The following is a 90,638-nucleotide window of genomic DNA, read 5'->3' as shown; positions in this document are numbered from 1 at the left end:
GAAATACCTCTGAATTTCTCGTCACCACCTCGTCGTCCAGTCCCTCCGAAGCGTCCGCTCCGTCCGTCCCGTCCGCCTCAGTGGCGCCCCGGTGCGCCTCAGCGCCGCCGGTGAAGGGGTATTTACGGATCAGGCCGGGTCCTCGCAAGGGGAAAATCGCGGAAACCGTCATATTTTTTGCATGAAGATGAATAATCACGCGAATACAGATAGTTACGTGATCGTGTTTTTGTCGTTTCCAGCTGCGTTTCGCAAGGCGACCGGCGCCTTCAGGCCCGCCCCCCCAGATTTCTGCAGACTCGGAATCGAAATCGGGTAGGCTCGGCCGCCTTTTCGGGGGTGATTTGCCCGGAAACCCCCAAAATCGGCGCCAGATGGCGTCATCTGCGAGTCGCCCAAGGGAGTCGCAAGGCCAGAAGGATCAGAATCGCCGCCATGTAGAGGAGCGGTTCGATCTGGAATCCCTTCACCAGGATGACGAAGTGCAGGGCACCGAGGATCGCGACCGCGTAGACGAGTTTGTGCAGCTTGCGCCAGCTCTTCCCCAGCCTCCGGATCGACGCGTTGTTCGAGGTCAGCGCCAGCGGCAGCATCAGCAGCAGCCCCGCCATCCCGATGGTGATGTAGGGACGTTTGACGATATCGGCCCAGACGCGGCTCCAGGTTTGCACGTCGTAGTAGGCCCATACCGCCAGGTGACAGACGATATAAAAGAAGGTCAGCAGGCCGAGCGCCCGGCGATACTTCAGCAGGGAGATCCCGGTGATCTGGCGCAGGGGTGTCACCACCAGCGTGGCGATGATCAGCCACAGCCCCCAAAGGCCCAGCTGATGTTCCATCTCCCGGACCGGGTCCACTCCCAGACGATCGTTGAGCGCGGCCCAGTAGAGCCAGGCGGGCGGTAGCGCGCCCAGGATGTATAGAGGCCAGGCCGGCACCCGGCGCAGGACCCGGTTGACCGGATCCGCCAGGCGCCGCTGCACGGGTTTGGGAAGAGCGAGCACGGACATCAGTAGTTCTGCGACAGGTCCATGCCGGAGTAGAGGCTGGCCACCTCTTCCCCGTAGCCGTTGAACATGTCCGTGTCGCGGCGAGAGCGCAGACCGCCCCCGATCACCCTCTCGCTGGCCTGTGACCAGCGCGGGTGGCTGACCTCCGGGTTCACGTTGGAATAGAAGCCGTATTCACGGTGGTTGGCATCCTTCCACGAGGTATAGGGCTGTTCCTCCTGCAGGGTGATCCGCACGATCGACTTGATCGACTTGAACCCATACTTCCACGGCACCACCAGGCGCAGGGGGGCGCCGTTCTGGTTCGGCAGGTCACGGCCATAGACGCCGGTGGCCAGGATCGTCAGCGGATGCATCGCCTCATCGAGGCGCAGCCCCTCGCGGTAGGGCCAGTCCAGCACCCGGCGCGATACGCCGCGCATCTCGTCGGGGCGCAGGGCGGTTTCAAAGGCCACGTATTTCGCCCCCGACTGCACGCCGACCTGATCCAGCAGCGTGCGCAGCTCGAACCCGTTCCAGGGGATGACCATCGACCAGGCCTCGACACAGCGCAGACGATAGATCCGCTCCTCGATCGTCTTGCCCTTCAAGATGTCCTCCAGCCCGTAGGTGCCGGGGCGGTCGACCATGCCGTTGATCTCCACCGACCAGGGGGCGACCGTCAGGTTGTGGGCGTAACGGGCCGGATCTTCCTTGCCGGTGCCGAACTCGTAATAGTTGTTGTAGTTGGTGATGTCCTCGAAGTCGTTGGGCCGCAGGCCCTCGGGCGCGGCCAGGGCCGGCCCGGCGATGGAGCCGAGGCCCATCCCCGCCATGCCGGCCAGGATCGTCCGCCGGTTCAGGTAGACGGATTCGGGGGTCACGTCGTTTTCGGTCAGGGGGGTCGTCCAGCTGCGTCGCATTGCGGGTCTCCTCATGTCTCTCCCTTAAGGTACGAGGTAGCAGCCCTTCCGGTTTCCTCAAAATGACCCCTGCTCACAGCTGCGGCAATGGCCTGAAACAAAACGCCCGCGCAGAAGACTGCGCGGGCGTCGAGTGAGCAGTGGGTCGAGGCCGGGCCGCAGGTCAGGCGTCGGGGGCCTCCACCGGGGTCTCGGCGGTCTTGCTCGCCTCGGGAATGGCGGCCGCATCCTCCACCGAGGGGCGCAGACGGCGCAGCACGACCGAATTGCCATCGGCCATGACCATCCGCACGTGGCGGCGGCGCATCTGGCGGGGCTCGGCCACGCCGACGGAATGGGCGATCATCTCCACCTCGCCGACGATGCCGCGGGCGTAGTTGGCGACGCCCTTGTACTTCTTCTGCACCACCAGCCCGCGCTGCAGGTGCGGGTCGTGGGTGGTGATCCCCGTGGGGCAGGTATTCTTGTTGCACTTCAGCGCCTGGATGCAGCCCATGGAGAACATGAAGCCGCGCGCCGAGACGACGAAATCGGCACCCGCGCAGATGGCGAAGGCCACGTCGGCCGGGTTCACCAGCTTGCCGCTGGCGATGATGCGGATCCGGTCATGCAGGCCGAAACGGTCGCGCATGTCCGTCATCCGCAGCAGCGCCTCCCGCAGGGGCATGCCCACCAGGTCCATCAGCGGCATCGGCGCGGCGCCGGTGCCCCCCTCGCCGCCGTCGACGGTGATGAAATCGGGCGCCGCCTCGGGGCCGCGCGCGACGATCATCTCGAACAGCTCCTCATAGGCGTCCGAAGATCCGATCACGGTCTTGAAGCCCACGGGCTTGCCCGTCACCTCGCGGATATGGGCAATCATGTCCAGCAGGTCGCCGAAATCGTCGATTTCCTTGTGTCGGTTCGGGCTGATCGCGGGCTTGCCCATGGGCACGCCGCGGATCTGGGCCACCTCCTCGTCGATCTTCTCGGCGGGCAGGATGCCGCCCTTGCCGGGCTTGGCGCCCTGCGCCAGCTTCAGCTCGAACATCTTGATCTGCGGCTTCGCCGCCATCTCGCGCAGCTTCTCGTCGCTGAGGTTGCCGTCATGGTCGCGCACGCCGAACTTGGCCGTGCCGATCTGGTAGACGAGGTCGCAGCCCCCTTCCAGGTGATAAGGCGACAGGCCCCCTTCCCCGGTGTTCAGCCAGATGTTGGCCTTCTTCGCGCCCTTCGACAGCGCCTCGATCGCCGGGCGCGACATGGCGCCGTAGGACATGCCGGAGATGTTGAAGATCGACGGCGCGTTGTAGGGGTGACGGGCGTGGGGGCCGATCACCATCGGCTTGGTTGCGGCGAACTGGTCATCCAGCGGCGGGAAGACCGCATTGACGAAGATCGGCGTGCCCGGGATCGACAGGTTGCGGGTGGATCCGAAGGCCAGCGTGTTACTCAGCCCCTTGGCGGCATGGTAGACCCAGTCGCGCTGCGCCCGGTTGAAGGGCATCTCCTCGCGGTCCATGGCGAAGAAGTACTGGCGGAAGAACTCCCCCAGCTTGGTGAACATGCCGCGGAAACGTCCGATGACCGGATAGTTGCGGCGAATGGCATCCTCGCGCTGGCCCAGGTCCAGCAGGAACATGACCACGATGGCCAGCATGCCAAGGCCGATCGCCATGACGAAGATGAAAACCAGCCATTCGACGAAGGGGGCGATGAAATCCATTTGGGGCCGCTCCTGGATGCTGCGCTTGCCTTTGGCCGCACCTTGCCCAGAACCCGGCCCGCCCTGCAACCGGACAAGCGCCGCGCAAACCCGGTTCCCGCCAGGCGCGCCCTGCGCCGCCGCAGGGTTCAGCCTGCGGAGGTCTCGCGAGCGCCGAAGATGGCCGATCCGACCCGGACGTGAGTCGCCCCGAAGGAAATCGCCTTCTCGAAATCGCCGGACATGCCCATCGACAGGCCGGTCAGCCCGTTGCGCTCGGCGATCTTGGCCAGCAGGGCGAAATGCAGGCTGGCCTCCTCCTCGACGGGGGGGATGCACATCAACCCCTCGACCGGCAGCGACAGGTCCCGGCATTCCTTGACGAAGGCATCGGCCTCCCCCGGCAGGATGCCGGCCTTCTGCGGCTCCTCGCCGGTGTTCACCTGCAGGAAAAGACGTGGACAGGCGCCGGTCTCATCCGCGATGCGGGCGATGGCGTGGGCGATCTTGGGGCGGTCCACCGAATGGATGTACTGCGCCAGTTCCATCGCCTGGCGCACCTTGTTGGATTGCAGCGGCCCGATGATGTGCAGCTCGATCCCGTCATAGTCCTCACGGAAGCCGGGCCATTTGCCCGCCGCCTCCTGCACCCGGTTCTCACCGAAGACGCGGTGACCCTCATCCAGCACCGCGCGCACCCGGTCGTCGGGCTGCACCTTGGACACGGCGATCAGCGTCACCTCGGAGGCGTCGCGCCCGGCCTCGTCACAGGCCTTGGCGATGCGGGTGCGGATCTCTGACAGCGACATGGGGGCCTCCTGGCGGGTCGTTCGGAATTGCCGGCATAGGAACACCAGCGCGCGCCAAAAGAAAAGACCCCCGCCGAAGCGAGGGCCCGAAAAGCAAGAAGGGCGAGCCGAAGCTCGCCCTTCCCCATCTGATAGACCGTGGGGTCTATTAGAAGGACATGATCACGCCGAGGTCGGCGTTGGTGCCGTCGTTGACCGAAGCCACGCCGCCTTTGAGGACCAGGCCGGAGCCCAGGTCGTAGGCTGCGTCGATGCCGTAGGCGGCGTCGTCTGCGGTGGAGCTGTCAGCCCAGACACCGGTCACGGTCAGGTCGCCGGCGGTGTAGGAAGCGGACAGGCCGTAGCCTTCTTCGCTCGAGGAGCCGAGGTCAACGTCGGGGTCGCCGAAGTAGCCGATCTCGGTCATGTCGATGTCCATGTCGACGTAGAAGGCGCCAACGGTGAAGGCATCGAAGGAGTAACCCAGGTTCAGCCAGGTGGACTTCACGTCGATGGTTTCGGTCGGGAAGGTGGTGCCGAAGAAGGTCACCGAGTCGAAGGTGATGTCGTTGGCTTCTTCGTAGGCGATGCCGAAGGTGAAGCCGTTCACCGAACCGTCGAACGACACACCCCAGTTGTCGTCGCCATCGTGGGCGGCGGCAAAGTTGTAGTCACCGAAGGTGTAGGAGACCATGACGTTTGCGCCGGACTTCACGCCCAGAGCGCCGCCCATCAGGTCTTCTGCAACGTCGTCAACGCCAACGCCGTCAAAGCCGATGTCGGGCAGGCCGAAGGGGTCGGACACGCCGTCCAGGGTACCGATGGTCAGGGTCAGGCCGCCGGAGGAGACGTAGGCTTCGGGGTCGAAGGAGCCCGGGTCCTGCGAGGCCGACTCGTCGGTCAGCGAAGCGTCGAGGTCGATCGATGCACCGAACTCGATGCCGGAATCGGTGGTGCCGGAACCGACGATGTTGAAGTCGAGTTCGTTGTACAGGAAGGTTTCGCCAGCGGCGCGATCTTCAACGTACTTCACACCCATGTTGGCGCCACCGGTGACGGTGATGTCAGCGGAAGCGTAGCCTGCGGTAGCGACCAGGGCGGTCGTCGCAAAGAGAATCTTTTTCATAGTTTTTCCCTCGGTTTCTCAGTCTGCCCCAAAACGGAGAATCCGCATTGGGTATGCCAAGGTCTTTCGCTCTTTTTGCCGTCTCTTTGCAAGAACACCGAATGGCGGCCAGATAATGGCGCGGGGGATTGGTGCAACTCTGCCACAGTGACAGTCGGCAGCGCATGTCAGGCGCCGGAATTCTGCGCGCGCACGCCTTACCGGTCCCGCGCCCCTCACGCGGGCGCGCGCGGGCATCTTTCTTTAACAGGAGCGGGCCCGCGCAGGAAAAATGCCGCGTCTTAAAGGTTCTTGCTCATGAAGGACGGCTTCGGTAGATCGGGAGGGACCAATCACAACGGGGCCGAAGCATGATTTCTTCTCGCGCAATCCGAACCGTGGCTCGCGCTGCGGCCGTGACCAGCCTGATGGCCCTGGTCGCCTGTGGCGACAATGCACAGCCCGGGCCGACCCCGATGGAAGAGATTCGCCAGCGCGAAACGATCTGGGACCTGTTCAACCAGCGCGACGACGGCACCAAGGTCGCGGTGAACCGCTATCTGTGGAACGCCTCGCTGGAAGTGCTGAACTTCCTGCCCGTCGAACAGATCGACCCCTTCACCGGCGTCATCACCTTCGGCTACGGCACTCCCCCGGGCGGCGGCCGCGCCTATCGTGCCACCGTCTACATCTCCGATCCCGCGCTGGAGGCCCGCTCCCTGAACGTGTCGATCCAGACCCGTGGCGGCAGCCCGGTCGCGGAAGGCACCCAGCGGGCGGTCGAGGATGCGATCCTGACCCGCGCTCGCCAACTGCGCGTGAGCGACCGCCGGTTCTGAGACGGACAGCGGATCAGACAGACAGCAAGGGGCGGGCCCATCGGGCGCCGCCCCTTTTGCTTGCCAGGTGTCAGGCACTGCAGCCTTGTCGCCCCTACTCCGGCAGCGGCGGGGCCGGCATCGCGGCCAGCCGCTCCACCCAGTCGATCTGCCGCGGCAGGCAGATTCGGCCCAGGTCGTAGTTTTCCAGGATATGCGCCCGCGCCGCCCGGCCCAGCCTCTCGCGCGCCGCGCGGTCCTCCAGCAACGCACAAATCTCCGCCGTCAGCGCCTCGGGGTCGAAGAAATCCACCAGCCGCCCCGTCCGGTCCTGCTCGATCACCTCGCGAACCGGGGCGGTGTCGCTGGCCACGATCGCCGCCTCGGTCGCCATCGCCTCCAGCAGGGACCAGGACAGAACGAAGGGATAGGTCAGGTAGACGTGCAGCCGGCTGAGCCGCAGCATGTCGAGGAACCGCGCATAGGGAATGCGGCCCAGGAAATGCACCCGCGCCCAATCCTCGTCCGGGATGCGGTCCCGCACCTCGTCGATGAAGATCTGCTTCCAGGTTTTGCCCTCGGGCGGCTTCGCCCCGTAGGAGGTGCCGTCGCCCCCGGTGATCAGCACCTGGGCCTTCGGTCGCGCCCGCAACAGCTCGGGCAGAGCCCGCATGAAGATGTGGTAGCCCCGATAGGGTTCGAGGTTGCGATTGACGAAGGTGATCACCTCGTCGTCCCGGGTCAGGACGCGCCCGCCCTCCTCCAGCTCGAACCGCACCTCCGGGTCGGGCTTCACCTGGCCGGTGTCGATGCCGTCGTGAATCACCGAGATCTCGGGCCGGAAGGTGCCGGGGAAGGTATCCGCCTGGAACCGGGTGGGCGAAATCCCGGCCTGCGCCATGTCGAAATGCAGGTGGTTGTTGAGGTTCTTCATCCGGATGCGCAGCGGCTCGATCGCCTCGTCCCGGCCGCGGAATTCCGGGTCGAAGTCCAGATGCGGGTAGCCCGCCAGGTGATAGAGCTCGCAATAGATGCCCATCCGGGCGCGTGGCCAGACATCGCGCAGGAACAGCGACTCGCCCCAGCCATGGTGCGCGATGATGACATCGGGCTGATAGCCCTGCTCTCGCAGGCGCCGGGCGGCATGGAAACAGGCCTCGGCCCGGGTCACCTTGCTGTCCATGTCCACCAGCCAGGGGTGCAACTGCTGCCCGCCCTTGCGCTGGATGGTGTAGGGCAGCACCCGCACTCCGCGCCATGTGGCCGGTTCCTTCACCCGCAGGGTCAGCGCGGTCACCGAATGGCCCCGCGCCGCCAGCGCCACGGCGAGGTGTTTGAACTGGCCGGGAAAGTTCTGGTGAATGAAAAGGATGTTCAAAGGGCTTACTCCGGAAACAGTGCCAGTGAACCACGCGCCGCCGGCCTTGAAAAGCCGTGGCCGCGGCCCCTTTGCGCAAAGGGCTGGACCCTGCGCGCCCCGCGCAATATCAACCGCGCCAAACCCCGAGACCTAAGACCGATCACCGCCAGACCACCAAAGGGCCAGACATGTCGCGCTATTCCGCCGCCGAGATCGAACCGAAATGGCAGAAGGCCTGGGACGACGCCCAGGTGTTCCGCGCCACCCGCGACGGCGACAAGCCGAAGTACTACGTGCTGGAGATGTTCCCCTACCCCTCGGGCCGCATCCACATCGGCCACGTGCGCAACTACACGATGGGCGACGTGATCGCGCGCTACAAGATGTCGACGGGGCACAACGTGCTGCACCCCATGGGCTTCGACGCCTTCGGGATGCCGGCGGAAAACGCCGCCATGGCGTCGGGCGGCCACCCCAAGGACTGGACCTACGGCAACATCGACACGATGGTCGAACAGATGAAGCCCCTGGGTTTCGGCCTCGACTGGTCGCGCATGTTCGCCACCTGCGATCCGGAGTATTACGGCCAGCAGCAGTCGATGTTCCTCGACTTCATGGAAAAGGGCCTGGTCTACCGCAAGAACGCGGTGGTGAACTGGGATCCGGTCGACATGACCGTGCTGGCCAACGAGCAGGTCGAGGACGGCCGCGGCTGGCGCTCCGGCGCGCTGGTGGAACGGCGCGAGCTGACCCAGTGGTTCTTCAAGATCTCCGATTTCTCGGATGAGCTGCTGACCGCGCTGGACGGTCTCGACGACTGGCCCGCCAAGGTGAAGACGATGCAGGCCAACTGGATCGGCAAGTCGCGCGGCTTGCAATTCTCCTGGGGTCTGACCGCGCCCGCCGAAGGGTTCGAACAGATCGAGGTCTACACCACCCGCCCCGACACCCTGATGGGCGCCAGCTTCGTCGGCATTTCGCCGGACCACCCGTTGGCCAAGGCGCTGGAAGCCAAGGATTCCAAGGTCGCCGAGTTCTGCGCCGAGGCGCGCAAGGGCGGCACCACCGAAGAGGCCATCGAGACCGGCGAGAAGCTGGGCTTCGACACTGGGCTGACCGTGACCCACCCGCTGGACCCCGACTGGAAGCTGCCGGTCTGGATCGCCAACTTCATCCTCATGGACTACGGCACCGGCGCCATCTTCGGCGTGCCGGCCCATGACGAGCGCGACCATGAGTTCGCCAGCAAGTACGATCTGCCGATCACCCCGGTGTTCGAACCGGTCGAGGGCGACTACCCGGCCAAGGGCGCCTATGTGCCGCCGAAGCCCGACAAGGTGCGTTTCATCCGCAAGGTCGCGGGCGAGGACATCATGACCGGCAACGAGGCGATCGACGCCACGGTCGAGTTCTGCGAGGCCAAGGGCATCGGCCAGGGCGTGACCAAGTTCCGCCTGCGGGACTGGGGCCTCTCGCGACAGCGCTACTGGGGCTGCCCGATCCCGGTCGTCCATTGCGACGCCTGTGGCGTGGTGCCCGAGAAGAAAGAGAACCTGCCGATCGAACTGCCCTACGACGAGGGCGGCAAGCCGATCGACTTCTCCATCCCGGGCAACCCGCTGGACCGGCACCCGACCTGGCGTGACTGCGCCTGCCCCGCCTGCGGCGCGCCCGCCAAGCGTGAAACCGACACGATGGACACCTTCGTCGATTCGTCGTGGTATTTCGCCCGCTTCACCGCGCCGCGCGCCACCACGCCCACCGACATGGCCGAGGCCGAATACTGGATGAACGTCGACCAGTACATCGGCGGCATCGAACACGCGATCCTGCACCTGCTCTATTCCCGCTTCTTCGCCCGGGCGATGAATATCTGTGGCCACCTGCCCGAGAAGTCGAAAGAGCCGTTCAACGCGCTCTTCACGCAGGGGATGGTGACCCACGCGATCTACCAGACCCGCACCGCCGAGGGCCGCCCGGTCTACCACTACCCCGAAGATGTCGAGCTGCGCGACGGCCGCGGCTTCCTCAAGGACGGCACGGAGGTCGAAATCATCCCCTCCGCCAAGATGTCCAAGTCGAAGAACAACGTGGTCGACCCGGTGGCGATCATCGGTCAGTACGGCGCCGATACCGCGCGCTGGTTCGTGCTGTCCGACAGCCCGCCCGAACGCGACGTGGAATGGACCGCCGCGGGCGCCGAGGCGGCCAGCAAACACCTGGCCCGCGTCTGGCGCCTGGCGGCAGAGCTGGACGAAACCGCCACGGGCACCGAGGCCGATGACACCGCGCTTCTGCGCGAGGTGCACAAGGCCATCCGCGACGTGACCCTGGGCGTCGAAAGCTTCGGCTTCAACGCCTCCATCGCGAAACTCTACGGCTTCACCAACACCATCCAGAAGTCCAAGGCTTCCGGCGCGGCAAAGAAACAGGCGGTGCTGACCCTGGCACAGCTGATGTCGCCGATGACGCCGCACCTGGCGGAGGAAATCTGGGCGACCCTGGGCGGCGAGGGGCTGATTGCCAACGCCCCCTGGCCCGTCGCGGACGAGGCGATGCTGGTCGAGGATACCGTCACCCTGCCCATCCAGGTCAACGGCAAGCGCCGGGGCGAGATCACCGTGCCCAAGGACATGGACAAGGCAGAGGTTGAAAAGCTGGCCCTGGCCAGCGATGGTGTCGTCAGGTCGCTGGACGGGGCCCAGCCCAAGAAGGTCATCGTCGTCCCCGGGCGGATCGTGAATGTCGTTGTCTAAAAGCAGCCTCGCGCGGCGCAACGTGCTGAAATCCCTCGCCGGTCTCGGGCTGGCGGGGCTGGCCGCCTGCGGCTTTTCCCCGGCCTATGCGCCGGGCGGCGCCGCCTCGCGCCTGCACGGCCGCACTCTTCTGCCCGATCCCAACTCCGAGGAAAGCTACCTGCTCATCCGGGAGCTGGAACAGCGCCTCGGCCGGGCCGGATCGGCGGACTACGCGCTGGAGCTGACCCTGCGGATCTCCGAAAGCCGGCTGGCGGTGAACGCGGCCAACGACACAACGCGGTTCCGCGTCTCGGGCGATCTGAACTACAAGCTGCGCGATGCCTCCGGCGCCCTGCTGACCGAGGGCCAGGTGACCAACTTCACCGGCTATTCCGCCACCGGCTCCACCGTCGCGACACAGGCGGCGGGCCGTGCGGCACGGGCGCGCATCGTCACCATGCTGGCCGATCTGCTGATGTCCCGGCTGATCGCCGAGCTGCCCGCTCCGGCCACCGCCGAGACATGAAGCTCGCCTCGCGCGACATCGCCCGCTACGCGGCCAAGCCCGAGGCGGACAAGACCGGCGTGCTGCTTTACGGGCCGGACGCCATGCGCATCGCCCTGCGCCGGCAGGAGATGATCGCCGCCCTTGTCGGCCCCCAGGGCGATGAGGAAATGCGCCTGACCCGGATGCAGGGGGCCGAGCTGCGCCGCGACACCGCGCAGCTGGTCGATGCGATGAAGGCGCAAAGCTTCTTCCCCGGCCCGCGCGTCGTCTTCGTCGAGGGGGCGAATGAGAACGCCGCCACGGCGATCCTGACCGCGCTGGAGGAATGGCAGCCGGGCGATGCCCAGCTCATCATCACCGCAGGCCAGCTGAAACCCACCTCGAAGATCCGCAAGGCGTTTGAGGGGCACCGCAACGCCTATGCCTGCGGGATCTACGACGACCCACCCTCCCGCGAGGAGATCGAGGCGACGTTGCAGAAGGCGGGCCTGCGCAACGTGCCCCAGGAGGCCCTGCGCGACCTGACCAACCTGGCGCTGGCGCTGGATCCCGGCGACTTTCGCCAGACCGTCGACAAGATCGCGCTTTACAAGTTCGGCGACGATACGCCCCTGACGGGCGAGGACATCGCCGCCTGCGCCCCGGCCTCCAGCGAGGCGGAGCTGGACGACGTGCTGCACGCCGTGGCCGAAAGCCGCGCGGGCGAGATCGGCCCGGTGATGCGCCAACTGAAGGCCCAGGGCACCCAGCCCACGGGGCTGTGCATCGCCGCCCTGCGCCACTTCCGCACCCTCTACGCTGTCGCCGCCCACCCCGGTGGCCCGGGCGAGGGCATCGGCAAGCTGCGCCCGCCGGTCTTCGGCCCGCGCCGCGACCGGATCATGCGCCAGGCCGGATCCTGGGGCGCGCCGCGCCTGGAACAGGCGCTGTCGCTGATCATCGAGACGGATCTGACCCTGCGCTCAGCCGGGGCCACGGCGCCGGACATGGCGCTGGTGGAACGGATGCTGATCCGGCTGGCGATGCTGGGCCGCGCGCGCTAGGCCGCGTCACGTCACACTGGATTTCCGCCCGCCCCTGTGCCTGTGTGGCCGCAGGAGGAGATCAGCCATGTACACCCTTATCGGCGGACCGCAGAACCGCACCTTCCGCGTCGTCTGGATGTTGGAGGAGCTTGGCCTGCCCTACCAGCGCCAATACGCCAAGCCCCATGACCCGCAGGTGACCGAACATTCGCCCCTGGGCAAGCTACCGGTGCTGGTCACCGAGGACGGCACCGCCCTGACCGATTCCGTAGCCATCCTGACCTGGCTCGCGGACAGCACGGGGCGCATGACCGCGCCCGCAGGCAGCCTGGACCGCGCCCGCCAGGACGGGCTGACCCAGCAGATCGTCGATGACATCGAAGGCCTCCTGTGGATGTCCACGCGGCACAGTTTCGTCCTCCCGGAGGACCAGCGCCTGCCTGCCATCAAGGACAGCCTGCGATGGGAATTTGCCCGCAACTGCGACCGGCTGGCCGATCGCATGGTCGGCCCCTTCGTCATGGGCGAGGAAATGACGGTGCCCGACATCCTGGCCACCCATTGCCTCGACTGGGCCCATGCGGCGAAATTCGAGGTGACCAACGAGACCCTGCTGGCCTACCACGCCCGGATGCGCGCGCGCGAGGCCTACCGCAGCGCCGTGGCGTCGGAGAAATCCCTGGCCGCGCCCGCCACCGCCTGAGCTAGCGGCGCGCGTAATCCGCCGCCGCCCGCCCTGCGGCCAAGCCGGTCGCCAGGCAGGCGGTCAGCAGGTAGCCCCCGGTCGGCGCGTCCCACCCCAGCATCTCGCCCGCGGCGAAGACGCCCGGCCGGTCGCGCAGCATCAACTGCGCGTCCAACGCCTCCAGCCGCAGGCCCCCGGCGCTGGAAATCGCCCGCTCCATGCCCTGCGGCCCCGCCAGCGGCAACGGCAGCGCCTTCAGCACACCAGCCAGAGCGGCGGGATCCTTCGGCAGGGGCCGGGCAAGCTCCATCACCAGCGCACGCTTGGCCTCATCGAGTTTCATCCGACGCAGGGCCTTGGCCCCGCTCTCGCCCTTGCGCCCCTTGGCCAACCGGGCGGTCAGGGTGTCGGTGTCCAGATCCGGGAACAGGTCCAAGGTCAGCGCCGCGCCCTCGCGCAGGGGCGCGGACAGGGCATAGATCGCGCCGCCCTCGACGCCCGCGCGGGAAATCACGAACTCCCCCCGGCTAACCTGCCCGCCCGCATGCAGCGCCACGGCCTTCACCGGCGCGCCGAACTGCGGCGCCATGTGGTCCGACCAGGCGACGCGGAAGCCGCAGTTCGAGGGCACGAAGGGATCGACCGGCCCCAGCCACGCGGCCCAGGCGCCATCGGCCCCCAGCCGGGGCCAGCTGGCCCCGCCAAGCGCCAGCACCGTGACCCCGGCCGCGATCCGCCGCGCCCCGTCGGGGGTATCGAACACCGCCGCGCCCTCCTCCCAGCCGCGCCAGGCCCAGCGGGTGCGAAGGCTCACCCCCGCCCCATCCAGCCGCGCCAGCCAGGCACGCAACAGCGGCGAGGCCTTCATCACCGTCGGAAAGACCCGGCCCGTGGAGCCGGTGAACAGATCCTGCCCCAGCCCCCGCGCCCAGGCGGCGACCTCATCGGGGCCGAACTCCTCCAGCATCGGGCGCAGCCGCTCGGCGCCCTCGCCATAGGCCGCGACGAACCGCTCGAACGGCTCCGCCTTGGTCAGGTTCAGCCCCGACTTCCCGGCCATCAGGAACTTGCGCGCCACGCTGGGCATCCGGTCGACCACGACGACCGACAGCCCGGCGCCGGCCAGGGCCTCTGCCGCCATCAGCCCCGCCGGGCCTGCGCCGATCACCAGCGCCTCAACCGTCTCGCTTTCCGCGCTCATTCACCTATCCTTCGGGCATGACGGATGATCCCCTCTGCCCTCTCTGCCTGCGCCCCATTCCGCCCCATGCGAAACAAAGCCTGCATCACCTGATCCCCCGCCTCAAAGGCGGCAAGGGCGGGCCGACCGTGCTGCTGCACCAGATCTGCCATAACGAGATCCACGCCACCCTGACAGAGGCGGAACTGGCCCGCGACTACCACACAGCGGAGGCCCTGCGCGGCCACACCCGACTGGCGAAATTCGCCGCCTGGGTCGCCAAGCGGCCGCCCGACTTCCACTCGAAAACGCCGGGCGGCAGGCGCAAACGCAAATAGCCTCCTCCGACAGCCGGAAATACTCCGGAGCTGAGCGGCGTCTCGGAAATCCTCCGGGGGAGGATGTCAGCCGCGAAGGGGGCGAAGCCCCGCTTGCCGCGTCACCCCTCGCACATCCGCTTGATCGCCTCGGCATGATCAGGCGCGGCACCCAGGGTATCGGCGGCCAGCGCCTCCGCCTCGGCCACCGGATCGTCGCAGATGCGGTCGATTAGACCCCAGGCCAGCGCCTCGGGGGCCAGGATCTTCTGTCCGCTCATCAGGATCATCTTGGCCCGCGCAGGCCCGATCAACGCGGCCATGCGCCCCGGGTCCGAGGGCTGCGGCAGGAAGCCCAGCTTCATCACCGGATAGAAGAACTTCGTCCCCGGCACCGCCAGGCGGATGTCGCAGGCCAGGGCCATCCCCATGGCGCCCCCCGCCAGCGTGCCGTTCAGCGCCGCCACGGTCAGGCCGGGCTGCGCCGCGATGGCGCCCGACAGCCGTTCCCACAGGGGCGAGACGCCCAGGCCCGCGCGGGCCGCCTCCAGGTCCGCCCCGGCGGAGAAGACGCGGCCTTCGCCGGTCAGGATTATGGCACGCGGGCGCACGGTCTCGAAAACCTCGATCAGGCTTTCCAGCATCGCCTCGGTCAGGGCATTGGCCTTGTCGGGCCGCGCCAGGGTGACCTTGTACAGGCCGCCCTCCAGCTCCTCGGTGCGGATCATGCGGAAAGGCCCAGCTTGGCGCGCAAACCCTCGTCGCGCAGCGACAGTTCTTCGCCCAGGTGCGCATCGGCCTCGGGGCCGCACATCCACAGCAGCGCCTTGGCGGGCCATTCGGGGGGAATGTGATCCTCCCAGTTCAGCTGGCTGACGGCATTGACCCCAGAGGCCTTGATGTCGCGCTGCATCTGGGTGGCCACGGTGCCCGGCGACAGGCCCATGACGCGGATGCCGTGCCCGGCGTTCTCCAGGTGCGCCGCCTCGGTCAGCATGGCGGCGCCCGCCTTCGAGGTGCAATAGGCGCTCCAGCCTTCCAGGGCGCGATGCGCCGCGCCCGACGACACGGTGATGATCGTGCCGCCGCCCGCGGCGATCATCACCGGCAGCACCGCGCGCATGCCGTTGAAGACGCCGCCGATGTTGATGTCGATGACCTTCATCCAGGCCTCGGGGTCGGCCTCGGCCAGGGTGGTGACGGGTTTCAGGATGCCCGCGTTGCTGACCAGGATGTCGACGCTGCCGAAGGTTTCGGCCACGGCCTTCACCGCCTGCTCCACCTCCCAGTAGCGCGACACGTCACAGGGAATCGCCACTGCCTGGGGCCCGATCTCCCCCGCCAGGGCCGCGATCTCGTCACCGCTGCGCGCCAGCAGCGCCACGTTGGCGCCCCGGGCGGCGAATTCCCGCGCAGTCGCGGCGCCGATCCCGCGGCCCGCCCCGGTGATGATCGCGGTCTTTCCCGTAAGATCCGTCATGGCTGTCGTCCTTTCCCGGAGCCTTCTCGGCCCCGTCCCTGCTGATGCTTCGGCCCAGAGCTATCGCCCGGACCGCCCCCCGTCCAGCCACCGGTGCCAATCCGCCCGTTGCCCAGGCGCGGACGCGCCGGCTCTTGCGCGCCCCGCCGCACGCTGACAAGACGCCGCAGACAGTGCCAGACGCTTGACCAAGGTCAGGTGTCACGCCACGCTGTACCCCATACTTCGGAGGACCTTTTCATGACCCTTTCCCCTATATTTCCCGTCTCTGCCCGCCCCGCGCGCCCCGTTCTGGCGGCGCTTGTCGCCGGCACCTGCCTGGCCGGCCCCGCCTTCGCCCTGACCCCGGACGAGCTGTGGGAGCAAAACCGCGCCTATCTCGAAGCCAGCGGATACGCCGTCGACGCCGACATTTCGCGTGATGGTGACGACCTGACGGTGGATGAGCTCCGGCTGACCATGACCACCGAGATCGAGGACGACGAGGATCTCTCCATGGTCCTCACCATGAGCGATCTGACCTATGCCGCCCGTGGCGATGAGGTTGAGCTGGTGATGCCGGCCTCGATGCCGATGACCATGGAAGGTGAGAGCGACGAAGGCCCGTTCAGCGTCGAGATGACCCTGACCACCGAGGGTCTCAGCCAGCTCTTCTCGGGCACCCCCGAGGACGTCGCCGCCCGCTACGAGGCCGATGAGGTCGGTGTGACGGTGGACAGCGTCGCCGGCCCTGACGACGTGGTGCTGGAGGACATGTTCGCCATCCTCATCAGCGGCGCCTCCGGCACCGCGCGCATCGCCTCCGCCGATGGCTTCGACATCGAGCAGGTCTTCAACGCCGACACGATCAGCTATCGCTTCGACGTGATCGCCCCCGAGGAAAGCGGCGAGGAAGGCGAGGTGCATGCCACCGGCAGCTTCGCCGGCACCAGCTTCGGCGGCACGCTCTTCCTGCCCGCGGCAGAGGACGGCACGCAGATGGACCCGGCCAGCATGCTGACGAGCGGCATGCGCATGGACACCACCATGATCCACACCGGCGGTGAGATGCAGCTGTCGGGCAACAGCGAGGGCGAGGAGTTCAGCTTCGGCCAGACCAGCGCCGGCGGCCAACTGATCGCGCAGCTGTCCGGCGAGGGCCTGCACTACGACGTGTCCGGCACCGACATCACAATGCAGCTGCAATCGGACGAGCTGCCCTTCCCGGTGCAGGTGAGCCTGGCGGAGGCCGGTTTCGGCCTGACCATGCCGCTGGCCGCCGGCGAGGAGCCCAGCCCGCTGGGTCTGCGCATCACCCTGCGCGACGCCGTGGTGCCCGAGGGCCTCTGGGCGATGGTCGATCCCGCCGGCGCCCTGCCGCATGAGCCGCTGACCGTCGATGCCCGCCTCTCCGGCGCCGCGCGGCTGTTCCACGACCTGACCGACGCCGAGGCGCTGGAAGACATGGATCCCGGCGAGGCCCCGGGCGAGCTGACCTCGCTCAACCTCGACATGCTGGAGCTGAAGGCCGGCGGCGCCGCGCTGCAGGCCGAGGGCCAGTTCGACATCGACAACACGGTGCAATCGAAGCTGAACCCCGACATGCCCAAGGCCACCGGCACGCTGGAGGTCACCGCGCAGGGCGTCATGGGGCTGATCCAGACCCTGGGCGAAATGGGCCTGATCCCCGCTGACCAGGCGATGATGGCCCCGATGATGGTCGGCATGTTCGCCCGCCAGGTGTCGGGCCCCGATGACCTGGCCTCGACGATCGAGATCACCGAGGACGAAAGCCTGCTGGTCAACGGCAATCCGATGATGCCGTAAGGCGGATCGGGCCGGCGGATCGGGCCTGGGCCCGCCAGACGAACGACGACACTGCCGCCCGGGCCGCCACCAGCGCCCGGGCGGTTGCCGTTCCGGGATCCGGAACCGGCCTGCGGGCCCAGGCGCCTTGATCCGCGCCCCCCCAGGGTCTAGGTCAGTTGGAACCGTAACCCGGCCCATTTTCGGGGATTTCCATGAACGACCTGACCGCCCTCTCCCACGCCCTTCTGGATGCCGCCCGCAAGGCCGGCGCCGACGACGCCGACGTGATCGCCCGCCAGGGCACCTCCGTGTCCATCGACATCCGGGGCGGCGCCCTGGAACAGGCAGAACGCGCCGAAGGGTTCGAGATCGGCCTGCGGGTTCTCCTGGGCAAGCGCCAGGCCTGCGTGTCGGGCTCCGACGCGCGCCGCGAGGGGCTGGAGATGATGGCAGAACGCGCCGTCGCCATGGCCCGCGAGGCCCCCGAGGATCCCTGGATCGGCCTGGCAGAGCCGAGTCAGCTGTCGACGCGTCGCGATGCCGAAGGGCTGGAGATGTACGACCCCGCCGGAGAACCCGACCCCGAGGCGCTGAAGGAGGCCGCGGTGCGCGCCGAGGCCGCGGCGCTGGCGGTCGAGGGGATCTCCCAGGTCTCCACCGCCTCGGCAGCCTACGGCGAAAGCGACATCCGGATGCTGGCCAGCAACGGCTTCGAGGGCGGCTATCGCCGCTCCTCGCATTCCCTGGCCTGCGTCGCCATCGCCGGCGAGGGCGAAAAGATGGAGCGGGACCACGACAGCGATGGCCGCATCTTCGCCGCCGACATGCGCGACGCCGAGGAAATCGGCCGCCGTGCCGCCGAACGGGCGCTGGCCCGCCAGGGCGCCCGCGCGCCGAAAACCGGCGCCTACCCCGTGCTCTACGATGAACGCGTCGCCGCCAGTCTGATCGGACACCTGATCGGCGCGGTGAACGGCCAGGCGGTCGCCCGCGGCTCCTCCTTCCTGCGCGACGCCTTGGGCGAGGCGGTGCTGCCCGACGCCCTGTCGCTGACCGAGGACCCGCTGCGCCCGCGCGGCGGCCAGTCCCGCCCCTTCGACGCCGAGGGGCTGGCCGTGGCGCCGCGTGACATCATCCACCAGGGCGTGCTGACCGGCTTCACCGTCGACCTGGCCACGGCGCGCAAGCTGGGCGTGGCGCCCACGGGCAATGCCGCGCGCGGCCTCTCCGCCCCGCCCTCGCCCTCGACCTGGAACCTGGAACTGACCCCCGGCGCCCAGACCCGCGAAGAGCTGATCGCCGAGATGGGCACGGGCCTGCTGGTGACCTCGCTCATCGGCTCGACCATCAACCCCAACACCGGGGATTACTCCCGCGGCGCCGCCGGTTTCTGGATCGAGAACGGCGAGATCCGCCACCCGGTCCACGAATGCACCATCGCCGGCAACCTGCGCGACATGCTGCGGGCCCTGCGGCCGGCCAACGACGCCCGGCCCTGGGCCTCGCTGCGGGTGCCCTCGCTGCTGGTCGAAGGAATGACCCTTGCCGGAAGCTGACCCCCGGGCGCACGCCCGTCATGCGCAGGACATGGCCCTGCTGATCGCGGCGGCGCGCGAGGTGGGCGAGATCGCCCTGCGCTATGCGGCGAAGGGCGCGCAGAGCTGGGAAAAACCCGACGGCCAGGGCCCGGTGACCGAGGCCGACCTGGCGGTGGATGCGGCCCTGCACGCCGCCCTTGGCGCCGCGCGGCCCGATTACGGCTGGCTGTCGGAGGAGCGCCCCGACGATCCTGTGCGCCTCGGGCACGAGCGGGTCTTCATCGTCGATCCCATCGACGGCACCCGCGCCTTCATGAAGGGCGACCAGGCCTGGGCGCATTCGCTGGCCGTGGCCGAGGGCGGTCGCGTCACCGCGGCGGTCGTCTTCCTGCCCGCCATGGACAAGCTCTATGCCGCCGCCCGGGGCCAGGGGGCCACGCTGAACGGCGCGCCAATCCGCGCCACCGCCACCTCCAGCCTCACCGGCGCCCGCTTCCTGGCGGCGAAACCCAACTACGCGCCGGAAAACTGGTCCGGCCCGGTGCCCGACGTGTCGCGCCACTACCGCCCCTCGCTGGCCTACCGCCTGTCGCTGGTGGCCGAGGGCCGCTTCGACGCGATGATGACCCTGCGCCCGTCCTGGGAATGGGACATCGCGGCGGGCAGCCTGATCGTGGAAGAAGCCGGCGCCACCGCCTGCGACCGCAGCGGCGGCCCCCTCGTCTTCAATCGCGACCGCCCGCTGCTCGACGGGGTGATCGCCGCCTCCGCCGGGCTGCAGGATCAGATCCTGTCGCGCCTCGCCCCGGACGCCCCGCGCGATCCTCTGCCGCCCCTGCGCGACTGACGCCCGGGGCCACCGGGCGCCACGCCCGATCCGGGCCCCTCGCTCCTGTCTTCACGTCGTCAAAAATACTCCGAGGGGAATTGAGCCGCAGGCTCAAGGGGGGCAGAGCCCCCGCCCCGCGGCCTCTAGCCCGCCAGCACCCGGTCCAGCGCCGCGTCCAGCGGAGCCGCATCCTGCAGCGACAGCCGCACCGGCAGGGTCAGCACCTTCTGGCGATACTCCTGCGGCAGGCGCACCGCGTCCTTTTCGGTGGTCACCAGCTGCGCCCCATGGGCCGCCGCGTCCCGCTCCAGCCGCGCCAGCAGCGCGGGCGTCAGCGGTTGGTGATCTGACAGGCCCTCGCCGTGGATGACCTGCGCGCCCAGCCCCCGCAGGGTGGCAAAGAACTTCTCGGGGTGGCCAATGCCCGCGAAGGCAAAGACCGGCATGTCCTGCCAGTCCATCCCCGTGGGCAGCGGCGCCAGTTCACCGCGCAGATGCGCGACGCCCCCGGGCAGCGGGCCGGGATCGAACTGCGCCTGGGCCTCCTCCGGCCCGATGGACAACAGCAGGTCGGCCCGCGCCAGGCCCTTGGCCACCGGCTCGCGCAGCGGCCCGGCGGGCAGGCAGAGCCCGTTGCCGAAGCCCTTCCAGGCATCCACCACCACCAGCGACAGCGCCTTGGCCAGCGCCGGATCCTGGAGCCCGTCGTCCATCACGATCACATCGGCGCCGGCCGCCACGGCGGCGCGGGCCCCGGCCACCCGGTCGCGGGCGATCCAGCCCGGCGCGAATGCGGAGAGCAACAGCGGCTCATCCCCGGTCTCCTCCGCGCTGTGGCGGCGCGGATCGACCTGCACCGGCCCCTCCAGCGATCCGCCGTAGCCGCGCGACAGGAAATGCGGGGTCAGACCCCGTGCCGTCAGCCGCATCAGCAGCTCAATGGCCGTGGGCGTCTTGCCGGTGCCGCCCGCGTTCAGGTTGCCAACGCAGATGACCGGCACGCCCGGATCGACCGGCGCGCGGGCCGCCAGCCGCCGGGCAGTGGCGGCAGCGTAAAGCGCGCCCAGGGGCCGCAGCAAAGTGGCAGAAGCGCCTGGCGGGCGGAACCAGAAGGATGGTGCCTGCATCAGCCCTGCCTCTCGTCGATTTGCTCGGTCACCCAGGCGCAGACCCGGTCGGTCATCTCGGCGCCCGAGGTCGCCACGTCCCAGGCCGCCGTCGCCATGGTCGCCGCCTGGTCGGGTGCCAGCATCCGCGACAGCCCCTGCGCCAGGCTATCCGCGTCCCGAATAAGCCGCGCCGCCCCCGCCTGGGCCAGCTTGGTATAGGCCGGCAGGTGATGCGCCACGAAGGGCCCGTAAAGCACGGCAGAGCCGAGCGCCGCCGGCTCGAACGGGTCATGCCCCTTCATCCCGCGGCGCAGCGATCCGGCCATCAATGTCACCGGCGACAGCCTGTACCACAGCCCCATCTCGCCGCGCGTGTCGGCCAGCAGGACCTGGGTTTCATCCCGCGGCAGATCCCCGTCGGACCAGCTGATGTACCGCCAGCCCTCGGTCTTCAGTACCTCGGTGTAGGCCTCGGCCTCCTCCGGGTCGTCCGGCACAAGCACCAGCAGCAGCCGGTGCGCCAGGCGCGAGGCCCGGCGATGCGCGTCCAGCACGGTGGCCAGTTCCTCGCGGTGCACCATGGCCGCCAGCCAGATCGGCCGCCCGGCCAGTTCGGCGGCCAGCTCGTCCCGCGTCTCGTCGTTGCAGGGCAGGGCCATGCCGGCCTCCTGCAGGGCGCCGCTGATCTCGATCCGGGCGGGGTCGGCCCCCAGCCGTTGCAGGCGCCGCGCCGCATTGGCCGAACTGGCGCAGAGGACCGAGAACCGCTCCAGCATGCGCCGCGTCTGGCTGGGACGCAGGCTGAACCGGGGTTCATTGAAGGCATCCTCCTCGGCCTCCGCCAGCATCATCGGAATGCCGGCCCGCCGCGCCTGGGCCAGCAGCGGCGGACGCAGGTCACCGGTCAGCCAGACCAGCATGTCGGGGTGCCAGTGGGTGAAGAAGGCCTGAAGGGAGCTGCCGTCCTCCTCCGGGGCCGGAAGGGTGATCAGCGCGGGATCGTCGATCGGCGTCAGCCGGTCGCTTTCGCCCAGGGTCAGGAGGACCGACAGGTCGTCCTCCTGGCTGATCAGGCGGCGCGCCAGTTCCTCGGCCGACTTGCGGCGGGCGGCGCGCGGGCAATGGATCCACAGGACCACGCCCTCGGGCCGCGGCGGCAGATCCGCCCCGGCCTGGGCGCCACGCCGGGTCAGCGCCCTGTAGGCCGCCAGTCCGACAGGACGCACCATCAGGGATTAATGACCCAGTTCCTCGGTGGGCGAGGCTTCAAGCTCCTCGTCGCGCAGCCGATGGATGTGGGCAATGTAATAGCGCATGTGGGCGTTATCGACGGTCTTCTGGGCCTCCGCCTTCCAGGCGTCGTAGGCCTCGGCATAGGAGGGGTACATGCCGACGATGTGCAGGTCGTCGATGTCCTTGAAGACGTTCTTCGACGGATCGACGAGTTCGCCACCGAAGACGAGGTGAAGGCGCTGCGCCATGGGCCATTCCTTTCCAGATGCTTCAGTGCGTGGTTTGCGCCGATTGTCTCCACGGGTCAAGCCCGTTCGGTACACAAAGGCATACCATCGCCGCGAGCGCGTAGCTGGCCCGCGGCGACAGGGGGGACGTCAGGCCGACGTCCGAGAGGTCAGACCAGCCCTTCGGCCTTGAACAGCGCCGCCAGGTCCTTCTCGGGACGGGCGCCGTAGTGCGAGATCACCTCGGCGGCGGCCACGCAGCCCATCTTGCCCGAGGTCGCCAGGTCGGCGCCGGTAGCCAGGCCGTAGAGGAAGCCCGCGGCGAAGAGATCGCCCGCGCCGGTGGCATCGACCGGGGTCACGGTCTTCACCGGCACGATGGCCTCTTCGTCGCCGCGCACGATGACCACGTCATGACCCGAACGGGTGCAGACGATCAGCCCCGATTCGGCGGCGGCCGTTTCCAGCGCCGCGCCCAGGTCGTCGGTTTCATAGAGGGATTTCCACTCGTGCTCGTTGCCGATCACGTAGTCCAGTTCCTTCACCAGCTTGCGGAAATCCTCGCGGTGACGGTCGACGCAGAAGGGGTCGGACAGGGCGATGCCCGCCATGCCGCCAGCGGCCCGGGTCAGGCGTGCAGCCGTCTCAAAGGCCTGCTTGCCCTTGGGCTTGTCGTAGAGATAGCCCTCCAGGAACAGGATCTTGGCGTTCTGGCAGACGCTGTCGGGCACGTCGTCCGGCCCCACCTCGGAGGAGATGCCGAGGTAGGTGTTCATCGACCGCTCGCCGTCGGGGGAGACAAAGATCATGCAGCGCGAGCTGGGCAGCTCGGCGTCGGTGAAGGGGTCATTGGGGAAATCGGTGCCGCCTTCGCGGGTCTTGGCGGCGTATTCGCGGCCGACCTCATCGTCGCGCACCTTGCCGATGAAGGCGGTCTTCAGCCCCATGTTGGCGACGCCCGCCACGGTGTTGGCGACCGAGCCGCCCGGGATCTGGTGGCGTTCGCCCATCTCCCCGTAGAGGAACTCGGACCGTTCCTGTTCGATCAGCTGCATGATGCCCTTCTCGATGCCCATCCGGTCCAGGAAGGCGTCGTCGCTTTGCGTCAGAACATCCATCACGGCATTGCCGATGCCGATCACGTCATATTGGGTCATAGAACCTTTTCCTCGAATTCGCAGAGATCCCGGATCAGGCAGGTACCGCACTTGGGTTTACGCGCCGTGCACACGTAGCGGCCATGCAGGATCATCCAGTGATGCGCATGCAACTGGAAATCCACCGGGATGTTATCTTCTATCGCCCGCTCCACGGCGACCACGTCCTTTCCGGGCGCGATGCCTGCACGGTTGCCAAGACGGAAGATGTGGGTATCGACCGCCTGCGCGGGAAAGCCCCACCACATGTTCAGCACGACATTGGCGGTCTTGCGCCCCACCCCCGGCAGCGCCTGCAGCGCCGCGCGGGAATTGGGCACCTCGCCGCCGTACTCCTCGACCAGGATCTTCGCCATCTTGATGACGTTCCTGGCCTTGTTGCGGTAAAGACCGATGGTCTTGATGTGCTCGATCAGACCTTCCTCGCCAAGCGCCAGCATCTTCTGCGGCGTGTCGGCAATGGGAAACAGATCGCGCGTCGCCTTGTTGACGCCAGCATCGGTCGCCTGGGCCGAGAGGGCCACGGCAACCAGCAGCGTATAGGCGTTCACGTGATCGAGCTCGCCCTTCGGCTCCGGCTCGGCCGCCTGGAAGCGGTCGAAGATCTCGCGCAGGATCGGATAGGGCAATTGGCGGGCCATGGGCGCGTTTCTGCCCTGAATTTTCTCTGGCAACAAGGTATTTAACCCCCGGGAAAGGGCTTCTGCGCAATCTGTGCCCGGAGGCAGGCAGATGACCGATTCTCAGACAGACCAGGCCGGGGAAGGTTCCGGCATCGGCCCGATTTCGGGCCTTGGCCCCGGCTGCATGGTTTTGACGCTCGACGGCGAGATGCCGATCGAGTGGCTGGCGCCGGGCGACAAGATGATCACCCGCGACCACGGTGCACAGCCGGTGCTGCATATCGCGCGGCTGCGCCAGATGCCCGACGGCAGCGCCCTGCCGTCGCCGTTGACCTTCCATCCCGGCGAACGCGGGCCGCAGGGCGAATTGCTGGAAACCCTGCGCGTCGCCCCGGGGCACCGCGCCCTGATCCGCCGCCCAGAGGTGGAGACCCAGTTCCGCGCGAAGGAGGCGCTGGCCCGCTTCTGCGACATCTCGCGCCGCAACCGCGCGCGGCCCGATCCGCGCATGGGCGGGCTGACCTATCACCTCATCATCATGGAACGGCACGAGATCATCTCGGCCGGCTCTCTCTGGGTCGAAAGCACGAACGCCCGAATGGCGGCACAGCTGGACCTGCCCCCGGCGGTGCGTCGCGCCACACGTCTCTTCGATGAGGGTCAGGGGCCGGCGCGCCCCTGCCTGACCCGAGAAGAGGCACTGACGCTGCGCCAGATCTGCCCACCGGACCTGTCCCTGCTCGACCTGCTGGCGGCCTGACTGCTGTCCAGCTGACGGATCGGGGCCTGCCCCGCGCCGCGCCCGCAACCTTTGCGCAGCTTCCGGGTCGCCAGACCCGGCGGGGACACATATCTTCGGGTCATGACACAGATCGCCCCCCTGTCCCCTGTCCAGACCTCCCTGCCCGACGCCGCGCCGGAGGATCGCTATCACTACGGCCTGATCCGCCGCGCGATCGAGGAGATCCGGGCGGCCGAGACGCCTCTGTCGCTGGAGGACCTGGCCGCGCGCATGCAGATGAGCCCGGCGCATTTCCAGCGTGTCTTCTCTGCCTGGGCGGGCATCTCCCCCAAGCGTTACCAGCAGTTCCTGGCCCTGGCGCGTGCCCGCCCGCTGCTGACCGCACGCGCCAGCACCGAGGAAAGCGCGGCGGCGGCGGGGCTTTCGGGCACCGGGCGGCTGCATGACCTGGTGCTGCGGTGGGAAGCGATGCGCCCGGGCGATGTGGCCCGCGGTGGTGCCGGCGTGGATATCGCCTGGGACGAGCTGGCCACCCCCTATGGCCCGGCGCTGGTCATGGCGACCGGGCGGGGCATCTGCGGCCTGGCCTTCACCGCCGAAACCGGGCGGGACGCCGCGCTGGCGGACCTGACCGCGCGCTGGCCCGCCGCGCAATACCACCACGACCCCGCACGCATCCGCCCCCTGGCCGAGGCCGCTTTCGAAGGCGGCGCGGCGCGCCTGCACATCATGGGCGGGCCGTTCCAGATCAAGGTCTGGGAGGCGCTGCTGGCCATCCCGGAGGGACAGACGTCCAGCTATTCCGACCTCGCCCACAGCATCGACGCCCCCCGTGCCAGCCGGGCCGTCGGCACCGCCGTGGGCAGGAACCCGATCGCCTGGCTGATCCCCTGCCACCGCGTGCTGCGCAAGGACGGGGGCCTGGGCGGCTATCACTGGGGCACCGAGCTGAAAGAGGTCCTGCTGACCCGCGAGGCGCTGCGCCAGCCGCAGGCCACGGACTGACACCCCCCGATCAGGTCCGATGCAGTCCTGCAACACTCCGTCTATCCTCGATGAGAGCGGAAACCCGCCTGCCCCGGGCGCGTTGCCCATTGGGCGCTTTCGCAACATCGGCTATGCCGAGAGCATAAGGACGGCCCCCCGTATGGCCTACCGGAGGAAAGAGACAGACATGACCCTGATGAAGAAATCCATTCTCGCGCTCTCGGGCGCTTCGCTGCTGGTGCTGACCGCCTGTGAGAACCCCGATGACGGCCAACGCAACACCCGCACCGGCGTGGGCCTGGGCGCGCTGGCCGGTGCCACCCTGGGTGCCATCGTGTCGGATGACGAAGGCAAGGGCGCCGTCGTCGGCGCCGCGCTCGGCGGCCTGGCCGGCGGGGCCTACGGCAACTACCTCGACCGCCAGGAAGCGCAGCTGCGCCAGTCCATGGGCAACCGCGTCGAGATTGTGAACACCGGCGACCGCCTGATCGTGACCATGCCGCAGGACATCCTGTTCGCCACCGACAGCGCCTCGCTGCGCCCGGATCTGACCGGCGACCTGCGCGACCTGGCCGTGTCGCTGAACGACTACCCGCAGACCAGCGTCCAGGTTCTGGGCCACACCGACAACACCGGGGCCGCCGCCTACAACCAGGACCTGTCGCAGCGTCGCGCTGGCACCGTCGCCTCGACCCTGATCGGCTATGGCGTCTCCGCCGGTCGTATCCAGGCCATCGGCCGCGGCGAAGATCAGCCGCGCGCATCGAACCTGACGCCCGAAGGCCGCGCGCAGAACCGTCGTGTGGAAATCGTGATCCTGCCGAACGCCCGCTGAGGCCGGCCCGGGCGGGCTTTCCCGCCCTCCCCGCCAAGGACAAAGGCCGCGTCCCCTCGGGCGCGGCCTTTTGCATGGGCTACTGGTCCTAACCCTTTGATGACCAAACCGCGCTAGGCTGCATGGCATGTTCTGCGTGCTGCTGACCATCGGCCCGCCGGGCGAGGACTTTCGCCCGCTGGAGGCCTATGAAGCGACCGTTCTGCCATTGCTGGCAGACTACGGCGGCGAACGGCTGGTCTGCCTGCGCCACCTCGACACGGGCGGCGAAACGCATCTCTACGCCTTCCCGGACGAAGCGGCGTTCAACCGCTACATGGCCGACCCCGCGCGCCGCCGCGCCGCGGCCCCGGTCGATCAGGCGGGGATCACAACCCGCTACCAGCCCGTGGTGATGCTGTGATGTAACGCGGCGGCGGCCTCAACTGCCGCGATAAGTGCTCATCCCGAAGGGGGAGATCAGCAGCGGCACATGGTAATGCGCCGCCTCGTCCGAGATGCCAAACCGGATCGGCACCACGTCGAGGAACCGCGGCTCTTCCGGCGCCGCGCCGCTGGCGTCGAGGTAGGCGCCAGCGTGGAACTCCAGCTCGTAGGTGCCGCAGGCGAAATGCGCCGCCGGCAGGATCGGGCTGTCGGTGCGCCCGTCGGCATTGGTCACCATCCTGGCCAGTTCATCCCGCGCGCCATTGGCCAGGCGGTACAGCACGACCTCCATCCCCGCCGCCGGAACGCCTCTTGCCGTATCAAGAACATGCGTCGTCAGGTAACCCTCGGCCATTCCCGACCCCTTTTGCCAAATTCCCCTTGAGCCTCCGCGGGGCGGGCGTCAAAGATGCCCGCGCCCCAGATGCAGACGGAGAGAACCACATGAACCGCTACCCGCGCAACATGATCGGCTACGGCCCCACCCCGCCGGACGCCCGGTGGCCCGGCGGCGCCAAGGTCGCGGTTTCCTTCGTTCTGAACTACGAGGAAGGGGGCGAGAACAACATCCTGCACGGCGACCCCGCGTCGGAGGCCTTCCTTTCGGAAGTGATCGGTGCCGTCCCGTGGGAGGGCAAGCGCCACTGGAACATGGAGTCGGTCTATGAATATGGCGCTCGTGCCGGGTTCTGGCGGATCCATCGCCTGTTCACAGAGAAGGGCATCCCGCTGACCGTCTACGGCGTGACCGATGCCCTGGCGCGCAGCCCGGAACAGGTCTGGGCCATGCAGGACGCCGGCTGGGAGATCGCCAGCCACGGCAAGAAATGGATCGAACACAAGGACATGCCCGAGGCCGAAGAGCGGACGATCATGCTCGACGCCATCGCCCTGCATGAGGAAGTGACCGGCGAGAAGCCCGAAGGCTGGTACACCGGACGCTGTTCCATGAACACGGTGAAACTGGCGGCCGAGCTGGGGATGAAATGGGTCTCCGACACCATCGATGACGACCTGCCCTATTGGGGCGATTTCGACGGCCACCGCACCCTGGTCATCCCCTACACGATGGACACCAACGACATGCGCTTTGCCGGGCCGGCCACCTTTGGCGGCCAGGAAGAGTTCTATGAATACCTGAAAGCGGCCTTCGACGAGCTTTATGCCGAGGGTGAGGCGGGATCGGCCAAGATGTTCTCCATCGGGATGCACTGCCGCCTGCTGGGCCGCCCGGGCCGCATCGCGGCGCTGCGCAAGTTCATCGACTACGCCCAGTCGAAGGGCGACGTCTGGTTCCCGCGCCGCATCGACATCCACGATCATTGGGCCGCCGAACACCCCCATGTCACCCCGGCCCTGGTCCCCAGCCAGATGCCCAAGGAGGAGTTCGTGCGCCTCTTCGGCGGCATCTATGAACATTCCCCCTGGGTGGCCGAACGCGCCTGGGAGGGCGAGCTGGGCCCGGTGCATGACCGCGCCAAGGGGCTGTGGAGCGCGCTTGTGCGGGTCTTCCGCACTGCCTCGGACGAGGAACGCCTACAGGTTCTGGCGGCCCACCCCGACCTGGCCGGCAAGCTGGCCGATGCCAAGCGGCTGACGGCGGAAAGCGAGGATGAACAGTCCGGCGCGGGCCTGCTGGCGCTGACCGATGAGGAGCGCGCCTTCTTCACCGAGCACAACACGCTCTATACGGAAAAGTTTGGCTTCCCCTTTATTATCTCCGCAAAGGAGAATACCAAGGCGACGATCATGGAGGCGATGACGCGCCGTCTCGCCCATGACCGTGCCACCGAATTCAACGCCGCCTGTCGCCAGGTCGAACGCATCGCGTATCACCGTCTGGCGGCCCTGCTACCGGACAGCTGATGACGACAATCGACCGTATCGACCCCAATGTGCCGCTTTTCGTGCGGACCGGAATCAACCTCGCCTCCGAGGGGCTGGGCGCCAAGGCCGTCTGGGCCAGCGACGAGTTCTTCGCCCCGCTGGAACGGATGCTGAAGGACGCCCCGGCCGAGTTCTTTCCGGATCTCTACGATGACAACGGCAAGTGGATGGACGGCTGGGAAACCCGCCGCCGTCGCGGGGCCGGTCACGACAGCGCGGTCATCAAGCTGGCCGCCGCCGGGCGCATCCTGGGCTTCGACATCGACACCAGCCATTTCACCGGCAACTACGCGCCGGCGGCCCGGATCGAGGCCTGCACCTGCCTGAACGGCGACCCGACCGCCGACACCCGCTGGGTCGAGATCCTGCCGAACAAGCCGCTGTCGGCCTCCGATCACCACTATTTCCGCTGCGAAAGCTACGAAAGCTGGACCCACCTGCGCCTGCACATCTACCCCGACGGCGGCATCGCCCGCCTGCGGGTCTACGGCGTGCCGGAGTTGGACCCCTCGAACGAGGGCACCGAGCAGATCGACCTGGCCTCGGCGCTGAACGGCGGTCGCGTGCTGGCGTTTTCGGACGCGCATTACGGCGACTACAACCGCATCCTGGCCCCGGGTCGTGGGCGCGACATGGGCGATGGCTGGGAAACGCGGCGGCGTCGTGAACCCGGCTACGACTGGATGATCATCGCGCTTGGCGCGCGGGGCACCGTGTCGGGGATCGAGGTGGACACCAAGCACTACAAGGGCAACTACCCCGACGCCTGCCGCATCCAGGCCGCCGACATGTCGAACTTCGGCGACGGGCTGACCGATGCGCTGGTCACCTCCTCGATGTTCTGGGAAGAACTGCTGCCGCGGCTGAAGCTGGGTCCGGACGCGATCCACAACTTCACCGACGAGGTGGCGGACATCGGCCCCGTCACCCATATCCGGCTGAACATCCACCCCGATGGCGGCATCTCGCGCCTGCGCATCTGGGGCAAGCCGGTCTGGCACGGCAAATGAGCGCCCCGGTGACCTCCATCCGGGCCGAGCCGCTGACGGCAGAGGCCTTTGCCCCCTTCGGCGACGTGCTGGAGGTCACCGAGAGCTATGACAAGCTGATCAATGCGGGGATGTGCGAACGCTACCACGATCGCGCCACCCTCGATTTCGGTCCCGGTGGGCGCGCCGGGATCTCGATCTTCCGCGCCCAGGCGCGCGCCCTGCCCTATACCTGCGACCTGCTGGAACGGCACCCGGAGGGCAGCCAGGCCTTCGTGCCGATGACCGCCGCGCCCTGGCTGGTGATCGCCGCCGCGGACGCGGATGGCCGGCCCGGCGCGCCGCGCGCCTTCCTGCCCGAACCGGGCCAGGGGGTGAATTTCCACCGCGGCACCTGGCACGGCGTGCTTACGCCTTTGGCAGAGCCTGGCCTTTTCGCCGTGGTCGACCGCATCGGCGACACCCCCAACCTCGAAGAGCACTTCCTAGAGCATCCGTTTACTGTCACGCTCTGACATACGCCTCCGTCAAGAGAGGCCATGTCAGCAACAGGGGAAGTGACAATGACCGAGAGTTCCTTGGGAACCGCGGAGCAGCTCCGCGATCCGAATTACATGCCGCCGATCGGCGACGCCGTTCCGCTGGGGATCCAGCACGTGCTGGCGATGTTCGCCTCCAACGTGACGCCGTCGATCATCATCGCGGGGGCCGCGGGCTTCGGCTTCGGGTCGGACCAGGGGGCGCTCGGCTTCCCCGACATGACCTACATGATCCAGATGGCGATGCTGTTTGCCGGCGTCGCCACGATGTTCCAGACCATCGGCATGGGGCCGATCGGGGCGCGCCTGCCGATCGTGCAGGGCACCTCCTTCGCCTTTCTGCCGGTGATGATCCCGGCCGTGGCGGGGCGCGGCACCGAAGGCATGGCCGCGCTGATGACCGGGGTGATGATCGGCGGGATCTTCCACTTCTGCATCGGCTTCTTCATCGGGCGGCTGCGATTTGCCCTGCCGCCGCTGGTCACCGGGCTGATCGTGCTGATGATCGGCCTGGCCCTGCTGAAGACCGGCATCCAGTATGCCGCAGGCGGTGTGCCCCTGGTCGGCCAGCCCGAGTTCGGCACCGCCGCCATGTGGATCCCGGCGCTGGTGGTGATCGTCGTGGCGCTTGGCCTGTCGTTCTTCACCACCGGGCTTCTGTCCGTCGCCTCGGTGCTGATCGGCATCCTCGCGGGCTATGCCGTGGCCGCCGTCATGGGCCAGGTCAGCTTCGGCAACGTGGGCAACGCCAGCCTCTTCGACCTGCCGATGCCGTTCCAGTGGGGCTTCGGCTTCGACCCGGCGATCATCATCGGCATGTGCTTCATGGCGATCATCTCGGCCATCGAGACGGTGGGCGACACCTCCGGCATCACCAAGGGCGGCGCGGGGCGCGAGGCCACCGACCGCGAGATCGAGGGCGCGACCTTTGCCGACGGTTTCGGCTCGGCCCTGGCTGGCGTCTTCGGCGGGCTTCCCAACACATCCTTCAGCCAGAACGTCGGCCTGATCGCCATGACCGGCGTGATGAGCCGCCACGTGGTCACCATCGGCGCGGTCTTCCTGATCCTCTGCGGGCTGATCCCCAAGGTGGGCGCGGTGATCAACACGGTGCCGATCAACGTCCTCGGCGGCGGCGTCATCGTGATGTTCGGCATGGTCGCGGCCTCGGGCATCAACATGCTGTCCGACGTGGTCTGGAACCGCCGCAACATGATCATCCTGGCGGTGTCGCTCTCGGTGGGCTTTGGCCTGCAGCTGGAGCCCTCGGCGCTGCAGCACCTGCCGCGCACCCTGCAGATCCTGCTGACATCGGGCCTGCTGCCCGCTGCCGGCCTGTCGATCATCCTCAACCTCGTGCTGCCCGACGAAACCCCGGAAGAGCACGCCGAGGCAGAGGCGGAGATCGAGGCGCATAAAACCGACGCCGCCTGACGGCCCGGGCCTCGTGCAACGAAAAAGGCGCGCCCCGCGGGGCGCGCCTTTGCCTTCGGCGAGGATACTTAGCGCCAGAAAATGATCACAGGCGCTCGATCGCAAGCGCAATGCCCTGGCCACCGCCAATGCACATGGTGATCAGCGCCTTCGATCCGCCGATCCGCTCCAGTTCATACAGAGCCTTCACGGTGATGATCGCGCCGGTGGCACCCACCGGGTGGCCCAGGGCGATGGCACCGCCATTGGGGTTCACCTTGGCGGTGTCCAGACCCAAGGCGCGGTTCACCGCGATGGCCTGGGCGGCGAAGGCCTCGTTCGATTCGATCACATCGAAGTCCGACGCCTTCAGCCCGGTCTTCTCCAGCAGCTTTTCCACCGCCGGGATCGGGCCCACGCCCATCACCTCGGGGCGGACGCCGGCATGGGCATATCCCAGGATCCGGGCGCGCGGTTTCAGTCCGGCGGCCTCGGCGGCCGAGGCGCGAGCCAGCACCAGCGCCGCCGCGCCGTCGTTGAGGCCGGAGGCATTGCCCGCCGTCACCGTGCCGTCCTTCTGGAAGGCCGGACGCAGCCCCGCCAGCGCCTCGGCGGTGGTCGAGGGTTTGGCATGTTCGTCGGTGGTGAACTCGACCTCCTGGCGCTTCACCTTCACGGTGACCGGCACGATCTGCTCGGCGAAATGGCCCGCCTCGATGGCGGCGCCGGCGCGGCGCTGGCTTTCCAGCGCGAAGGCGTCCTGATCCTCACGGGTGATCGTGGTCTCGGCGGCCACGTTTTCCGCCGTCACGCCCATGTGGCCGGTGCCGAAGGGGCAGTTCAGCGCCCCCAGCATCATGTCGAGCGTCTTCACGTCGCCCATCTTGGTGCCCCAGCGTTGCCCCTGGATGATGTAGGGCGAGCGCGACATGTTCTCGGCCCCGCCGGCGACGGCGAAATCGGCATCGCCGAGCATCAGCGACTGGGCGGCAGACACGATGGCCTGGGCGCCAGAGCCGCAGAGGCGGTTCACGTTCATCGCGGGCGTCGTCTCGGGGATGCCCGCCTGCATCGCGGCGACGCGGCTGACGTACATGTCGCGCGGCTCGGTGTTGATGACATGGCCCATGACCACGTGGCCCACCTGGGCGCCCTCGACGCCCGCGCGCTCCAGTGCTGCCTTGGTGACGGTGGTGCCCAGGTCGATGGGCGAGACACCGGCCAGGCTGCCACCAAAGGTGCCGATGGCGGTGCGCGCACCGCTGAGAATGACGATATCGTCCATGAGATCCTCCCGAAGATGTTTCGGGCCGACCCTACCACCGCACCGCCCCGTGGCGACAGTGACGGTGCGTTATTCGGCGGCCTGCCCGGGCGCCAAGGGCACCCGGCCCGCCGATGTCAGAACCGCGCAGTCAGCACCCTCAAAGGCCACGGTCGAAAGGAACCGGGGCCCGTCCGAATGCCCCGCCCCGGTATCGATGTCGATGTGATTGCCGAAATGGCTCACCTCGTCGACAATGGTGTGGCCATGGACGATCAGCCAGGGATGCGGGCCGGTCTCGGCATAGAACTCGTCCCGGATCCAGACCAGGTCCTGCTCGTCCTGCGCCTCCAGGGCGATGCCGGGCCGGATGCCCGCGTGGACGAACAGCAACGCGTCCCGCTCCGCCCAGAGCGGCAACCCGTCGAGGAAATCCCGGTGCGCCTGCGGCACCTTTTCCCGCGCCTCAGCATGCAGGTCGGCGACGGACCGGTCGGGCCCGGTCGCCACCCCGTAGCTTTCCAGCGTGGCACAGCCGCCCAGGCGGTAATGCGTCCACGGGGCGCCGGACTTGATCGCCGGGTCGTCAAGCCGGGCATTTTCCAGGAAGCGGCGGAACATGCGGTCATGGTTGCCCAGCAGGATCGTCCAGTTGCGCCCCTCGGCCCGGCCTGTGATCAACCGGTCGATCACCGCACGCGCCTCGGGCCCCCGGTCCACCAGGTCGCCGGTAAAGATCACCTCATCCGGCCCGCCCGGCCCGTCGCGCCCGCCGTCCGCCGCGATCCGCGCCAGCGCCCCGTCCAGAAGGTCTATCTGTCCGTGGATGTCCCCGATGGCATAGATGGTCATGAAAGCCTCGTCGCTGCGTCGCGGCAAAAGGATCATCTTTGCCCGCCAAAGACCAGCGCCCGGACGACACATTTTCATGACAGCGGATGACAGGCGCCCCGCCACTGTCTTCACTTCGTCAAAAATACTCCGGGGGGAATTGAGCCGAAGGCTCAAGGGGGGCAGAGCCCCCGAACCGCGACCCGAACGAAAAAGGGCCGCACCCTGCGGCGCGGCCCCTCTCGGAAACAGGGTCAGACGTCGATCAGACGGCGAACTCCAGCGGACGGATCTGCTGGAACAGGCCGGTGTCGCGCAGGGCCTTCACCGTTTCCGGCTTGGTCTTCTCGTCGAGGTACAGCAGCGCGATCGCCTGCTTGCCCGTGGCCGTGCGGCCCAGGGTGAAGTTGGCGATGTTCTGGCCGTTCTCACCCAGGGTGGTGCCCAGGGTGCCGATCACGCCCGGCACGTCCTCGTTGGTGGTGTAAAGCATGTGCTCCCCCACCTCGGCGTCGATGTTGATGCCCTTGATCTGGATGAACCGCGGCTTGCCGTCGGAGAAGACGGTGCCGGCGCAGCTGCGTTCACGCTCGGGCGTGACGATGGTCACCTTGATGTAGCCGTCGAAGGTGCCGCCCTTGGACTGCGAGGTGGTCGAGACCTGGGTGCCACGCTCCTTGGCGACGACCGGGGCCGACACCAGGTTCACGTCCGGGTTGGCCTTCTTCAGGATGCCGGCGATCACGGCACAGTTCAGCGCGCCCTGGTTCATGTCAGCGGCAACACCGTCGTAGAGGATGTTGATGGCGTTGATCGGCTCGTCGGTCAGCTGGCCGATGAAGTTGCCGAGGTGACCGGCCAGGTCGACCCAGGGGCCCATGACCTTGGCTTCTTCCGCAGTCATCGAGGGCATGTTCAGCGCGTTTTCTACGGCGCCGTCCAGCAGGTAGTTCGACATCTGCTCGGCCACCTGCAGGGCGACGTTTTCCTGCGCCTCGGTGGTGGCGGCGCCCAGGTGCGGGGTGCAGACCACGTTGGGCAGGTTGAACAGCGGGTTCTCGGTGGCGGGTTCTTCCTTGAACACGTCGAAGGCGGCGCCGGCCACGTGACCGGATTTCAGCAGGTCCGCCAGGGCCTGTTCATCCACCAGGCCGCCGCGGGCACAGTTGATGATCCGCACGCCCTTCTTGGTCTTGGCCAGGTTTTCCGCCGACAGGATGTTGGCGGTCTGCTCGGTGAAGGGCACGTGCAGGGTGATGAAATCGGCGCGGGTCAGCAGCTCGTCCAGCTCGACCTTTTCGACGCCCATCTTCTTGGCCTTTTCCTCGCCCAGGAAGGGATCGTAGGCCACGACCTTCATCTTCAGGCCCAGGGCGCGGTTGCAGACGATGCCGCCGATGTTGCCGGCGCCGATGACGCCCAGGGTCTTGCCGGTCAGCTCGACACCCATGAACTTCGACTTTTCCCACTTGCCGGCGTGGGTCGAGGCGCTGGCCTCGGGGATCTGGCGGGCCACGGCGAACATCATCGCGATGGCGTGTTCCGCAGTCGTGATCATGTTGCCATAGGGCGTGTTCATCACGATCACGCCCTTCTTGGAGGCCGCTTCCTTGTCGATGTTGTCGGTGCCGATGCCGGCGCGGCCGATCACCTTCAGGTTGGTGGCGTTTTCCAGGATCTTCTCGGTGACCTTGGTGGCCGACCGGATGGCCAGGCCGTCATACTGGCCGATGACCTCGGCCAGCTTGTCCTTGTCCTTGCCAAGGTCGGGCTGGAAATCCACGTCGATGCCGCGATCCTTGAAGATCTGGACGGCGGCGGCGGACAGCTTGTCGGAAATCAGAACTTTGGGGGCCATGTCAGGCGCTCCTTCGAAAGTCGGAATTGGGATCTGGACGGCGCGGGCACCGCGCCGGGGAAAGACTGGAGATGCGGGACGGTGGGATCTCTCCCACCGTCGACCGGCTTAGTCCTGCTCGTCGAGGCAGGCCTCGAAGGCCCATTTCAGCCAGAGCGTCAGGGCTTCCACGTCGGAGGCCTCGACCGTGGCACCACACCAGACACGCAGGCCGGCGGGGGCGTCGCGATAGGCGCCCACGTCATAGGCCGCGTTGTAGTCTTCCAGCTTCTTGGCGACGGCCTTGGCGAACTTCGCCGGATCCTTGATGCGATCATCGGTGAACTTCAGGCAGACGGAGGTGTTCGAACGCGTGGCGTCATCCTCGGCCAGGTTCGCGATCCAGTCGTTGCGGTCGCAGAAGTCCCACAGGATCTTGGCGTTGGTATCCGCCCGCTTCATCAGTCCGTCCAGGCCGCCGACTTTCTTCGCCCAGTCCAGCGCGACGAGGTAATCCTCGACCGCCAGCATGGAAGGCGTGTTGATCGTCGCGCCTTCGAAGATGCCGTCGATCAGCTTGCCGCCCTTGGTCATGCGGAAGATCTTCGGCAGCGGCCAGGCGGGGGTGTAGCTCTCCAGACGCTCGACGGCGCGGGGGCTCAGCACGATCATGCCGTGGGCCGCTTCGCCGCCCATCACCTTCTGCCAGGAGAAGGTGGTCACATCCAGCTTGTCCCAGGGCAGGGCCTGGGCGAAGGCGGCGGAGGTGGCGTCACAGATTGTCAGGCCGGCGCGGTCGGCGGGGATCTTGTCGCCGTTCGGCACGCGCACGCCCGAGGTGGTGCCGTTCCAGGTGAAGACGACGTCGGTGTCGAAATCAACCTCGGCGAAATCCACGATCTGGCCGTAGTCGGCGGTCTTCACCTCGGCGTCGATCTTCAGCTGCTTCACCACGTCGGTGACCCAGCCGGAGCCGAAGGATTCCCAGGCAACCATGGTGGCCTTGCGTTCGCCCAGAAGCGACCACATGGCCATCTCGACGGCGCCGGTGTCGGAGGCGGGCACGATGCCGATCTTGTACTCGGCCGGAATGCCCAGGATCTCGCGCGTGGTCTCGATCGCCGCCTTCAGCTTTTCCTTGCCAACCTTGGCACGGTGCGAGCGGCCGAGCGGAGCGTCGGCGAGCATGTCCAGAGAGTAATGGGGGATCTTGGCGCAGGGGCCAGAGGAAAAACGCGGATTTGCCGGCCGCGTGGCCGGATGCTTGTCAGTCATAATGACTTAACCTTCCAGATAAGCGCCCCTCGTTGGGGAGGGGTGTCCCACCGCCGCATATACGGACGATTCGGCCCCCGCGCAATCACGCAGATGTCGCATCCCGTCCGCATCGGGTCGCATTTCCGGCAAATCGGGCGCCCCGTGACGCCTATCGGAAACCCGGTCCTGCCACCGGGATCGGGCCCGCCGGGCGCCCCGTCATAGCCCGAACGGGCATTGATACATCTTCCACCCTTGTTTTTCCGGGCGGCGTGATAAGCTGACCCTGCGTCAATAGCGCGCAGCCACCGCAGACACGCTCGACAGGTATCGGAGGAAGCCCATCCATGCGTTTGCCCAGCCAAAGCCTATCCACCCTCGCCGGGGTCCTGATCCTTTCCGCAACCGCCCTTTCCGCCGAAACCGCGCTGGAACGCGGCGCATACCTGGTGGAAGGGCCCGCCGCCTGCGGCTCCTGCCACACGGCGCCCATGCCCGGGGCCGCGCCGCTGGCCGGGCGGACCCTGGTGGAGCCGGCATTCACCGCCGAGGTGCCCAACATCACCCCGGGTTCGCGCATCGCCGACTGGTCCGACGCGGAGCTGGTGCGCGCCATCCGCGAGGGCATCCGCCCCGACGGGTCCGTCATCGGCCCGCCGATGCCCATCATGCTCTATCGGCACCTGTCGGACAGCGACGTGATGGCCATGGTCACCTACCTGCGCACCGTCCCGGCGGTGGAGACCGAGTTCAAGGCCTCGACCTACCCCTTCCCCCTGCCGCCCGCCTATGGACCGCCGATCGACAGCGTCGCGGATGTCCCGCGCGAGGTCAGCGTGGCCTATGGGGAATACCTGGCGGGTCCCGTGGCCCATTGCCTGGAATGCCATTCGCTGAAGGACGGGATGCCCGACCTCGACGGGCACCTGGGCGGTGGCGGCCACACCTGGGAAGGCCCCTGGGGCGTTTCCGTCGCGGCCAACCTGACCAGCCACGAGGACGGGCTGGCCAACTACAGCGATGCCGAGATCGCCAAGATGATCACCCGGGGCATCCGCCCCGACGGATCACAGATGCACCCGCCGATGTCCTACCGCCACTATGCCAACATGACCGAGGACGACGTGGCGGCCCTGATCCTCTACCTGCGCACCTTGCCGCCGATCCCCGACGGCGGCTGACGCGCGAACCGCTGGCCTTCGCCCCGCCGCCTGTCTTATAGCGGCGGGGAACCCAAGGAGGCCGCGCCATGTTCACCGTCACCCTGCTGACCGCCCCCACCTCGCCCGCGCTGGACACCGCGCTGGTGACCGCCCTGCGCAATGCCTGGGCCGGCGGAGAGATCCGCGTGCTGGCCGATGGCGAGGCGGCGGAGTTCCCGGTGGACAGCGCCCCCGCGAATTTCGAAGAGACCTGGGCCGAGCTGCAGAAACAGGGCGTCGACCTCTGCCTGCAACCGACCGAAGGGCGGCGCAAGAAGATGCTGCTGGCGGACATGGATTCGACCATGATCCAGCAGGAATGCATCGACGAACTGGCCGACGAGGCCGGGGTGGGCGAACGGGTGAAGGACATCACCGCCCGCGCCATGAACGGCGAGCTGGATTTCGAAGGCGCCCTGACCGAACGCGTGGGACTGCTCAAGGGGCTGCCTGTCTCGGTCATCGACCAGGTGCTGGCGACGCGCATCACCCTGATGCCCGGCGGCCCCGAACTGCTGGCCACGATGAAGGCGACGGGCGCCTATTGCGCGCTGGTCTCCGGCGGTTTCACCATGTTCACCGCCCAGGTCGCGGCAAGGCTCGGCTTCGACGAAAACCGCGCCAACACCCTGCTGACCGACGGCGACACCCTCTCGGGCGAGGTCGCCCGCCCGATCCTGGGCCGCGAAGCCAAGGTCGAGGCGCTGGAACAGATCACCGCCCGCCTGGGCATCACCGAGGCCGAGGTGCTGGCCGTGGGCGACGGCGCCAACGACCTCGGCATGCTGACCCGCGCAGGCGCGGGCGTGGCGCTGCACGCCAAGCCCTCCGTCGCGGCGCAATGCCAGCTGCGGGTGAACTTCGGTGACCTGACCGCGCTGCTCTACCTGCAGGGCTACGCCCGCGAGGACTTCGCGGCGCCGGCCGCCTGATCCCTCCCGACGCTACGGCAGCGCCGCGCCGCCTGTCCGGCAGGGCGCGGGCCACTGCCTTGCCCGAATCGCGAAAACCGCGTCCCCTTCCGCCTGCGCATCGCTAGGGAGGACGCCATGCCCCGCTACCTGCTGATCTACAAGGCCGAGACATCCCAGACGCCGCAAACCCCGGAGGCCGCCGAGGAGGCGATGGCCGCCTGGGGCGCCTGGATCGAGACGCTGGGCCCCAAGCTCGTCGACCCGGGCAATCCTGTCGGCAAAAGCTGGACGGTGACCGCCGAGGGCGCGCGCGAAGGCGGCAACAGGCCCCCGATCATGGGCTATTCCATCCTGGAGTGCGACACGCTTGAGGAGGCCTGCACCCTGACCGCCAAGAACCCGATGGTCGCGGGCGGCGGCGAGGTGGAGGTCACCCCCCTGGTCGAGATGGAGACCTAGGCCCCGGCGATCCGCCCAATGCTGCGCCACTGTACCCGTCGGTCGGGCTTCGCTGCGCGCCCTGTCATTGCCGCGTCGTGCTCAAGGGCCTAACCCTTGGCGCAGATTTGACTGAACGGACGGGACTCCGCCGCCATGGCTTCCGAAACCACCATTACCTCCGGCGCCCTCACGGCGCGCGTCTCCGACCTGGGCGCGGAACTACAAAGCCTGACCCACGACGGGGCGGAGCTGCTTTGGCAGGGCGATCCGGCCTACTGGTCGGGGCGTGCGCCGCTGCTCTTTCCCATCGTCGGCCGCGCGCCGGGGGACGAGATCGCGGTGGATGGCGCCCGGGCTACGATGAAACAGCACGGATTCGCCCGCCGCAGCCACTGGATCCTGGCGCGGCGCTGCGAAGCGGGCTGTACCCATATCCTCGGGGACACCCCCGAGACCCGCGCGGTCTATCCCCGGCCTTTCCGCCTGACGCAAAGCCACGCGGTGACAGGCGCAACGCTGTCGGTCATGGTCGAGGTCGCCAACACCGGCGACGCCCCCCTGCCCTTCGGCCTGGGGTTTCACCCCGCCTTCGCCTGGCCCCTGCCCGGCGCCACCGGCCCGGCGGAGATCCGACTGGACAATGGCGCGGAACCGGCTCTGGCGCGGCTGGATGGTGACGGGTTGCTGGCGCCCGAGGCGCTGCCCTCGCCCTTCACCCGCGGGAGGCTGACCGTCACCCCGGATCTTTTTGATGCCGACGCGATGATCTTCCCCGAAGGCGCGGGGTCGGGCCTCAGCTATTCCGCCCCCGGCGCGCCGCGCCTGTCGTTCCGGTTCGACAACTGCCCGGCCCTGGGGATCTGGTCGAAGCCCGGCGGCGCCCCCTTCCTGTGCATCGAGCCCTGGCATGGCCTGGCGGCCCGCGCGGGCAGCGGCCCGGAGATCGCCGACCGCCCCCTGTCGCAAAGCCTCGCACCGGGGGAAGCGGCACAGTTCGGCTGGTCCGTCACCGTGGGATGATACGCCTACCTGCGAATGAGACGCATTTTTAACCGCATGTTTTTGTTTGACTTTCCCCCGCCCAGCGCCCATTTGGCCGCCACGGGGAGTAGCAAACCCCGGGGCTGACCCCGGGTGGAGGCACGTCAACATTCTCGCGGCTCATCCGCGTGGCGTGCCTGGCCCAATCCGGGGCCTTGCGAGACCGTGGCGCGGCGATCCGAAAGGGCGGGATCGTGGTGCCGCCGGCCTGTCCGGCTCTCCCCCGGTCCGCGCGAAAGTCAGATCCCATGACCCCGATCACCATCGGCATCCTTGCCGTTTCCATGTCCGTTGACGCCTTCGTCGCCTGTCTCGGCAAGGGCGCCGCGCAGCGCCCCGTGGGCCTGGGCCCCGCCCTTCGCACCGGCGCCATCTTCGGCGCGGTGGAGGCGATCACCCCGCTGATCGGATGGGGCGCGGGCGTCGCCGCCAATCGCTACGTCGAGGCTGTGGATCACTGGATCGCCTTCGCCCTGCTGTCGGCCGTCGGCCTGCACATGCTGTTCCAGGCCCTGTCGCGCGACAGCGAGGCCGCGCCGGCGCCCTCGTCGCTGTGGCGCACGCTGCTGACCGCCGTCGGCACCTCGATTGACGCCATGGCCATTGGCGTGTCGCTCGCCTTCCTGCAGGTGAACATCCTGGTGATCGCGATCATCATCGGCCTGACCACCATGACGCTCAGCACCTCGGGCCTGCTGGCCGGGCGCCTGCTGGGTCGCCGTTTCGGGCGGATCGCGGAGATGTTGGGGGGTGTGGCGCTGATCGGCCTGGGCGGCTCGATCCTGCTGCGACATCTGGGCGCCGCCTGAACGGCGCCCAGCAGTCTGTCAGATCGGATCAGGCACCGTAGGGCACCCAGACCGTCTTCACCTCGGTGGCCTGCTCCAGGAAGGCGCGGCCCTCGGCGGTCTCCCAGTCGGTCGCCAGGCCATTGTTGACCCAGGTGCGTTTCAGGCTGGCGGCGCTGCCTGCCTCGATCACCGCGCTGATGTCCGAGGCGGAGAAGCTCCAGACCGCGTCGATGTCGAAATGCTGCGCCATGGTCGGCGCCAGTTCGGCGTGCGACCCAGTCAGGATGTTGACCACCCCGCCCGGTACATCGGAGGTGTCCAGCACCTGGTAGAAGTCGGTCGCGGTCAGCGGTGCGGCCTCGCCCGCCACCAGCACCACGCGGTTGCCCATGGCAATCGCCGGCGCCAGCACCGATATCAGGCCCAGCAAAGGCGCCTCATCCGGGCAGAAGGCCCCGATCACGCCCACGGGTTCGCGCACCGCCAGGGCCATGCCCCGCATCGGCACCTGCCGCAGGTCGCCGCCGAACTTGTCGGCCCAGGCGCCATAGCTGAACAACCGGCTGACGGCGGCCTCGACCTCGGCCTTGCCGCCCTTGCCGGTCACCGCGTCGATGCGCGCGGCGAACTCCTCCGCCCGGGCCTCCAGGTTCTCGGCGATGTAGTAGAGGACCTGGGCGCGGTTATGCGCCGTGGCCCCGGCCCAGCCAGCGGCGCCGCGTGCCGCCTCGACCGCGTTGCGCAGATCCTTGCGGTTGGCGATGCCCACCTGGCCCAGGGCCTTGCCGTCCTTGCCGTAGACATGGCGCACATAGCCGCCATCGGGCCGCGCCTGCTTGCCGCCGATATAGAGCTTCGCCGTGCGGTCCAGCCCCTCGGGCAGTTCGGGCTCCCCCGTGACCGGGGCGGCGGCTTTCAGCGCCTTCCGCTTCGCGGCGGGCTTGGTGTAGGCCTGAAGCCCTTCCCAGCCGCCCTCGCGGCCAAAGCCGCTTTCGCGTACCCCGCCGAACCCGGCGGCGGCGTCGAACATGTTGGTGCCGTTGATCCAGACGACCCCCGCCACCAGCTTGGGCGCCACATCCAGCGCGACGTTGACGTTTTCCGACCAGACCGAGGCCGCCAGCCCGTAGCGGGTGTTGTTGGCCAGATGCACCGCCTCCGCTGGCGTGCGGAAGGTGGTGGAGACGAGGACGGGGCCGAAAATTTCCTCCTGCATCAGCGGATCGGCGGGCTCCAGCCCCTCGATCAGCGTCGGCGGGTAGTAGCAGCCCTCGGGCGCCGTGCCTTGGGTCACCACGCCGCCCGATCCGGCGACCAGCCCCTTGATCCGGGCCAGCTGCTCGGGATGGACGATGGCGCCGACGTCGATGCATTTGTCCAGCGGGTTGCCAACGCGAAGCGACTGCATCCGCAGCTTCAGCTTCTCGTGGAACCGCTCGGCCACGCCTTCCTGGACCAAGAGGCGCGACCCGGCGCAGCAGACCTGCCCGCCGTTGAACCAGATCGCATCCACCAGCCCTTCGACCGCCGAATCCAGATCGGCATCCTCGAAGACGATGAGGGGCGACTTGCCCCCCAGCTCCAGCGTCAGGCCCTTGGCCTGGCCCGCGGTGGCTTCGCGGATCTTGCGGCCGACCTCGGTGGAGCCGGTGAAGGCCACCTTGTCGACGCCCTCGTGCGCGACCAGCGCGGCACCCACGGCCCCGTCGCCGGTGACGATGTTGACCACGCCCTTGGGCAGACCGGCCTGACGGCAGATGTCGGCAAACAGCAGGGCGGTCAGAGAGGTCCATTCGGCGGGTTTCAGAACCACCGTGTTACCCATGGCCAGCGCGGGCGCGATCTTCCACGCCAGCATCAGCAGGGGGAAGTTCCAGGGCACCACCTGCCCGCAGACGCCCATGGCAGCGCGGTCCGGCAGCTCGGCCTCCATCAGCTGGGCCATGCCCGCGTGATAGTAGAAATGCCGCGCCACCAGGGGCACGTCGATGTCGCGCGCCTCGCGGATCGGCTTGCCCGAGTCGAGGCTTTCCAGAACGGCGAAAAGGCGGGCGTGTTTCTGCACCAGCCGTGCCAGGGCGTAGAGGTGCCGCGCGCGGCCCTTGCCGCCCAGCTTCTCCCAGCCGTCCTGCGCCTTGCGCGCCGCGGCCACGGCGGCGTCCACGTCGGCGGGGCTGGCTTGCGTCACCTCGGCCAGCACCTCGCCGGTGGCGGGGTTGATCGTCTCGAAGGTATCGCCGGGGGCGGTGAACTCGCCATTGATGAAGGCGCCGAACCGGCTGCCCTGATCGACGATCCAGGCCAGCGCGTCACCGGCGGCTTCGGGGGCGGGGCCATAGTCCATGGTCTCGAAAATGTCCTTGATGCTCATATCCCAGCCCTCAGCTTGCGGCGTGGCGCCAGGCGGCCGAATAGGCGCCGGTCACGTGATGTTCCAACTGCCGCTCGATATCGCCAAGCAGCGAAGAGGCCCCGAACCGGAAGAGGTCGGGCCGCAGCCAGCGGTCGCCCAGCTCTTCCTTGATGAGGGAGAGGTAGACCAGCGCATCCTTGGCCTTGCTGATGCCCCCGGCGGGTTTGTAGCCGACATGGATCCCGGTGCGCTGGTGGTAGTCGCGGATGGCGCGGATCATCACCAGGCTGACGGGCAGCGTGGCGTTGACGCTTTCCTTGCCGGTCGAGGTCTTGATGAAATCGGCGCCCGCCATCATGCAGACCAGGCTGGCGCGGGCGACGTTTTGCAATGTGCCCAGCTCTCCGGTGGCCAGGATCGCCTTCACGTGGGCCTCGCCACAGGCGGCGCGGAAAGCTTTCATCTCATCGTAAAGGGCCTGCCAGTTGCCTTGCAGGACATGGCGGCGGGTGATGACGATGTCGATCTCCTCGGCCCCGGCCTTCACGCTTTCACCAATCTCTGCCACGCGCAGATGGAAGGGCGACAGGCCCGCGGGGAAGCCGGTGGAGACGGCAGCGACGGGGATGCCCGAACCTTGCAGCGCGTCATGGGCGGTGGCGACCATGTCGTGATAGACGCAGACCGCACCGGTGGTCAGGTCAGGCAGGCCCATGGCCTCCAGCAGGTCGGCGCGCACCGGCTGGCGGGCCTTGGCGCAGAGGCGCCGCACGCGGCCCTCGGTGTCGTCGCCCGCAAGGGTGGTCAGGTCGATGCAGCTGATCGCACGGGCCAGCCAGGCCGCCTGATAGTCCTTCTTGACCGACCGCCGCCCCGGCAGGCTTGCCGCGCGTCGTTCGATGGCCGAGCGATTGGCACGGGCCGACAGGACCCAGTCCATGTCCAGCTCCATCCCGGGGTTTCGCATCGCATCGGCGGTGTCGATGGTCTGGGGCAGTTGCGCGGGGCCATTGGTGGACCGCGCCTGTCCCTCTGTCTTGCTCTGCATGGCAGACCTCCTGAGCTTCGTCCCGGCGCGCACCCCGGGTCCCCGTCCCGCGACGCCGCCGTTGCCGGGGCGGGCCCGGACGGCCCGATCTTGCTTCCCGGCAATGCCTTGCGGATACAACTTTGGCCCGGTCCTGTCCACGACGGGCACCCGCCCGGCGCGCTGCCCGGACGTCACCCGCGTGTGGGCGCTGGGGATCAGCTGGGGTGAACGAAGGCCTTGGCCAGCGCGCGGAACCCCTCGCGCAGCAGCGCATCCTCGGCGGTTTCGGTCACCGGCACGTAGAGGCCCTGAAGCGCCGCGAGATAGGCGCGCGACAGCGGCACTTGACCCACGAGCATGGCCTGCTGACCCAACCAGAGGCTCTTGGCGGCGGCCATCTCGGCGCCCAGGAGCAGGCCAAGCGCCTCTGCCGGGCTGGCCTCGGCCAGCTCGAAGGGCAGCGCATCGGCCCGCGCCAGGGCCTCGTCGAGGCCCTGCGGGCGTTCCTCGACACAGCCCAGGGCCTTGGCCAGCCGGGGGGTGGCGCTGGCGCGCAGGTGGATGGCCTCGCCGGCCGACAGGGTGACCCAGAGGGTTTCGCGCACCCCCGGCAGCACGGCCAGGCCGTCCCAATGGGGGTTGAGCGTCTGGAAGCCCAGCAGGCGCAGGCGCTGCCCGGCGGTCAGCGCGCCCAGGGGCGGCAGATAGATCCCGTCGGGGGCCTTCTGCATCTGCTCGGGCATCAGCTTGCCCGGCAGGTCATTGCCCGGCACGCCGGGGGCGCCCACCAGGATCCGCGCCTCGGGGGCGCAGGGGTGATCTTCGGTCACCCCGTCCGGGCCCCAGGCGCGGGGCGTGCCGATTTCCTGTCCGATCCAGCTCATGCCACCGTGATAGGGCGCGCGGGACCGGATGGTCAATCAATTGCCGCAGGCGCGGGCCTAGCCGTCGCCCAGATAGCGCCGCAGCCCGGGGGGCGGATCGGCCAGCAGGGCGGCGGTCGGCGCGGGCGGCGCGGCGCGGCCCTCGTCCACCAGCACGATCTGATCCGCGATGCGTTCCGCGTCCTTCGGATCATGGCTGACCATCAGCAGGGTGGCGCCGGTTTCCGCCTGCAACTCCGCCACCAGCGCCAGCATCTCGGCGCGCAGGGCCGGGCCAAGCGCGGCAAAGGGTTCATCCAGCAGCATCAAGGGCCGTGCCTGCACCAGCACCCGGGCAAGGGCGGCGCGGCTTTGCTGGCCGCCCGACAGCTCGGCCGGGCGCCGCTGCGCCATGCCGTCCAGCCCGACCCGTTCCAGCGCGCGTTCGATCCGGGCGCGGGCTGCGGCATCGACCCGGCCGCGGGACGAGATGCCGAGGGCGAGGTTGCGCATCAGGTTGAGGTGGGGAAAGAGATTGCCGTCCTGGAACAGCATCGCCACGGGCCGCGCGCCGGGGGCCAGCCGGTCGATGCGCGCGCCGTCCCACAGGATCTGTCCCGCCACCGGATCCAGGAACCCGGCAATGGCGCCCAGCAGGGTCGACTTGCCCGCCCCCGACGGCCCCAGCACCGCCACCCGGGCACCGGCACCCAGGGCGAAATCGGCCGACAGGCGGAAATCGCCCTGCATCAGCTCCACCCGTTTCAGGTGCAGGCCATCTTGCTCAGGCATCGCGCCCTCCCATCCGGTCGAAGATCCAGAATATCCCGAAAGACAGCCCCAGCAGGACCAGCGCCGCGCCCCAGGCCGCCTCGGTCCGGTAGGCGCCCATCAGGCGATACATCAGCAGAGGCAGGGTTTCTCGGTCCTCGGTGCCGAAGAGGGTGATGACCCCCAGGTCCCCCATCGACAGGGCGGCGGCGATCCCGGCGGCGAAGCCCAGCGGGCCGCGAATGCGCGGCAGGATCAGCCAGCGCAGACGCGCCAAGCCCCGCAGGCCCAGCTGATCGGCCAGGCGCCCGTGATCGACCTCGGCGCGGGCCCAGGCCGGCGCCAGGACGCGCAGGCAGAAGGGCAGCGCCATCAGCACGTTGACCAGCAGCGTGACGGGCAGCGCGGCACGGGCGGGTGGCATCACCGGGTTGAGGATCAGGAAAATGCCGGTGCCCAGCACCAGCGACGAAAGCGCCAGCGGCATCAGCCCCACGCCCTCGGCCCAGCGGGCCATGGGGGCGGACAGAGCACCGGCCAGCGTCACGGTCAGCGCGGCGCAGCCCAGCGACACCAACAGCGAGTTGCCCACGGCGGGCCATGTGCGCGCCGGCAGGTCGACCAGCCCCGGCAGCCCCTTCAGCACCAGCGCGACCAGGGGCAGCACGACGAAGAGCCCCGCCAGAACCAGCCAAAGGGCATCAGCCCCGCGCCGCCAACCGCCCGGCGCATCCCGCCGCTGGCCCGCGCGGTCCAGCCCGCTGCCCGAGCCGTCCATCCGCGTCAGCCACAGGGACAGGGCGGCGGCCCCGGCCACCAGCCCCGCCTGCATCAGCGCCAGCACGGCGGCGCGGCCCAGATCGAAATCGAAAAGGAAGGCCTGATAGATCGCCAGCTCCAACGTCGTGGCCGCTGGCCCCCCGCCGAGGATCAGCGCGACCGAGAAACTCCCCAGGCAAATGGCAAAGATCGCCGCCAGCGCGCCCGGCACCGCCTGGCGCAGCATGGGCCATTCAAGCAGGCGGAAGACCTGGCCCGGCGGCAGGCCCAGCGTCGCCGCCAGGCGGAAGCGTTCCGCCGGGATCGCCTGCCAGCCCTGCAACAGGATGCGCACCGCCAGCGGCAGGTTGAAGAAGACATGGGCCAGCACCACCCCGTGCAGCCCGTAGATGCGCCAGGGACCCAGCCCCAGCGTGCCGGCGGCGGCGTTCAGCCAGCCGCGTGCGCCGAAGACGGCCAGCAGGCCCATCACCGCCACCGCCACCGGCAGCAGGAAGGGCGCCCCGGTCAGGGTGATGAACAGACGCCGCCCGGCAAAGCGCCGCCGCGCCAGCGCCCGCGCCACGGGCACCGCCAGGGCCACCGACAGCACCGCCGACAGGCTGGCCTGTTCCAGGGTGAACCACAGCGCCGACAGATCGGCGGGGCCGGGACGCACCCCCCCCCCGGCCGCGCGCAGGATCGCCGCCAGCGGCAGCGCCAGCATCGCCAGGGCCAGCGCGGCCCCGGCGATGCCCGCGCCGCGACTTAGCGCGCCAGCGCCGCGCGCCATTCCGCCAGGGCCTCCTCGCGCAGGGCCTCGGCCTCACCGGCCTCCAGCAACAGCGCCTTGTCGGGGGTCACGATCTGCTGGAACCCCTCCGCCAACCCGCCCTCGGGCAGCACGGCGGGGTACATCCAGTTGGTTTCCGGCAGCACGCCCTGCGCCTCGGCGCCCAGCAGGTACTGCAGGAACTGCTCCGCCAGCTCGGGCTGGTCCGAGGCCGCCAGACGGCCCGCGATCTCCACCTGCATGTAATGGCCCTCGTCGAAGGGCAGCGCGACCTTGCTGTCATCGCCCTCGGCGATGATGTGGTAGGCGGGCGAGGTGGTGTAGCTGAGGACCAGATCCGCCTCGCCATCGAGGAACAGGCCATAGGCCTCGGACCAGCCGGGCGTCACGGTCAGGATGTTGTCCGCCAACCCGTCCCAGATCTCGCTCGCACGGTCGCCATAGGCGGCTTTCACCCACATCAGCAGGCCCAGCCCGGGGGTGGAACTGCGCGGATCCTGGATGACAATCGACAGGTCACTGTCGGCCAGCGCCTCGAAGCTGGTCGGATGCTCTGCCCCCGCCTCGCCGACGAAGGCGAAATAGCCCCAGTCGAAGGGCACGAAATCGGGATCCTCCCAGGCGATCGGCAGGTCATAACCGGCGCTGGCCTCGGTGGGGGCGAACAGCCCCGTCTCCCGCGCGCGGGCCATCAGGGCAGTGTCCAGCCCGACGACCACATCGGCCTCGGACCGCGCGCCCTCCAGCCGCACCCGCGACAGCAGCGCGGCGCCGTCGCCCACGCCGGTGAAGACGACATCGCAGCCGCATTGCGCCTCGAACCCTGCCTCGATCTGCGGGCCGGGCCCCCACTCGGACGTGAAGCTTTCATAGGTGTAGACGTTCAGAACGGGGGTCTCGGCCACGGCTTGCGTGGCCAGAAGACAACCCGTGGCAAGTGCAAGATGCTTCATCGCATCCTCCTTTCTGCTACGGGCGGAGAACGTTCCGAGACAGCCTGCGCATCACGCATTCCCAGCTGTCCGACCATCCCTCCGCCGGTATTAACCGGATCAGGTTCAACGGGTTCGCATCACGCATCTCAGTCCTGCGCACACCGGCCAGGACACCCCGAGGTAGCCACGACACTAGTGGCACCGGCGCCCTGCTGCAAGCGGGCGCGGAGGGCGCCGGGCGGCGCGGAATTGCGCGGGGCCAGCGGATCGGGTAACCGGGACGCAACCAGCCCCGGAGCAGCTCCATGTCCCTGAACACTTTCGGCCACCTCTTCCGCGTCACCACCTGGGGCGAAAGCCACGGGCCCGGCCTGGGCGCCACCGTCGACGGCGTACCGCCGGGCATCGACGTGGACCCGGAACTGCTGCAGTTCTGGCTGGACCGCCGCAAGCCCGGCCAGTCGAAATACACCACCCAGCGGCGCGAACCCGACCAGGTGGAGATCCTGTCGGGCACCTTCGAGGGCAAGACCACCGGCACGCCCGTCCAGCTGATGATCCGCAACACCGACCAGCGGTCGAAGGACTATGGCGACATCGCCGAGAAGTTCCGCCCCGGTCACGCCGACATCACCTATTTCCAGAAATACGGCCGGCGCGACTATCGCGGCGGCGGGCGCAGCTCGGCTCGGGAAACCGCGGCCCGCGTGGCCGCCGGCGGCCTGGCCCGTGCGGCCCTGGGCACGCTGGCCCCCACGGTGGAGATCAAGGGCTACATGACCCAGATCGGCCCCCACGGCATCGACCGCGCCAATTTCGACACCGATCAGATCGAGGAAAACCCCTTCTGGTGCCCCGACGCCACGGCGGCGACGGAGTGGGCCGAATACCTGGATGCGCTGCGCAAGTCTGGCAACTCCGTCGGCGCCATCGTCGAAGTGGTGGCGCGCGGCGTGCCCGCCGGCCTCGGCGCGCCGATCTACGGCAAGCTGGACACCGACCTGGCCGCTGCGATGATGTCGATCAACGCGGTGAAGGGCGTCGAGATCGGTGAAGGCATGGCCGCCGCCATGTTGACCGGCGAGGAAAACGCCGATGAGATCTTCCTCGGCAACGATGGCCAGCCCGTCTATTCCTCGAACCACGCCGGCGGCATTCTGGGCGGCATCTCCACGGGGCAGGAGATCGTCGTGCGCTTCGCGGTGAAGCCCACCTCGTCGATCCTGAAGACCCGCCAGACGATAACCAAGACGGGCGAGCAGACCGACATCATCACCAAGGGCCGCCACGATCCCTGCGTCGGCATCCGCGCCGTCCCTGTGGGCGAGGCGATGATGGCCTGCGTGATCCTGGATCACCTGTTGCTGCATCGCGGCCAGGTCGGCGAGGCTGGCGGTCGGATCGGCCCGCAGCTATAGGGGGCGAACCGGGGGGAACGAACAGGCACGAAAGACGACATGCTGGCGATCCTCTCCATCACCTTCCCGATCTTCGCCCTCATCGGGCTTGGCTACCTGCTGACCTCGCTGAAGGTCTTCGAGTCCCGCGACATGGCGGTGCTGGGCAAGTTCGTGATCCTCATCGCCCTGCCGGCGCTGCTGTTTCACGCCACCGCCACGCGCAGTTTCTCCTCGCTGGTCGATCCGACCTTCCTGCTGTTGCTGGTGCTGGCGGCCTTCACCACCCAGGCGCTGATGTGGACGGCCTTGCGCCTGCGCGGCGTCGGCCCGGGGCGGCGTGCCATCGGGGTGCTGGGGGCGGCCACGCCCAACTCGGCCTTCCTGGCCTTCCCGATCATGCAGATGGTCTATCCCGACCAGGCGCCCTCGATCCTGGCGATGTGCCTGCTGGTGGAGAACTTCCTGCTGCAGCCCTTCGGCCTGACCCTGATCGAGGCGCTGAACCCGCGGGCCGCCGGCACTTCGGCGTTGCGCCAGATCGGCCAGGTGGCGCTGTCGGTGCTGAAACGCCCCTTCATCATCGCGATCATCCTCGGCACCGTCTTCTCGGTCTTCGCGCTGCCGCTGCCCACGGGGCTGGAACGCGCGCTGGACCTGCTGTCGCGGGCCGCCTCGCCGGTGGCGCTGTTTTTCATCGGGGGATCGCTGGTCGGGCTGCCGATGAAGGGCAACCTCGGCCTGGCCGGCGCCATCGCCGCCTGCAAGCTGCTGCTGCACCCGACGATCGCCTTCGCCTGGCTGTCGCTCTTCACGCTGCTGGCCCTGCCGGTGCCGCCGGGCAACCTGGCACCCGCCCTGATCCTGTCCACGGCGATGCCGGTCTTCGGGATCTTCCCCATCCTGGCGCAGGGATCGGGGCACGAGGGCGCGGCGGCGCTGACCGTGACGATCTCCACCGCCGCGGCCTTCATCACCCTGACGACCCTGCTGGGCATCCTGGCCTGACCGGCGCCCAGGTCAGCGTTTTCCCTATGTTAAGACTTCCTGCCCAGCATCCCGGTCAGGGCGCCGGATCCGCGCGCCCGCTGACAGGGAGAGGACCGATGCGCAACGCCCGACATCTCACGCAGGACCGCGGCCCGGGCCGCCGGCCGGCCCTGGACCTGGACCGGACGCAGGGGGCGCGGATGGCCGCCGCCGGCTTCTTCGACGATCTCACCCCCGAAGGCGACCGCCCGCTGGGCATGGGGCTGGCCGGGGTTGCCCTGCTGGCCGGCATCGTCGGGCTGAGTTCGGGCTGGTTCGGGGCGCCGCCGCCGGGGCGCGAGACGCCAAGGCCCCGCCCCCAGGTCGATGCGATGGTCACCGAGGCGCCCGCCGCCGGGCCCGCCCGGCTGACCCGGATCAGTCCACAGCCCTAGGGCTCGTGGCGAGCGCCCTCAGCCCGTCGTGGCGGCGGCCAGGGCGGTGTCCATCAGCGCGCGGATCTTCTCCTCGCGCGTGTCGGCGACCAGGCGGCCCAGCTCGTCGTCGCCCTTCAGCACCACCAGGGTGGACCGCCGTGGGATACGCATCCGGGCGGCCATCTGCGAGCGGCCGTAGGTGTCCCAGTCGACCTCAATGAAGGTGATGTTGTCGAGGTAGGCAGGGTTCGCCGCCTTCAGCTTGTCCATCACCCGGGTCTGGGCGGCGCAGGTGGTGCACCAGTCGGCCTTGAAGTCGAGAAAGATCGTCTCGCCCGCGTTCAGGCGCTCGGTGATCACTCCGGGGGCATAGTCGAGGGGCGCCGGCAGATCCTGCGCCAGCAGCGCGGCAGGGACCAGCGGCAGGGTCAGCAGGGCGGCGGCCCCGGTGGCGATGAATTGACGTCTCTTCATAAGGGTACCTTTCCTCAGAACGCGACCGACAGGTCCAGAAGCCAGGGCGGCAGGACGGACAGCGCCCAGGCCTCGGCCATGTGATGCAGCCGGAACAGGATCGCCGTTCCGACCAGGATGAACAAGATGCCCAACAGGGGCCGCGCCACCTGCGCCAGGGTCTGCATGGCGCCGCGATGCCGGGCCAGAAGGCCCCGCGCGCCGTAGCCCAGCCCGACGATCAGGGTCGAGACGCCCAGGGCGAAGAAGACCATGATGAGCGTGGCGCGCCCCAGGCTTTCGCCCGAGGCCGCCAGGGAGATCGCACCGCCCAGTGTCGGGCCGACGCAGGGCGACCAGACCGCGCCCAGCAGAAGGCCGCCCAGAAACTGCCCACGCGCGCCGCCGGCCTCCATCCGCCCGATGCGGGCGTCGGCCCCGGCGGCCATGCCGCCCGTGGCGCTGGCAAAGGCGTGGGAGAAACGCGGCACCAGCAGCACCGCGCCGAAGAGGATCATCAGCACGGCACCCGCCTGGGCCACAACTTCCTCTGTCAGGCCCAGGGCATAGCCGAAGCCCGCCACGGTGATGCCCAGCACGACAAACGAAAGGCTCATCCCCGCCGCCAGGGCCAGCGGCCCGCGCGGGCTGGCCTGCAGGGCAGACCCCAGCACGATGGGCAGCACCGGCAGGACGCAGGGGTTGATCAGGGTCAGAAGCCCCGCAAGATAGGCGAACGGCAATTCCATGGCGCACAATGGGCGCGGCGCGCGCTCACTGTCACCCGAACTCTGCGTGAGAAATCGCGCCGGTTTGTTTCAGCCGGGCGGGCTCAGGCCTCCTCCGGGGCGTCCGCCACGGGGACGGAGGCTGGCGCGGGCGGCTGTTTCGACAGCTGCACCGCCAGGATCCCCGCCGCCACGATGGCCACGCCCAGCATGTCCAGCGGCCCGATCCGTTCGCCCAGCACCACGGCGGCCACCAGCACCCCGAAGAAGGGGTTGAGGAAATGGAAGGTCGCCGCCTTCACCGCGCCGATCCGCGCCACCAGCACGAACCACAGGAAGGTGGCCGCGATGCCCGGCACCAGCACGGTATAGCTGAAGGCCAGCACCAGGGAGAGGTCCCAGCTGATCCGCCAGTCTTCGAGGAAGGGGGACACCACGCCGAGGCAGGCCGAGCCCACCAGCATCTGCAATCCGACGACCATCATCACGTTGCCGCCCGACGAGGCGCCGCGCGCCGACAGGGTCGCAACGCTCAGCGCCGCAGTGCCCAGGATGCACAGCGCCACGCCGCCCAGGTCCGCCCCGCCGGAGATCCGCGTGCCCATGATCAGCGCCGCGCCGATCACCCCCAGCACCAGCCCGGCCACCGCCATGGGGCGCAGCCGTTCGCCCAGCACCAGCCAGCCGAACAGCCCCACCATCAGCGGCATGGTCGAGGCGATGATCGAGGCCAACCCGGCCTCGATCCACTGCATCGCGACGAAGAACAGCCCGAGGTAAAGCGCGTTCTGGCAAACGCCGAAGATCACCGTCGCCCGCCACTGGCCCCGCGTCAGGCGCAGTTTCTGGCCCATGGCCGCGGCGATGCCCATGGCGATCAGGCCGGAGATCAGGAAGCGTGCGGCCAGCGACATCATCGGCGGCGCATGTTCGACGATGATCCGGGCCGAGGTGAAGGCACTGGACCACATCAGGACGAAGACCACCCCCATCAGAATCGCGCGAAAATCCACCTGTGTCTCCCCCCGGGTCAGCCCGGCCGGACGTCCCGACCTGCCCCGGGGATAGGGCCAACGCGCCCGCGCTGGAACCCCCGCCACGGCCTATCTGCCATGCGCCAGGCGCGGGGCGGCCATGCCCCGGACGCGCCGCATCAGTTGTTTTACAAATGATGACAAGGAGATAGATCAATCTTCCCGCCGCAGCCGAAGACCCGCCCACCCTTGTAAAATCATCAGATCTATTTACTTAGCATGCTAACCATTAGCAGCCTAATCATGCCATGACCCCGCATCAGCCCGATCCGCACCACATCCTGAAATCCATCGCCCGGCTCAGTCGCGCCCTGCGCAAGGTCTACGACACCCGGGCGCGGGACTACGGCCTCAGCCTGGCGCGACTGGAGGCGCTGCTGATCATCTCCGCCAACGAGGGGCTGACCCAGACCGACCTGGCCGACCGGTTGCAGATCGAGGCGCCGACGCTGAACCGCACGCTGGACGGGCTGGCCCGGGACGGTTTCGTCGAACGTCGCCCCGATCCCGAAGACCGCCGGTTGCGCCGCGTGGTGCTGACCGATCACGCCCGGGCCGAGGCCGATGCGCTGTTCCGCTTCTCCGAGATCCTGCGGGCCGAGCTGCTGGCCGGCATCCCCACCGAGGAGCTGGACGCCGCCGAAGACACGATTTCGCGCATCTTCGCCAATCTGGAACGGCTGTCCCTTGCCGACGAGGCCCCGGATGAGCAACCCTGACACCCTCGCCCACCCCGCACCCCAACCAGCGCCCCTGACGCATCCGCCCCTGCGAGTCGCGGCCTTCCTCTTCGTGGCGGCGCTGCTGGCGCTGTCGCAATCGCTGGGCCAGGGGTTCCTGATGGCCAATTCCCGTGCCATTGCGGGGGAAATCGGCGCCTCGCAGACGCAATCCATCTGGCTGATGGTGGCCTACATGGCGCCGCGCGCCTCGCTGCCGATCCTGCTGATCAAGATCCGCGCGCAATACGGGCTGCGCCGCTTCGCCGTGGTGGGTATCATCGCCTATTCCATCGCAACAGTGCTGTCGCTTTTCGTCACCGACCTGCATTCGGCCATCGCCACCGAACTGATCTCGGGCATCGCCGCAGCCCCCCTGTCATCGCTGGCCTTCCTCTACATGCTGGAGCCGCTGCCGCAGAAATATCGTCTGTCGGTCGGGCTGTGCGGCGCGCTGACCTTCATCATGCTGGGCACGCCGCTGGCGCGGGTGCTGTCGCAGCCGCTGCTGGACCTGGGCGGATGGGAGGCGATGAAGCTCTTCGATCTGGGCCTGATCCTGGTCGCCCTGCCCTTCATCCTGCTGCTGCCGCTCAGCCACGCACCACGGCAGAAGGTGCTGCACCGCCAGGATTTCCTGGCCTGGGGCGGGATCGCCCTGGGTTTCGGCGGGATCACCACCGTCGCGCTTTGGGGCACGACGCTGTGGTGGGCCGACACGGCCTGGCTGGGGATGGTGCTGGCCGGGGCCATCTGCGCGCTGACCTTCGCCGCCGTGCTGGAACTGCACCGCGACACGCCGCTGATGGACATCCGCTGGATCGCGACGCCGCGCATCCTGCACCTTGGCGCGGTGCTGCTGCTGTTCCGCATGCTGCTGGCGGAACAGAGCGCGGGCGCCCCCGGCCTGCTGCAGACGCTGGGCTATGGCACGGCACAGATGGCACCGCTGTTCGGCTGGGTGGTGGTCGCCAGCCTCGCCGGCGGTCTGGTCTGTGGATTGCTGATCCGGCCCGACCGGGTGCCGATGATCCATGCCGCCGCCCTGCTAATGATCGCCGCCGGCGCCTGGATGGACAGCACCGCCACCGCCCTGACCGGCCCTGACCAGATGCGCCTGTCCCAGGGGCTGATCGCCTTCGGCGGCGCCATCTTCATGCCCTCGGCCATGGCGCTTGGCCTGGTGGCCGCGCTACAGAAGGGGCCGCAGTACATCCTGTCCTTCGTGATGATCTTCCTGTCGACGCAAAGCCTGGGCGGGGTCATCGGGTCAGGCCTCTTCCGCACCGGCGTGGCCCTGCGCACCGCCCATCACGCCGCGATCCTGCGGGATGAGCTGATGGCGGGCAGCCCCGCCGTCACGTCGGCGCTCTCGGGCCTCGCCCGGCAAGCCGCATCGCTGACCGCCGATCCTGCAGGCCAAAGCGCACAGGCCGCCAGCCAGCTGGCCAGCCAGTTGCAGGTCCAGGCCCAGGTGCTGGCCTACAACGACCTGTTCCGCCTGACCGCCCTGCTGGCGCTCGGCGCCTGCGCCGCCCTGGCGCTTCACCTCTCCTGGGGACGCCTGACGGCGGCCCTCGCCCCCTCTCCCTCTGCCCCCCGTTCCGCCTGAGGTTCCCCATGTCCCTGTCCAAGAAACTGTCCCATTCCCTCATCGCCCTGCTGATCGGTCTGACCGGCCTCGGCTTCGTCCTTTACGCCTGGCAGCTGCCGCCCTTCGACAGCAGCACGGTGATGACCGAGAATGCCTATGTGCGCGGCCGCGTCACCGCCATCGCGCCGCAGCTGACGGGCTATGTGACCGAGGTGCCGGTGCAGGATTTCCAGGAGGTCAGCGAGGGCCAGGTGCTGGCGCGCCTCGACGACCGGCAATTCCGCCAGGCGGTGGCCCAGGCGGAAGCGGCGCTGGACACCGCCCGCGCCAACCTGGCCGGCAATGCCCAGGCGATCCATTCGGCGGAAGCCACCATCGACGCCCGCCGGGCCGCGCTGGCCTCGGCGGAGGCGGCGCGCGACACCGCCCAGGCCAGTTTCGACCGCTACCAGCGGCTGAAGGATCACGACGTGGTCTCCACCAGCGCCTATGACCAGGCCACGCTGTCGCTGCGCCAGGCCGAGGCGGGGGTGGACCAGGCGGAAAGCGCGGTGTCGGTGGCGACCGAGGCGCTGGCCAGCGCGCGCCTGCAACAGGACAGCCTGACCGCCGCCGTCGCCTCCGCCGAGGCCGCCCTGGCCCGCGCCCGGATCGATCTGGACAACACCGTGATCCACGCGCCCGAGGCCGGCCGTCTGGGCCAGGTGTCCGCCCGGGTGGGGCAGTTCGTCTCCGCCGGCACGACGCTGATGTCCCATGTTTCGCCCGAAACCTGGGTGATCGCCAATTTCAAGGAAACCCAGGTGGCGGGCATGCAGCCCGGCCAGCCGGTGGATTTCACCGTCGACGCCCTGGCGGGGCGCCATTTCGCCGGGCACCTGGAGCGGTTCGCCCCGGCGACCGGGTCAGAGTTCTCGGTGCTGTCGGCCTCGAACGCCACGGGCAACTTCACCAAGATCGCGCAGCGCCTGCCAGTGCGCATCGCCATCGACCCCGATCAGACCGGCACGGCAGAGCTGGTGCCCGGCCTGTCGGTGGTGGTGCATATCGACCGTGCCGCCCGCCCGTCCTGAGAGAAACGCCACCACTGGGCAGCCTCAATAATCCCAGGCCCAGACACGAAAAAGGCTGCCCGAAGGCAGCCTTTCCGTAACTCGGGTCGGGGGCAGATCCCCCCTGGACCGTCGCCGCCGATCAGGCGTTGACGCTGTCCTTCAGAGCCTTCGCAATGGTCATCTTGACCACCTTGTCGGCTTCTTTCTTGATCTGCTGGCCGGTGGCGGGGTTGCGCACCATGCGCTCGGGGCGCTCACGGCAGTAGATCTTGCCGACGCCCGGCAGGGTCACTGCGCCGCCTTCGGACACTTCCTTGGTGATGACAGCAACCACGGCGTCCAGCGCGGCGGAGGCGGTCTTCTTGTCTTCGCCCATTTCCTCGGCCAGTGCGGCCACGAGCTGGGTCTTCGTCATCGGCTTTGCCATTCAAGGTCTCCTTCTTGTGCCCGATGTCCTGGGCCATATTCACTGCCCGATGTCTTGGGCCTCGTGCGCCGCATATAACCGGATGTAGCTGGGCGGCACAATCAATAGAGTGTGGAATAACGCAAGTTTTCTTGCCTTTTTCGGCCCTCGGCGGGGATTTGCGCCGAGGGCCGACGCCTCAGAGAAAGGCTGTTTCGTCGAAGCTGCGCAGCTTCCGGCTGTGCAGGCGTTCCAGCGGCATGTCGCGCAGCGCCTCCATCGCGCGGATGCCGATCATCAGGTGCCGGCCGACCTGGGTCTTGTAGAAATCGGTCGCCATGCCGGGCAGTTTCAGCTCGCCATGCAGCGGCTTGTCGGAGATGCACAGCAGCGTGCCGTAGGGCACCCGGAAGCGGAAGCCATTGGCGGCGATCGTCGCGCTTTCCATGTCCAGCGCCACCGCGCGGGACTGGCTCAGGCGCTGCACCGGGCCGCGCTGGTCGCGCAATTCCCAGTTGCGGTTGTCCAGGGTGGCGACGGTGCCGGTCCGCATAATCCTTTTAAGATCATAGCCTTCCAGCTGCGTCTCCTTCTCCACCGCCTCTTCCAGGGCGACCTGGATTTCCGCCAGCGCAGGGATCGGCACCCAGACCGGCAGGTCGTCGTCCAGCACCTTGTCCTCGCGCAGGTAGGCGTGGGCCAGGACGAAATCACCGAGGTTCTGGCTGTTCCGCAGGCCCGCGCAATGGCCGACCATGATCCAGGCATGGGGGCGCAGCACGGCGATGTGGTCCGTCGCCGTCTTGGCGTTCGACGGACCCACCCCGATGTTGACCAGACTGATCCCGCCGCCGCCCGGGCGTTTCAGGTGATAGCTGGGCATCTGCGGCATCTTGGGCGAGGGCGGGATCTCCGCCTCCGGATCGGTGATCTCGACATTTCCTGTGGAAACGAAGCTGGTATAGCCGCTGTCGGGATCGGCAAGCATCCGCCGGGCATAGGCCTCGAACTCGCTGACGTAGAACTGGTAGTTGGTGAACAGCACGTGGTTCTGGAAATGCTCGGCATCGGTCGCGGTGTAATGCGACAGCCGCGCCAGCGAGTAATCGACGCGCTGCGCGGTGAAGGGCGCCAGGGGCCCCGCACCGTCGAGGCCGGGCTGGTAGACGCCGTTGACGATGTCGTCGTTGGTCGTCGTCAGGTCCGGCACGTCGAAGACATCGCGCAGGATGAAGCTGGCCGCGCCTTCCTGGGGCACGGTGATGCCAGCGTTGGCCACGGCGAAATGCACCGGCATCGGCGTGTCCGAGGGGCCGATTTCCACGTGGGTCTCGTAGTTCTCGATCAGCTGCCCGATCTGCTGCAGCAGGTAGTTGCGGAACAGGTCGGGCCGCGTGATCGTCGCCGCATAGACCCCCGGCATCGGCACGTGGCCAAAGCTGAGGCGGCTGTCGATCTGGGCGAAACTGGAGGTGGTCAGCCGGATCTCCGGGTAGTAAGCGCGGATGCGCGTGGCCGGGCGCCCCTCGGCCATGGCGGCCAGGAAATGATCGCGCAGGAAGGCCGCGGCCTGGTCATAGAGGGTGGCCAGATGCTCCACCGCCTTGCCGGCATCGGTGAAACGGTGGGCCGGTCCAGTGTCGGGGCTGAGGATCTCGTCGGTCATGCGGGCACTCCTTTCCGCCCTTTCTGCGGTGCCGGTGCCGCCCATGCAAGACGGACCGGACGGAAAAGGAAGATCGCGCCGCCCCTTGCCACGGGCCGCCGCACACCGCATCTCTGGGGCATGACCCGTCTGCTTCTTTCCTTCGGCCACGGCTATTCGGCCCGCGCCCTTGCCCGCCTGCTGCCCGACGACGGCTGGCAGATCCATGGCACCACGCGCAGCGCCGACAAGGCGGAGGAGATCGCCGCCACCGGCGTCACGCCCCACCTGATGCCGGGCGAGGACCTGACGCCGCTGCTGGACCGGGCCACGCACCTGCTGATCTCCGCCGGGCCGGACGCCGAGGGCGACCCGGTGCTGCGCAGCTGGCGTGAGGCGATCACGCGCAATGCGGCGCGCTACGACTGGGTGGGCTACCTGTCCACCACCGGGGTCTATGGTGATCACCAGGGCGGATGGGTGGATGAGGCGACACCGCTGACCCCTTCGACCCGGCGCGGCAAATGGCGCGCGGCGGCCGAGGCCGAGTGGCGCGCCATCCCCGGCCTGCCCCTGCATATCTTCCGCCTGGCGGGCATCTACGGCCCCGGGCGCGGCCCTTTCGCCAAGGTGCGCGCGGGCCGCGCCCGGCGTATCGTGAAACCCGGCCAGGTGTTCAGCCGTACCCATGTGGAGGACATCGCCCAGGTGCTGGCCGCCTCCATCGCGCGGCCCAACCCCGGCGCGGCCTACAATGTCTGCGATGACGACCCGGCCCCGCCGCAGGACGTAATCACCCATGCCGCGGCGCTGCTGGACGTGCCCCCGCCGCCGGTCGAGGCCTTCGAGACGGCCGAGATGACCCCCATGGCCCGCTCCTTCTACGCCGAGAGCAAGCGGGTGCGGAACGACCGGATCAAGGACGAACTGGGGGTGCGCCTGCGCTACCCCGACTACCGCGCCGGGCTTGCCGCCCTGCTTGACGAGGAACAGGCCCGGGCGGGCGAGCGTTCACAGCAGTGAACTTTCCGCGCCCGCATGCGTTGGAGAGGCATGACAAGCATGGCGGAACAGATGGACGGGACAGACCCGCAGCACGGCAAGGACGACGCACAGCGGCTGCGCTCCCTGACCGATATCCTCGACGCGCTGGAAAAGGCGCCCCATGACGGGCGGGTCTCGCTCGGCAATGTGGTGGACGAGGTGGGCACCCGTGCCTTCGCTCCGATCATCCTGGTGCCGGCGCTGATCCTGATCTCGCCGCTGTCGGGCATCTTCGGACTGCCGACCATCGGGGCGATCTTCATCTTCCTCATCACCATCCAGAAGGCCATGGGCCGGTCCAACGTCTGGATCCCGCAATTCCTGCGCCGCCGCGAGGTGGGAGAGGACAAGTTGCAGAAGGCGCTGACCTGGCTGCGCAAACCCTGCGGCTGGGTCGACCGGCGCACCCACACCCGCCTGACGGGCCTGGTGTCGCGCCCGGCGAACCTGGTGACGATCCTGGTGATCCTGGCGATCTGCCTGGTGATCCCGGCACTGGAGCTGCTGCCCTTCGTCACCTCCTTCTTCGCCCTGGCGATCTCCTTCTTCGCCGTCGGGCTGCTGACCCGCGACGGGCTGTTCACCCTGATCGGCTACATCTGGATCGGCCTCAGCGCGACGCTGATCCTGTGGCTGGTGACCGGCGGCTCGGGGGGCTGATCGCCCCCGCGGCGCGGCTCAGGCGCCGGCGCGCTTGCCCAGGCGTTCCACCCCCAGCACGTCCAGCACCTTGGCCTCGATATCCTCGGCGTTCAGCCCGGCGGTGGCGTACATGTCGGCGGGGCTGGACTGGTCGATGAAGGTGTCGGGCAGCACCATGGAGCGGTATTTCAGCCCGCTGTCGAACACCCCTTCCTCCGCCAGAAGCTGCGCCACGTGGCTGCCGAAACCGCCGACGGCACCTTCCTCGATGGTGATCAGCGCCTCGTGATCGCGGGCCAGCTTCAGGATCAGGTCGCGATCCAGCGGCTTGGCGAAACGGGCGTCAGCGATGGTGGGGGAAATGCCGCGCGCTTCCAGCGCCTCGGCGGCCTCCATCACTTCCTTCAGACGCGCACCGAAGGACAGCAGCGCCACGCGTCCGCCCTCGCGGATCATCCGGCCCTTGCCGATCTCCAGCGGGACGCCCTGGGCGGGCATCTCGACGCCCACGCCCTCGCCGCGCGGATAGCGGAAGGCGATGGGACCCTCGTCATGCGCCGCGGCGGTGGCCACCATGTGCTTCAACTCCGCCTCGTCGGCGGCGGCCATGACCACGAACCCCGGCAGGTTGGCCAGGAAGGCCACGTCGAAACTGCCCGCATGGGTGGCGCCATCGGCGCCCACAAGGCCCGCACGGTCGATGGCGAAACGCACCGGCAGGCGCTGGATCGCCACGTCGTGCACCACCTGGTCGTAACCGCGCTGCAGGAAGGTCGAATACATCGCACAGAAGGGCCGCATGCCACCGGCGGCCAGCGCGGCGGAGAAGGTCACGCCATGCTGTTCGGCGATGCCCACGTCGAAGGTGCGCGAGGGGAACCGTTCCGCCATCAGCTGCAGTCCGGTGCCGTCGGGCATGGCGGCCGTGACGGCGCAGACGCGGCTGTCCTCGCCCGCCAGGCGCACCAGTTCCTCACCGAAGACGGAGGTATAGCTGGGCGCGTTCGACGGCGCCTTCTTCTGCTTGCCGGACACCACGTCGAATTTCGCCGTGGCATGGCCACGGTCGCTGGCGCGTTCGGCGGGGGCATAGCCCTTGCCCTTCTGCGTCACGATATGGATCAGCACCGGCCCGTCGGCGCGCGCCTTCACGGTGCGCAGCACCGGCAGCAGCTGGCTCATGTCGTGGCCATCGAGCGGCCCGATGTAGCTGAAGCCAAGCTCCTCGAAGAGGGTGCCGCCCACGGCAATCCCCTTCAGCATTTCCTTGGCCCGTTTCGCCCCTTCCTGGAAGGGCGAGGGCAGCATCGACACGGCGCCCTTGGCGGCTTCCTTGAAGCTCTGGAAAGGATCCCCGGCGTAGAGACGCGACAGGTAGGACGACAGCGCGCCCACGGGCGGCGCGATGGACATCTCGTTGTCGTTGAGGATGACGATCATCCGCTTGTTCAGGTGACCGGCGTTGTTCATCGCCTCAAACGCCATGCCGGCGGACATGGCGCCATCGCCAATCACGGCAATCGCATCGCCCAGCCCCTCGGGCACCTGCCCGCCAAGATCGCGCGCCACGGCAAAGCCCAGGGCGGCAGAGATGGAGGTGGAACTGTGCGCCGCGCCGAAGGGGTCGTAGGGGCTCTCAGAGCGCTTGGTGAAGCCCGACAGCCCGTCCTTCTGGCGCAGGGTGCGGATGCGGTCGCGGCGCCCGGTCAGGATCTTGTGCGGATAGCTCTGGTGGCTGACGTCCCAGATGATCTTGTCGCGCGGCGTCTCGAAGATGGCGTGCAGGGCCACGGTCAGTTCCACCACGCCCAGGCCTGCGCCCAGGTGGCCGCCGGTCTCGGACACGGCGGCGATGGTCTCCGTGCGCAGCTCATTGGCCAGGCGCCGCAGCTCGGCATCCGACAGGCCCTTCATGTCGGCCGGCGTGACGACGCGGTCAAGAAGCGGGGTCTCGGCGGGGATCTGGGTCATGGTCTGGCTCTCGGGCTCGGGCGGGGTGGCAGGGGGAGACCCCGCGCGTTCAGCTTTGCCGGGAGATAACGAAGCGGGCGGCCTCCCGCAAGTTCCCGGCTGCCTCACCATATGGGGCCAGGGCGTCGCAGGCCAAGTCGACAAGGCGCTGCGCCTCGGCCCGGGCGCCGTCCAGGCCCATGAGGGAGACAAATGTGGCCTTTCCCGCAGCGGCATCCTTGCCGACGCGTTTGCCGGTCTGTGCCTCGTCACCCTCGACGTCCAGGATGTCGTCGGCGATCTGGAAGGCCAGGCCGAAGGCCTCGGCGTAGCGCGCCAGCGGGGCGGGGTCGGCGCCGGCCATGACCGCGCCTGCCGTGGCCGACCATTCAAACAGCGCGCCGGTCTTCAACGCCTGCAGCCGCTTGATCTGATCCAGCGTCAGCGGCGTGGCGGCGGTTTCGGCGGCGATGTCCAGGACCTGGCCCAGGACCATGCCGTGCCCCCCGGCCGCGCGGGCCAGGCCCCGCAGCAGGTTCAGCCGCGCCAGGTCCGGCAGATCGGCATCCGACACCAGATCGAAGGCCACGGCCTGCAGGGCATCGCCGGTCAGCACGGCCATCGCCTCGTCCCATTTCACGTGGACGGTGGGCAGCCCGCGCCGCAGGTCGTCGTCATCCATGCAGGGCATGTCGTCATGGACCAGCGAATAGGCATGCACCGCCTCGATCGCCGCCGCCGCGTCCAGCGCGGGCGAACGCGCCACGCCATGCAGGCGCGCGCTTTCCAGCACCAGGAAGGCGCGCAGCCGCTTGCCGCCGCCGCAGGCATAGCGCATGGCCGCGCCCAGCTCGCCCTCGAAGGGGGCCAGCACATCGTCCAGATGGTCGGAAACAGCCGCGCCCGCCTCGGCCAGGGCGTTCTGGAACAAGATCAGAGCCCCTCGACCGGTTTCAGCGCGGCGGGGTTGCCCTCGCCGTCCAAGGTGATCGCCGCGACCTTCTCCTCGGCCTCTTTCAGCTTGGTCTCGCAGTGCTTCTTCAGCTCGGCCCCGCGTTCATAAAGCTTGATCGACGCCTCCAGCTCCACGTCGCCGCGTTCCAGCTGGCCAACGACGGTTTCCAGCTCCTTCATGGCAGCTTCGAAGGACATCTCGGAGATCGGGGTATCGCTCATGGCGGGCTCCTTCAGGGGCGAGTTCGGGCGCACCTTAGCGCCCCCTTCCCGGTGGTTCAATTCGGCTTCTGGCGCGTTGACGGGCTTGGGCGGGACAGCGCAGGATGGGCCCATGAACGCGCTGCTGGAAAACACCGCCCAGGCCGATCCCGCCGCGGCCGCCCGCGCCGCTGGTATCCTGGAAGAGCTGCTGGCGGGCCTTGATGCGGCGCCGGAGGAGATCCTGCGCCTGGTGCCCGGGCGCCGCGCCGTCTTCGCCGGGCACTGGCTGGGCCGGGCGGTGGTGTTCCACCTGGCCCTGGCCCCCGAGGAGGTCGCGGGGTTCCGCGCCCGCCACGACGAACAGACCCGCGTGCACGGCTACATGGGCGACGGCCCCTTCCGGGTGCCCGAACCGATCCGCCTGATCGCCGGCGACCGCGTAGCGGTAACGCAGGCGATCAGCGGCACCCCCCTTCTGGACGCGCTGTGGCAGGCCGACAAGCCGGACCGCCCCGCCCTTCAGGCCAGCGGCGCGGGCTGGCTGGCCGCCCATGCCGCGCCCACGCTGGAGGACCGCCCGGTCAACCGCGGCCCCTGGCGCAAATGGGCCGAGGCCGGCCAGGCCCGTCAAGCGCATAACCGGCTGAAGGGGATCGAGGCGCGCGTACTGCAGAAAATGCAGGCCCTGTCGCGCCGCCTGCGGCCCGTCACGACCTGGCGCAGCGCCCTGGGGCACGGGGATTTCCACCCCAACAACCTGATGCGGGATGCAGGTGGCGTGACCTGGGGGATCGACCTGGGCGCGTCCAACCGCGCGCCGATCTATCGCGACATCGCGCGTTTCCTGGTGCACGCCGCCCGGCGCGGCATGCTGCCCTCGGGCCAGCGCCGCTTTGGCGTGGACGCGGGCGGCCTCGCGGATTTCGCCCGTACCTTCGCCCTGACGGACGAGGAGCTGACGGGCGACCTGCCGTTTTTCCTCTGTCACGAATTGCTGGTCCGCGTCGAACACCCCGACATGCCGGGACCCCGCATCCGCCATACGGTCGCCCTGTCCGAGGCGATGTTCGAGGACCTGCGCGACCTGCTGAAGAGCTAGGGCCTTAGTCCGGCGCCAGCATGTAGCCCGCGCCGCGCACCGTCTGCAGGTAGCGCGGCTGCTTCGGGTCCGCCTCGATCTTGCGCCGCAGGCGGGTGATCTGCACGTCGACGGCACGCTCCTGCGCCCCGCCGGTGTCGCCCTGCCCGCCCCGGCCCAGCTCCTCCACCAGCTGCAACCGCGACAGCGGCTCGCCCGGATGGGCGGAGAAGATCCGCATCAGCTGCACCTCGGTGGCAGTCAGGCGCACCGGCTGATCCCCGGCCCAGAGCTCGCCCCGGTCGATGTCGTAACGGACCTCGCCCAGATGCAGCACCTTGGGCAGCACCCGTTGCACCGGCATGTCCGGCACCCGGCGCAGGATGGCATTGATGCGCAGCAGAAGTTCGCGCGGCTCGAAGGGTTTCACGAGGTAATCATCCGCCCCCGCCTCCAGCCCGCGGATGCGATCCTCGGTCTCCCCCCGGGCCGTCAGCAGCAGGACGGGCGTGCGCAACCCGCCCGCACGCAGGCTCTCGGTCAGGGAAATCCCGTCCTCGCCCGGCATCATCACGTCCAGGACGATCAGGTCGAACTCCAGCCCCGACAGAAGGCGCCGGGCATGGGCCGCGTCGCGGGCGGTCGAGATCAGGAAGCCGCTGCGCTTGAGGAACCGCGCCAGCAGGTCACGGATCCGTTCGTCATCATCGACGATCAGCAGGTGCGGATCCGGATCGCTCATGCACCGGCCTCGCGCAGGGCGTTGTAGGATTTGCGGATGTCGCTATCCATCAGCGCCTCCAGCACCTGCCGGAATCCGGCGACGGCATCGGGGCCGGCCTTGCGATAGGCGTCGCGCATCCACTTGCGCTGCGCGTCCGACAGCTGCCCCTCCAGCGCCGCCCCCTTCTCCGTCAGGTAAAGATGGCGTTCCCGCTTGTCGGCGCGACCGACGCGGCTTTCCACCATTTCATCGGCAATCAGGGTGCGCAGCACGCGGTTCAGGCTCTGCTTGGTGACCCCCAGGATCGCCAGCAGCCGGTTGACGTTCATCCCCGGCGCCCGGGCGATGAAATGCAGCGCCCGGTGATGCGCACGACCGTATCCCGTGCCCTCCAGCAGATGGTCGGGACCGGCGGTAAACCCCCGATAGGCAAAGAACATTGCCTCGATCCCCTGGCGCAATTGCTCATCCGTCAGAAACAGCAACGAGTCTCCGACCTGACCTTCCGACATGACGCCTCCCATTACCAAAGCAGCGCGACGATAGGCGGTCGAGGGCGATTAGCCAAGACATCGCCGGCCCGCGCGCGGCACGGGTCACGGCCCAGCACGGCCCCTCGCTGCGCCCGCAGCCCAGTCGCTGCAGTGCAAAACTACGTCAGACTTGTTGACATTCCAAGAATCAAAAGCTACCTGTCCGATGCTGCGACGCAATTTTATGTCCGGTTCGGACCATTTCGACGCAACATATGGAAAAAATCTGATGTCAGGAGGTTCGCGATGTCGAGTTATGAAGACCGCGACGGCAAGATCTGGATGGATGGGAAACTGGTGGACTGGCGCGATGCCAACGTACACCTGCTGACCCATGCGCTCCATTACGCCTCCTCCGTCTTCGAAGGTGAACGCTGCTACAACGGCAAGATCTTCAAGGGGGTGGAGCATTCCAAGCGCCTGCGGAAATCCGCAGAGATGCTGGATTTCGAGATTCCCTACTCGGTAGAGGAGATCGAAGCGGCGAAATACGCCATGCTGGAAGCCAATGGCTGGACCGACGCCTATGTGCGCGCGGTGGCCTGGCGCGGCGCCGGCGAGGACATGGGCGTCAGCTCGATGAAGAACCCCGTGCGCCTGGCCATCGCCGGCTGGGAATGGGGCAACTACTACGGTGACGCGAAGATGAAGGGCGCCAAGCTCGACATCGCCAAGTGGAAGCGCCCCTCGCCCGAGACCATCCCCGTGCATGCCAAGGCCGCCGGTCTCTACATGATCTGCACCATGTCCAAGCACACGGCGGAGGCCAAGGGCTGTTCCGACGCGCTGTTCATGGATTACCGTGGCTACGTGGCCGAGGCGACCGGCGCCAACATCTTCTTCGTCAAGGACGGCGAAGTGCACACGCCGCTGCCCGACTGCTTCCTGAACGGCATCACCCGGCAGACGGTGATCGACCTGCTGAAGGAAAAGGGTATCAAGGTCTACGAACGCCATATCGAGCCCTACGAGATGGAAGGCTTCGAGCAGTGCTGGCTGACCGGCACCGCGGCCGAGGTGACCCCCGTGGGCCAGATCGGCGACTACACCTTCGAGGTGGGCGCCTTGGCCAAGGACATGGTCGAGACCTACGAGAAGCTGGTCCGCGCCTGACCCGGGCCGCCAATGCAAGACGACCCGAAGGGCCCCCGCGCAAGCGGCGGGCCCTTTGCCTTGGGTCCCGCCCCGTTTATCGCCCCCGGGGGGAGTTGAGCCGCAGGCTCAAGGGGAGCAGAGCCCCTACCCCGCGCGCCGAGCGTCACCCGTCACGCGGGCGTCATCATCCGGGCCTAGGGAAGCGGCGATGACGGCCTGCGCGCCACCCTTCCCCTTTCCCAACCAAGGATGCCGGACATGAGCTTTCACGCCACCTTCGCCCTCAACCGCCGCCTGATGCTGCAAGGCGCCGCCGCCTCCGCCGCGCTGGCCGCGCTGCCGCTGTCGGCCCGCGCGCAGTCCGGGGGCGCCGAGGCGCTGCTCTTCACCCTGGCGGACCTGCATTGCGCCTACGCCCGCCTGCCGAAACTGCTGGAGATGATCCGCGCCGAGCGCGACGCCGCCGGGGTCCCCGCCGCCGTGCTGATCAATGGCGACCTGTTCGAGACCGGTAACGTGGTCGGCCTGCGCTCCGGCGGGGCAGCCGACTGGGCCTTTGTCGAGGCGCTGGCCGCCGAGATGCCCGTCGTCCTGAACCTGGGCAACCATGAGCCCGACTTCACCCTCGACATGGCCGAGACCGTGCGACTGGCCCGCGCCGCCGGGGTCACCGTGATCTCCAACCTTACCGACACCCGCAGCGGCGCGCCCTTCGCCGCCCCCGCCACGACGCTGGAACTGGGTGGCCTGACCCTCGGGATCCTCGGGCTCGGGGTCACCGCGCCCTTCACCTACCCCGAGGAGGTGCGCGACACCCTGGGCTTCACCGAGGCCGCCGAGACCGTCGCGGCAGAGCTGCCCGGCGTGACCGAAGGCACGGACCTGACCGTCATCATGACCCACGCGGGCGTCACCCCCGACAAGGCCTATATCGACAGCCTGCCCGCCGGCACCGTGATGCAGGGCGGCCACGACCACCTGAGCTTCGGCATGGATGTCGATCACGTCACCTATTTCCACGGCGCCTGCTGGGGGACCGAGCTGGGCATCGTCACCCTGCGCCGCGACGGCGAGGCGGTGACCGCCGGTTACCGCGCCCTGCCCGTGCCCGCCGGCGGCGGCGATGCCGCCCTGCTGGGGCGGATCGAGGCGCTGAAGGCCGAACATCTGACCCAGGACGACAGCGCGCTGATCGCCGAGATCCCCGAAAGCCTGGACATCCACGGCTCGATCCTGCTGGCCGCCGAGGCGGTGCGCGCGGCGGCGCAGGCCGACGTCGCCATGCTGGGCCACACCACCTTCGGCGCGCCGCTGGCCGCGGGACCACTGACCAAATACGACTTCGACGCTTTCGTGCGTTTTGGCGGCGGCATCTCGGTGACCGAGGTGACCGGCGCGCAGCTGCGCAAGATCCTGACGCGCGCAAACCAGTTCCGTGCCGCCGACCTCGACGCGCGGACGGGCGACTACATGCACGTGGCCGACCCGGACCTGGACGACAGCGCCACCTACCGGCTGGCGATGAACGGCTGGTCGGCGATGAACCAGGAAAGCTATCTGGGCACCACCGACCTGGTGTTCGAAACCGTCGAGGGGCTGGAGCTGAAGGCGCTGGTGGCCGACCACCTAGCGCGGCTGTAACCTTCGCGCCACCGGGGCCCGCCGCTCAGCGGAAGGCGGCCTCGGTGGCGGCGGCCAGAAGCATCGCATCGGTGCCCTGAAGGACGAACTGCGCCCAGTCCAGCGCCGCATCCCCCGCCGCGCGATCAGCGGCGAAGATGCCCAGGGGCATGCGAGCGGCGGCGCAGGCGTCGCGCACCTGTACGATGGCCGCATCCAGCGACAAGTCGGGGCGTCCCGCACGCAGGGCCAGGCCGAGGTCCGCCGGGCCGATCATCAGGTAATCCAGCCCCTCGATCGCCAGGATTTCTTCGAGCGTGTCCAGCGCGCCCAGAGTTTCCACCTGCACGCCGATCAGCGGCGCGGGTGCCTCGATCACCTCTGCCATGCGATAGCCGTAGCCCGCGCCGCGCCCCGGCCCGGCACCGCGGACGCCCTGGGGCGGGAAGCGGGCAGCGGCCACGCAGGCGCGGGCGGTCTCGGCGTCGCTGACGCGCGGCACCATGACGCCGGCCGCGCCCGCATCCAGCGCCTCGGCGATCAAGTGCGGCACCGCATCGGCCACCCGCACCAGCACCGGCGTGTCGTGACAGCCGGCGGCGCGCAGGACGTTCGACAGGACCTCACCTCGAAAGCTGGAATGTTCGCTGTCGGCACAGAGGAAATCGACGCCGGCCAGGCACAGCACCTCGGTCACCGCCGGGCTGGGCAGGTCCTGGAAGATGCCGCGCAGGCGGGCATCGGGGGCGGTCAGGCGGTCACGCAGGGTCATGGTCTTTCCTCCTCTTGCGCCGGGATCATGCCCCGACGCGGGGGCGGAGGAAACCGCGAACAGCCCCTCAGCCCACCTTGTGCAGCCAGGCGTCGGTCTCGAACTGCTCTGCCGCCAGGGCCTCGGCGCGGGCGCGCTCGTCCTCGCTCAGCCCGCCGTCGGTGCCGCCGTTCACCGCCTTGAAGGTGCCGACGAGGCGTTCGATCACCTCCTCGCGCGGCAGACCCGTCTGGCTGCGCACCGGATCCACCCGTTTCGCCGCCGAGGTGATGCCCTTGTCGGAGATCTTCTCCCGCCCAATGCGCAGCACCTGCATCATCTTCGACGCATCCATGTCGTAGGACATGGTCACATGATGCAGCACCATCCCGCCCGCATAGCGTTTCTGCGCCGCGCCGCCGATCTTACCCTTGGGCGAGGCGATGTCGTTCAGCGGCTTGTAGAAGGCGTCGATGCCAACGTCCTTGAGCCCCTGCAGCACCCAGTTGTCGAGGAAGGCATAGGAGGCGGCGAAATCCATGTCGCCGACCAGCTCGCCGGGCGCATAGAGAGAATAGGTGATGGCCGAGCCGGGTTCGACGAACATCGCGCCGCCGCCCGTCACCCGGCGCACGACCTGAACGCCCAGGCGGTCGCAGGCCTCCAAGTCGACCTCGTTCGACAGCGACTGGAAGTTGCCGATGATGATCGCCGGGCGATCCCATTCCCAGAACCGCAGGGTGGGCGGGCGTTTCCCGGCGGCTACGTCGCGGGCCAGCACGTCGTCCAGGGCAAGGTGCATCGCCGGGGCCAGGGGGTCGGTGCGGATCACCTGCCATTCGTAATCGCGCCAGCCCTTGGCGACACCGAGCGCGCGGCGCACGGCAATGGCGATGGCCTCGACGCTGAAACCGACCAACGCGGTGCCGGCGGGAATGCCCTGGTCCAGCGCCGTGATGATGTCTTCGCTGCTGGAACTGGCGGGCAGCCCCTCCAGCGCGGCGGTGATGTCGGCCAGCGCTTCCGCCGGTTCGAGGAAGAAATCGCCCGAGATGCGCACATCGGCCAGCTTGCCGTCGCGCACCTCCAGATCGGCGACGACCATCTTGCCGCCCACCACCTTGTATTCGCCGTGCATCTGCTGCCCTCCGTCTGGCGCATCATTCGGCCCGGTGATGCGCCTCCGGGCCGCCAGGTTCAAGGGGGCGGCGACCGCAGGGCCGCCCTGAGGTCGGTCAGCGGTTGCGCGGGCTGACCTTGTCGTCGACATCGGCACGCACCTGGGCATGGGCGATCAGCGCGAAGATGAAGGTGCCGCCGATGACATTGCCCAGAAGCGTCGGCAGCCAGAATTCCAGCACCGCCGCGCCCAGGCTCGCCTGGCCAAGGAAGACCAGGTAGAGGACCTCCGTGGTGCCCGCGATCACGTGGGGGAAATCCCCCACCGAGACCAGCCAGGTGGCGAGGAAGATCAGCCAGAGCCGCGCCCGGGGCGCCGCCGCCATGGCCCAGACCAGCGTCGCGATCAGCCAGCCGGAAATCACCCCACCCGAGAACATCTCCGGTGCCGGTTTGCCGATCAGGTGGCGCCCGATCTCGACGAAGGCAGAGGTCGTGTCACTGTCGAAGAGCGGCATGAAGGCCAGCACCGCTCCGGCGATGGCGCCCCCGGCGGTATTGCCCGCCAGCACGATCGCCCAGAGCCGCAGAACGCGGGCCACGTTGCGTTTCGTCGGGTCCGACATCACGGGCAGCACGGGTGTCACGGTGTTTTCGGTAAACAGCTGCTGCCCGGCGCAGATGACGAAGATGAAGCCCAGGGTATAGCCCATGGATTCCACCAGGAAGGCGATGTCGGTGTCGGGCAGATGCGCATGCAACAGCCCCCGCGCCATGTAGGAGGTCGCCATGGTGATCCCGCCCGCAATGGCCGACCACAGCAGGGCCCGCCCGTCGCGCGCCATCTCCTTGTCGCCTTCGCGCCGGATGATCTCATGCACGGCGGCGGCGGTGGAGGGCAACTTTTCCTCAAGATCCTCGAGGTCTGGTTCGTGGTCCTTTTGGGAGGTCTGTTCGGTGGCGTCGTGGTGGGGGTGCTTCGGGTCGGAAAGATCGGTCACGGGGGAGAGTCCTGATACGGCGGATCAGGACGAACGCCGCGCGGGGGGCAGAGGTTCCCGTTAAGTAAGCTGTGCGGATGGCTTTTCCCCAAGAACAACAAAGCCCCCGCCATCCGGCGAGGGCTCCGCTCCGTTTCGTCAGGCCCTGCGGCGGGCGATCACGCCGCTTCCCACAGCCCCTCGGCCTTCACCTGGGCCATCGCCTCGTCGAGGCTGGTCCAGGCGCGTTCGATCAGCGTGTCGATCTCTTCCGTCGAGATCACCAGCGGCGGCGAGATGATCATGCGGTCGCCCACGTGGCGCATCACCAGGTTGTTGGCAAAGCAGCGCTCGCGCACCATGTAGCCCACCGTGCCGCCGGGGGCCTTGAACTTCGCCCGGCTTGCCGCGTCGGGCGTCAGCGCGATGGAGCCCATGCCGCCGACGATCTTCGCCTCGCCCACCATGGGATGCTTGGCCAGGCCCTCGAACTTTTCCTTCAGGTAGGGCGCGGTGACGCTGCCGAAGGTGTCCACCACGCCTTCCTCATCGAGGATGCGCAGGTTCTCCAGCGCCACCGCCGAGGCGACGGGGTGGCCGGAGTAGGTGTAGCCGTGGTTGAACTCGGTCGCGCCGATGACCTCGGCCACCTCGTCCGACAGGATCGAGCCGCCGATCGGCTGGTAGCCGGACGACAGACCCTTGGCGATGGTCATGATGTCGGGGCGGATGCCCACGGCCTGGCTGCCGAACCAGTGGCCGGTGCGCCCGAAGCCGCAGATCACCTCGTCCGCGATCAGCAGGATCTCGTACTTGTCGCAGATGCGCTGGATCTCGGGCCAGTAGGTCTCGGGCGGCACGATGACGCCGCCGGCGCCCTGCACGGGTTCCGCGATGAAGGCCGCGACGTTCTCCTCGCCCAGCTCCAGGATGGCCTTTTCCAGCTGCTGCGCCCGTTCCAGGCCGAAGTCCTCGGGGCTCATGTCGCCACCCTCGGACCACCAGTCAGGCTGGTCGATATGGTGGATGCCGGGGATCGGCAGGCCGCCCTGCATGTGCATCCCCTTCATGCCACCGAGGGAGCCGGAGCCGACAGAGGACCCGTGGTAGGCGTTCCAGCGCGAGATGATGGTCTGCTTCTCGGGCTTGCCCTTCTCGGCCCAGTAGGTGCGCACCAGGCGGATGTTGGTGTCATTGGCCTCGGACCCGGAGGAGGCGAACATCACCTTGTTCAGCCCCTCCGGCGCCAGCTCCGCCAGCTTCTTCGACAGGGCGATCACCGGGGCATGGGTCGTCATGAAGAAGGTGTTGTAATAGGGCAGTTCGGTCATCTGGCGGGCGGCGACCTCGGCCAGCTCGGTGCGGCCGTAACCGATGTTGACGCACCACAGCCCGGCCATGGCATCGAGGATGCTGTGCCCCTCGCTGTCGGTCAGCCAGCAGCCCTGGGCGCCGGTGATGACCCGGGCGCCGCGCTCGGCCAGCTCGGTCTGGGTGGTGAAGGGATGGACGTGGTGCGCCGCGTCCAGCGCCTGAAGCTCTGCCGTCGGCAGGTGGTTGGAGATCTTGGTCATGGCGAAATCCTCGGCTGTCCGCCCGGTCAGGGGCGCTTGGCCCAGAGGATATGATCAAATCCCGCGCTGTCAATCGAATCGCGGGAACCCTCAGAGGGCGCGCAGGATCATCTCCATCCCCTGTTCCAGATCACCCTGCATGGCACGGGCGGCCCCCTCGGCATCGCCTGTTTTCAGGGCGGTGATCAGGTCCTTGTGCATGTCGGGCAGGTTGCGGGTGCCGAAGGCGCCGCAGACCACCCGCAGCGACGGGCCGAAGCGCAGCCACAGCCCCTCGACCAGCCCCGACAGGATCGGCGCCTCGGCCGCGGCGTTCAGCCGGGCGTGGAACTTGTGGTTCTCCACCAGGTAGTCGTGGACATGGCCGCGCCGGATGGCGTCATCCAGCGCGCCGTCGATCCGTTCCATCGCCGCGATGTCCTCGGGCGCGATGCGGGCGCAGGCGCGGCGGGCCAGTTCCGGCTCCAGCGCGCGGCGAGCCACCAGAAGCTGTTCGATCTCCGCCGCGCCCAGCAGGGGCACGGAAATGCGGCGGTTGCCCTGAAATTCCAGCGCGCCCTCGGCCATCAGCCGGCGCAGCGCCTCGCGCACCGGGGTCATGCCCGCGCCCAGTTCGGCCACCAGCCCCTGGATGGTCACCGCCTGGCCCGGTTCGAACTGCCCGTAAAGAACACGGGCCCGCAGGGTGCGATAGACCACCTCATGCGCGGGCAGCCCGGCCCCCTGTCCCGCGCCCTGCTTCTCACCCTCCGACCGCCCGTCGTCCGGGGCCGCTGCCCCGGCAGGGCCGCCCTGCGTGTCCGCTGCCTGCAAAATAATCACCTCACGTTGACCCACCCGGGCACCGCGCCATCTTGCACGGTCAGGGCGGCCATGAAAACATCTTCATGTTGCCAGGTTCCCGGCCTTTTGATCAAATCGGGGATCAAGGGGCAGAAGACCCCAGGCGAAACAACGGGAGTGCATTCATGAAACGTTCCATCCTCGGCCTGACGGCCGCGACCCTCGCCCTTGGTGCGGCTGCGGCCCAGGCGGAAGAGGTCCACGTCTACAACTGGTCCGACTACATCGACGAGAGCCTGCTGGAGAAATTCGAGGCCGAGACCGGCATCGAGCTGATCTACGACGTCTTCGACAGCAACGAACTGCTGGAAACCAAGATGCTGGCCGGCGGGTCCGGCTACGACGTGGTGGTGCCCACCGGCACCTTCCTGCAGCGCCAGATCATGGCCGGCGCCTTCCAGCCGCTGGACAAGTCCAAGCTGCCCAACATCGAGAACATGTGGGACGTGATCCAGGACCGCACCGATGTCTACGACCCGGGCGGGGAATATTCGATCAACTACATGTGGGGCACCACCGGCATCGGCGTGAACACCGACAAGGTGGCCGAGGTCCTGGGCGAGGACGTGGCGCAAAACTCGCTGTCGCTGATCTTCGATCCGGCCAATGCCGAGAAACTGTCGGAATGTGGCATCTACATGCTGGACGCCCCCACCGAAACCGTGCCCGCCGCCCTGACCTATGCCGGCTGGGACAACCCCGACGACAAGTCGGAAGAGGCGCTGGACAAGGCCGAGGAGGTGCTGACCGCGATCAGCCCCTACATCACCAAGTTCCACAGCTCGGAGTACATCAACGCGCTGGCCAACGGCGACATCTGCGTCGCCTTCGGCTGGTCCGGTGACGTTCTGATCGCCCGCGACCGCGCGGCGGAGGCCGACAACGGCGTCAACGTCGAATACTACATCCCCTCCGAGGGCGCGCTGATGTGGTTCGACCAGATGGCGATCCCGGTCGACGCGCCGAACCCCGACGCGGCCCACCAGTTCCTGAACTTCATCATGGATGCCGAGAACATGGCCGCGGCGTCGAACTACGTCTACTACGCCAACGGCAACGAGGCGTCGCAGGAATTCCTGAACGAGGACGTGATCGGCGACGGCGCCATCTACCCGGATGAGGAAACGCTGGACAACCTCTACACCGTGACCCCCTTCGGGCCCAAGGAACAGCGTCTGCTGACCCGTCTCTGGACCCGGGTGAAATCGGGCACCTGATCCCCGCCGAAACCGATCCCGCGTCGCGCCCCGCGCGGCGCGGGCCTTGTCACGTCCCGGAGTTCGCGCGCGCCCATGCCCCAGACCGTCTTTGCCCCCTGGGAAGATCCCGATGAGAAACCGCTGATCCGGTTTCAGAACGTCACCAAGAAATTCGGTGACTTCACCGCGATTCAGTCCATCGACCTCGACATCTACACGCGCGAATTCTTCGCGCTGCTTGGCCCCTCGGGCTGTGGCAAGACGACCCTGATGCGGATGCTGGCCGGGTTCGAGACGCCGACCACCGGGAAGATCCTGCTGGGCGGCGAGGACATCGCCGCCACGCCGCCGAACAAGCGCCCCGTGAACATGATGTTCCAGAGCTACGCGCTGTTTCCCCACCTCTCGGTCTGGGAAAACGTCGCCTTCGGCCTGAAACGCGAAGGCCGCGAGAAGGACGAGATCGCCACCCGCGTGGCCGACATGATGCGCCTGACGCGGCTCGACAAATTCGCGCGCCGCAAGCCGCATCAGCTCTCGGGCGGGCAACGCCAGCGGGTCGCGCTGGCGCGCTCCCTCGCCAAGGCCCCGAAACTGCTGCTGCTGGATGAGCCCCTGGGCGCGCTGGACAAGAAGCTGCGCGAAGAGACGCAGTTCGAACTGATGGACATCCAGGAGAAGACCGGCACCACCTTCGTCATCGTCACCCACGACCAGGAAGAGGCGATGACCGTCGCCTCCCGCGTGGCGGTGATGGACGAGGGCCAGTTGGTGCAGGTCGCCACCCCCGACCGGATCTACGAATACCCGAACTCGGTCTACGTGGCCGACTTCATCGGCGACGTGAACATCATCGAGGGCGCCGCCAGCCAGTCCGGCGACAAGGTGCTGGTCACCTGGGCCGAGGGCGCCTCGCCCCTGGTCGCCACCTCCACCGCGATGCTGACCAAGGACCAGCACTGCTACCTGGCGATCCGCCCCGAGAAGATCACCATCACAGCCGAGGAGCCCGAGACCACCAACAAGGTGCATGGCGAGATCATCGACATCGGCTATCTCGGCAATATCTCCACCTACCACGTGAAACTGCCCACCGGGCACATGGTGAAGGCGCAATCGACCAACACCCGGCGCCTGTCGCGGCGCAACTTCACCTGGGAAGACAAGGTCTGGCTCAGCTGGTCCGACACCGCCGCCGTCCTGCTGGAGCGTTGAGGATGGCCGGCGCCCTGCCCCGCCCCCTGCGCCCCCTGGTCCCTGTCGGATGCCTCCGGCGGGAGTATTTCCGACGAGATGAAGCAGGGGCGCCGCGCGCGGCCACCGGGCGCCGGCCCCTGTCTTCACTTCGTTCCAAATACTCCGGGGGGAGTCTCCGGCACGGAGACGGGGGGCAGCGCCCCCCTCTGCCTCTCCTCCGGGCCCCGTCCTCCGCAGCCCGCACAACGGGAGGCCCCGCATGCGCCGCCTGATCCTGATCCTCGTTCCCTACCTCTGGCTACTGGCGCTCTTCCTGGTGCCCTTCCTGATCGTGGTGAAAATCTCGCTGTCGGACGTGGCCCTGGCCCGCCCGCCCTATTTCCCGCAGCTGGACCTGTCCGGGGGCTGGGCGGCGATCCGTGATTTCGTCGCCGAGCTCGACTTCGAGAACTTCGCCTTCCTGGCCAGTGACGACCTCTACTGGAAGGCCTACCTCAGCTCGCTGCGCATCGCGCTGATCTCGACGCTGCTGACCCTGCTGATCGGCTTTCCGGTGGCCTACGGCATGGCCTCGGCCCGGCCGGAATGGCGCCCGACGCTGATGATGCTGGTGATCCTGCCCTTCTGGACCAGCTTCCTGATCCGGGTCTATTCCTGGATGGGCATCCTCAGCCAGAACGGTCTTCTGAACACCTTCCTGCTGTGGACCGGGGTGATTTCCGAACCGCTGACCATCATGAACACGGAAATCGCCGTCTACATCGGCATCGTCTATACCTACCTGCCCTTCATGATCCTGCCGATCTACGCGACGCTGGAAAAGCTCGACGGTTCACTGCTGGAAGCGGCGGAGGACCTGGGCTGTTCGCGCACCTCCGCCTTCTGGCTGGTGACGGTGCCGTTGTCGAAACCCGGTATCATCGCCGGCTGCTTCCTGGTCTTCATCCCGGCCATCGGCGAGTTTGTCATCCCGTCGCTTCTGGGCGGATCCGACACGCTGATGATCGGCAAGGTCCTGTGGGAAGAGTTCTTCAACAACCGTGACTGGCCCGTCGCCTCCGCCGTGGCGGTGGTGCTGCTGGCCATCCTCATCATCCCGATCGTGCTGTTCCAGCGCAACGAGCAGAAGAACCGGGAGGCCGGCCAATGAGACGGATGAGCGGGTTCAACATCGTGTCGCTGACCTTCGGGCTGGCCTTCCTCTACCTGCCGATGGTCGTGCTGGTCATCTACAGCTTCAACGCCTCGAAGCTGGTGACGGTCTGGGCCGGGTTCTCCACCCAGTGGTACGGCGAACTGATCCGGAACGAGGCCTTCCTCGACGCCGCGCTGGTAACGCTGAAGGTGGGGCTGATCTCCTCGACCATCGCCACGGTGCTGGGCACCATGGCGGCCTGGATCCTGGTCCGATCGGGGCGCTTCCTGGGGCGCACGCTCTTCTCCGGCATGATCTACGCGCCCCTGGTGATGCCAGAGGTGATCACCGGCCTGTCGCTGCTGCTGCTGTTCATCGGCATCGACCTGGACCGCGGCGTGCTGACCATCGTGCTGGCCCATACCACCTTCTCCATGTGCTACGTCTCGGTGGTGGTCTCGTCGCGGCTCGCCTCCTTCGACACCTCCCTGGAAGAAGCCGCGCTCGACCTGGGCTGCACCCCTTGGCAGAGCTTCCGCCTGGTGACCCTGCCGATCATCGCGCCCGCGGTAATCTCCGGCTGGCTGCTGGCCTTCACCCTGTCTCTGGATGATCTGGTGATCGCCTCCTTCGCCGCCGGCCCGTCCTCGACCACCCTGCCGATGAAGATCTTCTCGGCCGTGCGCCTAGGCGTCAGCCCGGAGATCAACGCGCTGTCGACCATCATGATCGGCATCGTCGCCACGGGGGTGATCCTCTTCTCGCTGATGTCGAAACGCGCCACGATCCGCCAGCAGCAGGAAGAGCGTGACGCCGCCCGCTCCGAGGCGTAGGACGGCCCCATGACGACGAAGACCCCGCGCCGGATCTACCCGGACTATACCTACACGCGCGCGCCGATCGAGCGCTGCTACTGGGCCGAGGCCGTGCCCGAGGCGGCGCTGGCCCATCCGACACTGCCCGGCCCCGCCCGGGTCGAGGCGCTGGTGATCGGGGGCGGCTACACCGGCCTCAATGCCGCGCTGTCGCTGGCGCAGGCGGGCCGCCAGGTCACGCTGATCGACGCCGCCTTCCCCGCCTTCGGCGCCTCGGGGCGCAACGGCGGTTTCTGCTGTCTCGGCTCGGCCCGGGCCAGCGACGGCCAGCTGCGCCGCCGCTTCGGCCCCGAAGCCCCCGCCGAGCTGCGCCGGGCCGAGGCCTCCTCCATCGCCCATGTGGACCGGCTGACCCGCGTCCACGGGATCGACGTGGACCGCCATTCGACGGGCGAGACGATCCTGGCCCATTCGCCGAAGGCCATGGCGAAACTCGCCGCCAGCGCCGAAAGCTACAGCGCCGACTACGGCACCGAGATGCGGGTTCTGTCCAAGGCCGACCTGGCCGCCGAGGGCCTCGACGGCCCCACCTGGCACGGCGGGCTGCACAATCCGCTGGGCTTTGCCCTGCACCCCCGGAAATACGCTGCAGGCCTGCTGCGCGCCGCGCTGGCGGCCGGTGTGACGGTGCATGGCGAAACGCCTGCCCTGGCGATCAAACAGCAGGGCCGAACCCTGGCCGTGACCACACCCCGGGGCATGGTCACCGCCGACCGCGTGCTGGTCGCCACCAATGGCTACACGGCGGAAAACCTGGCGCCCTGGTTCCGGGGCCGCACCCTGCCCGCGCAAAGCTCGGCGATCGCCAGCCGCCCGCTAAGCGAAGAGGAAATGCAGGCTCAGGGCTACTGGTCACGCCAGATGGCCTATGAGGACCGGCGCCTGCTGCATTACTTCCACCTGACGCCCGACGGGCGGATGGTCTTCGGCCAGCGCGGCGGTCTGCTGTCCTCGCCCGCGACCGAGGCCAAGCTGGCGCAACTGGTGCGCGCCGATTTCGACTGCGCCTTCCCCGCCTGGTCCCACGTCGAGACTCCGCACTACTGGTCCGGGATGGTCTGCCTGACCGCCTCCCTGACGCCCTATTGCGGCCCGGTCCCGGGCCTGCCCGGCGCCTTCACCGCCTTCGGCTACCACGGCAACGGCGTCGCCATGGGCAGCTACCTCGGCGCCCGCATGGCGGAACTGGCCCGCGACGAAGAGCCCTCGGAGATCCTGCCGGCTTCCTTCCGCGCCCCGCCGCCGCGCTTCCCGCTGGGCCGTTTCCGACGCCTCTTCCTGGCCGCCGAGTACACCCAGGCGCGGCTCTTCGATCATTGAAGGGAGCGTATCGCCCTGGCGGGCGATAGCCTCCGGCGGGAGTATTTATGGCTGTCGGATGAAACAAGGCGCCGCGCCCCCGCCCATCCGACAGCCATAAATACTCCGGGGGAGTCCGCCGCAGGCGGGCGGGGGCAGCGCCCCCGGCCTTCAGCTTTCGATCGACTTCGCCGCCCGCGCCTTTCCGCGTTTCAGGCCCAGGTGGCGTTCGCGCAGGATGATGATGACGCCCGCCAGGATCACGATCCCCGCGCCCAGCAACATCTGCGGCGTCGGCACCTCGGCGAAGATGAAATAGCCGATCGCCAGGGCAAAGATCATTGAGGCATAGTCGAAGGGCGCCACGACCGAGGCATCGGCGAAGCGGTAGCAGGACGTCAGGAAGATCTGGCCGAAGCCGCCCAGAACCCCGGCCAGGATCAGCATCCCCGCCTCCGCGCCCGAGGGCCAGGCCCAGCCGAACGGCAGGGTCAGCAGCGACAGCAGGGTCGAGGTGATGGTGAACCAGAACACGATGGCCGAGGTCTGTTCCTCGCGCACCATGTTGCGAATGTGGACCTGCGCCAGGGCGGCGCAGGTGGCACCAAAGATCACGATCATCGCGCCAACGGCCTCGGCCACTGCCACCGTATCGCCGCCCAGGGTCGTCACCCGGGGCTCCAGCACGATCAGCACGCCCACCATGCCCAGGCCCACGGCGCTGAGACGGAAGACCCCCACCTTTTCATTCAGGAACATGCCGGCGAAGACCACCACCAGGATGGGCGTGGCGTATTGCAGGGCCGTCACCTCGGGCAGCGGCAGGAACGCCAGCCCGGCAAAGCCGCAGCCCATGGCGGTGGTGCCGATCAGCCCGCGCCAGACATGGGCCATGGGCCGCTGCGTGCGCCAACCCGTCCTCAGGTCGCCGCGCACCGCCAGCCAGCCCAGGATCACCGGCAGGGCAAAGAAGGAGCGGAAGAAAACCGACTGCCCCGGCGGCACATGGCCCGCCGTCGCCTTGATGAGAGAGGTCATGGTGATGAAGCAGATCACCGCCACCAGTTTCAGGACAATCCCCTTGAGCGGCTGCATGCCGGCCCCTTTCGCGTCGTAACTTCCCGCGCCCGTCCCCAGGGCGGGGCGCCACCCGACCCTTCTGTCCCGCGCCTGTCGCGGGGTCAACGGCGCGGGGCGCATACCCGCTGTCGCAGGGACGGGCGACAGGCCCCGCAGGACGGGACAGGATCGCGGCGCAGGGCTCTGGCCTTGGGCCCGCCCGCGCGTATAGTGGGCCAAACCCCGGAGCCAGGCCCTGCGCGGTGCCAAGCCAGACCTCCTGATGTTGAAAAGGACCTTTGCCCGATGACCCCTCTTCTGCGCCCCATGGCCCGCTCCCTGCCTCTTGCCCTGCCGCTGATGCTGCTGGCGGCCGCGGCCCAGGCCCATACCGGCGGCAGCCACGCCGGCGGCTTCGTCAGCGGGTTCAGCCACCCGATCCTCGGCTGGGATCACGTGGTCGCCATGGTCGCCGTGGGTCTTTGGGGGGCGGTCCTGGGCAAGCCCGCGATCTGGATCCTGCCGGTGGTCTTCCCGCTGGTCATGGCCTTCGGCGCCGCGCTCGGCATCCTCGGCGTGCCGCTGCCGGCCGTGGAGACGGGCATCGCGCTGTCGGGTGTCGTCCTGGGCCTGGCCGTGGCGCTGGCGGTGCGCGCGCCGCTGCCGATCGCCGCGGTGGTCGTCGGCGTCTTCGCCATCTTCCACGGCCACGCCCATGGCACCGAACTGCCGGCGGCGGCCAATCCGCTGGCCTACGGCGTGGGCTTCGTCTTGGGCACGGGGCTGCTGCACATGGCCGGAATCGCCCTGGGCCTACTGACCGCGAAACCCGCCGGACGGATCGTCGTGCGCCTGGCCGGAGGCCTGATCGCCGTGGTCGGTGGCGCCTTCCTGGCCGGGGTCGCCTGACCTCTTGGCCCGGCGCCACGCCCCATTCCTGACCTCAGTGAAGGCCCGGGCTCTGGTCCCGGGCCTTTGCTTGGGGCTGGCCCTTCTGCCCGCCCCGGCCATGGCCCATGTGCCGGGCCTGCCGGCGGAGGCGATGGCATCACTGACGCTGGGCCTGCGCCTGCCCTTCCTCTACCCCGAGGCCCTGCTGCCCCTGCTGGTGCTGGGCCTGGCACTGACCGGCGGACCCCGCCCGCTGATCGCCGGGCTGGCGGGACTGGGGGCGGGCCTGCTGGGAGCCGACCTGCTGGGCGAGGCCGCCACGGCGCTGGCACTGGGCGCGGGCGCGCTGGCTGGTGCGGTGCTGGCCCTGAAGGGGCCGCCGCTGCCGGGAATGCTGCGCCACGGGATGGGGTTCGTCCTGCCCGCGCTCATCATGGCCGCTCTCTACCACGGCGGCAGCGCATCGGCGCCCGCGCTGATGGCGCTTGGCTCGATGGGCGTGTTGGCGGTGACGGCGCTGCTGATCGCGGAAATCGCGGACCTGCTGCTGACACGGCTGCCGGGGCCGATCCCGGGCATCGCGCTGCGCATCGCGGCCAGCTGGCTCGCCGCGATCCTGATCCTGATGCTGGCCTTCGTGCTGGCCGGCCCCGCGCCGGGCGGCGCCGGGGCCTAGGCCCTGCGTTACTCCGCCGCCGTGCTGCGCTTCGGCAGGACCCAGTCGGGGCGCGGGAAGTGGCAGGTGTAACCGTTAGGGATCCGCTCCAGGTAATCCTGGTGCTCCGGCTCGGCCTCCCAGAAATCACCCACGGGTTCGACCTCTGTCACCACGCGCCCGGGCCAGAGGCCCGAGGCCTCCACATCCGCGATGGTTTCCTCGGCCACGGCCTTCTGCACGTCATCGACGTAGTAGATGGCCGAACGGTAGGACATTCCGATGTCGTTGCCCTGCCGGTTCAGCGTGGTCGGATCGTGGATCTGGAAGAAGACCTCCAGGATCCGCCGATAGGAAATGACATCGGGGTCGAAGAAGATCTCGATCCCCTCCGCATGGGTGCCATGATTGCGATAGGTCGCATGGGGCACGTCGCCCCCGGTGTATCCCACGCGGGTGCGTTTCACCCCGGGCAGCTTGCGGATCAGATCCTGCATGCCCCAGAAACAGCCCCCGGCGAGAACGGCGCGTTCTTCACTCATCACAGATCCTCCACCTGGTTAATGTACTGGCCATAACCCTCGGCCTCCATCTCTTCCTTCGGGACGAAGCGCAACGAGGCCGAGTTGATGCAGTAGCGCAGCCCGCCCCGGTCCGTCGGCCCGTCGGGGAAGACGTGGCCCAGGTGGCTGTCACCGTGTTTCGACCGCACCTCGACCCGCACCATGCCGTGACTTTCGTCCCGCAGGTTGACGATATTGTCTTCCTCGATGGGCTTCACGAAGCTGGGCCAGCCGCAGCCGCTCTCGTACTTCGCCGCGCTGGCAAACAGCGGCTCGCCGGAGACCACGTCAACGTAGATCCCCACCCGCTTGTTCTCCAGAAGGGGGCCGGTGAAGGGCCGCTCGGTGCCGCTTTCCTGGGTCACGTGGAACTGCTCCGGGGTCAGCCGCGCGATGGCTTCGTCTGTCTTGCGATAGTCGGACATAAGTTCCTCCGTTGCTTGCCCTCAATGTGGGGAAGGCCGGGCGGAAAGGAAAGGGGTACGACCGACACAGCTTTTACAGTCGGCTCTGCGAGCGCCACGACAGTCAAGTTAACCTAGTATCTACGGGGGCCCGCAGGCGAAGTTTCGGGACTTTTCACGGTTTTGCGCCCGCTCCGCCGAACCGGCAGGAACCCGCCGCGATACGGTGGCGTAACCGGCAGCGGGACGCCTGTTTCGACCCCGTAAAATACGGACGAAAACCTTTTGCCTCTGCCCTCGTTGCTCTTTCCGGGTTCCACCAGACGGAACCCGATCCGTAACGATTGCAGGAGATGCACATGACTTTCCAAACCCGTTCCTTCGCCCTGGCCGCCGTGATTGCCGCCGCTTCCACCTCCGCCGCCTGGGCACAGCTGTCGCTGGGTGGAGGCGCTGACGTGTCGGTCGGCGGTGGCTCGGCCAGTGTCGGCGCCAGCGCAGAGGCCAGCGCGACCAGCGGAACGGACAATGGCGGCCTCGGCGGCGTGACCGACAGCGTCGGAGATACCGTCGCCTCCGCCGGCGACGCCGTTTCGGGCGTGACCGGCACGGCCACCGACACCGTGGGGACGGTCACCGATACCGTGGGTGACACCGTGGCCAGCGCCACCGACACTGCCACCGGCGCGGCCGGCATGGCCACCGACACCGCGGAAGGTGTCGCCACCACCGCCACCGGCACCGTGGCCGACGGCGCCTCGATGGCGGCCAGCGAGGGTCGCGTGGTCCTGTCGAACGTCGTGGGCGAGGAGGGGCTGGCGACCACCACCGTCTCCTCGCTGATGGCCGACGGCACGATCGACGAGGCCGGCATCAACGGCTCGATTAGCGCCAATGCCTCGGCCATCGCGACGATGCAGGACGCCATTTCGGCCAGCGCCAGCCTTTCCGCCGCGCTGGAGGCGCAGGGTTTCACCCCGCAGGACGTGATCGGCGTCCAGGCCATGGCGGACGGCTCCACCCAGTTGGTGATCGACGACCGCGGCTGAGCTCTCCACACCACCGAGAACGCCCCGGGGACCCGCATTGCGGGTCCCTTTTTTGTGCCGCCTCGCAGCAAAGCTGCGTTTCTTCCGCGCTGCGGCGACGCCACCCGGCGTCACTCGGCAAGATTTCGCCGACGCTCCTTCATTGTTGATTCAAATACGCCTTTTCGCCTCAGCCCTTGTTTTCAAGGCCATGATACGTCCTCCCAGTGGCAAAGACTCGCCAAACTCCCGGCATGCGTGCAACTGACGCAGATCGCACACGTTTCTTCAGCATAGCGAGAGGAGAATATCCATGACCCTGGAACTGATGAAACGGACGACCGCCGTCTTCGCCGCCCTGGCGCTGATCGGCCCTACCGCGGCACAGGCACAACTGGGCCTGGACGTGGACCTTGACGCGAGTGATGGCGACGGGATCGGCGTGGGCGTCGATGTCGGCATCGGCGGCGACGACGGCATCAACGCGGATGCGGACGTGGGTGTCGGCGGCAGTGACGGTCTCGACGTTACGGCCGATGCCGATGTCGGTGTCGGCGGCAGCAATGGCGTGAACGCCGACGCGGATGCCGACGTGGGCGTCGGTGGCAGCGACGGCGTGATGGCCGACGCCGATGTCGATGCCGACGTGGGTGGCGACGACGGTATCAATGCCGATGCGGACGTGACCGCCGGCCTTGGCGGTGGCGACGGCATCAACGCCGATGCCGACGTCAACGTGGGCGCCGGCGGCGAAACCATCGCCGATATCGGCGCCGACCTGGGCGTCGGCGGCGGTTCGGGCGGCGGCTCCGGCAGCGGTGGCGGCGGCGCCTCCAATGGGGGCGGCTCCGGCGGAGGCGGCACCAATGGCGGTGGCACAAACGGCGGTGGCACCAATGGCGGCATGATGCCCGATGCCGAGAGCCTGGCCTTTGCCGACAGCGGTTCCGGCATGTCCGCCATCGCGACCCTGCCCCCGCAGGCCTTCGGCCTGGTGACGGTCACGCAGCTGGCGCGCCGGGACGAGATCTCGATCCCCAGCTTCGATGCACAGCTGCGCGAATCCCGCGGCTGGATAGCCCGCCTGCGTCAGCGCATCGCGTCCAACGGCCCGCTGGCCAGCTGGCTGCAGGGCCGCGGGTACGCCACGCCGGACGTGGTGGGCTTCTACCGCAAGACCGACGGCAAGCTGTGGCTGATCGTCGACGACCGGGTCTGACCGACCCTTCGGGTGTGTGAACGGCGCGCGGAGCGCGCCAGGCAAGGCAAGGCAGGCGGCGTCCGGGAGAAATCCCGGGCGCCGTGTTCCGTCATGCCCTTGCCGTCAGCCTCGCGCGCGCAGCCGTGCCACGGCCCAGCCCGCGGCCTCGGCCACCACCGGGTCGGCATCGCCGGTCAGCGCCTCGACCGCCGGCAACAGTGCCGGCTGGCCAGAATTGCCGATGGCATAGGCCACGTTGCGCACGAAGCGGTCGCGCCCGATCCGCTTGATCGGCGAGCCGGAAAACCGGGCGCGGAAGGTGGCGTCATCCAGCGCCGCCAACTCCGCCAGCGGCGGCGCCAGAAGGTCGTCCCGGGCGTGGTATTTCACCTCCGCCGCGCGTTCGGCGAACTTGTTCCAGGGACAGACCGCCAGGCAGTCGTCGCAGCCGTAGATCCGATTGCCCAGCTTGCCGCGCAGCTCCTCCGGGATCGGGCCCTTGTATTCGATCGTCAGGTAGGAAATGCAGCGCCGGGCATCCAGTTGATACGGCTGGGGAAAAGCATCCGTCGGACAGGCGTCCAGGCAGCGGCGGCAGCGCCCGCAATGGTCTACCTCCGCATCGTCGGGGGGCAGGTCCAGCGTGGTGAAGATGGCGCCGAGGAAGAACCAGCTGCCCAGCTCGCGACTGACCAGGTTGGTATGCTTGCCCTGCCAGCCCAGCCCGGCGGCCTGGCCCAGGGCCTTTTCCGGCACCGGCGCCGTATCGACGAAGACCTTCACCTGCGCCGCTTCGCCGTCGGCCTGCGGCCCCGCCTCGGCAATCAGCCATCGCGCGAGGCGTTTGAGCCGCTTCTTCACCACGTCATGGTAATCGCGGTTCTGCGCATAGACGGTGATGCCTGCCCGGTCGGGATGCTCCAGCACCTCCAGCGGGTCATGATCGGGGCCGTAGTTTTCGGCCAGCATGAGAATCGACCGCGCCTCGGGCCAAAGCGCCGAAGGGTCGCCGCGCCAATGGCTGCGATCCGCCAGCCAGGACATCTGCCCGTGATAGCCCGCATCGAGGAAGGCGCGCAGGCGTTCGGCCACCTCCGGCACGGCCTCGGGCGTGCAAAGACGGGCCGCAGAGAATCCCTCCTCCCGCGCCTGGTCCAGAAGTTTGCGTTTCAGGGCCTCGGTCATGGGCGCCTTTTGCCAGAAAACGGGGGGTGGGGGAAATGCAGGGTGCGATCCCGAAGGGCTGCGCAGGTTCGCCAGGGTCAGGCATAGCCATGCGCATGGCTGTGCCGTCGCACGGTCCTGCGCTGCCTCGGGTCGCGCCTGTGGCACGGCCTGCGCCCGTCCGCGCCCTCAGAAATCCAGATCGGCGTAATGCGCGGGCGGCGGGAAACCCGGCACCTGGTCCATCAGGATGGCGCGGAACGCGGGGCGCGACTTGATCTTGGCGTACCAGTCCTTCACCTGCGCGTTCCGGTCCCAATCCACGTCGGAGATATAGTCGAGCGCCGACAGATGCGCGGCGGCGGCAAAATCCGCCAGGCTCATCCGGTCCCCGGCCAGCCAGCGGCGGTGATCCAGCAGCCAGCCCATGTAGTCGATGTGGAACTTGATCGCCCGCAGGCCGGCCATCACGTTGGTGGAATTGGGAAATCCCTGGCCGGTGATCTTCTTGTTCACCCGCTCGTAGAGCAGTTTCGACGTCACCTCGTGGTGGAACTTGTCGTCGAACCACATCACCAGGCGGCGCACCTCATGCCGGGCCAGCGGATCCGAGGGCATCAGCGAGGGCTCGGGGTAGAGCTCCTCCAGGTACTCGCAGATCGCCGCACTTTCGGCCAGGGCGTGCCCGTCCAGCCGCAGCACCGGCACCTTGCCGGCAGGGTTGCGACGCAGGAAATCGGTGTCCTTCTCCCAGTAGCGCTCTTCGATCAGCTTCACTTCGATCTTCTTCTCGGCCAGCGACAGGCGCACCTTGCGGCAGAAGGGAGACAGGGGAACGTGGTAAAGCTCTGCTGAAGTCATCGTTGTGTCCTGGTACGAATGGCCTGGCGCGCGACGGCGCGGCGGGCCAACGGGCCCCGGGGCCTGAAATGTCACCTGTCTTGCCGCCTAAGGCCCGGAATTTCAATCCTCGAAACAGGCGGCCCGCCCATCCCGCGCGATCGTCGCGGCCCCGTCGCGGATTGCCGCCGACCGGCGGGAGACGAATTCACCCGGCGCGCTGGCCGACCAGCTTTGGGGCGAGGGCAACACGGCCGCCAGGCGCGCGGCCTGGTCCGCCGACAGATCCTTCGGAAGCGCCTGGAAATAACGCCAGGCACCGGCCTCGATGCCGAAGGCGCCCTCGTCGAACTCAGCCACGTTCAGGTAAACCTCCAGGATCCGGCGCTTCGACCAGGTCAGTTCCACCAACGGGGTGATCAGCGTCTCCAGCGCCTTCCGGACGTAGCTGCGCCCGTGCCAGAGGTAGACGTTCTTCACGACTTGTTGAGAGATGGTCGACCCGCCCCGTGCTGCACCATCGGCAATGGCGTCGCGGATCGCGGACATGTCGATACCCCAGTGCAGGCAGAAATTGGCATCCTCGGCCGCCACGACCGAGCGCGCCATCACCGGGGCGATCTCCTCCATCGGGATCCATTGCCTGTCGATCTCGCCCAGGCGCAACCGTTCGCGCAGCATGTAGGCGCCGCCCCAGGGGCGGATCACCGAATGGGAGGTCACGATAAGGGCGAGGAGAATCACCACGACCGCCAGCCCTCGCAACAGCCAGCGCCGCAGCCAGCGCAGGGGCTGCGGACCACCGCGCGCGGCCCGTTTTCCCTTGCGGGAGGCCGTCTTGCGCGTCTTCGTCTTGGGTTTCGTCTGCTTTGCCACGGGTCCAGCTATACGCGGGACAGCCCGGGCAGCAAAGTCATTGCCAGGCCCCTTCCCGAGCGGCAGGCAAGAAAAAACCGGCGCCAGGGCCGGTTTCATTCAATCGCGATGTCCCGCCCAGTCGGCGGTCCAGATATCGGGGCGCTTTGCCCCCAGGGTCCTGTGGCCAAAATCCCTCCGGTCGGACCCGATGGCCCCGAACCCGGCGCGCAGATCAAAAGTATCCCGACGGTATTCATCGTCCACCCGCGAGGACGGCGCCGCATTGCGCAGCCCGGACAGGATAGTGGGCCCCTCATCGGGGTCCGCCTGCGACGTTCCGGGGGCGAGGCCCGTCAGGGCAACAGCCAGGATAAGAGCGGGGACATAAGCAGTGCGGGTCGTCATGGAAACCTCCCGGAAGCCGGGCATGGGGATCTTGATAGTAAACGGCACCGGCGCCATCTCTGGTGCCGGTGCCGATGCCTTGGTCGTCACCACGGGGAGCGTGGGTGATAACCCCAGGACTTACTTGCCTTCGGGCAGGACGTAGTCGTTGCCGTTGTCCAGCGTGGCGCGGGCGTCATCGTCGCTGTAGCGGACGGTGTGGTTGCCAGCGGCGGACAGCGAGGACGTGTCGGTGTAGTTGCGGGTCACGTCGTTCTGTTCGCTGATGACGGTGTTCACGCCCGAGCGTGCGTCGTCGTCGCTGTAGCCGTTGAAGAACTGAGCCGAAGCGGAAGTTGCGGAAGCTGCGACGAGGGCTGCGATGCCGAATGCTTTGAGGGTTTTCATTGTTAGTCTCCTAAGATCTCTAGTTTGTTTTGCTTCAGACGCTGTGTGTTTCTGTCTGCGTCCTTGCGATGAGAGAGATATAGGCCCGGGCGCTCGCCAATGAAAGTGCATCTATGCACAGGTCTAGGTTCATCACGGCATAGCGTGCCCTCACAAACATGAGAGGTCTTGCAACCCGCTGATTTTATGTACTTTTACAATTCAGTTACTAAACAAATTCCAGTACTTGAAAGTTCAGTTTTCCCTTAGAAAAGTTGTCGGCGGGTGGTTGAACGAAAAAAGAGGGCCCGCGGCGGCGGACCCTCTTGAAAGTTTTGTGACGCTTTCTAGAGCGGAAATTATTCCGCAGGAACAGACACTTCGCCCTCAGATAGGGGGTGAGACAGGTGCTGCAGCATCTCTTTCGGGCAGATCTGAAGGAAGTTGCCCTTCTCCAGATCCCAGTGCTGAAGGATGTCCCGGGCCTTGCGCGAGTCGGTTTCGGCCACGTGACGCTCGATGAGTCCCTTCAGCTGATGCTCCCAGTGATCCACGGTCACCGGGCAGGTCACCAGGGTCTCCTTGTTCATCAGCGTCTCGGCACGGCCGTCCGGGTCATAGAGGTAGGCCATGCCCCCGGTCATGCCGGCACCGAAGTTCGGACCGATGGAGCCGAGGATCACCGCGATACCGCCGGTCATGTATTCGCAGCCGTTCGAGCCGCAGCCCTCGATCACCACCTTGGCGCCCGAGTTCCGCACGGCGAAGCGTTCGCCCGCGCGGCCCGCGGCAAAGAGATAACCGTCGGTCGCACCGTAAAGGACGGTGTTGCCGATGATCGTGTTGTCGGCGGCCACCAGCGGCGATTGCATCGAGGGACGCACCACCACGGTGCCGCCCGACAGGCCCTTGCCGACATAGTCGTTGGCCTCACCCGAGACCTCGAT

92 protein-coding genes and 1 riboswitch (1 of these 93 cut by a window edge) are annotated in these 90,638 nt (G+C 68.1%); of the genes, 42 read left to right on the top strand and 50 right to left on the bottom strand.

The window, feature by feature from the left end:
- From LC066_RS10850 to LC066_RS10825, 6 genes are all read right to left on the bottom strand, one after another.
- Nucleotides 1-199: hypothetical protein (locus tag LC066_RS10850; protein WP_224898692.1), on the bottom strand; the 199-nt coding region annotated here is incomplete at its 3' end.
- 181 nt (nt 200-380) lie between these two features.
- Nucleotides 381-1,010 (bottom strand): protein-methionine-sulfoxide reductase heme-binding subunit MsrQ, encoded by a 630-nt coding sequence (gene msrQ, locus LC066_RS10845; RefSeq protein ID WP_224898689.1) that lies wholly within the window; start codon nt 1,008-1,010, stop codon nt 381-383.
- A complete protein-coding gene (gene msrP, locus LC066_RS10840; RefSeq protein WP_224898687.1) occupies nt 1,010-1,912 on the bottom strand; it encodes a protein-methionine-sulfoxide reductase catalytic subunit MsrP in 903 nt (300 codons plus the stop codon). The genes msrQ and msrP overlap by 1 nt, the downstream gene beginning before the upstream one ends.
- Nucleotides 1,913-2,075: 163 nt before the next feature.
- The gene (locus LC066_RS10835) at nt 2,076-3,617 is read right to left on the bottom strand and encodes an FMN-binding glutamate synthase family protein (protein ID WP_224898684.1); all 1,542 of its coding nucleotides are present in this window, start codon (nt 3,615-3,617) and stop codon (nt 2,076-2,078) included.
- Nucleotides 3,618-3,745: 128 nt separating this feature from the next.
- A complete protein-coding gene (locus tag LC066_RS10830; RefSeq protein ID WP_224898682.1) occupies nt 3,746-4,405 on the bottom strand; it encodes a YggS family pyridoxal phosphate-dependent enzyme in 660 nt (219 codons plus the stop codon).
- Between the two features lie 148 nt (nt 4,406-4,553).
- Nucleotides 4,554-5,510, bottom strand: coding sequence for a porin (locus tag LC066_RS10825; RefSeq protein WP_224898679.1), 957 nt, complete (start codon nt 5,508-5,510; stop codon nt 4,554-4,556).
- A 350-nt stretch (nt 5,511-5,860) separates the two neighbouring features.
- On the opposite strand from LC066_RS10825, the gene LC066_RS10820 reads away from it, so the two are divergent.
- Entirely contained in the window at nt 5,861-6,328 is a 468-nt protein-coding gene (locus LC066_RS10820; RefSeq protein WP_222476169.1) for a DUF3576 domain-containing protein, read from the top strand.
- Between the two features lie 94 nt (nt 6,329-6,422).
- On the opposite strand, the gene LC066_RS10815 is transcribed toward LC066_RS10820, so the two are convergent.
- Nucleotides 6,423-7,685, bottom strand: coding sequence for a glycosyltransferase (locus LC066_RS10815; RefSeq protein ID WP_224898676.1), 1,263 nt, complete (start codon nt 7,683-7,685; stop codon nt 6,423-6,425).
- Nucleotides 7,686-7,855: 170 nt separating this feature from the next.
- Here LC066_RS10815 and leuS point away from each other — a divergent pair, with 170 nt between their 5' ends.
- The 4 genes from leuS (at nt 7,856) to LC066_RS10795 (ending at nt 12,641) form a co-directional block, all read left to right on the top strand.
- On the top strand, nt 7,856-10,423 hold the full coding sequence (leuS, locus tag LC066_RS10810) for a leucine--tRNA ligase (RefSeq protein ID WP_224898673.1): 2,568 nt from the start codon (nt 7,856-7,858) through the stop codon (nt 10,421-10,423).
- Nucleotides 10,410-10,931: an LPS assembly lipoprotein LptE gene (gene lptE, locus LC066_RS10805; RefSeq protein ID WP_224898670.1), complete on the top strand. Its 522-nt coding sequence runs from the start codon at nt 10,410-10,412 to the stop codon at nt 10,929-10,931. Before leuS ends, lptE begins: the two co-directional genes overlap by 14 nt.
- Nucleotides 10,928-11,956, top strand: a complete 1,029-nt coding sequence (holA, locus tag LC066_RS10800) for a DNA polymerase III subunit delta (RefSeq protein ID WP_222476162.1) — start codon at nt 10,928-10,930, stop codon at nt 11,954-11,956. The genes lptE and holA overlap by 4 nt, the downstream gene beginning before the upstream one ends.
- Before the next feature lie 67 nt (nt 11,957-12,023).
- Nucleotides 12,024-12,641 carry a glutathione S-transferase family protein gene (locus tag LC066_RS10795; RefSeq protein WP_224898667.1) on the top strand — a complete coding sequence of 206 codons (618 nt, stop codon included), beginning with the start codon at nt 12,024-12,026 and terminating at the stop codon, nt 12,639-12,641.
- A gap of 1 nt (nt 12,642) precedes the next feature.
- Here the strand turns inward: LC066_RS10795 and LC066_RS10790 are convergent, their stop codons facing one another.
- Nucleotides 12,643-13,824 carry a TIGR03862 family flavoprotein gene (locus tag LC066_RS10790; protein WP_224898664.1) on the bottom strand — a complete coding sequence of 394 codons (1,182 nt, stop codon included), beginning with the start codon at nt 13,822-13,824 and terminating at the stop codon, nt 12,643-12,645.
- Nucleotides 13,825-13,841: 17 nt separating this feature from the next.
- On the opposite strand from LC066_RS10790, the gene LC066_RS10785 reads away from it, so the two are divergent.
- Complete coding sequence (locus tag LC066_RS10785) at nt 13,842-14,141, top strand: HNH endonuclease (RefSeq protein ID WP_224898661.1); 300 nt, start codon at nt 13,842-13,844, stop codon at nt 14,139-14,141.
- A gap of 101 nt (nt 14,142-14,242) precedes the next feature.
- Here LC066_RS10785 and LC066_RS10780 read toward each other — a convergent pair whose 3' ends face one another.
- Together LC066_RS10780 and LC066_RS10775 are read right to left on the bottom strand one after the other, a co-directional pair.
- Nucleotides 14,243-14,848, bottom strand: a complete 606-nt coding sequence (locus tag LC066_RS10780; RefSeq protein ID WP_224898659.1) for an enoyl-CoA hydratase/isomerase family protein — start codon at nt 14,846-14,848, stop codon at nt 14,243-14,245.
- Nucleotides 14,845-15,600 carry an SDR family oxidoreductase gene (locus tag LC066_RS10775; RefSeq protein WP_224898656.1) on the bottom strand — a complete coding sequence of 252 codons (756 nt, stop codon included), beginning with the start codon at nt 15,598-15,600 and terminating at the stop codon, nt 14,845-14,847. The genes LC066_RS10780 and LC066_RS10775 overlap by 4 nt, the downstream gene beginning before the upstream one ends.
- Before the next feature lie 240 nt (nt 15,601-15,840).
- Between LC066_RS10775 and LC066_RS10770 the strand changes: the two genes are divergently transcribed.
- From LC066_RS10770 to LC066_RS10760, 3 genes are all read left to right on the top strand, one after another.
- Nucleotides 15,841-17,406, top strand: a complete 1,566-nt coding sequence (locus tag LC066_RS10770) for a DUF2125 domain-containing protein (RefSeq protein WP_224898653.1) — start codon at nt 15,841-15,843, stop codon at nt 17,404-17,406.
- A gap of 194 nt (nt 17,407-17,600) precedes the next feature.
- Entirely contained in the window at nt 17,601-18,944 is a 1,344-nt protein-coding gene (locus tag LC066_RS10765; protein WP_224898650.1) for a TldD/PmbA family protein, read from the top strand.
- A 31-nt stretch (nt 18,945-18,975) separates the two neighbouring features.
- On the top strand, nt 18,976-19,773 hold the full coding sequence (locus tag LC066_RS10760) for a 3'(2'),5'-bisphosphate nucleotidase CysQ (protein WP_224898649.1): 798 nt from the start codon (nt 18,976-18,978) through the stop codon (nt 19,771-19,773).
- 125 nt (nt 19,774-19,898) lie between these two features.
- Here the strand turns inward: LC066_RS10760 and lpxK are convergent, their stop codons facing one another.
- The 5 genes from lpxK to nth form a co-directional block, all read right to left on the bottom strand.
- Nucleotides 19,899-20,882 (bottom strand): tetraacyldisaccharide 4'-kinase, encoded by a 984-nt coding sequence (lpxK, locus tag LC066_RS10755; protein ID WP_224898646.1) that lies wholly within the window; start codon nt 20,880-20,882, stop codon nt 19,899-19,901.
- Nucleotides 20,882-22,093: a 3-deoxy-D-manno-octulosonic acid transferase gene (locus LC066_RS10750; RefSeq protein ID WP_224898644.1), complete on the bottom strand. Its 1,212-nt coding sequence runs from the start codon at nt 22,091-22,093 to the stop codon at nt 20,882-20,884. The genes lpxK and LC066_RS10750 overlap by 1 nt, the downstream gene beginning before the upstream one ends.
- A 6-nt stretch (nt 22,094-22,099) precedes the next feature.
- Nucleotides 22,100-22,345, bottom strand: coding sequence for a DUF4170 domain-containing protein (locus LC066_RS10745; protein ID WP_085889685.1), 246 nt, complete (start codon nt 22,343-22,345; stop codon nt 22,100-22,102).
- A 149-nt stretch (nt 22,346-22,494) separates the two neighbouring features.
- The gene (locus LC066_RS10740) at nt 22,495-23,481 is read right to left on the bottom strand and encodes an adenosine kinase (RefSeq protein WP_222476144.1); all 987 of its coding nucleotides are present in this window, start codon (nt 23,479-23,481) and stop codon (nt 22,495-22,497) included.
- Nucleotides 23,478-24,122: an endonuclease III gene (gene nth / locus LC066_RS10735; protein WP_222476142.1), complete on the bottom strand. Its 645-nt coding sequence runs from the start codon at nt 24,120-24,122 to the stop codon at nt 23,478-23,480. Before nth ends, LC066_RS10740 begins: the two co-directional genes overlap by 4 nt.
- Before the next feature lie 91 nt (nt 24,123-24,213).
- On the opposite strand from nth, the gene LC066_RS10730 reads away from it, so the two are divergent.
- The 4 genes from LC066_RS10730 to LC066_RS10715 all read left to right on the top strand — a co-directional run bounded on the left by LC066_RS10730 (nt 24,214) and on the right by LC066_RS10715 (nt 27,071).
- Complete coding sequence (locus tag LC066_RS10730) at nt 24,214-24,864, top strand: Hint domain-containing protein (protein ID WP_224898639.1); 651 nt, start codon at nt 24,214-24,216, stop codon at nt 24,862-24,864.
- 102 nt (nt 24,865-24,966) lie between these two features.
- Nucleotides 24,967-25,851 (top strand): methylated-DNA--[protein]-cysteine S-methyltransferase, encoded by an 885-nt coding sequence (locus LC066_RS10725; protein ID WP_224898636.1) that lies wholly within the window; start codon nt 24,967-24,969, stop codon nt 25,849-25,851.
- Nucleotides 25,852-26,020: 169 nt separating this feature from the next.
- Nucleotides 26,021-26,668, top strand: coding sequence for an OmpA family protein (locus LC066_RS10720; RefSeq protein ID WP_085889680.1), 648 nt, complete (start codon nt 26,021-26,023; stop codon nt 26,666-26,668).
- A 127-nt stretch (nt 26,669-26,795) separates the two neighbouring features.
- Nucleotides 26,796-27,071, top strand: coding sequence for a hypothetical protein (locus LC066_RS10715; RefSeq protein WP_224898633.1), 276 nt, complete (start codon nt 26,796-26,798; stop codon nt 27,069-27,071).
- Nucleotides 27,072-27,089: 18 nt separating this feature from the next.
- Here the strand turns inward: LC066_RS10715 and uraH are convergent, their stop codons facing one another.
- A complete protein-coding gene (gene uraH, locus LC066_RS10710) occupies nt 27,090-27,449 on the bottom strand; it encodes a hydroxyisourate hydrolase (RefSeq protein WP_224898630.1) in 360 nt (119 codons plus the stop codon).
- A gap of 89 nt (nt 27,450-27,538) precedes the next feature.
- On the opposite strand from uraH, the gene puuE reads away from it, so the two are divergent.
- The 4 genes from puuE to LC066_RS10690 are packed head-to-tail and all read left to right on the top strand — an operon-like array spanning nt 27,539 to nt 31,943.
- Complete coding sequence (gene puuE, locus LC066_RS10705) at nt 27,539-28,960, top strand: allantoinase PuuE (protein ID WP_224898627.1); 1,422 nt, start codon at nt 27,539-27,541, stop codon at nt 28,958-28,960.
- Nucleotides 28,960-29,991, top strand: a complete 1,032-nt coding sequence (alc, locus tag LC066_RS10700; RefSeq protein WP_224898625.1) for an allantoicase — start codon at nt 28,960-28,962, stop codon at nt 29,989-29,991. The genes puuE and alc overlap by 1 nt, the downstream gene beginning before the upstream one ends.
- Complete coding sequence (locus LC066_RS10695; RefSeq protein ID WP_224898622.1) at nt 29,988-30,485, top strand: ureidoglycolate lyase; 498 nt, start codon at nt 29,988-29,990, stop codon at nt 30,483-30,485. Before alc ends, LC066_RS10695 begins: the two co-directional genes overlap by 4 nt.
- 48 nt (nt 30,486-30,533) lie before the next feature.
- Nucleotides 30,534-31,943 (top strand): uracil-xanthine permease family protein, encoded by a 1,410-nt coding sequence (locus tag LC066_RS10690; protein ID WP_224898619.1) that lies wholly within the window; start codon nt 30,534-30,536, stop codon nt 31,941-31,943.
- An 85-nt stretch (nt 31,944-32,028) separates the two neighbouring features.
- Here LC066_RS10690 and LC066_RS10685 read toward each other — a convergent pair whose 3' ends face one another.
- The 4 genes from LC066_RS10685 to LC066_RS10670 form a co-directional block, all read right to left on the bottom strand.
- Nucleotides 32,029-33,207: an acetyl-CoA C-acyltransferase family protein gene (locus LC066_RS10685; protein WP_224898616.1), complete on the bottom strand. Its 1,179-nt coding sequence runs from the start codon at nt 33,205-33,207 to the stop codon at nt 32,029-32,031.
- A 69-nt stretch (nt 33,208-33,276) separates the two neighbouring features.
- The gene (locus LC066_RS10680) at nt 33,277-34,038 is read right to left on the bottom strand and encodes a metallophosphoesterase (RefSeq protein WP_224898613.1); all 762 of its coding nucleotides are present in this window, start codon (nt 34,036-34,038) and stop codon (nt 33,277-33,279) included.
- Nucleotides 34,039-34,282: 244 nt separating this feature from the next.
- A complete protein-coding gene (serA, locus tag LC066_RS10675; RefSeq protein ID WP_224898607.1) occupies nt 34,283-35,875 on the bottom strand; it encodes a phosphoglycerate dehydrogenase in 1,593 nt (530 codons plus the stop codon).
- Between the two features lie 108 nt (nt 35,876-35,983).
- Entirely contained in the window at nt 35,984-37,129 is a 1,146-nt protein-coding gene (locus LC066_RS10670) for a phosphoserine transaminase (protein WP_224898604.1), read from the bottom strand.
- Between the two features lie 329 nt (nt 37,130-37,458).
- On the opposite strand from LC066_RS10670, the gene LC066_RS10665 reads away from it, so the two are divergent.
- The 5 genes from LC066_RS10665 to LC066_RS10645 all read left to right on the top strand — a co-directional run bounded on the left by LC066_RS10665 (nt 37,459) and on the right by LC066_RS10645 (nt 41,518).
- Nucleotides 37,459-38,292 (top strand): c-type cytochrome, encoded by an 834-nt coding sequence (locus tag LC066_RS10665; protein ID WP_224898601.1) that lies wholly within the window; start codon nt 37,459-37,461, stop codon nt 38,290-38,292.
- Between the two features lie 68 nt (nt 38,293-38,360).
- Complete coding sequence (serB, locus tag LC066_RS10660; protein ID WP_224898598.1) at nt 38,361-39,245, top strand: phosphoserine phosphatase SerB; 885 nt, start codon at nt 38,361-38,363, stop codon at nt 39,243-39,245.
- Nucleotides 39,246-39,362: 117 nt separating this feature from the next.
- On the top strand, nt 39,363-39,686 hold the full coding sequence (locus LC066_RS10655) for a hypothetical protein (RefSeq protein ID WP_224898596.1): 324 nt from the start codon (nt 39,363-39,365) through the stop codon (nt 39,684-39,686).
- A gap of 135 nt (nt 39,687-39,821) precedes the next feature.
- A complete protein-coding gene (locus LC066_RS10650; RefSeq protein WP_224898593.1) occupies nt 39,822-40,688 on the top strand; it encodes an aldose 1-epimerase family protein in 867 nt (288 codons plus the stop codon).
- A gap of 269 nt (nt 40,689-40,957) precedes the next feature.
- Nucleotides 40,958-41,518: a manganese efflux pump MntP family protein gene (locus LC066_RS10645; RefSeq protein ID WP_224898590.1), complete on the top strand. Its 561-nt coding sequence runs from the start codon at nt 40,958-40,960 to the stop codon at nt 41,516-41,518.
- Nucleotides 41,519-41,546: 28 nt separating this feature from the next.
- Here LC066_RS10645 and LC066_RS10640 read toward each other — a convergent pair whose 3' ends face one another.
- The 6 genes from LC066_RS10640 to thiB all read right to left on the bottom strand — a co-directional run bounded on the left by LC066_RS10640 (nt 41,547) and on the right by thiB (nt 49,022).
- A complete protein-coding gene (locus tag LC066_RS10640) occupies nt 41,547-43,871 on the bottom strand; it encodes an aldehyde dehydrogenase family protein (protein WP_224898587.1) in 2,325 nt (774 codons plus the stop codon).
- Nucleotides 43,872-43,881: 10 nt separating this feature from the next.
- The gene (gene deoC, locus LC066_RS10635) at nt 43,882-44,901 is read right to left on the bottom strand and encodes a deoxyribose-phosphate aldolase (RefSeq protein ID WP_412103235.1); all 1,020 of its coding nucleotides are present in this window, start codon (nt 44,899-44,901) and stop codon (nt 43,882-43,884) included.
- A gap of 197 nt (nt 44,902-45,098) precedes the next feature.
- Nucleotides 45,099-45,767 carry a 2-dehydro-3-deoxygalactonokinase gene (locus LC066_RS10630; RefSeq protein WP_085889664.1) on the bottom strand — a complete coding sequence of 223 codons (669 nt, stop codon included), beginning with the start codon at nt 45,765-45,767 and terminating at the stop codon, nt 45,099-45,101.
- A gap of 57 nt (nt 45,768-45,824) precedes the next feature.
- Nucleotides 45,825-46,538, bottom strand: a complete 714-nt coding sequence (locus LC066_RS10625) for an ATP-binding cassette domain-containing protein (RefSeq protein WP_224898583.1) — start codon at nt 46,536-46,538, stop codon at nt 45,825-45,827.
- Nucleotides 46,531-48,069, bottom strand: a complete 1,539-nt coding sequence (locus tag LC066_RS10620) for an ABC transporter permease subunit (RefSeq protein ID WP_224898580.1) — start codon at nt 48,067-48,069, stop codon at nt 46,531-46,533. Before LC066_RS10620 ends, LC066_RS10625 begins: the two co-directional genes overlap by 8 nt.
- Entirely contained in the window at nt 48,045-49,022 is a 978-nt protein-coding gene (gene thiB / locus LC066_RS10615) for a thiamine ABC transporter substrate binding subunit (protein WP_224898577.1), read from the bottom strand. The genes LC066_RS10620 and thiB overlap by 25 nt, the downstream gene beginning before the upstream one ends.
- 59 nt (nt 49,023-49,081) lie before the next feature.
- A riboswitch (TPP riboswitch) is annotated at nt 49,082-49,192 on the bottom strand.
- 117 nt (nt 49,193-49,309) lie between these two features.
- Here thiB and aroC point away from each other — a divergent pair.
- The 3 genes from aroC (at nt 49,310) to LC066_RS10600 (ending at nt 51,825) form a co-directional block, all read left to right on the top strand.
- Entirely contained in the window at nt 49,310-50,422 is a 1,113-nt protein-coding gene (gene aroC, locus LC066_RS10610; protein WP_224898575.1) for a chorismate synthase, read from the top strand.
- Nucleotides 50,423-50,461: 39 nt separating this feature from the next.
- Complete coding sequence (locus LC066_RS10605) at nt 50,462-51,409, top strand: AEC family transporter (protein WP_224898573.1); 948 nt, start codon at nt 50,462-50,464, stop codon at nt 51,407-51,409.
- A 98-nt stretch (nt 51,410-51,507) separates the two neighbouring features.
- A complete protein-coding gene (locus LC066_RS10600) occupies nt 51,508-51,825 on the top strand; it encodes a hypothetical protein (RefSeq protein ID WP_224898571.1) in 318 nt (105 codons plus the stop codon).
- A gap of 18 nt (nt 51,826-51,843) precedes the next feature.
- Here the strand turns inward: LC066_RS10600 and LC066_RS10595 are convergent, their stop codons facing one another.
- The 3 genes from LC066_RS10595 to LC066_RS10585 form a co-directional block, all read right to left on the bottom strand.
- On the bottom strand, nt 51,844-52,281 hold the full coding sequence (locus tag LC066_RS10595) for a thioredoxin family protein (protein WP_224898569.1): 438 nt from the start codon (nt 52,279-52,281) through the stop codon (nt 51,844-51,846).
- A gap of 14 nt (nt 52,282-52,295) precedes the next feature.
- A complete protein-coding gene (locus tag LC066_RS10590; RefSeq protein ID WP_224898567.1) occupies nt 52,296-53,009 on the bottom strand; it encodes a cytochrome c biogenesis CcdA family protein in 714 nt (237 codons plus the stop codon).
- 83 nt (nt 53,010-53,092) lie between these two features.
- On the bottom strand, nt 53,093-54,001 hold the full coding sequence (locus LC066_RS10585; RefSeq protein WP_224898565.1) for a DMT family transporter: 909 nt from the start codon (nt 53,999-54,001) through the stop codon (nt 53,093-53,095).
- Nucleotides 54,002-54,270: 269 nt separating this feature from the next.
- Here LC066_RS10585 and LC066_RS10580 point away from each other — a divergent pair, with 269 nt between their 5' ends.
- From LC066_RS10580 to LC066_RS10570, 3 genes are read left to right on the top strand one after another with little or no spacing between them, the layout of a single operon-like run.
- Nucleotides 54,271-54,741 (top strand): MarR family winged helix-turn-helix transcriptional regulator, encoded by a 471-nt coding sequence (locus LC066_RS10580; protein ID WP_224898563.1) that lies wholly within the window; start codon nt 54,271-54,273, stop codon nt 54,739-54,741.
- The gene (locus LC066_RS10575) at nt 54,728-56,353 is read left to right on the top strand and encodes an MFS transporter (RefSeq protein ID WP_224898562.1); all 1,626 of its coding nucleotides are present in this window, start codon (nt 54,728-54,730) and stop codon (nt 56,351-56,353) included. The genes LC066_RS10580 and LC066_RS10575 overlap by 14 nt, the downstream gene beginning before the upstream one ends.
- A gap of 8 nt (nt 56,354-56,361) precedes the next feature.
- A complete protein-coding gene (locus LC066_RS10570) occupies nt 56,362-57,408 on the top strand; it encodes an HlyD family secretion protein (protein ID WP_224898560.1) in 1,047 nt (348 codons plus the stop codon).
- A gap of 121 nt (nt 57,409-57,529) precedes the next feature.
- Here the strand turns inward: LC066_RS10570 and LC066_RS10565 are convergent, their stop codons facing one another.
- Together LC066_RS10565 and LC066_RS10560 are read right to left on the bottom strand one after the other, a co-directional pair.
- Nucleotides 57,530-57,817, bottom strand: coding sequence for an HU family DNA-binding protein (locus LC066_RS10565; RefSeq protein WP_010141693.1), 288 nt, complete (start codon nt 57,815-57,817; stop codon nt 57,530-57,532).
- A gap of 178 nt (nt 57,818-57,995) precedes the next feature.
- On the bottom strand, nt 57,996-59,462 hold the full coding sequence (locus LC066_RS10560) for an AMP nucleosidase (RefSeq protein ID WP_222476082.1): 1,467 nt from the start codon (nt 59,460-59,462) through the stop codon (nt 57,996-57,998).
- Between the two features lie 120 nt (nt 59,463-59,582).
- Here LC066_RS10560 and LC066_RS10555 point away from each other — a divergent pair, with 120 nt between their 5' ends.
- On the top strand, nt 59,583-60,464 hold the full coding sequence (locus LC066_RS10555; RefSeq protein WP_224898558.1) for an SDR family oxidoreductase: 882 nt from the start codon (nt 59,583-59,585) through the stop codon (nt 60,462-60,464).
- Nucleotides 60,465-60,503: 39 nt separating this feature from the next.
- A complete protein-coding gene (locus LC066_RS10550; protein ID WP_224898556.1) occupies nt 60,504-61,145 on the top strand; it encodes an exopolysaccharide biosynthesis protein in 642 nt (213 codons plus the stop codon).
- An 18-nt stretch (nt 61,146-61,163) separates the two neighbouring features.
- Here LC066_RS10550 and dxs read toward each other — a convergent pair whose 3' ends face one another.
- The 3 genes from dxs to LC066_RS10535 are packed head-to-tail and all read right to left on the bottom strand — an operon-like array spanning nt 61,164 to nt 64,253.
- A complete protein-coding gene (gene dxs, locus LC066_RS10545) occupies nt 61,164-63,098 on the bottom strand; it encodes a 1-deoxy-D-xylulose-5-phosphate synthase (protein WP_224898554.1) in 1,935 nt (644 codons plus the stop codon).
- Nucleotides 63,099-63,147: 49 nt separating this feature from the next.
- A complete protein-coding gene (locus LC066_RS10540; RefSeq protein ID WP_412103237.1) occupies nt 63,148-64,011 on the bottom strand; it encodes a polyprenyl synthetase family protein in 864 nt (287 codons plus the stop codon).
- Nucleotides 64,011-64,253, bottom strand: coding sequence for an exodeoxyribonuclease VII small subunit (locus LC066_RS10535; RefSeq protein WP_085889648.1), 243 nt, complete (start codon nt 64,251-64,253; stop codon nt 64,011-64,013). Before LC066_RS10535 ends, LC066_RS10540 begins: the two co-directional genes overlap by 1 nt.
- A 112-nt stretch (nt 64,254-64,365) precedes the next feature.
- On the opposite strand from LC066_RS10535, the gene LC066_RS10530 reads away from it, so the two are divergent.
- Nucleotides 64,366-65,334 (top strand): phosphotransferase, encoded by a 969-nt coding sequence (locus tag LC066_RS10530; protein WP_224898552.1) that lies wholly within the window; start codon nt 64,366-64,368, stop codon nt 65,332-65,334.
- Between the two features lie 4 nt (nt 65,335-65,338).
- Here LC066_RS10530 and LC066_RS10525 read toward each other — a convergent pair whose 3' ends face one another.
- Together LC066_RS10525 and LC066_RS10520 are read right to left on the bottom strand one after the other, a co-directional pair.
- Nucleotides 65,339-66,055: a response regulator gene (locus LC066_RS10525; RefSeq protein ID WP_085889646.1), complete on the bottom strand. Its 717-nt coding sequence runs from the start codon at nt 66,053-66,055 to the stop codon at nt 65,339-65,341.
- Entirely contained in the window at nt 66,052-66,549 is a 498-nt protein-coding gene (locus LC066_RS10520) for a MarR family winged helix-turn-helix transcriptional regulator (RefSeq protein WP_224898550.1), read from the bottom strand. Before LC066_RS10520 ends, LC066_RS10525 begins: the two co-directional genes overlap by 4 nt.
- Nucleotides 66,550-66,816: 267 nt before the next feature.
- Between LC066_RS10520 and LC066_RS10515 the strand changes: the two genes are divergently transcribed.
- Entirely contained in the window at nt 66,817-67,683 is an 867-nt protein-coding gene (locus LC066_RS10515; RefSeq protein WP_085889644.1) for a branched-chain amino acid aminotransferase, read from the top strand.
- Nucleotides 67,684-67,923: 240 nt separating this feature from the next.
- Entirely contained in the window at nt 67,924-69,306 is a 1,383-nt protein-coding gene (locus tag LC066_RS10510; RefSeq protein ID WP_224898548.1) for a 5'-nucleotidase C-terminal domain-containing protein, read from the top strand.
- Nucleotides 69,307-69,331: 25 nt separating this feature from the next.
- On the opposite strand, the gene LC066_RS10505 is transcribed toward LC066_RS10510, so the two are convergent.
- The 5 genes from LC066_RS10505 to LC066_RS10485 all read right to left on the bottom strand — a co-directional run bounded on the left by LC066_RS10505 (nt 69,332) and on the right by LC066_RS10485 (nt 74,522).
- On the bottom strand, nt 69,332-70,057 hold the full coding sequence (locus tag LC066_RS10505; RefSeq protein ID WP_224898547.1) for an HpcH/HpaI aldolase family protein: 726 nt from the start codon (nt 70,055-70,057) through the stop codon (nt 69,332-69,334).
- A 67-nt stretch (nt 70,058-70,124) separates the two neighbouring features.
- Nucleotides 70,125-71,174: a lipoyl protein ligase domain-containing protein gene (locus LC066_RS10500; protein ID WP_224898545.1), complete on the bottom strand. Its 1,050-nt coding sequence runs from the start codon at nt 71,172-71,174 to the stop codon at nt 70,125-70,127.
- Between the two features lie 97 nt (nt 71,175-71,271).
- Nucleotides 71,272-72,156: a formate/nitrite transporter family protein gene (locus tag LC066_RS10495; RefSeq protein WP_222476040.1), complete on the bottom strand. Its 885-nt coding sequence runs from the start codon at nt 72,154-72,156 to the stop codon at nt 71,272-71,274.
- A gap of 158 nt (nt 72,157-72,314) precedes the next feature.
- On the bottom strand, nt 72,315-73,709 hold the full coding sequence (locus LC066_RS10490; protein WP_224898543.1) for an aspartate aminotransferase family protein: 1,395 nt from the start codon (nt 73,707-73,709) through the stop codon (nt 72,315-72,317).
- Nucleotides 73,710-73,799: 90 nt separating this feature from the next.
- On the bottom strand, nt 73,800-74,522 hold the full coding sequence (locus LC066_RS10485; protein WP_222476036.1) for a GntR family transcriptional regulator: 723 nt from the start codon (nt 74,520-74,522) through the stop codon (nt 73,800-73,802).
- 155 nt (nt 74,523-74,677) lie between these two features.
- Here LC066_RS10485 and LC066_RS10480 point away from each other — a divergent pair, with 155 nt between their 5' ends.
- The 5 genes from LC066_RS10480 to LC066_RS10460 all read left to right on the top strand — a co-directional run bounded on the left by LC066_RS10480 (nt 74,678) and on the right by LC066_RS10460 (nt 80,278).
- A complete protein-coding gene (locus LC066_RS10480) occupies nt 74,678-75,769 on the top strand; it encodes a polyamine ABC transporter substrate-binding protein (RefSeq protein ID WP_222476029.1) in 1,092 nt (363 codons plus the stop codon).
- A gap of 75 nt (nt 75,770-75,844) precedes the next feature.
- A complete protein-coding gene (locus LC066_RS10475; RefSeq protein WP_224898541.1) occupies nt 75,845-76,966 on the top strand; it encodes an ABC transporter ATP-binding protein in 1,122 nt (373 codons plus the stop codon).
- 241 nt (nt 76,967-77,207) lie between these two features.
- Complete coding sequence (locus LC066_RS10470; protein WP_224898539.1) at nt 77,208-78,098, top strand: ABC transporter permease subunit; 891 nt, start codon at nt 77,208-77,210, stop codon at nt 78,096-78,098.
- Nucleotides 78,095-78,916, top strand: a complete 822-nt coding sequence (locus LC066_RS10465; RefSeq protein ID WP_224898537.1) for an ABC transporter permease — start codon at nt 78,095-78,097, stop codon at nt 78,914-78,916. The genes LC066_RS10470 and LC066_RS10465 overlap by 4 nt, the downstream gene beginning before the upstream one ends.
- 9 nt (nt 78,917-78,925) lie before the next feature.
- On the top strand, nt 78,926-80,278 hold the full coding sequence (locus LC066_RS10460; RefSeq protein ID WP_224898535.1) for an NAD(P)/FAD-dependent oxidoreductase: 1,353 nt from the start codon (nt 78,926-78,928) through the stop codon (nt 80,276-80,278).
- 150 nt (nt 80,279-80,428) lie between these two features.
- Here the strand turns inward: LC066_RS10460 and LC066_RS10455 are convergent, their stop codons facing one another.
- Nucleotides 80,429-81,352 (bottom strand): DMT family transporter, encoded by a 924-nt coding sequence (locus LC066_RS10455; protein WP_222476016.1) that lies wholly within the window; start codon nt 81,350-81,352, stop codon nt 80,429-80,431.
- Nucleotides 81,353-81,622: 270 nt separating this feature from the next.
- Here LC066_RS10455 and LC066_RS10450 point away from each other — a divergent pair, with 270 nt between their 5' ends.
- Complete coding sequence (locus LC066_RS10450; RefSeq protein ID WP_224898533.1) at nt 81,623-82,225, top strand: HupE/UreJ family protein; 603 nt, start codon at nt 81,623-81,625, stop codon at nt 82,223-82,225.
- A gap of 70 nt (nt 82,226-82,295) precedes the next feature.
- Nucleotides 82,296-82,883, top strand: a complete 588-nt coding sequence (locus LC066_RS10445) for a hypothetical protein (protein WP_224898531.1) — start codon at nt 82,296-82,298, stop codon at nt 82,881-82,883.
- Nucleotides 82,884-82,891: 8 nt separating this feature from the next.
- Here the strand turns inward: LC066_RS10445 and msrA are convergent, their stop codons facing one another.
- Complete coding sequence (gene msrA, locus LC066_RS10440) at nt 82,892-83,404, bottom strand: peptide-methionine (S)-S-oxide reductase MsrA (RefSeq protein ID WP_224898529.1); 513 nt, start codon at nt 83,402-83,404, stop codon at nt 82,892-82,894.
- Entirely contained in the window at nt 83,404-83,850 is a 447-nt protein-coding gene (gene msrB, locus LC066_RS10435) for a peptide-methionine (R)-S-oxide reductase MsrB (RefSeq protein ID WP_222476009.1), read from the bottom strand. The genes msrA and msrB overlap by 1 nt, the downstream gene beginning before the upstream one ends.
- A gap of 338 nt (nt 83,851-84,188) precedes the next feature.
- On the opposite strand from msrB, the gene LC066_RS21445 reads away from it, so the two are divergent.
- Together LC066_RS21445 and LC066_RS10425 are read left to right on the top strand one after the other, a co-directional pair.
- Entirely contained in the window at nt 84,189-84,878 is a 690-nt protein-coding gene (locus LC066_RS21445; RefSeq protein ID WP_263625049.1) for a hypothetical protein, read from the top strand.
- A gap of 292 nt (nt 84,879-85,170) precedes the next feature.
- Complete coding sequence (locus tag LC066_RS10425) at nt 85,171-86,076, top strand: hypothetical protein (protein ID WP_224898527.1); 906 nt, start codon at nt 85,171-85,173, stop codon at nt 86,074-86,076.
- Nucleotides 86,077-86,181: 105 nt separating this feature from the next.
- Here LC066_RS10425 and queG read toward each other — a convergent pair whose 3' ends face one another.
- The 6 genes from queG to gltB all read right to left on the bottom strand — a co-directional run.
- A complete protein-coding gene (queG, locus tag LC066_RS10420; protein ID WP_224898525.1) occupies nt 86,182-87,243 on the bottom strand; it encodes a tRNA epoxyqueuosine(34) reductase QueG in 1,062 nt (353 codons plus the stop codon).
- A gap of 168 nt (nt 87,244-87,411) precedes the next feature.
- Entirely contained in the window at nt 87,412-88,083 is a 672-nt protein-coding gene (locus LC066_RS10415) for a glutathione S-transferase family protein (RefSeq protein WP_085889624.1), read from the bottom strand.
- Nucleotides 88,084-88,185: 102 nt separating this feature from the next.
- A complete protein-coding gene (gene mtgA / locus LC066_RS10410) occupies nt 88,186-88,938 on the bottom strand; it encodes a monofunctional biosynthetic peptidoglycan transglycosylase (protein WP_224898523.1) in 753 nt (250 codons plus the stop codon).
- A 99-nt stretch (nt 88,939-89,037) separates the two neighbouring features.
- Nucleotides 89,038-89,415, bottom strand: a complete 378-nt coding sequence (locus tag LC066_RS10405) for a hypothetical protein (RefSeq protein WP_224898522.1) — start codon at nt 89,413-89,415, stop codon at nt 89,038-89,040.
- 30 nt (nt 89,416-89,445) lie between these two features.
- Nucleotides 89,446-89,712, bottom strand: coding sequence for a hypothetical protein (locus LC066_RS10400; protein ID WP_224898520.1), 267 nt, complete (start codon nt 89,710-89,712; stop codon nt 89,446-89,448).
- A gap of 338 nt (nt 89,713-90,050) precedes the next feature.
- On the bottom strand, nt 90,051-90,638 hold the 3' end of the coding sequence (gene gltB / locus LC066_RS10395) for a glutamate synthase large subunit (RefSeq protein ID WP_224898518.1). 3,951 nt of this gene lie beyond the right edge of the window; 588 of the gene's 4,539 nt are visible here — the last part of the coding sequence; the start codon falls outside the window, past its right edge — the gene reads right to left on this strand; its stop codon occupies nt 90,051-90,053.

The organism is Pseudooceanicola marinus (assembly GCF_020177265.1).
Taxonomy (GTDB): domain Bacteria; phylum Pseudomonadota; class Alphaproteobacteria; order Rhodobacterales; family Rhodobacteraceae; genus Pseudooceanicola; species Pseudooceanicola marinus_A.
The sequence above is the reverse complement of the archived record's forward strand: the minus strand, read 5'-3'. Positions and strand labels throughout refer to the sequence as shown.

Excerpts from the sequence above, each read along its gene's own strand:
- msrQ (WP_224898689.1), bottom strand. The coding sequence starts at position 1,010 with ATGTCCGTGCTCGCTCTTCCCAAACCCGTGCAGCGGCGCCTGGCGGAT.
- msrP (WP_224898687.1), bottom strand. The coding sequence starts at position 1,912 with ATGCGACGCAGCTGGACGACCCCCCTGACCGAAAACGACGTGACCCCC.
- LC066_RS10835 (WP_224898684.1), bottom strand. The coding sequence starts at position 3,617 with ATGGATTTCATCGCCCCCTTCGTCGAATGGCTGGTTTTCATCTTCGTC.
- LC066_RS10830 (WP_224898682.1), bottom strand. The coding sequence starts at position 4,405 with ATGTCGCTGTCAGAGATCCGCACCCGCATCGCCAAGGCCTGTGACGAG.
- LC066_RS10825 (WP_224898679.1), bottom strand. The coding sequence starts at position 5,510 with ATGAAAAAGATTCTCTTTGCGACGACCGCCCTGGTCGCTACCGCAGGC.
- LC066_RS10820 (WP_222476169.1), top strand. The coding sequence starts at position 5,861 with ATGATTTCTTCTCGCGCAATCCGAACCGTGGCTCGCGCTGCGGCCGTG.
- leuS (WP_224898673.1), top strand. The coding sequence starts at position 7,856 with ATGTCGCGCTATTCCGCCGCCGAGATCGAACCGAAATGGCAGAAGGCC.
- lptE (WP_224898670.1), top strand. The coding sequence starts at position 10,410 with ATGTCGTTGTCTAAAAGCAGCCTCGCGCGGCGCAACGTGCTGAAATCC.
- holA (WP_222476162.1), top strand. The coding sequence starts at position 10,928 with ATGAAGCTCGCCTCGCGCGACATCGCCCGCTACGCGGCCAAGCCCGAG.
- LC066_RS10795 (WP_224898667.1), top strand. The coding sequence starts at position 12,024 with ATGTACACCCTTATCGGCGGACCGCAGAACCGCACCTTCCGCGTCGTC.
- LC066_RS10790 (WP_224898664.1), bottom strand. The coding sequence starts at position 13,824 with ATGAGCGCGGAAAGCGAGACGGTTGAGGCGCTGGTGATCGGCGCAGGC.
- LC066_RS10785 (WP_224898661.1), top strand. The coding sequence starts at position 13,842 with ATGACGGATGATCCCCTCTGCCCTCTCTGCCTGCGCCCCATTCCGCCC.
- LC066_RS10780 (WP_224898659.1), bottom strand. The coding sequence starts at position 14,848 with ATGATCCGCACCGAGGAGCTGGAGGGCGGCCTGTACAAGGTCACCCTG.
- LC066_RS10775 (WP_224898656.1), bottom strand. The coding sequence starts at position 15,600 with ATGACGGATCTTACGGGAAAGACCGCGATCATCACCGGGGCGGGCCGC.
- LC066_RS10770 (WP_224898653.1), top strand. The coding sequence starts at position 15,841 with ATGACCCTTTCCCCTATATTTCCCGTCTCTGCCCGCCCCGCGCGCCCC.
- LC066_RS10765 (WP_224898650.1), top strand. The coding sequence starts at position 17,601 with ATGAACGACCTGACCGCCCTCTCCCACGCCCTTCTGGATGCCGCCCGC.
- LC066_RS10760 (WP_224898649.1), top strand. The coding sequence starts at position 18,976 with ATGGCCCTGCTGATCGCGGCGGCGCGCGAGGTGGGCGAGATCGCCCTG.
- lpxK (WP_224898646.1), bottom strand. The coding sequence starts at position 20,882 with ATGCAGGCACCATCCTTCTGGTTCCGCCCGCCAGGCGCTTCTGCCACT.
- LC066_RS10750 (WP_224898644.1), bottom strand. The coding sequence starts at position 22,093 with ATGGTGCGTCCTGTCGGACTGGCGGCCTACAGGGCGCTGACCCGGCGT.
- LC066_RS10745 (WP_085889685.1), bottom strand. The coding sequence starts at position 22,345 with ATGGCGCAGCGCCTTCACCTCGTCTTCGGTGGCGAACTCGTCGATCCG.
- LC066_RS10740 (WP_222476144.1), bottom strand. The coding sequence starts at position 23,481 with ATGACCCAATATGACGTGATCGGCATCGGCAATGCCGTGATGGATGTT.
- nth (WP_222476142.1), bottom strand. The coding sequence starts at position 24,122 with ATGGCCCGCCAATTGCCCTATCCGATCCTGCGCGAGATCTTCGACCGC.
- LC066_RS10730 (WP_224898639.1), top strand. The coding sequence starts at position 24,214 with ATGACCGATTCTCAGACAGACCAGGCCGGGGAAGGTTCCGGCATCGGC.
- LC066_RS10725 (WP_224898636.1), top strand. The coding sequence starts at position 24,967 with ATGACACAGATCGCCCCCCTGTCCCCTGTCCAGACCTCCCTGCCCGAC.
- LC066_RS10720 (WP_085889680.1), top strand. The coding sequence starts at position 26,021 with ATGACCCTGATGAAGAAATCCATTCTCGCGCTCTCGGGCGCTTCGCTG.
- LC066_RS10715 (WP_224898633.1), top strand. The coding sequence starts at position 26,796 with ATGTTCTGCGTGCTGCTGACCATCGGCCCGCCGGGCGAGGACTTTCGC.
- uraH (WP_224898630.1), bottom strand. The coding sequence starts at position 27,449 with ATGGCCGAGGGTTACCTGACGACGCATGTTCTTGATACGGCAAGAGGC.
- puuE (WP_224898627.1), top strand. The coding sequence starts at position 27,539 with ATGAACCGCTACCCGCGCAACATGATCGGCTACGGCCCCACCCCGCCG.
- alc (WP_224898625.1), top strand. The coding sequence starts at position 28,960 with ATGACGACAATCGACCGTATCGACCCCAATGTGCCGCTTTTCGTGCGG.
- LC066_RS10695 (WP_224898622.1), top strand. The coding sequence starts at position 29,988 with ATGAGCGCCCCGGTGACCTCCATCCGGGCCGAGCCGCTGACGGCAGAG.
- LC066_RS10690 (WP_224898619.1), top strand. The coding sequence starts at position 30,534 with ATGACCGAGAGTTCCTTGGGAACCGCGGAGCAGCTCCGCGATCCGAAT.
- LC066_RS10685 (WP_224898616.1), bottom strand. The coding sequence starts at position 33,207 with ATGGACGATATCGTCATTCTCAGCGGTGCGCGCACCGCCATCGGCACC.
- LC066_RS10680 (WP_224898613.1), bottom strand. The coding sequence starts at position 34,038 with ATGACCATCTATGCCATCGGGGACATCCACGGACAGATAGACCTTCTG.
- serA (WP_224898607.1), bottom strand. The coding sequence starts at position 35,875 with ATGGCCCCCAAAGTTCTGATTTCCGACAAGCTGTCCGCCGCCGCCGTC.
- LC066_RS10670 (WP_224898604.1), bottom strand. The coding sequence starts at position 37,129 with ATGACTGACAAGCATCCGGCCACGCGGCCGGCAAATCCGCGTTTTTCC.
- LC066_RS10665 (WP_224898601.1), top strand. The coding sequence starts at position 37,459 with ATGCGTTTGCCCAGCCAAAGCCTATCCACCCTCGCCGGGGTCCTGATC.
- serB (WP_224898598.1), top strand. The coding sequence starts at position 38,361 with ATGTTCACCGTCACCCTGCTGACCGCCCCCACCTCGCCCGCGCTGGAC.
- LC066_RS10655 (WP_224898596.1), top strand. The coding sequence starts at position 39,363 with ATGCCCCGCTACCTGCTGATCTACAAGGCCGAGACATCCCAGACGCCG.
- LC066_RS10650 (WP_224898593.1), top strand. The coding sequence starts at position 39,822 with ATGGCTTCCGAAACCACCATTACCTCCGGCGCCCTCACGGCGCGCGTC.
- LC066_RS10645 (WP_224898590.1), top strand. The coding sequence starts at position 40,958 with ATGACCCCGATCACCATCGGCATCCTTGCCGTTTCCATGTCCGTTGAC.
- LC066_RS10640 (WP_224898587.1), bottom strand. The coding sequence starts at position 43,871 with ATGAGCATCAAGGACATTTTCGAGACCATGGACTATGGCCCCGCCCCC.
- deoC (WP_412103235.1), bottom strand. The coding sequence starts at position 44,901 with ATGCAGAGCAAGACAGAGGGACAGGCGCGGTCCACCAATGGCCCCGCG.
- LC066_RS10630 (WP_085889664.1), bottom strand. The coding sequence starts at position 45,767 with ATGAGCTGGATCGGACAGGAAATCGGCACGCCCCGCGCCTGGGGCCCG.
- LC066_RS10625 (WP_224898583.1), bottom strand. The coding sequence starts at position 46,538 with ATGCCTGAGCAAGATGGCCTGCACCTGAAACGGGTGGAGCTGATGCAG.
- LC066_RS10620 (WP_224898580.1), bottom strand. The coding sequence starts at position 48,069 with ATGGCGCGCGGCGCTGGCGCGCTAAGTCGCGGCGCGGGCATCGCCGGG.
- thiB (WP_224898577.1), bottom strand. The coding sequence starts at position 49,022 with ATGAAGCATCTTGCACTTGCCACGGGTTGTCTTCTGGCCACGCAAGCC.
- aroC (WP_224898575.1), top strand. The coding sequence starts at position 49,310 with ATGTCCCTGAACACTTTCGGCCACCTCTTCCGCGTCACCACCTGGGGC.
- LC066_RS10605 (WP_224898573.1), top strand. The coding sequence starts at position 50,462 with ATGCTGGCGATCCTCTCCATCACCTTCCCGATCTTCGCCCTCATCGGG.
- LC066_RS10600 (WP_224898571.1), top strand. The coding sequence starts at position 51,508 with ATGCGCAACGCCCGACATCTCACGCAGGACCGCGGCCCGGGCCGCCGG.
- LC066_RS10595 (WP_224898569.1), bottom strand. The coding sequence starts at position 52,281 with ATGAAGAGACGTCAATTCATCGCCACCGGGGCCGCCGCCCTGCTGACC.
- LC066_RS10590 (WP_224898567.1), bottom strand. The coding sequence starts at position 53,009 with ATGGAATTGCCGTTCGCCTATCTTGCGGGGCTTCTGACCCTGATCAAC.
- LC066_RS10580 (WP_224898563.1), top strand. The coding sequence starts at position 54,271 with ATGACCCCGCATCAGCCCGATCCGCACCACATCCTGAAATCCATCGCC.
- LC066_RS10575 (WP_224898562.1), top strand. The coding sequence starts at position 54,728 with ATGAGCAACCCTGACACCCTCGCCCACCCCGCACCCCAACCAGCGCCC.
- LC066_RS10570 (WP_224898560.1), top strand. The coding sequence starts at position 56,362 with ATGTCCCTGTCCAAGAAACTGTCCCATTCCCTCATCGCCCTGCTGATC.
- LC066_RS10565 (WP_010141693.1), bottom strand. The coding sequence starts at position 57,817 with ATGGCAAAGCCGATGACGAAGACCCAGCTCGTGGCCGCACTGGCCGAG.
- LC066_RS10560 (WP_222476082.1), bottom strand. The coding sequence starts at position 59,462 with ATGACCGACGAGATCCTCAGCCCCGACACTGGACCGGCCCACCGTTTC.
- LC066_RS10555 (WP_224898558.1), top strand. The coding sequence starts at position 59,583 with ATGACCCGTCTGCTTCTTTCCTTCGGCCACGGCTATTCGGCCCGCGCC.
- LC066_RS10550 (WP_224898556.1), top strand. The coding sequence starts at position 60,504 with ATGGCGGAACAGATGGACGGGACAGACCCGCAGCACGGCAAGGACGAC.
- dxs (WP_224898554.1), bottom strand. The coding sequence starts at position 63,098 with ATGACCCAGATCCCCGCCGAGACCCCGCTTCTTGACCGCGTCGTCACG.
- LC066_RS10535 (WP_085889648.1), bottom strand. The coding sequence starts at position 64,253 with ATGAGCGATACCCCGATCTCCGAGATGTCCTTCGAAGCTGCCATGAAG.
- LC066_RS10530 (WP_224898552.1), top strand. The coding sequence starts at position 64,366 with ATGAACGCGCTGCTGGAAAACACCGCCCAGGCCGATCCCGCCGCGGCC.
- LC066_RS10525 (WP_085889646.1), bottom strand. The coding sequence starts at position 66,055 with ATGAGCGATCCGGATCCGCACCTGCTGATCGTCGATGATGACGAACGG.
- LC066_RS10520 (WP_224898550.1), bottom strand. The coding sequence starts at position 66,549 with ATGTCGGAAGGTCAGGTCGGAGACTCGTTGCTGTTTCTGACGGATGAG.
- LC066_RS10515 (WP_085889644.1), top strand. The coding sequence starts at position 66,817 with ATGTCGAGTTATGAAGACCGCGACGGCAAGATCTGGATGGATGGGAAA.
- LC066_RS10510 (WP_224898548.1), top strand. The coding sequence starts at position 67,924 with ATGAGCTTTCACGCCACCTTCGCCCTCAACCGCCGCCTGATGCTGCAA.
- LC066_RS10505 (WP_224898547.1), bottom strand. The coding sequence starts at position 70,057 with ATGACCCTGCGTGACCGCCTGACCGCCCCCGATGCCCGCCTGCGCGGC.
- LC066_RS10500 (WP_224898545.1), bottom strand. The coding sequence starts at position 71,174 with ATGCACGGCGAATACAAGGTGGTGGGCGGCAAGATGGTCGTCGCCGAT.
- LC066_RS10490 (WP_224898543.1), bottom strand. The coding sequence starts at position 73,709 with ATGACCAAGATCTCCAACCACCTGCCGACGGCAGAGCTTCAGGCGCTG.
- LC066_RS10480 (WP_222476029.1), top strand. The coding sequence starts at position 74,678 with ATGAAACGTTCCATCCTCGGCCTGACGGCCGCGACCCTCGCCCTTGGT.
- LC066_RS10475 (WP_224898541.1), top strand. The coding sequence starts at position 75,845 with ATGCCCCAGACCGTCTTTGCCCCCTGGGAAGATCCCGATGAGAAACCG.
- LC066_RS10470 (WP_224898539.1), top strand. The coding sequence starts at position 77,208 with ATGCGCCGCCTGATCCTGATCCTCGTTCCCTACCTCTGGCTACTGGCG.
- LC066_RS10465 (WP_224898537.1), top strand. The coding sequence starts at position 78,095 with ATGAGACGGATGAGCGGGTTCAACATCGTGTCGCTGACCTTCGGGCTG.
- LC066_RS10460 (WP_224898535.1), top strand. The coding sequence starts at position 78,926 with ATGACGACGAAGACCCCGCGCCGGATCTACCCGGACTATACCTACACG.
- LC066_RS10455 (WP_222476016.1), bottom strand. The coding sequence starts at position 81,352 with ATGCAGCCGCTCAAGGGGATTGTCCTGAAACTGGTGGCGGTGATCTGC.
- LC066_RS10450 (WP_224898533.1), top strand. The coding sequence starts at position 81,623 with ATGACCCCTCTTCTGCGCCCCATGGCCCGCTCCCTGCCTCTTGCCCTG.
- msrA (WP_224898529.1), bottom strand. The coding sequence starts at position 83,404 with ATGAGTGAAGAACGCGCCGTTCTCGCCGGGGGCTGTTTCTGGGGCATG.
- msrB (WP_222476009.1), bottom strand. The coding sequence starts at position 83,850 with ATGTCCGACTATCGCAAGACAGACGAAGCCATCGCGCGGCTGACCCCG.
- LC066_RS21445 (WP_263625049.1), top strand. The coding sequence starts at position 84,189 with ATGACTTTCCAAACCCGTTCCTTCGCCCTGGCCGCCGTGATTGCCGCC.
- LC066_RS10425 (WP_224898527.1), top strand. The coding sequence starts at position 85,171 with ATGACCCTGGAACTGATGAAACGGACGACCGCCGTCTTCGCCGCCCTG.
- queG (WP_224898525.1), bottom strand. The coding sequence starts at position 87,243 with ATGACCGAGGCCCTGAAACGCAAACTTCTGGACCAGGCGCGGGAGGAG.
- LC066_RS10415 (WP_085889624.1), bottom strand. The coding sequence starts at position 88,083 with ATGACTTCAGCAGAGCTTTACCACGTTCCCCTGTCTCCCTTCTGCCGC.
- LC066_RS10400 (WP_224898520.1), bottom strand. The coding sequence starts at position 89,712 with ATGAAAACCCTCAAAGCATTCGGCATCGCAGCCCTCGTCGCAGCTTCC.